The organism is Arthrobacter sp. CAN_A6, from assembly GCF_015751715.1.
In the GTDB taxonomy this organism is placed as follows: Bacteria; Actinomycetota; Actinomycetes; order Actinomycetales; family Micrococcaceae; genus Arthrobacter_D.
In genome coordinates, this window is the sequence record NZ_JADOUV010000007.1 from 115343 (window position 1) to 230685 (window position 115343).

Annotated in this window: 107 protein-coding genes, 1 tRNA gene and 2 pseudogenes (1 of these 110 cut by a window edge); 64 read left to right on the forward strand and 46 right to left on the reverse strand. The window is 65.7% G+C overall.

Annotated features, from left to right (window positions below):
• The 3 genes from cydB to IWX75_RS12585 form a co-directional block, all read left to right on the forward strand.
• Positions 1–30, forward strand: partial view of a cytochrome d ubiquinol oxidase subunit II gene (cydB, locus tag IWX75_RS12575; RefSeq protein ID WP_196822584.1) — the 3' end only. Its footprint begins 993 nt before the window's first position; only the last 30 of its 1023 coding nucleotides appear in the window; its start codon lies off the left edge, out of view; its stop codon occupies positions 28–30.
• On the forward strand, positions 27–3722 hold the full coding sequence (cydD, locus tag IWX75_RS12580; RefSeq protein ID WP_196822585.1) for a thiol reductant ABC exporter subunit CydD: 3696 nt from the start codon (positions 27–29) through the stop codon (positions 3720–3722). Before cydB ends, cydD begins: the two co-directional genes overlap by 4 nt.
• Before the next feature lie 170 nt (positions 3723–3892).
• On the forward strand, positions 3893–4945 hold the full coding sequence (locus tag IWX75_RS12585; RefSeq protein ID WP_196822586.1) for a GNAT family N-acetyltransferase: 1053 nt from the start codon (positions 3893–3895) through the stop codon (positions 4943–4945).
• Between the two features lie 91 nt (positions 4946–5036).
• Here IWX75_RS12585 and IWX75_RS12590 read toward each other — a convergent pair whose 3' ends face one another.
• Positions 5037–7604, reverse strand: coding sequence for a DNA gyrase/topoisomerase IV subunit A (locus IWX75_RS12590; protein WP_196822587.1), 2568 nt, complete (start codon positions 7602–7604; stop codon positions 5037–5039).
• Positions 7605–7698: 94 nt separating this feature from the next.
• On the opposite strand from IWX75_RS12590, the gene IWX75_RS12595 reads away from it, so the two are divergent.
• From IWX75_RS12595 to IWX75_RS12610, 4 genes are read left to right on the forward strand one after another with little or no spacing between them, the layout of a single operon-like run.
• Entirely contained in the window at positions 7699–10359 is a 2661-nt protein-coding gene (locus IWX75_RS12595; RefSeq protein WP_196822588.1) for a bifunctional acetate--CoA ligase family protein/GNAT family N-acetyltransferase, read from the forward strand.
• A 25-nt stretch (positions 10360–10384) separates the two neighbouring features.
• A complete protein-coding gene (locus IWX75_RS12600; protein ID WP_196822589.1) occupies positions 10385–11062 on the forward strand; it encodes a DUF5998 family protein in 678 nt (225 codons plus the stop codon).
• 5 nt (positions 11063–11067) lie between these two features.
• Positions 11068–12282, forward strand: coding sequence for an alkaline phosphatase family protein (locus tag IWX75_RS12605; protein WP_334684318.1), 1215 nt, complete (start codon positions 11068–11070; stop codon positions 12280–12282).
• Positions 12275–12991 carry a thymidine kinase gene (locus tag IWX75_RS12610; RefSeq protein ID WP_196822590.1) on the forward strand — a complete coding sequence of 239 codons (717 nt, stop codon included), beginning with the start codon at positions 12275–12277 and terminating at the stop codon, positions 12989–12991. The genes IWX75_RS12605 and IWX75_RS12610 overlap by 8 nt, the downstream gene beginning before the upstream one ends.
• A 31-nt stretch (positions 12992–13022) precedes the next feature.
• Here the strand turns inward: IWX75_RS12610 and IWX75_RS12615 are convergent, their stop codons facing one another.
• The 3 genes from IWX75_RS12615 to sepH are packed head-to-tail and all read right to left on the reverse strand — an operon-like array spanning position 13023 to position 16725.
• Positions 13023–14645: a 5-oxoprolinase/urea amidolyase family protein gene (locus IWX75_RS12615; protein ID WP_196822591.1), complete on the reverse strand. Its 1623-nt coding sequence runs from the start codon at positions 14643–14645 to the stop codon at positions 13023–13025.
• Complete coding sequence (locus IWX75_RS12620) at positions 14642–15400, reverse strand: LamB/YcsF family protein (RefSeq protein ID WP_196822592.1); 759 nt, start codon at positions 15398–15400, stop codon at positions 14642–14644. Before IWX75_RS12620 ends, IWX75_RS12615 begins: the two co-directional genes overlap by 4 nt.
• Before the next feature lie 59 nt (positions 15401–15459).
• Positions 15460–16725, reverse strand: a complete 1266-nt coding sequence (sepH, locus tag IWX75_RS12625; RefSeq protein WP_196822593.1) for a septation protein SepH — start codon at positions 16723–16725, stop codon at positions 15460–15462.
• 117 nt (positions 16726–16842) lie between these two features.
• On the opposite strand from sepH, the gene IWX75_RS12630 reads away from it, so the two are divergent.
• A complete protein-coding gene (locus IWX75_RS12630; protein ID WP_196822695.1) occupies positions 16843–17121 on the forward strand; it encodes a DUF4193 domain-containing protein in 279 nt (92 codons plus the stop codon).
• A 15-nt stretch (positions 17122–17136) separates the two neighbouring features.
• Here the strand turns inward: IWX75_RS12630 and IWX75_RS12635 are convergent, their stop codons facing one another.
• The gene (locus IWX75_RS12635; protein WP_196822594.1) at positions 17137–17598 is read right to left on the reverse strand and encodes a DUF3093 domain-containing protein; all 462 of its coding nucleotides are present in this window, start codon (positions 17596–17598) and stop codon (positions 17137–17139) included.
• A 203-nt stretch (positions 17599–17801) separates the two neighbouring features.
• On the opposite strand from IWX75_RS12635, the gene dut reads away from it, so the two are divergent.
• The 4 genes from dut (at position 17802) to IWX75_RS12655 (ending at position 20243) form a co-directional block, all read left to right on the forward strand.
• Positions 17802–18320 carry a dUTP diphosphatase gene (dut, locus tag IWX75_RS12640; RefSeq protein ID WP_334684319.1) on the forward strand — a complete coding sequence of 173 codons (519 nt, stop codon included), beginning with the start codon at positions 17802–17804 and terminating at the stop codon, positions 18318–18320.
• Positions 18321–18402: 82 nt separating this feature from the next.
• On the forward strand, positions 18403–19149 hold the full coding sequence (locus IWX75_RS12645) for a DUF3710 domain-containing protein (RefSeq protein WP_196822595.1): 747 nt from the start codon (positions 18403–18405) through the stop codon (positions 19147–19149).
• 6 nt (positions 19150–19155) lie between these two features.
• Positions 19156–19485 carry a hypothetical protein gene (locus IWX75_RS12650; protein ID WP_196822596.1) on the forward strand — a complete coding sequence of 110 codons (330 nt, stop codon included), beginning with the start codon at positions 19156–19158 and terminating at the stop codon, positions 19483–19485.
• Positions 19485–20243, forward strand: a complete 759-nt coding sequence (locus IWX75_RS12655) for a DUF3159 domain-containing protein (RefSeq protein WP_334684320.1) — start codon at positions 19485–19487, stop codon at positions 20241–20243. The genes IWX75_RS12650 and IWX75_RS12655 overlap by 1 nt, the downstream gene beginning before the upstream one ends.
• Here IWX75_RS12655 and IWX75_RS12660 read toward each other — a convergent pair.
• Entirely contained in the window at positions 20229–20957 is a 729-nt protein-coding gene (locus IWX75_RS12660) for a potassium channel family protein (RefSeq protein WP_334684321.1), read from the reverse strand. The two genes, IWX75_RS12655 and IWX75_RS12660, sit on opposite strands and share 15 nt — an antisense overlap.
• Positions 20954–21628 (reverse strand): potassium channel family protein, encoded by a 675-nt coding sequence (locus IWX75_RS12665; protein ID WP_196822597.1) that lies wholly within the window; start codon positions 21626–21628, stop codon positions 20954–20956. Before IWX75_RS12665 ends, IWX75_RS12660 begins: the two co-directional genes overlap by 4 nt.
• 115 nt (positions 21629–21743) lie before the next feature.
• Here IWX75_RS12665 and IWX75_RS12670 point away from each other — a divergent pair, with 115 nt between their 5' ends.
• The 14 genes from IWX75_RS12670 (at position 21744) to IWX75_RS12735 (ending at position 38827) form a co-directional block, all read left to right on the forward strand.
• Entirely contained in the window at positions 21744–23720 is a 1977-nt protein-coding gene (locus IWX75_RS12670; RefSeq protein WP_334684322.1) for an APC family permease, read from the forward strand.
• A gap of 5 nt (positions 23721–23725) precedes the next feature.
• On the forward strand, positions 23726–25090 hold the full coding sequence (locus IWX75_RS12675) for a class I SAM-dependent RNA methyltransferase (RefSeq protein ID WP_196822599.1): 1365 nt from the start codon (positions 23726–23728) through the stop codon (positions 25088–25090).
• A gap of 167 nt (positions 25091–25257) precedes the next feature.
• Positions 25258–27231 (forward strand): 1-deoxy-D-xylulose-5-phosphate synthase, encoded by a 1974-nt coding sequence (dxs, locus tag IWX75_RS12680; protein WP_196822600.1) that lies wholly within the window; start codon positions 25258–25260, stop codon positions 27229–27231.
• Between the two features lie 367 nt (positions 27232–27598).
• Positions 27599–31243 (forward strand): Rne/Rng family ribonuclease, encoded by a 3645-nt coding sequence (locus IWX75_RS12685; protein WP_196822601.1) that lies wholly within the window; start codon positions 27599–27601, stop codon positions 31241–31243.
• A 306-nt stretch (positions 31244–31549) separates the two neighbouring features.
• A complete protein-coding gene (gene rplU, locus IWX75_RS12690; protein WP_026531864.1) occupies positions 31550–31858 on the forward strand; it encodes a 50S ribosomal protein L21 in 309 nt (102 codons plus the stop codon).
• Between the two features lie 53 nt (positions 31859–31911).
• Positions 31912–32172, forward strand: coding sequence for a 50S ribosomal protein L27 (gene rpmA, locus IWX75_RS12695; RefSeq protein ID WP_026531863.1), 261 nt, complete (start codon positions 31912–31914; stop codon positions 32170–32172).
• A gap of 119 nt (positions 32173–32291) precedes the next feature.
• Positions 32292–33875, forward strand: coding sequence for a GTPase ObgE (obgE, locus tag IWX75_RS12700; RefSeq protein ID WP_196822602.1), 1584 nt, complete (start codon positions 32292–32294; stop codon positions 33873–33875).
• 8 nt (positions 33876–33883) lie between these two features.
• Positions 33884–35014 carry a glutamate 5-kinase gene (gene proB / locus IWX75_RS12705; RefSeq protein WP_196822603.1) on the forward strand — a complete coding sequence of 377 codons (1131 nt, stop codon included), beginning with the start codon at positions 33884–33886 and terminating at the stop codon, positions 35012–35014.
• 80 nt (positions 35015–35094) lie between these two features.
• Positions 35095–36408, forward strand: a complete 1314-nt coding sequence (locus tag IWX75_RS12710) for a glutamate-5-semialdehyde dehydrogenase (protein WP_334684338.1) — start codon at positions 35095–35097, stop codon at positions 36406–36408.
• Positions 36409–36510: 102 nt separating this feature from the next.
• Complete coding sequence (locus IWX75_RS12715) at positions 36511–36747, forward strand: hypothetical protein (RefSeq protein ID WP_196822605.1); 237 nt, start codon at positions 36511–36513, stop codon at positions 36745–36747.
• Between the two features lie 98 nt (positions 36748–36845).
• Entirely contained in the window at positions 36846–37490 is a 645-nt protein-coding gene (gene nadD / locus IWX75_RS12720; RefSeq protein ID WP_442858982.1) for a nicotinate-nucleotide adenylyltransferase, read from the forward strand.
• A 72-nt stretch (positions 37491–37562) separates the two neighbouring features.
• Positions 37563–37979 (forward strand): ribosome silencing factor, encoded by a 417-nt coding sequence (rsfS, locus tag IWX75_RS12725; protein WP_196822606.1) that lies wholly within the window; start codon positions 37563–37565, stop codon positions 37977–37979.
• Positions 37979–38659 (forward strand): histidine phosphatase family protein, encoded by a 681-nt coding sequence (locus IWX75_RS12730; RefSeq protein ID WP_196822607.1) that lies wholly within the window; start codon positions 37979–37981, stop codon positions 38657–38659. The genes rsfS and IWX75_RS12730 overlap by 1 nt, the downstream gene beginning before the upstream one ends.
• A 92-nt stretch (positions 38660–38751) precedes the next feature.
• A tRNA-Ala gene (locus IWX75_RS12735) sits at positions 38752–38827 on the forward strand.
• Between the two features lie 210 nt (positions 38828–39037).
• Here IWX75_RS12735 and IWX75_RS12740 read toward each other — a convergent pair.
• The 6 genes from IWX75_RS12740 to IWX75_RS12765 all read right to left on the reverse strand — a co-directional run bounded on the left by IWX75_RS12740 (position 39038) and on the right by IWX75_RS12765 (position 46481).
• A complete protein-coding gene (locus IWX75_RS12740; RefSeq protein WP_196822608.1) occupies positions 39038–40054 on the reverse strand; it encodes a DUF808 domain-containing protein in 1017 nt (338 codons plus the stop codon).
• A 248-nt stretch (positions 40055–40302) separates the two neighbouring features.
• The gene (locus tag IWX75_RS12745; RefSeq protein ID WP_196822609.1) at positions 40303–42816 is read right to left on the reverse strand and encodes a glycoside hydrolase family 65 protein; all 2514 of its coding nucleotides are present in this window, start codon (positions 42814–42816) and stop codon (positions 40303–40305) included.
• A 15-nt stretch (positions 42817–42831) separates the two neighbouring features.
• Positions 42832–43614, reverse strand: coding sequence for an HAD family hydrolase (locus IWX75_RS12750; RefSeq protein ID WP_334684323.1), 783 nt, complete (start codon positions 43612–43614; stop codon positions 42832–42834).
• Positions 43615–44018: 404 nt separating this feature from the next.
• Entirely contained in the window at positions 44019–44477 is a 459-nt protein-coding gene (locus tag IWX75_RS12755; protein WP_334684324.1) for a hypothetical protein, read from the reverse strand.
• Between the two features lie 397 nt (positions 44478–44874).
• Entirely contained in the window at positions 44875–45426 is a 552-nt protein-coding gene (locus IWX75_RS12760; protein ID WP_196822611.1) for a GNAT family N-acetyltransferase, read from the reverse strand.
• Positions 45427–45506: 80 nt separating this feature from the next.
• The gene (locus IWX75_RS12765; protein ID WP_196822612.1) at positions 45507–46481 is read right to left on the reverse strand and encodes a DMT family transporter; all 975 of its coding nucleotides are present in this window, start codon (positions 46479–46481) and stop codon (positions 45507–45509) included.
• On the opposite strand from IWX75_RS12765, the gene IWX75_RS12770 reads away from it, so the two are divergent.
• Positions 46480–47892 carry an aminotransferase-like domain-containing protein gene (locus IWX75_RS12770; RefSeq protein WP_196822613.1) on the forward strand — a complete coding sequence of 471 codons (1413 nt, stop codon included), beginning with the start codon at positions 46480–46482 and terminating at the stop codon, positions 47890–47892. The genes IWX75_RS12765 and IWX75_RS12770 overlap by 2 nt on opposite strands.
• Before the next feature lie 53 nt (positions 47893–47945).
• On the opposite strand, the gene IWX75_RS12775 is transcribed toward IWX75_RS12770, so the two are convergent.
• The gene (locus tag IWX75_RS12775; protein ID WP_196822614.1) at positions 47946–48605 is read right to left on the reverse strand and encodes a dihydrofolate reductase family protein; all 660 of its coding nucleotides are present in this window, start codon (positions 48603–48605) and stop codon (positions 47946–47948) included.
• Positions 48606–48833: 228 nt separating this feature from the next.
• Between IWX75_RS12775 and IWX75_RS12780 the strand changes: the two genes are divergently transcribed.
• Together IWX75_RS12780 and IWX75_RS12785 are read left to right on the forward strand one after the other, a co-directional pair.
• A complete protein-coding gene (locus tag IWX75_RS12780) occupies positions 48834–49241 on the forward strand; it encodes a RidA family protein (RefSeq protein ID WP_196822615.1) in 408 nt (135 codons plus the stop codon).
• Positions 49242–49516: 275 nt separating this feature from the next.
• On the forward strand, positions 49517–50320 hold the full coding sequence (locus tag IWX75_RS12785) for a hypothetical protein (RefSeq protein ID WP_196822616.1): 804 nt from the start codon (positions 49517–49519) through the stop codon (positions 50318–50320).
• Between the two features lie 17 nt (positions 50321–50337).
• On the opposite strand, the gene IWX75_RS12790 is transcribed toward IWX75_RS12785, so the two are convergent.
• The gene (locus tag IWX75_RS12790; protein WP_196822617.1) at positions 50338–50586 is read right to left on the reverse strand and encodes an SCO4226 family nickel-binding protein; all 249 of its coding nucleotides are present in this window, start codon (positions 50584–50586) and stop codon (positions 50338–50340) included.
• 220 nt (positions 50587–50806) lie between these two features.
• Here IWX75_RS12790 and IWX75_RS12795 point away from each other — a divergent pair, with 220 nt between their 5' ends.
• Positions 50807–51370 (forward strand): GrpB family protein, encoded by a 564-nt coding sequence (locus IWX75_RS12795; RefSeq protein WP_196822618.1) that lies wholly within the window; start codon positions 50807–50809, stop codon positions 51368–51370.
• Positions 51371–51385: 15 nt separating this feature from the next.
• Here the strand turns inward: IWX75_RS12795 and IWX75_RS17735 are convergent, their stop codons facing one another.
• The 3 genes and pseudogenes from IWX75_RS17735 to IWX75_RS12805 form a co-directional block, all read right to left on the reverse strand.
• Complete coding sequence (locus IWX75_RS17735) at positions 51386–51787, reverse strand: VOC family protein (RefSeq protein WP_334684340.1); 402 nt, start codon at positions 51785–51787, stop codon at positions 51386–51388.
• 54 nt (positions 51788–51841) lie between these two features.
• Positions 51842–52306 (reverse strand): annotated as a pseudogene (locus tag IWX75_RS17740) (SRPBCC family protein); the annotation flags it as partial.
• Positions 52307–52433: 127 nt separating this feature from the next.
• Entirely contained in the window at positions 52434–52907 is a 474-nt protein-coding gene (locus IWX75_RS12805; protein WP_196822620.1) for a cupin domain-containing protein, read from the reverse strand.
• A gap of 1045 nt (positions 52908–53952) precedes the next feature.
• Here IWX75_RS12805 and IWX75_RS12810 point away from each other — a divergent pair.
• Complete coding sequence (locus IWX75_RS12810) at positions 53953–54348, forward strand: SRPBCC family protein (RefSeq protein ID WP_196822621.1); 396 nt, start codon at positions 53953–53955, stop codon at positions 54346–54348.
• Positions 54349–54689: 341 nt separating this feature from the next.
• Here the strand turns inward: IWX75_RS12810 and IWX75_RS12815 are convergent, their stop codons facing one another.
• Both IWX75_RS12815 and IWX75_RS12820 read right to left on the reverse strand, forming a co-directional pair.
• The gene (locus IWX75_RS12815) at positions 54690–55451 is read right to left on the reverse strand and encodes a hypothetical protein (protein WP_196822622.1); all 762 of its coding nucleotides are present in this window, start codon (positions 55449–55451) and stop codon (positions 54690–54692) included.
• 437 nt (positions 55452–55888) lie between these two features.
• Positions 55889–56251: a hypothetical protein gene (locus IWX75_RS12820; protein ID WP_196822623.1), complete on the reverse strand. Its 363-nt coding sequence runs from the start codon at positions 56249–56251 to the stop codon at positions 55889–55891.
• A gap of 528 nt (positions 56252–56779) precedes the next feature.
• Here IWX75_RS12820 and IWX75_RS12825 point away from each other — a divergent pair.
• Together IWX75_RS12825 and IWX75_RS12830 are read left to right on the forward strand one after the other, a co-directional pair.
• Complete coding sequence (locus IWX75_RS12825) at positions 56780–57040, forward strand: hypothetical protein (RefSeq protein WP_196822624.1); 261 nt, start codon at positions 56780–56782, stop codon at positions 57038–57040.
• Between the two features lie 686 nt (positions 57041–57726).
• On the forward strand, positions 57727–59283 hold the full coding sequence (locus IWX75_RS12830) for an LTA synthase family protein (RefSeq protein WP_196822625.1): 1557 nt from the start codon (positions 57727–57729) through the stop codon (positions 59281–59283).
• Between the two features lie 245 nt (positions 59284–59528).
• On the opposite strand, the gene IWX75_RS12835 is transcribed toward IWX75_RS12830, so the two are convergent.
• Positions 59529–59765 (reverse strand): helix-turn-helix domain-containing protein, encoded by a 237-nt coding sequence (locus tag IWX75_RS12835; protein WP_196822626.1) that lies wholly within the window; start codon positions 59763–59765, stop codon positions 59529–59531.
• A gap of 266 nt (positions 59766–60031) precedes the next feature.
• On the opposite strand from IWX75_RS12835, the gene IWX75_RS17745 reads away from it, so the two are divergent.
• Positions 60032–60154, forward strand: a complete 123-nt coding sequence (locus IWX75_RS17745) for a hypothetical protein (RefSeq protein WP_334684325.1) — start codon at positions 60032–60034, stop codon at positions 60152–60154.
• 101 nt (positions 60155–60255) lie between these two features.
• On the opposite strand, the gene IWX75_RS12840 is transcribed toward IWX75_RS17745, so the two are convergent.
• Complete coding sequence (locus IWX75_RS12840) at positions 60256–60600, reverse strand: hypothetical protein (protein WP_196822627.1); 345 nt, start codon at positions 60598–60600, stop codon at positions 60256–60258.
• A gap of 162 nt (positions 60601–60762) precedes the next feature.
• On the opposite strand from IWX75_RS12840, the pseudogene IWX75_RS12845 reads away from it, so the two are divergent.
• The 3 genes and pseudogenes from IWX75_RS12845 to IWX75_RS12855 all read left to right on the forward strand — a co-directional run bounded on the left by IWX75_RS12845 (position 60763) and on the right by IWX75_RS12855 (position 62989).
• Positions 60763–61460 (forward strand): annotated as a pseudogene (locus IWX75_RS12845) (alpha/beta fold hydrolase).
• A 54-nt stretch (positions 61461–61514) separates the two neighbouring features.
• Positions 61515–62141, forward strand: a complete 627-nt coding sequence (locus IWX75_RS12850) for a hypothetical protein (protein WP_196822628.1) — start codon at positions 61515–61517, stop codon at positions 62139–62141.
• The gene (locus IWX75_RS12855) at positions 62138–62989 is read left to right on the forward strand and encodes an SDR family oxidoreductase (protein WP_196822629.1); all 852 of its coding nucleotides are present in this window, start codon (positions 62138–62140) and stop codon (positions 62987–62989) included. The genes IWX75_RS12850 and IWX75_RS12855 overlap by 4 nt, the downstream gene beginning before the upstream one ends.
• A gap of 42 nt (positions 62990–63031) precedes the next feature.
• Here IWX75_RS12855 and IWX75_RS12860 read toward each other — a convergent pair whose 3' ends face one another.
• The 3 genes from IWX75_RS12860 to IWX75_RS12870 all read right to left on the reverse strand — a co-directional run bounded on the left by IWX75_RS12860 (position 63032) and on the right by IWX75_RS12870 (position 64261).
• Positions 63032–63388 (reverse strand): hypothetical protein, encoded by a 357-nt coding sequence (locus IWX75_RS12860; RefSeq protein WP_196822630.1) that lies wholly within the window; start codon positions 63386–63388, stop codon positions 63032–63034.
• Positions 63389–63528: 140 nt separating this feature from the next.
• Entirely contained in the window at positions 63529–63774 is a 246-nt protein-coding gene (locus IWX75_RS12865; protein ID WP_196822631.1) for a hypothetical protein, read from the reverse strand.
• A gap of 127 nt (positions 63775–63901) precedes the next feature.
• Positions 63902–64261 (reverse strand): hypothetical protein, encoded by a 360-nt coding sequence (locus IWX75_RS12870; protein WP_196822632.1) that lies wholly within the window; start codon positions 64259–64261, stop codon positions 63902–63904.
• Positions 64262–64566: 305 nt separating this feature from the next.
• Here IWX75_RS12870 and IWX75_RS12875 point away from each other — a divergent pair, with 305 nt between their 5' ends.
• A complete protein-coding gene (locus tag IWX75_RS12875; protein ID WP_196822699.1) occupies positions 64567–65604 on the forward strand; it encodes an App1 family protein in 1038 nt (345 codons plus the stop codon).
• A gap of 49 nt (positions 65605–65653) precedes the next feature.
• Here the strand turns inward: IWX75_RS12875 and IWX75_RS12880 are convergent, their stop codons facing one another.
• From IWX75_RS12880 to IWX75_RS12890, 4 genes are all read right to left on the reverse strand, one after another.
• Positions 65654–67996, reverse strand: coding sequence for a glycoside hydrolase family 65 protein (locus tag IWX75_RS12880; protein WP_196822633.1), 2343 nt, complete (start codon positions 67994–67996; stop codon positions 65654–65656).
• A gap of 124 nt (positions 67997–68120) precedes the next feature.
• Positions 68121–68366 carry a hypothetical protein gene (locus IWX75_RS17750; protein WP_334684326.1) on the reverse strand — a complete coding sequence of 82 codons (246 nt, stop codon included), beginning with the start codon at positions 68364–68366 and terminating at the stop codon, positions 68121–68123.
• Between the two features lie 89 nt (positions 68367–68455).
• Positions 68456–69133, reverse strand: coding sequence for an SDR family NAD(P)-dependent oxidoreductase (locus IWX75_RS12885; RefSeq protein ID WP_334684327.1), 678 nt, complete (start codon positions 69131–69133; stop codon positions 68456–68458).
• Positions 69134–69266: 133 nt separating this feature from the next.
• The gene (locus IWX75_RS12890; protein WP_196822634.1) at positions 69267–70193 is read right to left on the reverse strand and encodes a LysR family transcriptional regulator; all 927 of its coding nucleotides are present in this window, start codon (positions 70191–70193) and stop codon (positions 69267–69269) included.
• Between the two features lie 448 nt (positions 70194–70641).
• On the opposite strand from IWX75_RS12890, the gene nrdH reads away from it, so the two are divergent.
• From nrdH to nrdF, 4 genes are all read left to right on the forward strand, one after another.
• Complete coding sequence (gene nrdH / locus IWX75_RS12895; RefSeq protein ID WP_196822635.1) at positions 70642–70887, forward strand: glutaredoxin-like protein NrdH; 246 nt, start codon at positions 70642–70644, stop codon at positions 70885–70887.
• A gap of 33 nt (positions 70888–70920) precedes the next feature.
• On the forward strand, positions 70921–71373 hold the full coding sequence (gene nrdI / locus IWX75_RS12900) for a class Ib ribonucleoside-diphosphate reductase assembly flavoprotein NrdI (protein WP_196822636.1): 453 nt from the start codon (positions 70921–70923) through the stop codon (positions 71371–71373).
• Positions 71370–73532: a class 1b ribonucleoside-diphosphate reductase subunit alpha gene (gene nrdE, locus IWX75_RS12905; protein ID WP_196822637.1), complete on the forward strand. Its 2163-nt coding sequence runs from the start codon at positions 71370–71372 to the stop codon at positions 73530–73532. The genes nrdI and nrdE overlap by 4 nt, the downstream gene beginning before the upstream one ends.
• Before the next feature lie 88 nt (positions 73533–73620).
• On the forward strand, positions 73621–74595 hold the full coding sequence (gene nrdF, locus IWX75_RS12910) for a class 1b ribonucleoside-diphosphate reductase subunit beta (RefSeq protein ID WP_196822638.1): 975 nt from the start codon (positions 73621–73623) through the stop codon (positions 74593–74595).
• A gap of 305 nt (positions 74596–74900) precedes the next feature.
• Here the strand turns inward: nrdF and IWX75_RS12915 are convergent, their stop codons facing one another.
• The 8 genes from IWX75_RS12915 to IWX75_RS12950 form a co-directional block, all read right to left on the reverse strand.
• The gene (locus IWX75_RS12915; protein ID WP_196822639.1) at positions 74901–75743 is read right to left on the reverse strand and encodes a metal-dependent hydrolase; all 843 of its coding nucleotides are present in this window, start codon (positions 75741–75743) and stop codon (positions 74901–74903) included.
• Between the two features lie 132 nt (positions 75744–75875).
• Complete coding sequence (locus IWX75_RS12920; protein WP_196822640.1) at positions 75876–76910, reverse strand: AAA family ATPase; 1035 nt, start codon at positions 76908–76910, stop codon at positions 75876–75878.
• A gap of 176 nt (positions 76911–77086) precedes the next feature.
• Entirely contained in the window at positions 77087–77644 is a 558-nt protein-coding gene (locus IWX75_RS12925; RefSeq protein WP_196822641.1) for a GNAT family N-acetyltransferase, read from the reverse strand.
• Positions 77645–77722: 78 nt separating this feature from the next.
• Entirely contained in the window at positions 77723–78304 is a 582-nt protein-coding gene (locus IWX75_RS12930; RefSeq protein WP_196822642.1) for a GNAT family N-acetyltransferase, read from the reverse strand.
• 34 nt (positions 78305–78338) lie between these two features.
• Positions 78339–78971 (reverse strand): GNAT family N-acetyltransferase, encoded by a 633-nt coding sequence (locus IWX75_RS12935; RefSeq protein WP_196822643.1) that lies wholly within the window; start codon positions 78969–78971, stop codon positions 78339–78341.
• A gap of 191 nt (positions 78972–79162) precedes the next feature.
• On the reverse strand, positions 79163–80050 hold the full coding sequence (locus IWX75_RS12940; protein WP_196822644.1) for a GAF domain-containing protein: 888 nt from the start codon (positions 80048–80050) through the stop codon (positions 79163–79165).
• 183 nt (positions 80051–80233) lie between these two features.
• On the reverse strand, positions 80234–80620 hold the full coding sequence (locus IWX75_RS12945; RefSeq protein WP_196822645.1) for a YunG family protein: 387 nt from the start codon (positions 80618–80620) through the stop codon (positions 80234–80236).
• On the reverse strand, positions 80617–81462 hold the full coding sequence (locus tag IWX75_RS12950) for a class I SAM-dependent methyltransferase (RefSeq protein ID WP_196822646.1): 846 nt from the start codon (positions 81460–81462) through the stop codon (positions 80617–80619). Before IWX75_RS12950 ends, IWX75_RS12945 begins: the two co-directional genes overlap by 4 nt.
• Positions 81463–81544: 82 nt before the next feature.
• Here IWX75_RS12950 and IWX75_RS12955 point away from each other — a divergent pair, with 82 nt between their 5' ends.
• The 6 genes from IWX75_RS12955 to IWX75_RS12980 all read left to right on the forward strand — a co-directional run bounded on the left by IWX75_RS12955 (position 81545) and on the right by IWX75_RS12980 (position 89339).
• Positions 81545–82156, forward strand: a complete 612-nt coding sequence (locus IWX75_RS12955) for an adenylate kinase (protein WP_196822647.1) — start codon at positions 81545–81547, stop codon at positions 82154–82156.
• A 528-nt stretch (positions 82157–82684) separates the two neighbouring features.
• Positions 82685–84154, forward strand: coding sequence for an APC family permease (locus IWX75_RS12960; RefSeq protein ID WP_196822648.1), 1470 nt, complete (start codon positions 82685–82687; stop codon positions 84152–84154).
• Between the two features lie 159 nt (positions 84155–84313).
• The gene (locus IWX75_RS12965) at positions 84314–85741 is read left to right on the forward strand and encodes a flavin monoamine oxidase family protein (RefSeq protein WP_334684328.1); all 1428 of its coding nucleotides are present in this window, start codon (positions 84314–84316) and stop codon (positions 85739–85741) included.
• Positions 85742–85795: 54 nt separating this feature from the next.
• Positions 85796–86782 carry a nitrilase-related carbon-nitrogen hydrolase gene (locus tag IWX75_RS12970; protein WP_196822650.1) on the forward strand — a complete coding sequence of 329 codons (987 nt, stop codon included), beginning with the start codon at positions 85796–85798 and terminating at the stop codon, positions 86780–86782.
• On the forward strand, positions 86779–87795 hold the full coding sequence (locus IWX75_RS12975) for an agmatine deiminase family protein (RefSeq protein WP_334684329.1): 1017 nt from the start codon (positions 86779–86781) through the stop codon (positions 87793–87795). Before IWX75_RS12970 ends, IWX75_RS12975 begins: the two co-directional genes overlap by 4 nt.
• The gene (locus IWX75_RS12980; RefSeq protein WP_196822700.1) at positions 87792–89339 is read left to right on the forward strand and encodes an APC family permease; all 1548 of its coding nucleotides are present in this window, start codon (positions 87792–87794) and stop codon (positions 89337–89339) included. The genes IWX75_RS12975 and IWX75_RS12980 overlap by 4 nt, the downstream gene beginning before the upstream one ends.
• 132 nt (positions 89340–89471) lie before the next feature.
• On the opposite strand, the gene IWX75_RS12985 is transcribed toward IWX75_RS12980, so the two are convergent.
• Positions 89472–90281, reverse strand: a complete 810-nt coding sequence (locus IWX75_RS12985; RefSeq protein ID WP_196822651.1) for a glycosyltransferase — start codon at positions 90279–90281, stop codon at positions 89472–89474.
• A gap of 160 nt (positions 90282–90441) precedes the next feature.
• On the opposite strand from IWX75_RS12985, the gene IWX75_RS12990 reads away from it, so the two are divergent.
• Complete coding sequence (locus tag IWX75_RS12990) at positions 90442–91299, forward strand: Rieske (2Fe-2S) protein (RefSeq protein WP_334684330.1); 858 nt, start codon at positions 90442–90444, stop codon at positions 91297–91299.
• A 70-nt stretch (positions 91300–91369) separates the two neighbouring features.
• Here IWX75_RS12990 and IWX75_RS12995 read toward each other — a convergent pair whose 3' ends face one another.
• Positions 91370–92887 carry a DHA2 family efflux MFS transporter permease subunit gene (locus IWX75_RS12995; protein WP_196822653.1) on the reverse strand — a complete coding sequence of 506 codons (1518 nt, stop codon included), beginning with the start codon at positions 92885–92887 and terminating at the stop codon, positions 91370–91372.
• Between the two features lie 134 nt (positions 92888–93021).
• On the opposite strand from IWX75_RS12995, the gene IWX75_RS13000 reads away from it, so the two are divergent.
• The 4 genes from IWX75_RS13000 (at position 93022) to IWX75_RS13015 (ending at position 98554) form a co-directional block, all read left to right on the forward strand.
• Positions 93022–93798 carry a thioesterase family protein gene (locus tag IWX75_RS13000; protein ID WP_196822654.1) on the forward strand — a complete coding sequence of 259 codons (777 nt, stop codon included), beginning with the start codon at positions 93022–93024 and terminating at the stop codon, positions 93796–93798.
• A gap of 65 nt (positions 93799–93863) precedes the next feature.
• Positions 93864–94895, forward strand: coding sequence for an aldo/keto reductase (locus IWX75_RS13005; protein WP_196822702.1), 1032 nt, complete (start codon positions 93864–93866; stop codon positions 94893–94895).
• A gap of 101 nt (positions 94896–94996) precedes the next feature.
• The gene (locus tag IWX75_RS13010; protein ID WP_196822703.1) at positions 94997–95728 is read left to right on the forward strand and encodes a lipoate--protein ligase family protein; all 732 of its coding nucleotides are present in this window, start codon (positions 94997–94999) and stop codon (positions 95726–95728) included.
• Between the two features lie 93 nt (positions 95729–95821).
• A complete protein-coding gene (locus tag IWX75_RS13015) occupies positions 95822–98554 on the forward strand; it encodes an alpha-amylase family glycosyl hydrolase (RefSeq protein ID WP_334684331.1) in 2733 nt (910 codons plus the stop codon).
• A 92-nt stretch (positions 98555–98646) separates the two neighbouring features.
• Here IWX75_RS13015 and IWX75_RS13020 read toward each other — a convergent pair whose 3' ends face one another.
• The 3 genes from IWX75_RS13020 to IWX75_RS13030 form a co-directional block, all read right to left on the reverse strand.
• Positions 98647–99276, reverse strand: coding sequence for an MBL fold metallo-hydrolase (locus IWX75_RS13020; protein WP_196822655.1), 630 nt, complete (start codon positions 99274–99276; stop codon positions 98647–98649).
• Positions 99276–100361 carry an S-(hydroxymethyl)mycothiol dehydrogenase gene (locus IWX75_RS13025; protein WP_196822656.1) on the reverse strand — a complete coding sequence of 362 codons (1086 nt, stop codon included), beginning with the start codon at positions 100359–100361 and terminating at the stop codon, positions 99276–99278. The genes IWX75_RS13020 and IWX75_RS13025 overlap by 1 nt, the downstream gene beginning before the upstream one ends.
• Positions 100362–100427: 66 nt before the next feature.
• Entirely contained in the window at positions 100428–100685 is a 258-nt protein-coding gene (locus IWX75_RS13030) for a mycoredoxin (protein WP_334684332.1), read from the reverse strand.
• Positions 100686–100853: 168 nt separating this feature from the next.
• On the opposite strand from IWX75_RS13030, the gene IWX75_RS13035 reads away from it, so the two are divergent.
• The 5 genes from IWX75_RS13035 to pdxS all read left to right on the forward strand — a co-directional run bounded on the left by IWX75_RS13035 (position 100854) and on the right by pdxS (position 105705).
• Entirely contained in the window at positions 100854–101153 is a 300-nt protein-coding gene (locus IWX75_RS13035; RefSeq protein WP_196822657.1) for a chorismate mutase, read from the forward strand.
• 303 nt (positions 101154–101456) lie between these two features.
• Positions 101457–103466, forward strand: a complete 2010-nt coding sequence (thrS, locus tag IWX75_RS13040) for a threonine--tRNA ligase (RefSeq protein WP_196822658.1) — start codon at positions 101457–101459, stop codon at positions 103464–103466.
• Positions 103466–104077 carry an HIT family protein gene (locus tag IWX75_RS13045; RefSeq protein WP_196822659.1) on the forward strand — a complete coding sequence of 204 codons (612 nt, stop codon included), beginning with the start codon at positions 103466–103468 and terminating at the stop codon, positions 104075–104077. Before thrS ends, IWX75_RS13045 begins: the two co-directional genes overlap by 1 nt.
• A gap of 3 nt (positions 104078–104080) precedes the next feature.
• Positions 104081–104698 carry a phosphatidylinositol phosphate synthase gene (gene pgsA / locus IWX75_RS13050; protein ID WP_196822660.1) on the forward strand — a complete coding sequence of 206 codons (618 nt, stop codon included), beginning with the start codon at positions 104081–104083 and terminating at the stop codon, positions 104696–104698.
• Between the two features lie 92 nt (positions 104699–104790).
• Positions 104791–105705, forward strand: a complete 915-nt coding sequence (pdxS, locus tag IWX75_RS13055; protein WP_196822661.1) for a pyridoxal 5'-phosphate synthase lyase subunit PdxS — start codon at positions 104791–104793, stop codon at positions 105703–105705.
• Between the two features lie 129 nt (positions 105706–105834).
• Here pdxS and IWX75_RS13060 read toward each other — a convergent pair whose 3' ends face one another.
• Positions 105835–106545 (reverse strand): GNAT family N-acetyltransferase, encoded by a 711-nt coding sequence (locus IWX75_RS13060; protein WP_196822662.1) that lies wholly within the window; start codon positions 106543–106545, stop codon positions 105835–105837.
• 13 nt (positions 106546–106558) lie between these two features.
• Positions 106559–108568 (reverse strand): M3 family metallopeptidase, encoded by a 2010-nt coding sequence (locus IWX75_RS13065; RefSeq protein ID WP_196822663.1) that lies wholly within the window; start codon positions 108566–108568, stop codon positions 106559–106561.
• Positions 108569–108711: 143 nt separating this feature from the next.
• Here IWX75_RS13065 and IWX75_RS13070 point away from each other — a divergent pair, with 143 nt between their 5' ends.
• Positions 108712–109122: a DUF1622 domain-containing protein gene (locus IWX75_RS13070; RefSeq protein ID WP_196822664.1), complete on the forward strand. Its 411-nt coding sequence runs from the start codon at positions 108712–108714 to the stop codon at positions 109120–109122.
• Between the two features lie 76 nt (positions 109123–109198).
• On the opposite strand, the gene IWX75_RS13075 is transcribed toward IWX75_RS13070, so the two are convergent.
• Together IWX75_RS13075 and IWX75_RS13080 are read right to left on the reverse strand one after the other, a co-directional pair.
• Positions 109199–109939 (reverse strand): type 1 glutamine amidotransferase, encoded by a 741-nt coding sequence (locus IWX75_RS13075; protein WP_196822665.1) that lies wholly within the window; start codon positions 109937–109939, stop codon positions 109199–109201.
• Complete coding sequence (locus IWX75_RS13080) at positions 109939–111249, reverse strand: MurT ligase domain-containing protein (RefSeq protein ID WP_196822666.1); 1311 nt, start codon at positions 111247–111249, stop codon at positions 109939–109941. The genes IWX75_RS13075 and IWX75_RS13080 overlap by 1 nt, the downstream gene beginning before the upstream one ends.
• Positions 111250–111357: 108 nt before the next feature.
• On the opposite strand from IWX75_RS13080, the gene pdxT reads away from it, so the two are divergent.
• From pdxT to ruvB, 5 genes are all read left to right on the forward strand, one after another.
• Positions 111358–112116 (forward strand): pyridoxal 5'-phosphate synthase glutaminase subunit PdxT, encoded by a 759-nt coding sequence (pdxT, locus tag IWX75_RS13085; protein WP_442858980.1) that lies wholly within the window; start codon positions 111358–111360, stop codon positions 112114–112116.
• A 2-nt stretch (positions 112117–112118) separates the two neighbouring features.
• Positions 112119–112877, forward strand: a complete 759-nt coding sequence (locus IWX75_RS13090; protein WP_196822668.1) for a YebC/PmpR family DNA-binding transcriptional regulator — start codon at positions 112119–112121, stop codon at positions 112875–112877.
• A 30-nt stretch (positions 112878–112907) separates the two neighbouring features.
• Entirely contained in the window at positions 112908–113486 is a 579-nt protein-coding gene (gene ruvC / locus IWX75_RS13095; protein ID WP_196822669.1) for a crossover junction endodeoxyribonuclease RuvC, read from the forward strand.
• A 130-nt stretch (positions 113487–113616) separates the two neighbouring features.
• The gene (ruvA, locus tag IWX75_RS13100) at positions 113617–114240 is read left to right on the forward strand and encodes a Holliday junction branch migration protein RuvA (RefSeq protein WP_196822670.1); all 624 of its coding nucleotides are present in this window, start codon (positions 113617–113619) and stop codon (positions 114238–114240) included.
• Positions 114240–115340 carry a Holliday junction branch migration DNA helicase RuvB gene (ruvB, locus tag IWX75_RS13105; RefSeq protein WP_196822671.1) on the forward strand — a complete coding sequence of 367 codons (1101 nt, stop codon included), beginning with the start codon at positions 114240–114242 and terminating at the stop codon, positions 115338–115340. Before ruvA ends, ruvB begins: the two co-directional genes overlap by 1 nt.
• The last annotated feature ends 3 nt before the right edge of the window (positions 115341–115343 follow it).

Genomic DNA, 115343 nt, shown 5'->3' on the forward strand with positions numbered 1-115343 from the left:
CCGGCCGCCCACGCCGTGGTACCCCTGTGAGCGGAAGCTTCAACGCGGCGACGGCCGGCCGCCCCGCGACGGCTGCGCCCGGAGCGCAGGAGCAGTCTGCTGCCGCCCGGCGAACGCAGCAGCGCACCGCCGGACCGGGGCCGACGGCGCATACCTCACCCGTCGCCTTGCTGCTCGCGGGAGGACCGGCGGGTGCCGCCGGGTCCAGGATTGCCGTCTATCTGCTCGGGGCGCTCGCTGCCGTCCGGGCTGCCGGCCTCGTCCTGATGGCCCAGGCACTGGCTGTCGGAATCGCATGCCTGGCGGAAGGATCCCTGCGGGCCGGTGACGTCCTCGTTCCGGGCATCGTCGGGATCGTACTCCGGACCGCTGCCGCGTGGGGGCAGGAAGCCACGGCGGCCCGGTTGGCCCTCGGTGTCAAGGAACGCCTGCGGGAGGCTGCCCTCCGACGGTTGCTGGCCGACGGCGGCACCTCGGGCGCCGCGGCAGGCGGGCAGGGTTCGCTCGCAGTGCTGCTGACCCGCGGACTCGACGGGCTGGACAAGTACTACACGCAGTACCTTCCGGCCCTCATCACGTGTGCCGTGGTGCCCCTGCTGGTCGGAGCGCGCATCCTCGCCGCGGACTGGATCAGTGCCCTGGTCATCGTGCTGACCGTTCCGCTGGTTCCGGTGTTCATGGTGCTGATCGGCCTGCACACCCAGGAGCGGACGCAGGAGGCGGCGACCGCGTTGGGTCGGCTGTCCGATCACCTCCTCGAACTCGCACGGGGCCTGCCGGTCCTCGTGGGTCTGGGACGGGCAGCCGAGCAGACCCGCGCCTTGCGGGACATCGCGAACGACTACACCTCCCGCACCCTGATGACCCTCCGCACGGCGTTCCTCTCCTCGCTCGCGCTCGAACTCATCAGCACCATCTCGGTGGCAGTAGTCGCGGTCTTCGCCGGCGTTCGCCTGATCTCCGGCGACCTGGGCCTCGAGACCGCTCTCGTTGCCCTGATCCTCGCGCCCGAGTGCTACGGACCACTGCGCGACGTCGGTGCCGCGCACCATGCGAGCGAGGACGGTGAGGAGGCGGGGGCACGCATCCGGGCCGTGATCGACGCGCCGGTTCCCGTGCCGCTCGCCACTGGACCGGGCTGGACCGCCGGGGTCGACGCACCGCTCGCCGCCGAATCCGGCCGGACCGCGGGCTTCGACGCACCGCTCGCCACCGGCCCCTCCGTCGACGGCGCCATCACTGTCCGCGAACTCAGCGCACACTACGACGGCGCCCTGCGCCCCGTCTTCGAGGATGTCTCCTTCGTGCTTCGCCCGGGCACCGTGACGGCCCTCCGGGGAGCGAGCGGCACTGGCAAGACGACGCTCTTGAAGATCCTGAAGCGCAGGACGGGACTGCCCGGGACCTTGGGCGTCACGGGTTCGGTCAGCGGCACGGGCCCGGACCGGATCGCGTGGGTTCCGCAGCACCCCGAGCTGCTGATGGACACCGTGCGCGCTGAACTCGGGCTGTACGCGGGCCTCCCGGACGACGCACCGGCGATCGACGCACAGCTGGCCGCCGTCGGGGGAGCAGGCCTTGCCGACAGGCAGACGGGAGAGCTGAGTCCCGGAGAGGTCCGGCGTGTGGCAGTCGCCAGGGCGCTGCTTCGAGCCCGGGACCCCCGCATCCGGCTCCTTCTGCTGGACGAGCCGACCGCGCACGTCGATCCCGCAACGTCGGCTGCAATCCGCTCCGCGATTCTCGGGCGTCCATCGCACGTCGCCGTGCTCCTGATCGCGCACGACGACGAGACGGCGGCCATCGCCGACCGACAGCTGTGGATGGATCAGCTGTCAGCACCAGCGGATCCTGCCCTCCCGTGGGCCGCAAGACCTCCTGACGAGGGTTCTGGTGTCGCCGTCCCGCTGCCTCTTGTGCGGTGGACGAACGGGACTGCCCCGGCCCGGCGAGCGCCGTCGGAGTCCGATGCCGGGGCCGGAAGGCAGGTATCTGGGGGAAGTGCCGGAAGGCCCATCCGCGTCCGGTTCGGTTCTGCCCGCGCGGTGCTGGCGCTGGTCCGCCCGTGGGACCGGCGGTTCCTCACAGCAGCAGCCCTCGGCCTCGGCGCCGCCCTCTTCGCCGTCGCGCTGACGGCCCTCAGTGGCTGGCTGATCGTCCGCGCAGCCGAGCAACCCCCGATCCTCTACCTGCTCACGGCAATCGTCGGGGTGCGGTTCTTCGGGATCGGCAGATCGCTCCTGCGGTACTCCGAACGGCTGTGGCTGCACGGGGCTGTCTTCACCCGCGCCGATGCCACGCGCCTCCGGCTGTGGAAGGGACTCCTCGAGGCCAGTACGTCCTGGCGAACGATCGCCCGCGGATCGGGTGATGTCGAGCGCCTGATCGGGGACGTTGACGAGCTGAGGGACCTCTCCTCCCGCGCGGTGCTTCCCTTCGTCACCGCCGTTCTGACCGGTTGCGCTGCGCTTCTCACCACGGCACTGCTGCACCCGGCGGCCCTCGGCTGGCAGCTACTTGCCGTGGTGGCTGCCGTCCTCGTCGCGCCCGTGACCGCCGTGCTGAGGGAACGGTCCGCCGGCGCGGCAGCCGTCCGTGTTCGGGCCGCTGCACTCCAGCGCACCACCGGCCTCCTGCGCGCAGCACCAGACCTCCAGGTCAACGGAGCGAACGAGCGGGCACTGGAGATCCCGCGCGGGCTCGACGCCGAGGTGTCGGCGGCCGCGCGCCGCTCGGCGTCGGCGGCAGGGGCGGCCCTCGGCGTCATCGTGGCAGCCTGCTGCACGGCAGCCGTCGGAATCCTCTTCACGGTGCAGGGACTACCTGCAGAGACGGCGGCAGTCCTCGTCCTCCTGCAGCTGGCGCTCATCGAGCCCTTCGCAGCTGGGGCGTCGGCCGTCCAGCACTGGGGACCCCTCGCCGCAGTGACCCAGCGGATTGCTCCGCGGCTCGCAACCTCGGCGGACGCTGAACCGGGGCCGTCGTCCGCACTCCGCGTGAGCGGGCCGAGCACGTTCTCCTCCCTGGCGCTCCGGAACGCGGCAGTCGGTTATGAGCCCGGGAGGCCGGTCGTGGCGGACGTCGACGTACACCTCGGCAAAGGGCGGTGGACCGGCCTGACCGGACCGTCCGGGAGCGGTAAATCGACGATTCTCGGTGCCCTCCTCGGTTTCCTTCCCCTCGAACACGGGGAGCTGCTCGGAAACGGTTCCGCGGTGATTCCGGGGCGCCGGCCCCGCGTCGCCTGGTGCCCGCAGGAAAGCCACCTTTTCTCCTCGACCGTCCGGGCAAATCTGCAGCTTGCCCGGCCGCTGGACGACGCGGCGTCGGACGCCGAACTGCAGGCGGCGCTGGGCGCGGTCGGGCTCGCCGGCTTCGTCGAAGGGCTCGAGCGCGGAATCGACGCGACGGTGGGTCCTGGTGGTTCCCGGTTGTCGGGAGGGCAGCGGCAGCGGCTTGCCGTGGCACGGGCACTCCTCACCCGTGCCGACGTCGTCCTCCTCGATGAGCCGACCGCGCACCTGGACGCCGACGGCGCCCGCGCGCTGCTCGGTGACCTCCGGGCCGGACTGACCGATCGTGCGGTGCTCCTCGTCACGCACAACGCAGCGGAGGCGCGGGCGTGCGACGACGTCGTCACCCTGGGGACAGCCGCCCTCGGCCGGGCAGGGGACGCCGCTTCCGGGCTCGACGACTCCCTTCCTCTTGGCGCACGAGCCTAGATCCTGGCCACGCGGATCTCCCGAAGGGAACGGTTCTCCCGGCTCTGGATGAACCATGGTCACCGAATACCGGGGGAGCCCCGAACCTTCAGGCGTTGGAGCGCGGGCCACGTGCAGCGGAAGTCGCCGCGACGACCCGCGATCACCGCACCCTGCCATACGCTGGAGGCATGAGCCTGATCGACACCCCGGAACCTGCTGACGGAACCATCAGTGCCGGCAGGGCGGACGGCCCGGCGCTGCCCGTGATCCTGTCATGGCGCCCTCTTGCCTACTCCGATATCGGCGCCTGGCTCTCCCTGACCCAGCGCATTGCCGCGGCGGACGAACCGGACTGGGTCGAGCAGCGTGCAGACCTCGAGCAGGGGCTCCGTGCGTCGAAGAACGACGCACGGAGGGACACCATCGCCGGATTCGGCCCCGACGGCGTCCTGCATGCTTTCGGACGCGTGTCGATGAACAGGGGCTCCTCCCTGGTGCATGGGTCCGGTGGTGTGGATCCCGAGTGGCGGAAGAAGGGCATCGGGCGGGCCATCTTCGACTGGCAGGCGTGGCGCTCCGCCGTCCGGCTGCAGGAGAACGGCCTGACCGACGGTGTCCTTCGCAACTACGTGGAGGAACGCAATTCGTCGCACCTTGCCCTGCTCGAGCGCAGCGGAAGTTCGATCGTGCGGTACTTCACCGAGATGACCCGGCCACTGGACCAGCCCATCCCCGAGTTCCCGTTTCCTCCCGAGCTCGAGTTGGTCAGCTTCGCCGATGCGGCGGACCGGAATATCTCCGAACTGGTACGCCTCGCACACAATGACGCCTTTCAGGATCACTGGGGGAGCGAGCCGCGGGACCAGGAGTCATGGCAGTTCACGGTCAGCCACCCCGAGTTCCGGCCGGACTGGAGCCTGGCCCTCGTGGACCGCGCCAAGGGTGAGGTTGCCGCCTACCAACTCGCGAGCCATGACGCCGATTCGAAGGAGCTGCTCGGCCATACCGAGGGTTACACCGACCTGCTCGGTGTGCGCAGGACGTGGCGCGGGCGAGGACTCGCAGCCGCCCTGCTCGCCGAGGCCATGAAGCGGTACCGGGCCGCCGACATGGACAATGCCGGGCTCGGCGTGGATACGGAGAACCCGTCAGGAGCTCTCGGGCTCTATGAACGGATGGGGTACGAGCCGACACAGCGTTCGATCGTCTTCGACCTCCCGCTCGTGGCGCCCGGCCCCTGAGAGGGCGCCGCCGGAGCGCCCGGCTGCCAGGAGACCCCGGCTGAGAAGAGCCCTCGATGGCGGGACGCCCGACGCCCGGCGGGATACCCGCCTACAGCAGGGCGCCCTGTCCGTCGTCGGGCCCTGCGCCGGCGGAACCGTCCCCGGGCGCTGTGGACAGCTGTGGTGCGACCGCTCGCATCAGTCCCGTCAGGCCGGGTCCGACGACGTCGATCTCCTGGGTGAGGGCGATGCCGGAACCGTCGCGTCGGCCGTGTTCGGTGGGCAGCGCCCTAACAACCCCGTTGGCGGCCGCCGCCTTCGCCGGCCCAGGGCCGGCCCATGCGAGCGAGAGGCGGTCCTCGCCGCGGAGGAACCGGTGGGCACGGACCCCAGCAGTGGCCCGTCCCTTGGCGGGATATTCATCGAACTCCGTGACCTTCACCGATCCGGGTGAGGTGCCGGGCAATGGGTCCCCCTGCACGGCTATCGTCACGACCACCCCGTCCGTCGCTCCGTCCGCCACCGCACCGAAGTGGAGAACGGTATCGTCGCCCGCGAGCTTGATGCCGGCCACTCCACCGGCGGTGCGGCCCTGGGGCCTCACCGCCGACGCGTTGAAGCGCAGCAGCTGCGCCTGGCGCGTGACGAACACGAGCTGGTCGTCATCGAGCGCCGCAGCCATGCCCACCACCTCGTCCTTGGGCTTGAGGGAGATGACCTCCCAGTCGTCGCGGTTGAGTGGGTACTCGGGCACCACGCGCTTGACGATCCCCCGCGCGGTCCCCAGGGCGAGGACGGCATCGAGCGGTGCCAGCCCCACCAGCGTCTCCCCGCGCTGAAGGGTGATGAAATCCTTCGCCGGTACGCCGCCGGCGAGGTTCGGAATGCCTGCAGTGGGCGGCAGGGCGGGCAGGTCCATCACCTGCAGCCGGATCATGCGGCCTGATGACGCCAGTGCCCCGATCTCGGCGCGTGCAGTGGTGGGGAGGATGGAGCGGAACGCGTCATGCCGGATGCGCTGGCCGTCGTTCAACGGCTGCCGGTCGGAGGTCCGGGCGAGCTGGCCCGAGGCGGAGAAGATGACCCAGCACGGGTCGTCGGCGATCTCGAGGGGCAGGACGGCTTTGGCGCCTTTGCCCGAAACGGTCGGCAGCGCCGATCCCCTCACGGGAGCAGAGGCCTCCGATTCGAGCAGCACGGTGCGTCGCGGCGTGGCGAACTGCTCCGAGATCGCGGCGAGCTCGTCCGAGACGAGGGTCCGCAGGCGGTCCTCCGAGCCGAGGATGGCCTCGAGCTCGGCGGTGTCGAGCCGGAGCTGCTCCTGTTCCTTCTCCAGCTCGACCCGTGAGTACCGGGTGAGCTGCCGCAGGCGGAGTTCAAGAATGTAGTTGGCCTGGATCTCGGAGAGGTCGTAGATGGACATGAGCCGCTCGCGTGCGGCTGCGACCTCGTCGGAGGAGCGGATGATCTGGATGACCTCGTCGATGTCGACCAGGGCGATCAGGAGGCCCTCCACCAGGTGCAGCCGGTCCAGCTTGCGCTGCAGCCGGTACGCGGTGCGTCGTCGCACCACCAGCATGCGGTGCGAGATGTAGACCTGGAGGAGTTCGAGGAGGCCGAGTGTGCGCGGTTGTCCGTCCACCAGCGCCACATTGTTGATCCCGAAGGAGTCCTCCATGGGCGTGTAGCGGTACAGCTGGTCCAGGACGGCATGGGGGTTGAAACCGTTCTTGAGCTCGATGACCAGCCGGAGGCCGTGCATGCGGTCCGTCAGGTCCACGATGTCCGAGATGCCCTGGAGCTTCTTCGAGGTGACGGCGTCCTTGATCCGCTCGATCACTTTTTCCGGTCCCACGGTGTAGGGGAGTTCGGTCACCACCAGGCCGGTCCTGCGTGCCGAAAGCTGTTCCACCTTCACCGTGGCGCGGGTCTTGAAGGAACCGCGGCCGGTGGCGTAGGCGTCGCGGATGCCGGTCAGTCCGACGATCTTCCCGCCGCTGGGAAGGTCGGGGCCGGGAATGAAGCGGAGGATGTCGTCGAGCCCGGCATCCGGGTTGGCGATCAGGTGGCGGGCCGCCGCAATGACCTCACCGAGGTTGTGCGGAGCCATGTTCGTCGCCATGCCGACGGCGATGCCGCTGGCGCCGTTGACGAGCAGGTTGGGGAACGCGGCGGGCAGCACCTCGGGCTGCATCAGCTGGTTGTCGTAGTTCGGCACGAAGTCCACGACGTCCTCGTCGAGGTGGTTGGTCATCGTGAGGGCCGGAGCCGCGAGGCGGGCTTCCGTGTACCGGGGGGCCGCAGGGCCGTCGTCGAGCGAGCCGAAGTTGCCATGCCCGTCGATGAGCGGAAGCCGGAGCGAGAAATCCTGGGCCATCCGCACCATGGCGTCGTAGATGGCGGTGTCGCCGTGGGGATGGAGCTTGCCCATCACCTCGCCCACCACGCGGGCCGACTTCACATGCCCGCGGTCGGGGCGCAGCCCCATGTCGGTCATCATGTAGAGGATGCGGCGCTGCACGGGCTTCAGGCCGTCCCGGGCGTCGGGCAGCGCCCGGGAGTAGATCACTGAATACGCGTATTCGAGGAACGAATCCTGCATCTCAGCCTCGACGTCGATATCGATGATCTTCTCGGTGAAATCTGCCGGCGGTGCGGTGGTTTGGCGCCTTGCCATAGGGATGGTGCTTCCTCAACGTGATCGGTGGGTCCGGGGCGGGACATCCAGCCCGGCGCTGACGCGCGCGGGCGATGCCCACTAGGGTGAGTCTATGGCGGCCGACGGACATTACCCCGAATACTGGGAAGCGGATGTCGTCCTGCGGGACGGCGGAACCGGGCACTTGAGGCCCATCTCACCCTCCGACGCCGACGCCGTGCAGTCCTTCCACGTCAGCCAGTCACAGAACTCAATCTACCTCCGCTTCTTCACCTACAAGGCCAAGCTGAGCACCAAGGAGCTCAAGCGGTTCACCGAGGTGGACCACCACGACCGCGTGGCCTTCGTCATCACGCGGGGCTCCGACATCCTCGGGATCGGGCGCTATGACCGGCTCGACGACCCGCAGGAAGCCGAGGTCGCCTTCAACGTCTCGGACTCCCACCAGGGCCGCGGCCTCGGTTCGATCCTCCTTGAACACCTGGCCGCCGCAGCGCGTGAGAACGGCATCCGGCGGTTCTCCGCGGAGGTGCTTCCCGAGAACCGCAAGATGATCACCGTCTTCGCCGAGGCCGGCTACGAGGTGAAGCGGCATTTCGATGACGGCGTGGTGATGCTGAGCTTCGACATCGACGAGACCGCCAGATCGCGCGCGGTCATGGAAGCGCGGGAGCATCGGGCCGAGGCGCGCAGCGTCGCCGAGCTGATGGCGCCGTCGACCGTCGCCGTCATCGGTGCGAGCCGCGAGTGGGGGACCGTAGGGTACGCGCTCCTGGAGAACCTCCTGGAGGGTGGTTTCACCGGAACGGTGTACGCCGTCAACCACGAAGCGTTCGAACTGCACGGCCTGCTCTCACACGCCACCCTCGCCGAGGTACCCGAGCCCGTCGACCTCGCGGTGATCGCCGTGCCGCACGAGCAGGTGGACGCCGTGGTGGACCAGTGTGCCGCAGCCGGCGTGAAGGGACTGCTCGTCGCCACCGCAGGCTACGCCGATGACGGACGAGGGATTGCCGAACAGCGCGCACTCGTGCACCGTGCACGGGCCCATGGCATGCGGGTGGTGGGGCCGGCGTCGTTGGGCCTCGTCAACACGGATCCGGCGGTGCGGCTGAACGCGTCCATGGCCCCGTCCCTCCCGAGCCGGGGGAACCTGGCCCTGTTCAGCCAGTCCGCCGGCCTCGGCGTGATGCTGTTCGCCGCGGCGAGCCGCCGCGGGCTCGGCCTGTCCTCGGTGATCTCGGCAGGCAACCGTGCCGACGTCTCCGGTAACGACGCCATGCAGTACTGGGAGGACGACGCCGCCACCGGCGCCGTGGGGCTGTACCTCGAGTCCATCGGCAACCCGCGCAAATTCTCACGCATCGCGCGCCGGCTGGCGCTGACGAAACCGGTCATCGTGGCGAAATCGGACGTCACCGGGCTGCAACTCCCGCCCGGCCACGCCGTCCGCACCACGCAGGCTCCGGGTGGGGCGCTCGATGCGATGCTCCGGCAGTCCGGGGTGATCCGGGTCGAGACGACCGAGCAACTCATGGATGTGGCCCAGATCGTCTCCTCCCAGCCGCTGCCGGACGGACCGAACATCGCAGTCTTCAGCAATTCCTCCGGCCTGGGGAAAGTGGTGGCCGACGCCGTCGCGGCGCAGTCCCTGACGGTTGCACGGCTTGTCACCGACCTCGACCTGGACACTGGAATGTCGGTTGCCCTGCCGGCGCTCGAGGCCGCCGTCTCCGCCGCGCTCGCTGACAGCGCGGTGAACGGCGCCGTCGTCACCACGCTGCCCGCGCGGGGCCTGAGTGCCGAAGCGATCGCCGAATGTCTGCGAGGCTGCGGGGAGAGGGCGGGCAAGCCCGTCGTCGCTTCCTTCACCGGTGTCCTGGACCAGCGGCTGCAGCCCGACGGGATCGAACACGGCATCCCCTGCTTCCCCAGCCCGGGAGCCGCCCTCGCTGCCCTGGGGGCGGTGGCGAAGTACACGCAGTGGCGGGTGCGGGACCACGGCGAGTTCATCGACCCCGGGGGCACCGATCCCGACGCCGCCTCGGCTCAGCTCGCGGAGATCCTCCGCCGCGTCACCGGCGTCGGGCTGACCCGCCTGACGCCCGACGAGAGCGCCGAACTGATGATGCACTACGGCATCGAGCTGCTACCGGCGATGCGGTTCGAGTCCGTGGAGGAGGCCGTCGCGGCCGCCGACCGACTCGGGTGGCCGGTCGCGCTGAAGACGATGGACGAGCACCTCCGTCACCGGCTGGACCTCGGTGGCGTCCGGCTGAACATCGATACCCCGGCAGCGCTGGAGCACAACATCGGACAGATGGAACAGGTCTTGGCGCCCTTCGGCAGCTTCGGCATGGAGATCCAGACCATGGCCCCGGCGGGGCAGGCCTGTACGCTCCGGGCCATCGAGGATCCGCTCCTGGGCCCCGTGGTGTCCTTCGGGATGGCCGGCGACGCCGTCAACCTGCTCGACGACTGGGGCCACGCCGTTCCTCCGCTGAGCACCGTCGACGTCTCGGATCTCGTCCGGACCCCCCGGGCGTCGCGCAGGCTCTTCGGCTACCAGGGCCTGCCGCCGGCCGACGTCGGTGCCATCGAGGATCTCGTGGCACGGGTTGCGCTGCTGAAGGATCGCCACCCGGAGATCGCGCTCCTGGAATTCAATCCGGTACTCGTGTCGACCGCCGGGCTGTCCATCCTCGGTGCCCGTATCGACGTGGGTAATCCCCGACAGCGCACCGACAGTGCCCGCCGGGCGATGCGGGACTAGGGTGCCTCGCCGGTAGGCTTGAGTCATGACCCCTTCGCTTTCCGCGCAGCGCCGCGACCTCGACTCCTCCCTTGAGCGTGCCGGATTCTATCCGCGCCTGGTCGCCGACGTGGTCCATGACGCCCTTGACGGCCGGGAGCCGCTCTCCCATGTGGCTCACCTCGAGACCCACTTCGAACGCACCGAAGTCCACCGTCACATCACGGTGCTGGTCCTCACCGAGGACATGCTCGTGATCACGCATGTGGACGACCAGCAGCTCGACGAGACAGGCGAGCAGGTCATGGCCCAGATCTCCACCGAATCGGTGCCCGTCAGCCAGATCCGCTCCGTGGTGCTCAGCTACCTCTACGCGCAGCCGCAGGACTACAAGCCGTCCGACCAGGCGCGCGAAATGACCCTGGCCATCGCCTGGTCCGGAGGCCAGCGCCTGGACATGGGACCCGCAAGCTGCGGAGACCCCCAGTGCGACGCCGACCACGGGTACACCGGGACCGTCGCCCAGGAGGACATCGTGCTCCGGGTCAGCGCCGAGGCCGACGGCGTGCAGGCCGTGCAGAACGCCAAGTCCTTCGCCCGGGCCCTGCGCCAGGTGAACACCGCGAGTTCGACCGGCGGCGGGCTGGTCCTCACCTCCGACGCCGGTGGACGCCGCCAGCCAGGGTTCGGCGGCCGCTTCACGCGTGCGCACCACCAGCGGTAGTCCTGGTGCATCCGAACGCCGACGAGCCGCTGCCACCACCCCCTCCCTTCGGCACGGGAACGGTCGCCGAGGTCCTGACCAGCGCCGCTGCCGCGTTGGGAGTCGAGACGTTTTCCAATGCCCTCGGGCTTCCCGCCGCACGCCGGGTCTGTGTGGTGATGGTGGACGGCCTCGGATTGTCGCTGCTCAGGAAGTACGCGGGCCACGCCCCTTTCCTGCGCCAGAAGCTGGACGGCGGGCAACGCCTCAGCGCCGCTTTCCCCTCGACGACGGCGGCCTCGCTGGCGAGCCTCGGCACCGGGTTGCCTCCGGGTCAGCACGGCATGGTGGGGTACGACGTCCTCGACCCGGCACAGGACAAAGTGGTCAACATGCTGGGCCGATGGGATGACCAGGTGGACCCCCTCCGCTGGCAGCCGCATCCCACGGTTTTCGAACGGGTCGCCGCGGAGTTACCGGTCCTCACGGTCAGCCAGCCTCGGTTCGCCGACTCACCGATGACCAGGGCCGCCCTGCGCGGCGGCGGGTTCGCGGGAGGGAATACGGTGCAGGCGCGGATCCGGCTCGCGGCGGAGCAGCTGGCCGGGTCGGAGTCGATGCTGATGTACTTCTACCTCAACGACCTCGACAAGGCCGGCCACCGGTATGGCGCGAACTCGGCCGAATGGCTGAGCCGCCTGGAGGACCTCGATTTCGCCATGCGCACCCTCGTGAAGCAGGTTCCGCCGGACACGCTCGTCCTCCTCACCGCCGACCACGGCATGGTCGACGTCGAGCCTTCGAAGAGATTCGACTTCTCGGCCCAGGAATCCCTGGTGGACGGCGTCGCCCATACGGCCGGCGAGCCGCGGCTGGTGCAGCTGTACTGCGAACCGGGACTCGATGCGGCCGGACGGAACGCGCTTGCCTCCCGGTGGCAGGAAGCGTACGGGAAATCCGCGTGGGTGCTGACCCGGGAGGAGGCGGTGAACGGCGGGTTCTTCGGACCCGTGGCTCCGGCCGTCCTGCCCCGCATCGGGGACCTGCTCATCGCCGCACGGGAGCCGATCGCCCTGTTCGATGCGCGCCGGACCTCGGAGTCCGCCCGTGACGTCGTGGGCCAGCACGGCTCCTGGACCCGGGCCGAGCGCGAGGTGCCGTTGCTGACACTCGCCCGGTCCGGCAAGCCGCTGCAGCCGGCGGTCCGTGCAGGCCGGACGGCAGGCGGCACCAGTGGCTGAGCTGGTCTTCTTCTCGGGAACGATGGACTGCGGAAAATCGACGCTCGCTCTCCAGATGGACCACAACCACCGGGCACGCGGGCGCCGGGGAGTGCTGTTCAGCTCCCATGACCGTGCGGGGGAATCGATGATCTCCAGCCGTCTCGGTCTTCAGGTGAGTGCCGTCGAGGTGCGCCCCGGGTCGAACTTCTGGACCGAGATCGCCGATCGGCTGACCAACGGTGCACGCGTCGACTATCTCATCTGCGACGAAGCGCAGTTCTACACGAGCCGGCAGATCGACCAGCTGGCAAGGATCGTCGATGAGATGACGATCGACGTCTTCGCCTTCGGCATCACGTCCGATTTCCGCACGCACCTTTTCCCCGGCTCGCAGCGCCTCATCGAGCTCGCCGACCGGGTTCAGGTGCTGCAGGTCGAAGCGCTCTGCTGGTGCGGCCGTCGCGCCACGCACAACGCGAGGGTCGTGGACGGTGTGATGGTGGTCGAGGGCGACCAGATGGTGGTGGGCAACGTGGATCAGCAGGAGGACGGCGGCATGCAGGACTACGGACACCCGGGCTCGGGCCCTGGCGGCCGGCCGGACGCTGCCGACGCGTCGGTCGGCTACGAAACCCTGTGCCGCCGGCACCACATGCGCAGGCAGACCGCCCGGACCGTCCCGACACTGCAGGGTAACGAGATGCCCCTGCCGTTCGGGGCAGCCTGAACTGCCTGACTTGCCTGACCTGCCTGTGCTGCTACCCAGCCGTCAGTGCCGAAGGGGCCAGGGTGGCCGGGTCCACGAGCAGAAAGCGGACCAGATGCCCCGGCGGCAGCTGGGCTGCGAGGGAGACGTCCTCAGCCGCCACCACCCCGATCACCGGGTACCCCCCGGTGACCGGCTGGTCCGCCAGGAACAGCACGGGCTGCCCCGAGGGAGGAACCTGGAGCGCCCCGGCCACCGTGCCCTCGCTGGGTAGCTCCCCCGACCGCGCCCTTTCCAGCACTCCTGCCTCCTCCGCCCCGGTGGGGTCGGTGCTCGAAACCGCCAGGCGCACGCCCACGCGGTCCGACTGGTTCGTCACCCTCCACTCCCGGGTGAGGAGAGCCCTGATGGCCCCGGCGGTGAACCAGTCATTCCGCGGGCCGAGGGTGATCCGCAGCTCCGTGGTACCGGCACCCGGACGAAGCATCGACTCCTCGGGGGAACCCACGGGAGGGAGCCCCCGCACGGCTCCGACCGGAAGCACCGCACCCGGCGCCAGGGAAGCGGGCCCGATTCCGGACAGCGTGTCAGTCGATCTGCTGCCGAGGACCGGCTGGACATCGAACCCGCCGCGCACTGCGACATAGCTGCGAAGCCCTGCGGTCGGTGTGCCGAGGGCGAGCAGGTCGCCGTCGAGCAGTGCGAAGGGGTGGCCCATTGCGGGGCTCCGCGGGGTTCCCGAGCCCGAAATGCGGAGCGGAACCGGGGCGCCGGTGACGGCGACCACCTGGTCGCCGTGCGCCCGAAGCGACAGCCCGCCCAGCAGGTTCTCGACGACGGCAGCACCGGCCCGGTTGCCTACGAGCCGGTTGGCCTGGCGTGCCGATGGCTGGTCCGCCGCACCGGACGGGGAGACGCCGAGGTCACCGTTGCCGGGGCGGCCGAGGTCCTGCAGGAGGGACAGCAAGCCGGTGGACGTGATTTCGAGCCCGGCGCCGGGCCCGGCGGGTCCTTGCCGCTTGCCCGATGGCGTAGCGGAGTTCCCGGGGTCGGCCAGCTCGCGGACCGCCCGGTAGCGCACGGTATCACCGGGCCGGACGAGAGCCGGCTGCTCCCGCTCCAGGTCCCACATCCGTGCCGCCGTGGTTCCGATGATCTGCCAGCCGCCGGGGGATCGGCGCGGGTAGATCGCGGAGAACTCGCCACCGAGTGCAACGGATCCCGCCGGAACGGCGGTCCGGGGGGTGGTGCGGCGCGGAACGTGCAGGCGCCGGTCCTCCCCGACCAGATAGGTGAAGCCGGGGGCGAATCCGCCGAACGCACCGCTCCATGGCTGGCCGGTATGGGCGCTGATCACGCCGTCGCGGCCGAGGCCGGTGAGCCGCCCGACCTCGTCGAGGTCGACGCCGTCGTACACCACCTCGATCGTCACGTCTCGCCCTCCGGGCCGGCCGGGAGTCGGAAGATCGAGGTGCGGCAGGGCCGCAGCGGCGGAGACCGCCGCCTCGTGTCCGGAGAAACGGACCAGCACCGTTCGAGCGCCGGCGACGGCGTCGAGCTGTCCCGGCAGCGGCTGCGTGGTGACCCGCCGGTGCAGGGCGAGCACCTCCGCGAGGGTCGGAACCTCCGCGAGGACTGCACGAGGGCCGGCCCAACGCACCGCGATGCTACTCACGCGAAGCTCCGAACGGATACACCGGCTTCCTCGAGCGCGGTGCGCACAGCACCGGCCATCGCCACCGCGCCCGGCGTGTCGCCGTGCACGCAGATGCTGTCGGCGCGGACGTCGAACACCGAACCGTCCCGCGCGGTGATCCGCCCCTCGGTAGCGAGGCGCACCATGTTGTCCGCGATCTGCCGGGAGTCGTGCAGCACGGCGCCGTCCTCCCGCCGAGGGACCAGGGTACCGTCCGGATTGTAGGCGCGGTCGGCGAAGGCCTCGGAAAGCGCCGTCATGCCCCTTGCCTCGGCGCGTGATCGGGCCACTGCCTCGGGGAGGAGCAGCAGCGGCAGGCCTGGGTCGAAGGCGTGGACGGCGTCGACCACCGCCTGCGCGTGGACCTCGTGATGGACGATGGTGTTGTAGAGCGCGCCGTGCGGTTTCACGTACCTGATCCCCGCTCCTGCGGCCTGCGCGAGGGCCTGGAGTGCGCCCAGCTGGTACAGGACGTCGTCGGCGAGTTCCGTGGCCGAGCAGTCCAGGAACCTCCGGCCGAACCCGGCCAGATCCCGGTACCCCACGTGCGCGCCGATGGTCACTCCGGCAGCGACGGCGTCGCGGCAGGTCCGCGCGATGGTGCTCGGATCCCCGGCATGGAAGCCGCAGGCCACGTTGGCGCTGGAGACGTGCCGGAACATGGCGGCATCGTCGCCCAGGATCCAGGTGCCGAAGGATTCGCCGACGTCACTGTTCAGGTCGATGGAGGGCAAGGGAAGCTCCGTTCCGCAGCGCTGGTTCCCGATCCATACCCGGCGACACAGCCCAGGGGCTAGTCGCCCTTCGTCCCGAACACGATCTGGTCCCAGCTCGGGACGCTTGACCGTTTCGGCTTGTTGCGGCGGTCCGCCGGCTCATCGGTCCTGCCGGGTGCCACTCCCTGATTCTTCTGGGTCTGCGGTTCCTCGGAAGGCTTTGCCTCGTCGTGCGGGCCTACCTGTGCCGCCGGTCCCGACCCGGACCTTCCGCCGTCCCGTCCGGACCCTGCCGGCCTGGCGAAAATGCTGATCTCGCGGGTATCCGTGCTGACCCCGTCGTACAGTTTCGGGCTGCCGTCCTCGTGGCGTGTTCCGTTGTCGTCGTCCGCCGGCAGCGCCGGGGCCAGTCCGAGCCCGGCAGGCGTCGACTCGGCGGCGGCGTGGTCCGGGGCATTGTCCCCGGAGTCGCGGTCATCCGCTTCATTCCGCGGGTGGGCGGCGGGGATGCTGCCCCTAGTGAGGAGTTCGGCCAGTGCGTCGTCGCCCTCCTCGTCAGCGCCGAGGCGCTGGCCGCGACGGGACCTCAGGACGTCGAGGAGGCCGTCGGGGTCGGAACCCGCCGAGGGGCCGTCGTCGTCCTTCTCCGCTTCGAAGTCGAAGACGCGGTCCGCGACGGCGCTGAGCCGGCGCGCCGGAAGCGGTCCGTCGAGCGGTTCGAGCTCGCTGAGAACCTGCGCCCAGCGGTTCGCATTGGTGAGGATGCGGCGCGTCGGATTGAAGGTCCACTGTGCGGGAGGGTCCTCACCGATGGACACGGTGCTGCCTTCGGGTAGCGCGAAGCGCGCCACCACGAGCCACACGCCGTCGGCCCGCCTCCACGAGTCCCAGTCGACGCCGGCCGGGTCGATCCCGTAGGCCTGTAGGCGGAACGCGACCATGTCGCCGAGCTGTGCCGGGTTGTTGCCGAACGCAGAGCGGTAGCCGTCGTGGAAGGGCACGGGGGAGGCCACCTCGACGCGCTGGGCGAGGTACGCCATGTAGTCACGCTCCGCGCGGATGGGCCCCTCGTACCGGAGGACGTGATCGAGTTCGAGGCCCGATTCGGCGGCCACTTCCTCGGCGCTTGCACCGCTGCGGATGCGTGCCTGGATGTCCTTGGGGGTGAAATGCACGGTCGCCTGTCCATTGGTCGGAGGGAGCGGGGCAACACGGGTCGACGGCCGTGTGCTCGCGATCCTCAACGCTTCGTTGATCGGCAGGCGGAAAGTGGTGCCCTCGTCGCCGCTGAGCAGCAGGTGTGCACCATTCTCATGGACGCCCACCAGACGTAGCTCCTGCATTCAATCCTCCAGCCGACAGTTTTCTCTAGGTGAAACTGTGCCATTGAATGGCTCCCATTCCTACTACACCCGGTGGCGTGGCGCGGAACTGGCGCCACGGTGTGGATTACGGCGGAAATGCTGAACAATAATGCTGGACTCCAATGGCAGGACAAAAGAGAGGCGGCAGGAAAACTGATGACAGACCAGTCCCCGGTGATCGATGAGGACGAGATTGAAGCAGCCGATTCTTTCGAGTTGCCGGGCGCCGATATGTCGGGCGATGAACCGGTGGTCGAGTTCCTGCCGGCCCAGGCCGACGAATTCACGTGCTCGTCGTGTTTCCTGGTGCGGCACCGCTCCCAGATCGCGGAGCACGAAGGCGGCCTGCTCTACTGCCTGGACTGTCGGGGCTGAGCCGGAGGGGTCCGCTCAGGAGGCCAGCGCCGCCACGAGCTTCTCCGGTTTCCGGGTGGAGGTGAGCCAGTAGGGGGTCCGGTCTTCGGGATCGACCACCTCGATCTTCACGACCGGGGAGATCCAGCCCCGGATGCATAGGTAGGCCAGCCCGTGAAGCGAAGTGCCGCGTTCACGGGTGGCGTCCTCCCCTCGGTACAGCTCCACGGATCCCAGGTAGCGCCGCTCGATGGTGGCCCGTCCGACCGTCAGCGTCGATCGTGTCACCGCGATGCGCGGGGTGGAGAGGATGAGCAGGGTCGTGATGATTCCGGCCAGAACTACGGCGGCGACGTAACCGATGCTGATGTCGATCGGCGCGAACGTCACGATCGCGGCGCTGGAGACTCCCGCCGCTATGAGCCAGATCCACGGGGACGGCCACAGCTTCTCCTCGTAGAGGACGACGTCGGCGGATCCTTCTGCGGCGGTTGGCATGCTCCAACCATTCCACCTTTTCCAGCGGGTTTCATCCCGGCCATCAGGCGACGGTAAGCCAAAGAGGCTAAAGTAATTTCCTGTACCTGCCGCGGGCCCGGCGGACCGGGTGTTCCGGTGGTGAGGAGCGAAAGCTGCGGGTGCGCACAATCCCCACCTGGGATGAGACCCGATTGCCTAGACCCCGATTGTTGGAGACGCTGGTGCCTGACACACAAGAGGACCTGCCGGTCCAAATTCGAATGCTCGACGACGGCCTCGAGGTTCCGGCCTATGCCACGCCCGGAGACGCCGGCGCTGACCTTTGCAGCCGGGTGGATGTCTCCCTCGCGCCGGGGGAGCGGCTCCTCGTCCCCACGGGTGTCGCCATCGCGCTGCCCGAGGGGTATGCAGGCTTCGTCCATCCCCGCTCGGGACTCGCCGCGCGGCACGGGCTCACGATCGTCAACGCACCCGGCACCGTGGACGCCGGCTACCGCGGCGAGATCAAGGTCTGCCTGCTGAACACCGACCGCGGCAACACCGTTCATCTCTCCCGAGGCGACCGCATCGCCCAACTGGTCATCCAGCGGGTGGCCCGCGCCGAATTCCAGCAGGTCGGCGAGTTGCCGCAGTCGGTCAGGGGCGCGGGCGGATTCGGTTCGACGGGCGGTTTCACAGCGGGCACCGGGTCCCCCGCCGAACAGGACCGGTTCCGGAGGGACGAGAGCAGCCGGACATGATTTTCACCCTGTTTCATGGTGCGCACCGGATGGCGTGCACCCAGCATCGAGGACACAATCGTCAAGGGAAAGGAACCCACTCATGGTTTTTGGGCGCCTGAAGAAGAACAAGCAGGACGAGGCGGCTGCGGAACCCGCCGACGGGCAGGCAGCAGACGCAGGAGACGCGGTGAAGGCCGACGCCGGGGCGGAAGTGGTCAGCGCCGCATTCATCCGCGACGGCGGCCCGTTCGATTCCACCGAGAAGGAAGCGCTCGACGGCTATATCGATCTCGGTGCGCTCCGCATCGGTGCGGCAGAAGGCCTTCAGCTCCGGTTGGAGGTCGAGGAGAAAACCAAGCGCGTCATCGCCGTGACGCTGGACCTCAACGGTTCCACTCTCCAGCTGCAGGCGTTCGCCGCTCCGCGTACCGGAGGCATCTGGGACGACATCCGCGAGCAGATCGGACTGTCGGTCGGATCACAGGGCGGAACCGTCGAGGAGAAGAACGGAACGTTCGGCACTGAACTGATGGCGAAGCTGCCGGCGCAACTGCCCGACGGCCAGCCGGGTCACCGTGTGGCGCGATTCGTCGGTGTGGACGGTCCACGATGGTTCCTTCGGGGTGTCTTCGGAGGACGCGCGGCGATCGACGCCGACAATGCGGCTCCCGTCGAAGCGCTCTTCCGCAGCGTCGTGGTGGTGCGCGGCGATCATCCGCTGCCCCCGCGGGAGCTCCTGCCGCTACGGCTGCCCAAGGACGCGCAGACGACGCCGCCTCCACCAGCACCTGCCCGCCCGGACCTCAACCCCCTCGAGCGCGGCCCCGAGATCACCGAGATCAGGTAGCGGTTGGTGCCTGGTTTTCGGGCTGCGTCGCATCGCTCGACTGCTGGTTCGCCGGCTCCCGCGGCCAGGGGGCGCTTCGGCGGCCGCGGCTTCATCGACCGCGTCACCATCCAGCCGACGACGAGCGCACCCCAGTTCGCGGCGATCGTGAAGCTTTCCGGCGTTGCGGGTTCGCCCGCGGTGCGCATCCGGCTCGTCTGGATGGGTCAGCGGCGCGTGCCGGGCATTGTGGCCGGTGTCGAGCTGGCCTTCGAAGGGATGGCGAGCCAGGTGGACGGGGTTCCCACCATCTACAATCCCCGCTACGAGATCATCGGACGGCCGGAGGAACACTAGTGGACAGGCGCGACACGTTGAAGAAGCACGAGAACGACGAGAACCCGGACAATGAGAACCAGCACGACACCACGGAGAGCGTTCCCGGCACCGGTGCACCCGGCGCCGCCGGTTTCGCATCGCAGTACGCCGCCTCCTCGGGCGTCAGGCGCGATGCCGCCGGGCAGATCGACGTGCTGTCCTCGATCGGCGGCAAGCAGGGCCTCGCCGAGAGCGTCATCCCCGGGCTCGTGTTCACCGTGCTCTTCACCATCACACGCGATCTCACCGTGTCGCTCATCGCCGCGCTCGCCTCCGCCGCAGTGTTCTCGGCAATCCGGCTGGTGTCCCGCAAGCCTCTCACCCAGGCACTGTCGGGACTCATCGGCGTGGCGATCTGTGCCTTCGTGGCGCTTCGCACCGGAAACGCCGAGGACTTCTTCCTGCCCGGGTTCTACGTCAACGGTGCCTACATCGTGGCGATGGTCATCTCGATCGCGGTTCGCTGGCCCTTCGCCGGGTTGCTGTTCGGCTTCCTCCGTGGTGAAGGGGTCGAATGGCGGAAGGACTCCCGCCGCGTCCGGGCCTACGCGGCGGCAACCTGGATTCTCGTGGCGGTGCTGGCCCTCCGGCTGGCAGTGCAGCTTCCGCTGTATCTGGCGGAGAACATCGCGGCACTTGGATCGATGCGCGTGGCCATGGGCCTGCCGCTCTACGCCCTCGGTTTGTGGTTCGCGTGGCTGATCTCCAAACCACCCGTTCCGTCAGAGCACCGCTGAGGAACCGCTGGGATCAGGCGGCGCGCTCTCAGGCTCGTCCACTTCCCGCGCTCCCTCCCGTGCCGAGAGCGCGAGGCGCAGCGCGTCCTCCGCCGCTATCGCCGCAAGGAAGAACACTTCGTCGCCCGCTTCCACCACGTCGTCGGGGCTCGGAGTGATGGGGGCGTCGTCGCGCAGGATCGCCACCACCGCGCAGTCCTCGGGGAGCGAGATGGAGCCCACGGTATGGCCTACCAGCGGCGAGTCCTGCGGCACCGTGAACTCGACGATGGACGACACCCCGGCCTGCAGCGTCAGAAGCCTCACGAGGTCGCCGATCTCCACGGCCTCTTCGACGAGCGCTGTCATGAGGCGCGGTGTGTTGACAGCGACGTCCACGCCCCAGGAATCGTCGAACATCCAGTCGTTCTTCGGATTATTGACACGCCCCACGGTGCGGCCTACTCCGAACTCGCTCTTGGCCAGCAGCGACACCACGAGGTTCACCTTGTCATCACCGGTTGCGGAGACCACGACGTCCGCCTCGTCCAACCGTGCGTCCTTGAGCGTCGTGAGCTCGCAGGCGTCGCCGATGAGCCACGTCGCTCCCTTGAGGCCGCTGCGCCCGACCGCCTCGGGCTTCTCGTCGATCATCAGGATTTCGTGCTTGTTGGACAGGAGTTCCCGGGCGATGGACGAGCCGACACTTCCCGCCCCGGCAATTACCACTCTCATTCGTCCTCCTCCTGCGGTCCCTTGGCGAGCACGCGCGCAATCTCGTCGGTCGCCGTCGTCTTCATCATCGCGTGGAGGATGTCACCCTGCTGGTAGCTGGTTTCCTCGGACGGAAGGATGCCCTCGCCGAAGCGCGTCAGGTAGGCGATGCGGACACCGCCGGCCGACTCGATGTCCCGGAGGGAACGGCCCAACCAGGCATCGTCGAGAGCCAGTTCGCCAAGGATCAGCCGGCCCGAGGTCTCGCGGAAATCGCCGTTGATGCTCTGCTCCGGCAGGATCCGCCGCAGCACCTGATCGGCGCTCCAGCGCACCGCGGCGACGGTGGGAATGCCGAGGCGCTGGTAGATCTCCGCGCGCCCCGGGTCGTAGATGCGCGCTACCACGTGGGGCACGTGGAAGGTCTCACGGGCCACCCGCGTGGCCAGGATGTTCGAATTGTCGCCGCTGGAGACGGCGGCGAAGGCATAGGCTTTTTCGATGTCGGCCTGCTTGAGCGTGTCGCGGTCGAAGCCCACCCCGGTGACCCTCCTGCCTCCGAAGGAGCCACGCAACCGGCGGAACGCGCGGTCGTCCTGGTCGATTATGGCGACCGTATGGCCGGACTCGTCGAGCGTATGGGCCAGGCTGACGCCTACCCTGCCGCACCCCATGATCACGAAATGAGCCACCGAGGGCACCCCTGTCTGCTGCGTTGTGCGGCGGCCATCCGGACCGTTCCGGCTGCCGCCACCTGCCTCAAGCCTAATGGGTTGGAGCGGGCCCAAACGCGCTAGTCTGTGGGCTGTGCTGACTTTTTTCGAGGCCGTCAAGCGGGTGCTGGTGGGCAAGCCGTTCGCCAGTGACCGGCTGCGGCAGCGCAGCCTGCCGCGATGGCTGGCCATGCCGGTGTTCTCCGCCAACGCCTTCTCGTCGGTGGCTTACGCACCGGACGAGATCCTCCTCACCCTTGCCCTCGCCGGAGTTGCCGCCGTCGCCGTTTCCCCGTGGGTGGGGCTGGCGGTGATCGTGGTCCTGCTGGTGGTGATCGCGTCCTATCGGCAGGGAGTGCGCGCCTACCCGACGGGCGGCGGCGACTACGAGATCGCCAAACGGAACCTCGGTCCGCGGGCCGGGGCCACTGTGGCCTCTGCCCTCATGGTCGACTACGTCCTGACCGTCACGGTATCCGTCTCCGCAGCGGCACAATACCTCGTGGCGCTGGCGCCGGGCCTCGTGGCATTCCGGGTGCCGCTCGCGGTTGCCGGGGTGGCGGTCCTGGTCCTGCTCAACCTGAGGGGGTCGGTCGGCGGAGCGCGGGCGAGGGCCGTTCCCACCTACATCTTCCTGGCAGCAGTCGCCGGCCTGTGCCTGACAGGTCTTGTCCAGGTGCTCGCCGGAACCCTGCGGGAAGCCCCCAGCGCCAGGTTCGAGATCATTCCGGACCCGGCCTTCGATGCCGGTCTGGTCGGCCTGGCGGGGGCACTGCTGGTACTGCGGGCCTTCTCCGCCGGAGCGGCAGCGCTTACCGGCGTCGAGGGGCCGGGCTCCAACGTGCCGAGTTTCCAGGCACCCAAAGGCCCCAACGCCGCGTCGACGCTCCTCGTGCTCGGAGTCGTGTCAGCGGCAATGCTCGCGGGCGTCATCTACCTCGCCAATGCCGCCAGGGTCCATGTGGTGCAGGACCCGGCCGCGCAGCTCCTGCTGGACGGCCGGCCTGTCGCGGGGGAGTACATCCAGCACCCGGTTCTCAGCCAGCTCGCGTCCACCGTGTTCTCCGCCGACTCCGTGCCCTTCTACCTCGTTGTCGCTGCGACCGCCCTGATCCTCCTGCTCGCGGGTCATGCCGCGTTCACTGCCTTCCCGGTCCTCGCGTCGATCCTCGCGGCCGACGGCTACCTTCCCCGCCAGTTGCGCACGCGCGGTGACCGCCTCACCTTCAGCAACGGCATCCTGGCCCTCGGGCTCGGCGCGGCCGTGCTCATCCTGATCTTCCGGGCCGACGTCACCGCGCTCGTCCAGCTCTATATCGTGGGCGTCTTCGTCTCCTTCACCGTGGGCCAGCTCGGGCTGATCAAACACTGGACCCGGAACCTGCGCAGCACTGTCGACAAGCCCGAGCGGCGGCGGATGCAGAAGTCACGGGCCATCAATACGCTCGGCTTCGTCCTCACCGCGGCGGTCCTCGTGGTGGTCCTCGTGACGAAGTTCGAGTTCGGTGCGTGGATCGCCCTGCTGGCCATGGCTGTGCTGTTCGTGTCGATGCGCGGGATCAAGCGACACTACGACGCCGTCGCCGAGGAGCTCGCCATCGACGACGCCGTGAGGCTCCGTGCGCTTCCTTCGCGCGTCCACGCCGTCCTGCTCGTCTCGCATGTCCGCAAACCCGTGCTGCGGGCGCTCGCCTTCGCGCGTGCCTCCCGCCCGTCCAAGCTCGATGCCGTCATCGTGGACGTCGATCCCGAGCAGACACGGCGTACCCTTGAGGACTGGGAGAGATTCGAGATCCCCGTTCCCATCACGGTTCTCGCCTCGCCCTACCGCGACACCATCACGCCCATCCTCGAATACATCCGCACGATGCGCCGGGACTCCCCGCGGGACCTCATCGTCGTCTACATCCCCGAGTACGTGGTGGGCAGATGGTGGGAGCAGCTCGTCCACAACCAGACGGCACTGCGCATCAAGACTCGCCTCCACTTCGTTCCGGGGGTGATGGTGGCCAGCGTTCCCTGGCAGCTGGCGTCATCCGATGCCAACCAGAACTTCCAGAACCTTAAGTAGAGGCAATGACTTCCGTATCCGACACTCCAGCTCCGCAGCAGTCCACCCCTGACTCCCTGCCCTTCGACGGCTCCCCGGTGCTCGAAACCCGGATCGAACGCCCCGCGCACGGCGGCCATTTCGTGGCACGGATCGACGGGCGGGTGGTTTTCGTCCGGCACGCGCTGCCGGGGGAGACGGTGCGGGTCCGGCTGACCGAGCAGGACGACGACGCCAGCTTCTGGCGTGGTGACGCCGTCGAGGTCCTTGAGCCATCGCGGCACCGGGTGGCCCACCCCTGGCCGCTGGCCGACTCACTCAAGAGCGCAGCGCGGGGCCAGGCGCCGGTGGGCGGGGCCGAGTTCGGGCACATCGCCCTCGCGGAGCAGCGCCGGCTCAAGGGTGAGATCTTCACCGAGCAGCTGTCGCGCCTTGCCGGGGTCGAGCATCCCGTCGAGGTGGAAGCAGCACCCACCGAGTCCCCCGACGGGCTCGGCTGGCGTACCCGCACCGCCTTCGCAATCACCGCCTCCGGCCGGCTCGCCATGCACGTCCACCGGTCCAGCGACCTCGTGGCCGTTGCCTCGATGCCCCTTGCGGTGAACGCCATCAACGCCCTCGGGCTGTGGAAGATCGACTTCTCGGGAATGGACCGCGTCGACGTTGCGGCCGGTTCGGGAGGAGGGGTGCCGTTGGTGCTCCTCGTGCCGGCGGCCGGCACGCCGGCCCGGCGTCCTGCAGCCATCGCTGCGCAACTCAAGGGCGCATCGGTGGCAGTGCTCGACGTCGAATCCGGGCGTGCGCAACGCATCACCGGGCGCACCTGGCTGCAGGAGCGAGTCGGCGATTCCGACTACCGGGTGACGGGTGCCGGGTTCTGGCAGATCCACCGTGGCGCGCCGTCGGTGCTGGTGGATGCGGTGCTGGCCGGCCTTCAGGTCACTCCGGGGGAGAAGGCGGCCGACCTGTATGCAGGGGCAGGGCTTTTCACCGTTCCGCTTGCCGCGGCCGTCGGCAGCGGCGGATCGGTCCTTTCGGTGGAGGGCTCCGTCGGCACGAGCAAGGACGCCCGCCGCAACCTCCACGGACAGGACCACGTGTCGATCGTGGAGGGCAGGGTGGACACCGTGCTGGACTCCTGGGAGGGGCCTCTCGATGTGGTGCTCCTCGACCCCCCACGGGCGGGGGCGGGAAAGCGCGTCGTCGCGCAGCTTGCCCAGGCGAAACCCCGCGCCGTCGGTTACGTCTCATGCGACCCTGCATCGTTCGCCAGGGACCTCGGCCTGTTCCTTGCCCGCGGGTGGTCGCTCGACCAGCTGAGGGTTTTCGACCTGTATCCGCACACGCACCACATGGAGTCCTTCGCAGTGCTGAGCCCGCCTGCAGGATAAGCGCCCGCCTGCGTCGCACACCTGAACCGGCTGCGTCGGAGGACCTCCGACGTCGGGCGCGGATTCAATGGCACCCTGCCGTGGTGCCGAACGTTAGAGTTAACGCGAATCATTAATGCAGATGATCGGCGGAGTCTCCGCCGCGGACACGAACGGAGGAGGCGCCGATGGGACTTCTGGAAACAATCCGCAGCCCTCAGGACCTGAGCAGGCTTTCCGAGCACCAGCTCACCGTCCTCGCCGAGGAGATCCGCACCTTCCTCGTGACGAACGTATCCCGGACCGGCGGGCACCTCGGCCCGAATCTGGGGGTGGTAGAGCTGACGCTCGGCATCCACCGGGTTTTCGACTCGCCGCGCGACAGTGTCATCTTCGACACCGGGCACCAGTCATATGTGCACAAGCTCGTCACCGGTCGCCAGGATTTCAGTACACTCCGTCAGGAGGGCGGCCTTTCCGGCTACCCCTCACGGGCGGAGTCGGTGCATGACGTCGTCGAAAGCTCCCATGCGTCGTCGTCCCTGTCCTGGGCCGACGGCATCTCCCGTGCCCGCGTCCTCAATGGTGAGGGCGACCGCTACACAGTGGTCCTCGTGGGCGACGGCGCCCTGACCGGCGGCATGGCCTGGGAAGCCATCAACAACATCGCCGCGGACAAGCGGCGCCGCGTGGTGATCGTGGTCAACGACAACGGCCGCTCCTACGCTCCGACCATCGGCGGTGTCGCCGACTACCTCGCGTCGCTGCGCCCGGCCCTCGACTCCGTGCGGACGCACCGCGTCTACGAGCGGACCCTCGACTGGTTCAAGGGCCGCCTGCAGAATGGTGGTCCGGTGGGGGAATTCGGCTACAAGAGCCTCCACGCCATGAAGAAGGGCGTCAAGGACTGGTGGGCCCCGCAGGGCCTCTTCGAGGACCTCGGCATGAAGTATGTGGGACCCGTGGACGGGCACGACCTCGGTGCCGTGGAGCAGGCGCTCCACCTCGCGCGGAATTACGAGGGACCGGTCATCGTGCACATGATCACCGAGAAGGGCCACGGGTACGCACCCGCGCGGGCCCATGAGGCCGACCAGTTCCACGCCGTCGGCATCATCGACCCCGAGACCGGTGAGCCCGTCGACGCCGCCGGCAAGCAGTCCTGGACGTCGGTGTTCGCGAACGAGATCGCCGACATCGCGGACGAACGCCCCGACGTCGTCGGCATCACCGGCGCCATGCTGATCCCCGTTGGACTGCACCGGTTCGCTGCGCGTCACCCGGACCGCGTGTTCGACGTCGGCATCGCCGAACAGCACGCCCTGACCAGCGCGGCAGGCATGGCGTTCGGTGGGCTCCATCCCGTGATCGCCCTCTATGCGACGTTCCTGAACCGGGCCTTCGACCAGCTGCTCATGGATGTGGCCCTCCATAAGGCCGGGGTCACGATCGTGCTCGACCGATCCGGGGTCACCGGACCCGACGGTGCAAGCCACCACGGCATGTGGGACATGTCGCTGCTGCAGGCAGTGCCGGGACTCCACCTCGCCGCGCCGCGCGACGCGTCACGGCTGCGCGAGGAACTCCGGGAGGCCGTGCAGATCTCGGACGCACCCAGCGTGGTGCGGTACTCGAAGGGCACGGTGGGCGCCGAGGTCGAGGCGATTGAACGGCTCGACGACGGCGTGGATGTCCTGTTCCGCCGCCCCGCCGGGTCTCGGCTGAACGATGTCCTGATCGTCAGCGTCGGTGCCATGAGCGAGCTCGCCCTCGACGTGTCGAACCGCCTCGGAGCACAGGGCATCAGCTCCACGGTGATCGACCCGCGGTGGGTGCTGCCCGTGCGTCGATCGGTGATCAGCATGGCGGCGGAGCACCGGATCGTGATCGTCATCGAGGACGGTGTCCGTGCGGGCGGCGTCGGATCCCGCATCCGGCAGGAAATGCGGTCGGCGGGCGTGGACACGGCGCTCAACGAGGTGGGCCTCCCGGTCGAATTCCTCGACCACGGCTCACGAAGCCAGGTCCTGAAGCGTGTGGGGCTGACCGCACAGCAGGTGACCCACGACGTCGTCGCGCAGGTGCTGGGCACCAAGGTACCTGTCGCGCGGCCCCTGGCCGGGCAGGAAGCGCCGGCGACCGGCCAGTTCCCGACGCTCTGACGCCACCCTAACCGGAGTTCCCGATGCTGGTGTGAGACAATTGCCGTGGTCGGTGGGGAACCCACATTTCCCCGCTGGTCCAGTGACAGGCTTCCGCTCTGCGGGCGATGCGCCCGGCATCGCCAGTCTCCAATCGGGGCTGGCCGCCGGGAATCCGCCTCGCAGATTCTCCGTCCATTTCGACGGTCAAGTCGGAAAAGCGCCACTGGTCTTCGAGTGATGCCGCACCCCATTGCCGGTGCGACCTCGGATGGCAATGACAACGACTTCCGGACCGCCGCGGGGAAGATGCCCGCGGCAGGCCGACATACTGCCCCCGAGGGTGCTTGGATGTGGCCGGCGCCGCAAGGGCTGGAGCCGTATACCCATGAACCAGACTGACCAGCAGCCAAGCGAACAGATCAACGAACCGACCTTCGAACCTGAAGGAGGATCGGGGCCGGCAACGGCGGACGCGCAGGAGGCCGGCACCGCTGCCCCCGCGAAGAGGGCGCCACGGGTGAGGCGCAAGGCAAGCTCGCCGGCCGGCGCTCCGCCCGCTGTCCTTCAGCCCACACCCCTCGAGCCCACCCCGACCGGGGACTCCGGCCGGACCGGACCGGAATCGACCGGCTCCGCGGCCGACGAAAGCGCCATCGACGGCACGGTTCCAGTGGCGCCGCGCAAGCGGGCCTCCCGTTCACGCAAGCCAGCGGTGGAACCGGCGGAAGAGCCGACTGCCGACGCCGGTGCTGTGCCGTCCGTCGACCTGCCTGCTTCATCGCCATCAGCCGCGACCGATGAGGCGCCGGCGGACGCTCCGGCAAACGCTGAAGCCGACGCCCCGGCCGCCGTTGCAGACGTCGCCCCGAAGGCCAAGGCTCCGAGGACCCGTCGCCGTGCTGCCACGGCCGAAGCCGGCCCCGCTGCACCGGTGAGCGTCGTCGAACCGGAGAATCTGCCCGACGCGTCCGCCGACGCTGCGTCCCCGACGTCGAACGCCGACGAAACGACCGGTGCCGGTCACGACGACAGCACTGGAGACGTGGACCCCGGTGCCGAAAAGTCCACCCGGACGCGGAGGGTGGCCCGCAGCCGCCGTGCTGCCGCCGGTCGGACCGCCGTCGAAGCATCGTCGGAAGACCCCGACGTGACCACCGACGCCGTTCCCGGAGACGCTGCTCCGGATGGTGCCGGCGCTGCGAGTGCCGATGCCGTTCTCGGAGACGCTACTCCGGAGGGTGGCGGCGCTGCCACGCAGGACCCTTCCGCCGATTCGGGTCGGGGCGCAGAGCCGGCGCGGGCCTCCCACGCCAACCCCTTCGCTCTGCCGGAGTCGCCCCTGTCACTGCTCTTCCATGCCCCCGACCTCACTGCCGCTGTGCAGCCTGTCAATGTCGCTGCGTCTCCCACCGGGGATCCTGCCGAGGACGATAATGACGACAACGACGGCGACGACGATTCGGGCCGCAGGCCGCGGCGAAGCCGCCGCAGCAGGGGGCGGGGCCGGGCCGATGGCGCGGACGCTCCTTCCTCCGACAGGAATAGCACAGACAGGAATGGCACAGACAGGAACGCCTCAGCCAGGGGCGACACCGACAGGGATGACACCGACGGGTCGGAGGACCGGGATTCCGATCGCGGATCAGGGGACGAGTCGCCGAACGGCGTGACGTCACGCCGCCGTCGCCGCCGCCGCCGCGGCGAACAGGACCTGGAGCTGACAGGCGGCGAGGACGATGACCCGCCCAACACCGTAACGCGTGTGCGCGCACCGCGGCAGAGCAGCGAACCGGTGTCGGACAGTGTCACCAGTGTCAAGGGCTCGACGCGTCTTGAAGCCAAGAAGCAGCGCCGGCGCGAGTCCCGCGACACGGGGCGCCGCAGGCAGGTCATCACCGAGGCGGAATTCCTCGCCCGGCGCGAGTCGGTCGACCGGCAGATGGTGGTCCGCCAGCGCGACGACAGGATCCAGATCGGAGTGCTCGAGGACGGAATCCTCGCGGAGCACTTCGTATCGAAGACGCAGCAGGACTCCCTGATCGGCAACGTCTACCTGGGCAAGGTCCAGAACGTGCTGCCCAGCATGGAGGCTGCCTTCGTCGACATCGGACGCGGGCGCAATGCGGTGCTCTACGCCGGAGAGGTGAACTGGGACGCCGCGGGCCTCGACGGCCAACCGCGCCGCATCGAACTCGCCCTGAAGTCGGGCGACGCCGTCCTGGTACAGGTGACCAAGGATCCCGTAGGACACAAGGGCGCACGGCTCACCAGCCAGATCTCGCTTCCGGGGCGGTACCTGGTCTACGTTCCGGGCGGTTCCATGACCGGCATCTCTCGCAAGCTGCCCGACGTCGAGCGCAACCGGCTCAAGCGCATCCTCAAGGACCGGCTGCCCGAGAACGCCGGGGTCATCGTCCGCACGGCGGCGGAGGGCGCCAGCGAGGAAGAGCTGACGCACGATATCAACCGGCTGCGATCCCAGTGGGAGCAGATCGAGGGCGCCTCTGCGTCGACGAAGACCCTCGCCCCGGAGCTCCTCTACGGCGAACCGGACCTCACCATCAAGGTGGTGCGGGATGTCTTCAACGAGGACTTCTCGAAACTGGTGGTCTCAGGGGAAGAGGCATGGGACACCATCGAGGCGTATGTCATGTACGTGGCTCCCGACCTGGTGGGCCGGCTCGAGAAGTGGACCGGGGACGAGGACATCTTCGCGGCCAGCCGCATCGACGAACAGATCTCGAAGGCGCTCGACCGGAAGGTGTTCCTTCCGTCCGGAGGGTCCCTGGTGATCGACCGCACCGAGGCGATGACCGTGGTGGACGTCAACACCGGCAAGTTCACCGGCAGCGGCGGAAACCTCGAGGAGACCGTCACCAAGAACAACCTCGAGGCGGCCGAGGAAGTGGTCCGGCAGCTGCGGCTCCGTGACATCGGCGGCATCATCGTGATCGACTTCATCGACATGGTGCTCGAAGCAAACCGTGACCTCGTGCTGCGCCGGCTCGTGGAGTGCCTGGGCCGTGACCGCACAAAGCACCAGGTCGCGGAGGTCACCTCACTCGGCCTGGTCCAGATGACCCGGAAGCGTATGGGCACCGGACTGCTCGAAGTCTTCGGCGAGGACTGCGAGCATTGTGGAGGAAGCGGAGTCGTCACCCACGAGGAGCCGGTGGAGCACCGTCGTCAGGGATTGCCGCAGGAAAACCAGCAACAGCAGCAGTCGCGCCAGGAGAAGCAGTCGCGCAACGAGCGCAAGCGGACGCGTGGCCGTTCGGCGCCGCAGGCGGAGGAATCCGTGCCCGTTCCCGCCCCTCAGCCTGACAACCCGGAGCGCGCAGCGAAGGCCGAGGCGGCCAGGACGGCGTTCGCGAGTATCGCTGCGGCGACGCATGCTTCCCACGCGTCGCACGAGGAGCACGGCGTGGATGCGGCGCCTGAACCGACAGTGCAGGTCAATGAGGCAGTGCTGACCATCAACGGCGAGACAGTCACCCTGCCGAGGGCGGAGGGTAACCGGCCCGCACCAGCAGGGGAGGAGCCGCGGCTGACCCTCGACAGCCTGACGGCTGCTTTCAACCGCGCACCGGTGGCGTCGGATGAGGGCGCCCAGACAGGGACGTCCTCGAACGACGGCGCGTCCCCCGGCAGCGGTGCCTCCTCGGACCGTGCCGGAACAGCTCCGAAGAACGGCGCTCAGAGCGGCACCGAGGCTTCGATCCCCGGCCGGGCTTCGGCGGGTGTCTCCTCCGGCCCCGCCTCGCCGTCGTTCGATGGATCGGAGACCGGCGCGGTCCCACCTGCGCCTCGACGCAAGCGGGCTCGCCGCGCGGCCAGCAGCGCGCAGGGATCGGCAGCGGGTTCCGCCATCGAGACTCTGGTCGCGGGCTCCGGTACGGCACCGGATCCGGACGGGTCGACGGCGGGCGGCCGGCACGTGGCCCGGCCTGCCGAGCCGGCGCCCCGCCCGACAGCGTCAGGCGCCGAACCCGTCATCTTCGGGGTCGGGGTTCCGGCTTCTGAACTGTGACGGGGACCGGTAGCGTCCGATAACAGCAGATCCAGGAACCGGGGCGGCGGTATCGCCCCGGTTCCTGCCTCCAGCTACGTATCGGGTGTCCGGGCGCGCCGGGAGGGCCCGCTAATTTGCGGGAACGCGCCCTTCTGGCGTAATCTTGATCTTCGGTGCACGCGCCCTCCAACCGGTATGTCCGGGGCGTATCAGCACAGCGTCGACATGGCCAGCGAACGCATCCTTGAATGGATGCCAGCGACAGGGCGCAAACCAGTTTTGTACATAAGAAGTCAAGCATTGTCGAGAGAAGTGAGTTCCCAAGTGGTGTACGCGATTGTCCGCGCAGGCGGCCGCCAAGAAAAGGTTTCCGTCGGAGACCTAGTTACCCTTGACCGCGTCACCGGTCAGGCAGGAAGCACCTTTGCGCTGCCTGCCCTCCTTCTGGTAGACGGCGACAAGGTTACTTCAGCAGCAGCAGACCTCGAGAAGGTCACTGTTACTGCCCAGATCGTCGAGAATCTTCGTGGCCCGAAGATTGTCATCCAGAAGTTCAAGAACAAGACCGGCTACAAGAAGCGCCAGGGTCACCGTTCGGAACTGACCCGAGTCAAAATCACAGGCATCGCGTAACCCCTCGCGGTTACCGGTCGGTCAAACATCTCCAGCGAAGGCAGGCATAACTCATGGCACATAAGAAGGGTGCGAGTTCCACTCGCAACGGCCGCGATTCAAACGCGCAGTACCTCGGCGTCAAGCGCTTCGGCGGCCAGGTAGTCAAGGCAGGCGAAATCATCGTCCGCCAGCGCGGAACCCACTTCCACCCGGGCGCCAATGTCGGCCGCGGCGGGGATGACACGCTGTTCGCTCTCGAGGCAGGCGCCGTTGAATTCGGTAGCCGCCGCGGACGCCGCGTCGTCAACATTGTCGGTGCCGCAGCCGAGTAGTTCCTACTCCCAGCGCAGTATGCACCAAGCATTCGGGTGGGGTGAGCCGCTTAGGCTCGCCCCACCTTTTTTTAAGCCGGCCCAGACCGGTAAGTGAAGCATTTTAGAAGGAGATCAACGTGGCCAGCTTCGTTGACCGGGTAGTCCTGCACGTTTCCGGCGGTACGGGCGGTCACGGGTGCGTGTCCGTCAAGCGCGAGAAGTTCAAGCCCCTCGGCGGGCCCGACGGCGGCAACGGCGGCGACGGCGGCAACGTGATCCTGCGCGTCAGCAGTCAGACGACCACGCTGCTCGACTACCACCACGCGCCCCACCGCCATGCCACCAACGGAGGCAACGGCATGGGCGATTGGCGCGGCGGAAAGACCGGCGAAACACTGGTCCTCCCCGTGCCCGACGGCACCGTGGTCAAGACGAAGGACGGCGAGCTGCTCGCCGACCTGGTGGGCGAAGGAACGGAATTCGTCGCCGCAGCCGGCGGTCAGGGTGGTCTCGGCAACTCATCGCTGTCCTCGCAGAAGCGCAAGGCCCCCGGATTCGCCCTGCTCGGTATCCCCGGCGACGAGCGGGACGTCGTCCTCGAACTCAAGTCCATCGCCGACATCGCGTTGGTCGGTTTCCCCTCGGCAGGCAAGTCCAGCCTGATCGCTGCGATGTCCGCCGCCCGGCCCAAGATCGCCGATTACCCCTTCACCACCCTCGTCCCCAACCTCGGTGTCGTGCAGGCCGGCGACACCCGGTTCACGATCGCCGACGTTCCCGGCCTGATCGAAGGTGCAAGCGAAGGCAAGGGACTGGGGCACTATTTCCTCCGCCACGTCGAGCGGTGCGCAGCCCTGGTGCACGTGCTCGACTGCGCCGCGCTCGAAGCCGACCGAAATCCGCTCGCGGACCTCACGGTCATCGAGCAGGAGCTCGAGAAGTACACGGTGGACATGAGCTTCGCCGGGCCCGACGGCGACGTCGTCCCCCTGAACGAACGGCCGCGCCTGATCGCCCTCAACAAGGTCGACGTGCCGGACGGCAAGGACATGGCCGGCTTCGTCCGGCCCGAACTCGAAGCCCGCGGCTACCGCGTGTTCGAGGTCTCCGCCTCGAGCCACGAGGGCCTGCGCCAGCTCGGCTTCGCCATGGCGGAGATCGTGGAGGCAGCCCGCGCCGCCGTCAAGGCGACGCCACCGACCGTTGCGCCGCCGGTTCTTCGCCCGCGCGGCGTCAATGCGGCTGCCTTCCGGATCCGCAACGAGGAGAAGGACGCCCTTCCCCTGTTCCGCATCCTGGGTGAGAAGCCCGAGCGCTGGGTGAAGCAGACCGATTTCACCAACGACGAGGCCGTCGGCTACCTCGCCGACCGGCTCGCGAAGCTCGGCGTCGAGGAGCAACTCTTCAAGGCCGGCGCAAAGCCGGGCGAGACCGTGGTCATCGGCGAGGGCGACGGCGTCGTCTTCGACTGGGAGCCGACCATGATGGGCGGCGCCGAGCTTCTGGCCGGACCGCGCGGCAGCGACCTCCGCCTCGCGGAGTACGACCGCCCCACGCGCGAGCAGAAGCGCGAGGAGTACCAGGAGCGCAAGGACGCCAAGGCGGCGGCGAGGGCCGACCTCGAGGCCGACCGCAAGGCCGGCATCTGGACCGAGTCCGTGAACAACCGGAAGAAGCCAGTACCGGCCGCCGTGCCGGTCGACGCCGAGGACCAAGACTGAAGGGACTAATGAACGCCGTAAAACCCCTGGTGAACCGCGCCGGCCTGACCGAGGCCGGGCGCATCGTCGTGAAAGTCGGATCCTCCTCCCTGACGTCGGTTTCCGGCGGCATCTCCGAGGACGCGCTGACACGGCTCTCCACCGTCCTCGCGCACCGGAGGAACGCCGGAACGGAGGTCATCCTCGTTTCCTCAGGTGCGATCGCGGCGGGTCTCGCCCCATTGGGCCTGCCGCGGCGGCCCACGCAGCTCTCCTCCCAGCAGGCCGCCGCGAGTGTCGGCCAGGGGCTTTTGATGGCGCGCTACACCGAAGCGTTCGGCGCCCACGGGGTAACGGTGAGCCAGGTGCTCCTGACGGTCGAGGACCTCATCCGCCGCACCCACTACGCCAATGCCCACCGGGCTCTGGAGCGGCTCCTGAATTTCGGTGTCGTTCCCATCGTCAATGAGAATGACACAGTAGCGAGCCACGAGATCCGGTTCGGGGACAACGACCGCCTTGCAGCCCTGGTCGCGCACCTCGTGAAGGCCGACGCGCTGATTCTGCTCTCGGACGTCGACGCCCTCTATGACGGACCCCCTAAGGATGGCGCGCTGCGGATCCCCGAGGTGAACTCGCCGGCGGATCTTGAGGACGTCACGATCGGGCGGCCGGGCAAAGCCGGAGTAGGCACCGGCGGCATGGTCACGAAGGTCGAGGCCGCGACGATCGCGGCAAGCTCCGGCATTCCGGCGCTGGTCACGTCGACAGCGAACGCGGCTGCGGCGCTGGCGGGCGACGACGTCGGAACCTGGTTCAGCCCCACCGGGCGGCGGCAGCCCATCCGGCTGCTCTGGCTCGCGCATCTCGCACGGATCCATGGAAGCCTCATCCTCGACGACGGCGCAGCCCGCGCCGTGGGCGACGGCGGACGCTCGCTCCTGCCGGCCGGTATCGATCGGATCTCCGGGACGTTCGAAGCCGGTGATCCGGTGGAGATGGTGGACCGAAGGGGACGTGTGGTGGCCCGCGGGCTCGTGAACTACAGCTCGGTGGAGCTGCCCCGTATGCTCGGTCGTTCGACCGGCGATATCGCCCGGGAGTTCGGCCATGAGTACGAGCGCTCGATCGTCCATGTCAATGACCTGGTGGTTCTCTAGCAGTTCCACTGCGGCTTCTATGCCGGACCGCCGGAAGGCGCGGCACCATTGCTCGCTAGACTTTAGGGATGACTGATCTGATGACAGGAAAAGCGAACGACACCAGTACCGAATCCGTTACAGCTGCCGGCGCCGATGACCTCACTGCCGCGGTGTACGGTATCACCGACCGCTCCCGGGCGGCGTCCCGCGTGATCGGCCGGGCGAATCGTGCCCGGAAGGATCGCGTCCTCCAGGCTGTCGCCGTCGCCCTGGTCCAGAGGCAGGCCGCCGTCCTTGAGGCAAATGCGCTTGATATAGCCGCAGGACGCGCCAACGATACTTCGGCCTACCTCCTGGACCGCCTGACCCTCACCCCCGAGCGCATTCAGGGCTTGGCCACGGCGCTCGAGGAACTGGCGGCACTGCCCGATCCCGTCGGTTCCGCCGTACGAGCCCAGACACTCCCCAACGGAATCCGCATGCGGCAGGTCCGCGTGCCGCTGGGGGTTGTCGCCGCCATCTATGAGGCACGCCCCAACGTGACGGTCGACATTGCGGGCCTGGCGCTCAAGAGCGGCAACGCGGTGATCCTGCGGGGCGGCAGTGCTGCAGCCCATACCAACGCGGCCCTCATCGCGATTCTTCGGGATACCCTCGGAGAGCACGGCCTCCCGGCGGACGTCGTCCAGACCATCGACAAGTTCGGCAGGGATGGCGCCAACGTGCTGATGGGGGCCCGCGGGCGGGTGGACGTGCTGATTCCGCGCGGTGGACGGGACCTCATCCAGACTGTGGTCCGGAACGCCGCCGTGCCGGTCATCGAGACCGGCGAGGGGAACGTCCATATCTTCGTTGACGAATCGGCCGACGAGGACATGGCCGTCGACATCCTGCTCAACGCGAAGACGCAGCGCCCGAGCGTCTGCAACACGGTGGAAACCCTCCTCATCCACTCCGGCGCCCAGGCGGCACCGGAGGTGCTGCGTGCCCTCTCGAAGGCCGGCGTGCGGCTTCACGTCGACGAGCGGACCGCGCAGTTGCTGCCGGTGGACGCCGCAGTACAGGCGGTCACCGATGACGACTGGGGCCGTGAGTACATGGCCCTGGACCTTGCGGTAGCAACAGTGGACTCCGTCGATGAGGCGCTCGCGCACATCCGGCAGTGGAGCACAGGCCACAGCGAAGCCATCATCACCAACGACCTCAAGAACGCAGAGGCCTTCGTTGCCGGTGTGGATTCCGCCGCCGTCCTGGTGAACGCGTCGACCCGCTTCGTCGACGGCGGCGAACTGGGTCTTGGCGCCGAAGTGGGCATTTCCACCCAGAAGATGCACGCCCGCGGCCCCATGGGTCTTTCCGAACTCACCACCACGAAGTGGATCCTGAACGGAGATGGGCAGATCCGGCTGTGAGCCGGGTGACCGGGGACTTCCTGCAGCGCGTAACATGGTAGGGAAACTCCGTGTGGGCCTGCGGGCTTTGGGCGGACCGTTACTTCGTACCTAGGAAAATAGATGATGCTTCAGTATCTGGACGCCGCAATCCTCGCCGGTGAAGTGGTAGAGCACACCGAGCTGCCTATGCCGGCGGTCGCCTACGGGGCGATCGTCATGGGCATTTTGCTGCTCCTCATGCTGATCACCGCGTCCTTCGCGAACCTCGGCAACCGCCACAGCGCCACCGAGGAACACATCGATCCCCACAAGCAGCATGTGAACAACCACGACCACGGCGAAGCGCAGCGGCACTAGAAGCGTTGAAGCAGGCTGCGGAAGCGACGACGGGGCACGTGATTACCGGAGGGTCGGAGCAAAGACACCGCGATGGTACAGCGTGGCGCCTCGGGGTCATGGGCGGCACGTTCGACCCCATCCACCACGGGCACCTGGTTGCTGCGAGTGAAGTTGCAGCAGTGTTCGATCTCGACGAGGTGGTCTTCGTTCCCACGGGACAGCCGTGGCAGAAAGCCGACACGGCTGTCAGCCCGGCCGAGCACCGGTACCTGATGACGGTGGTCGCCACCGCGTCGAATCCCAGTTTCACGGTAAGTCGCGTGGATATCGACCGTCCCGGGCCCACCTTCACCATCGACACCCTTCGGGACCTGAAGATCCAGCGGCCCGATGCAGAGTTGTTCTTCATTACCGGTGCTGACGCCATGGCCCAGATCCTCACCTGGAAGAACGCCGAAGAGCTGTGGTCGCTCGCGCATTTCATCGGAGTGACGCGTCCCGGTCACGAGCTCGACGACGGCGGTCGGGATGTCAGTCTGCTCGAGGTGCCGGCAATGGCCATCTCGTCGACCGATTGCCGGCAGCGTGTCGGATCGGGCAACCCGGTCTGGTACCTGGTGCCTGACGGCGTCGTTCAATATATTGCCAAGCATGGCCTTTACCGGGTGGGCGGTGCGCCCACCATGGGTATCGCCGACCACGACGTCCCGGTCAGGAATTCCAGGAAGGACTCCGGCGCCGTCCAGCAGACCGCCGGATAGACCCACAGTAGTTTTCAGTACATCGAAACAGATGCTCCGTCCCCAGGGGCGACGGCACATACAAGGAGATCAGTGAGCGCTAGCGAATCATCCATCGGGATTGCCCGGACGGCGGCCCGTGCCGCCGTGGACAAGATAGCCCAGGACATTGTTGCCATCGACGTCAGCGAGCGTCTGGCGATCACCGACGTGTTCCTCATCGCGTCCGCGCCGAGTGAGCGCCAGGTCAACGCCATCGTGGACGCCATCGAGGAGGAACTGTCGAAGCAGGACCTCAAGCCCGTGCGGCGCGAAGGCCGGAGCGAGGGCCGCTGGGTGCTGCTCGACTATGCCGAGGTGGTGGTGCACGTCCAGCATGAGGAGGATCGCCTCTTCTACGCGCTGGACCGCCTGTGGAAGGACTGCCCCTCGGTGGACCTACAGCTCGAGGGGCAGCAGGTTTCTCCGCAGCTGGCCGGGGAAGCTGCTTCGGGCGCCTCCGAGTCGTAGTGGACTTTCATGCCCATGCCGATCCCGCCGCCCGCAGGATCATTTTCTGGCGGCATGGCCGCACCGAGTGGAATTCCAACGGCCTCTTCCAGGGCCAGGAGGATATCGGGCTGGACGACGTCGGTCGTGAGCAGGCCGCGCGCGCAGCGGAAATCCTCGCCCTGCACCGGCCCGTGCGGATCGTCTCGTCGGATCTGACCCGGGCCTCGGACACCGCCAAATTCCTCGGGGAACTGACCGGGTTGCCCGTCGACCTCGATGTTCGCTTCCGTGAAACGGCTGCGGGCGCCTGGCAGGGGCTCAGCTTCGCCCAGATCGACGAGAAGTTCCCCGAGGCCAATGCCGCATGGCGTGGCGGTGATCCTCTGGTCCGTGCAGGTGGGGCGGAGAACCGTGAAGAGGTGGGCCAGCGGATGAGGATTGCCACCACCGAGGCCGTGGAACACCTGAACGAGGGTGAGACTCTGGTGATCGTCAGCCATGGTGGTGCGATCCGGTCGGGCCTGGCGTCCCTGATGGGACTGCCGTCGCTCGTGTGGGGCGCGTTGTCCGGTGTGTCGAACTGTCACTGGTCCGCTCTGGACGAGCAGGTCAGGGTGGACGATGCGCTGTACACGTGGCAGCTGCGGGAGCACAACGTGGGCATCGGATCGCTTCCCTCGGAGCCTGTCGAAGGGTAATCGCCGCGACAATCCGCCGATTTTGCGAAGGGCGAGAAGTTTACTAAACTGAACAAGTTGCTTCGGGGGAGACCCCGGTGCGGCGAAGGATTGGGGCTGTGGCGCAGCTGGTAGCGCACCTGCATGGCATGCAGGGGGTCAGGGGTTCGAGTCCCCTCAGCTCCACCAATGAACCGCTGGAAACCAGGAACACATCCTGGTCTCCAGCGGTTTTTTCGTGCCTGCGGCGGCCGATCCACGAGCTTTTCGACGCCAACGGGGTGCCGGACGTTGTAGTCGTGGTCTGCTTCGAGCACACGCACGCCCACGCCCCGATCCTGGGCTGGACCGGGGCGGATTGTGGATTGTCGGGAAGCCGGCTACGCCAGTGGGTGCGGGCTAGGAGGCCGCATCGGCGTCACGTTTCGCCGGCCGATAGCCGGCGATGGCGGCGCGGACATCGCCCTCCTCATGTCCGCCCTTCTTCTTGCTGATCGCATTGAGCAGCGGGTGGATGATAGCCATGACGACGAGGCCCCAGGCGAGCCCCAGGACGGCCGAGCACAGGGTGTTCACCAGCCAGGCCAGGAGGCCGCCCACTACCGCGATTCCGGCGAACGGGGCCTCGAGGACGTGGACCAGGTCGTACGGTGCGTGCCAGCCGAGGTCGTAGGCCCCCTGCAGCATGATGTGACCACCGACCCACAGCATGGCCACCGTCCCGACGAGGGTGATCGCCGTCAGCACGGTCGGCATCCCCTTGACGAGCAGCTCGCCAAAGCGCTGGGAGCCCGCGGAGTCCTTGGTGGTCAGGTGCAGACCGATGTCGTCCATCTTGACGATGAGCGCGACGGCCCCGTACACGATCACCGTGATCGCGAGTGCCACGACGACGAGGATGAGCGCCCGGGCCCAGATGGATTCGTCGGCCACCTCGTTCATCGAGATGACCATGATCTCGCAGGACAGGATGAAGTCGGTGGTAATGGCGCCCTTGGTGACCTTGGCTTCAGCCTCCGGGCCCTGCTCGACCGCCGGTGCCTTCTCCTTCGCGGAATGGCCGCGGAGCTTGTGCCAGACCTTCTCGGCACCCTCGTAGCAGAGGTAGGTGCCGCCCGCCATGAGGATGAAGGGGATGACTCCCGGGATGAAGGCGCTGATCAGCAGCAGCGCCGGCAGGATGATCAAGAGCTTGTTCCGGAGGGAGCCCCAGAAGATCCGCTTGATCATCGGCAGTTCCCGGGACGGGTCCGCCCCGGACACGTACTGGGGAGTGACTGCGGCGTCATCGATCACCACGCCGGCGGCCTTGACCCCCGCTCTGGCGGCCCCGGCGGCGACGTCGTCCACTGAGGCGGCCGCGATGCGGGCCAGGGCTGCGACGTCGTCCAGCAGGGCGACGAGACCGCCGCTCACAGAGCGTCCCCGCACTGCTCGAGGGTGGACTGCTGGGTATGAAAGATACAGTTGGGGCGCGGAATCTGCATGCTCAGAGTATACGGCGGCCGGAGCGTGCAGCGTCGGGATCATCAAGAGCGACGAGGGTCATTGCCTGCACCCTTTATGCCTTGATGGCCTTGCCGGCTTGCGCTAGTTGATACCTGGGACCGAACAGAACGTCTGCACTCCAACCCATCCACGATTCCGCAGCCCGGACCGGAACGTCAAAGAGATGAGGTAGCCGTTGACGCGGTTGGTTGGGCATCCAACGTGACCGTAGGCATGGACGCCGTGACGAGGGAACCATCCGCGCGTCGGGTCCCTTCGATGTCGCTCGTGGTCGGAGTGCCGGTCAGACGCGGGCCATGGTGACCGAGACTGACCGTGACAGGCTTACCGGTCTTCAGGTGCACTGATTCGCCATGCACCGAAACAGTGGCCGATTCACCCGATTCGACCGTCAGGGTGATTACCTCCTGGGTCACGTTGGCACGCACCCGTGTGCCGTGCAGTGTCAGGCGGAAGCTCATGCGGGTCCAGGCTTTGGGGAGACGCGGTTCGAAGGTGATGCGGCCGCCGTGGTCGCGCATCCCGCCGAACCCGTAGACGAGAGCACTCCACACGCCACCCGTCGAAGCGACATGAATGCCGTCCGACGTGTTGTGGTGGAGGTCGGCGAGGTCAACGAACAGTGACGACAGGAAATACTTCAGCGCCAGGTCGTGGTAACCGACCTCAGCGGCGATGATCGACTGAACGACCGCCGACAGGGTGGAGTCGCCCGTGGTCAGGGCTTCGTAGTACTCGAAGTCAGCGCGCTTTTCCTCTGCCGTGAAATCGTTTCCCTGTAGATGGAGGGCGAGGACGACGTCGGCTTGCTTGAGTACCTGGAAGCGGTAGATCACGAGCGGATGATAATGCAGCAGCAGGGGCCGCTTGCTTGCCGGTGTGTTCTCGAGGTCCCATAGCTCTTTCTCCAGGAAAGCGGCGTCCTGGGGGTGGATGCCTGTGCGCTTGTCGAAGGGGATGTGCATCTTGTCGGCGGCGTGCGACCACTCAGCGGCCTCGTCCTCGCCCAGGTTCAGGCGTGACACGAGCCGTTCGTAGGCAACGGGTTCAACTGCGTTGAGCCATTTAACCGCGCGCGCGGCTGATTGGAGGTTGGCGCGCGCCATGACGTTCGTATAGAGGTTGTCGTTGACGACGGTGGTGTACTCGTCAGGGCCGGTGACGCCATGGATGTGGAAATTGTCGTCGCCATTGCTGCGCCAGAAGCCCAGGTCTGCCCACATCCGAGCGGTCTCGACGAGAATGTCGATCGCTCCGCGGATGAGGAAATCGTCATCACCCGTCGCGGCGACGTACTGCATCAGGGCATAGGAGATGTCGGCGTCGATGTGGTACTGCGCCGTGCTGGCGGCGTAGTAGGCGGAGGACTCCTGGCCGTTGATGGTGCGCCACGGGAACAGTGCCCCGCGCTGATTGAGTTCAGCAGCGCGGGTCCGCGCCGGCTCGAGCATCGCCTGGCGGAAGCGGAGGGCGTTCCGTGCGACGAGGGGGGCGGTGTAGCTGAGGAACGGCAGGACGTAGACCTCGGTGTCCCAGAAGTAGTGGCCGCCGTACCCGGAGCCGGAGACGCCCTTCGCAGCGATGCCGCCCCCGTCGGTGCGGGCCGTGGACTGCGCGAGTTGGAAGATGTTCCAGCGCACCGCCTGCTGGATGGCCGGTTGGCCTTCCACCTCGACGTCGGAGCGTGACCAGAAGTCGGCCAGCCACTCGCGCTGTTTCTGGTACTGCTCCTCGGGGGGTGTCTCACGGGCACGGTCGAGGGTGCGGCCGCAGCGGTCGGCGAGTTCACGGACAGGAACACCGCGGGAGGTGTGATAAGTGATGTTCTTGACGAGCCGGATGGGACGCCCCGGCTTCGCCTTCACGCGGTAGACGTGTTTGGCGAGATCGTCGTCGATGTGGGAGGACTCGTCCCAGTCGTTGTGGGTGATCAGCTTGTGCTCCACTCCACAGGCGATGGTCATCGAGGAGTTGGTCGTGCGGTAACCGAGCAGATAGCGGGAACCGTCCGCTAGCTGAAAGCGTGGCTGGAGTACGCGGTCCTGGAACAGTTCCGCCTTGCGCGGGTCGAAGGCACCGTCCTCCGCGGACGGGCCCGGTTGGTACTCGTCGACGGCGTCCTGGCGGTTGAGGATCTGACTGGAAATGAGGATGGACGCTTCGGCGTCGAGCATCTCGACCTCATAGTCGATGACCGCGAGGTGACGATCGGTGAAGGAGACGAGGCGGCGCGACCGGATGAGGACGCGTTTACCGGAGGGGGTCCGCCACTCGAGTTCCCGAATCAGGATGCCGTCAGCGAGATCGAGGCGGCGGGAGTATCTCAGAATGTCGGCTTCCGTCAGGACGAACGGTTCATCGTCGACGTAGAGGCGGATAATTTTCGCGTCGGGGACATTGACGATCGTCTGTCCCACCCGGGCGAACCCGAATGCCTCCTCGGCGTGCTGGATCGGCCACGTCTCGTGGAAGCCGTTGATGAAGGTGCCGTAGGCGTACCCGTCACGCGCCTCCTCCACGTTGCCACGCAGGCCGAGGTAGCCGTTGCCCACGGAGAAAAGCGTTTCGGTACGGCCCTGGAGGGCTACGTCGAATTCTGTTTCGACGAGCGCCCACTCGTCCACCGGGAAGTGGATGCGATCGAGTGGGTCGGAGGAGATGAAATTCATGCGGGATGTCCTGGGCTACGAGGTGGAAGTGGTCGGGCCGACTGCGCCCGCAGAGAGGGGGAGGAAAGGGATGAGTTCGGCCACGTCATCGACAACGACGTCCGCCCCCTGCGCGAGCAGGGTGTCTGCTCCCACTCCCCGGTTCACGCCGACGACGAGGCCGAACGCCCCTGCGCGGCCGGCTGCGACTCCGGAAGGGGCGTCCTCGACGACCGCGCATGCTGAGGCTGGGAGGCCGAGCAGCTCGGCGGCGTAGAGGTAGGTATCGGGCTCGGGTTTGCCCGGAATCCGCCGCTCCGCTGCGAGGAGGCCGTCGACAACGACGTCGAAGCGGTCGCGGAGTCCGGCGGCCACGAGGACGGCGACGCCGTTGCGTGAGCTGGTTACAACCGCAACCTCGACGCCGACGGTGACTGCCGCCTCCAGGAGCGCAAGGGAACCCGGATACGGCGCGACGCCGACCTCTGCAAGGGTTTCGTTGAACGCGCTGTTCTTGCGGTTGCCCAGTCCGCAGACGGTCTCACGTCCTGGGGCGTCCTCCGGGAGGCCCTCGGGAAGCGTGATGCCGCGGGAGGCAAGAAGGGCGCGTACGCCGTCGTAGCGGGGGCGGCCGTCGATGTAGGTGAAGTAATCGTCGTCGCAGTAATCCTGCTCAATACCCCTTTCCCTCAGGTACGGCGTGAACAACCGCGACCACGCCTGCATGTGCACCTCAGCCGTCGGGGTGAGCACACCATCAAGGTCGAAGAGGATCGCGCGCAGGGATGACAGGCGCGTGGCGGCGGGGGAGGAGGTCACAGTACTAACGGCCTTCAATAGGGGGTCGGGAGGATTCGGATGAGCGCCACGTTGCGGATCGAAGCTGGTGGCGTTCAAGCACGGTCATCCTGAACTGGGGTATGGGGTGTCCGAGGAATTGAACTGATCCGGCAGAATCTGCGCCGGTGAAGCGGGAAACTGTGACGAGCAGCTCTGCGACGGACGCCCCATTCTGTGCCGTCAATTTGAGCCGTGTTTCAGTATATCGTCGCGATTTCTCCCTTCACGCCCGCGATCGGTTCAAGCGGTACCAGGCACGGGCAACAATATTGCGCTACCATCGCGCCACAGCTTCGAGGCCTTCTGCAACACTCCGAATCATGGTGTTGCAACGATCGGCTGAACCCAGGATTCCGCCGGCGGACGGGTGATCGTTCGTGGCACTACTTCACTTCGGTGTAGCGGGTACCGAGCGGGTCCGACAGGGCCGAGAGATCCAGGGGTTCAGGGTCTACCGTGCCCACCCCGACGTCGGAGTAATCGACGACGAACCAGTTTCTCCCCTCGGCGAAGTACACGGAGCCGTCAGACCCCGCAGCATCAGCCATCACCGCGTACGCGTCGTCTCGCGCTTCCGGCGACTCGAAGTAGAAGATCTCGACGGACTGCGTGCACTTCACGGACTCGGTGGGGATCTGTCCTTCATCACCCATGACCGCGGTGGGCAGGGGTGGGTCCTCCTCGCAATCGAGGTGTCCGGCGACAGCCTGCCGCGCGTCTTCCAGCGAGCTGTAGGACGGCAATCCATCGATCGATGGTCCCGTCGCGGTGCAGGCAGAGCATACGCCGACCAGCAGCGCGAGAAACAGGGCATTCACAGGAAATCGGCGGTTGAGCAGCATTACGTCCCCCATACGTTGTTCCGGCCATCGTGGCACAGTCGGCACCAGCGGTGGGGCAAGAGATGCTTCCGTCCTTCACCGCGCGTCTGACTATGCGGGTCGCCCTACTGTCACTTCGTTGTCAGGAAGCGCTGTTTGGAGGCACTCTGCGATTCTTTTCGCATCAGTATCAGCATCAGCATCCGTAGCTGTGTGTACGTCACCCTGTCGGATCCGCCCGCTTCCACTCCGTTGCCGCAACCCGCCGTGGATAGAACACACAGAAGCAGGCAACAGGTCAGGGATGGGTTCATCGACCCCAGGGCTCGAGAGGGAACTGCAGGCAACGATCCTGGTGATTTCCCCATGCAGTGATGATACTGCGGCGTTCCATTCAAGGTCCTAGGTTCACCCCCAATTACTGCCCTGACGAGCGCTTCACTACGTCACTTGGAATTGGCGCGGTCTCCCAGACTGTTTCCCCGCCGACCAGTGCAGATGTCCGGGCTAACCCGAGGCGTTCCGCAACTCGTGCGGATGCTGCGTGGTCAGGATGGATAAGGGCTCTGATCCTTCGGGGGTGAAGCGTCCTGAGCCAGTCGAGTACGGCCGAGGACGCTTCGACGGCGGCACCACGCCCCTGTTCGGAGGGAGTGATCAGCCATGCGATGTCCGCGATGAGGGCGCCATCGTTGTAGGAGAGGGACGATTGGACGAATCCGATTGCTCGATCGGAGGTTCGGTCGCGGACGATCCAGTTGAGCCACCCAGTTTTCCCGTCGGGTGATTGCCCCCGGGACTGCCGTTCATATTGCGCCTGTAGGCCCTTCATGGAAGGCGGCTCTCCACCGATGTAGCGGTACAGCTCCTGGGCACCGAGCGCGTTGATCATCTCTATGGCGTGCCGCACTGCCAGCGGTTCCAATAGCAAGCGAGCTGTCTCAAGGGGTTCAGCAGAAGGCCAGGTCACACCTCGATGGTCGCACGCCCTCCTCAGGTTGCCATTTCAATAGCGGGCCGGCCCGATGTGCGCATCCGCCAGAGGATGCTTCACCGGAACGGCTGCTTCTGGATGGTCTCCGTTCTGGGGGTGGCCCGGCTACCGGCAGGGCGGTTCAGTCGCACCCGAACGGCCACGCCGGCGCAGAGGATGACGGCGACTCCTCCGAGGATCGTGGTCCAGGTGAGTTGTTCGTGGAGGAGGAGCGCGGCCCAGAGGATGCTGAGGACGGGTTGGGTGAGTTGTATCTGGCTGACGTTCGACATGGGGCCGATGGCGAGCCCGCGGTACCAGGCGAAGAATCCGAGGAACATGCTCACCACTGCCAGGTAGGTGAAGGCAGCCCACTGGGTCGGAGTGCCGGTCGGTGGTTGTTGCACTGTTGCGGTGACAGCAAGGGCGATCATCAGTGGGGATGCGATGACGAGGGCCCATGAGACGGTCTGCCATGCTCCCAGTTCGCGTGCAAGCAGTCCGCCTTCCGCGTAGCCGATGGCAGCGGCGATCACGGCCGCGAACAGCAGGAGATCCGAGGAGGTCAGGCGCGCGAGTCCTCCGCCCTGTACCGTGGCGAAACCGACAGCGACGACGGCGCCGATGACGGCCATCACCCAGAACGAGGCAGGCGGGCGCTCCTTTCCCCGCAGAACGGCCATCACCGCGGTCGCGGCGGGTAGCAGGGCTATCACGACGGCCCCGTGGCTTGCTGGTGCTGTAGTGAGGGCGAAGGAAGTGAGCAGGGGAAATCCGACGACGATCCCGCCGGCGACCACCCCCAGCCGGACCCACTGCACTCCGTTGGGGAACCGCTGCCGGGTGAGAGCTAGTGCCGCCACCGCGAGCGCTGCGGCGATCACCGCGCGGCCCGACCCAATGAACAGGGGCGAGAGACCACCGACCGCTACGCGAGTGAACGGGACGGTGAAGGAAAAGGCAAGGACCCCGAGGAGGCCCCAGGTGAGCCCTGCCCAAGAGGGTGATAGCACGATCGGTAATCGGGGAGTAGCGCTACTATGAAGGTTCATGAACAACGATAGCAGTTCGAAAATCGTGACAGCCCTGCGAACTTGGGTCGCGGGTGCTCCTGCGGGGGCAAAACTACCTTCGACCCGCAGTCTGGTTTCGCGCTACGAAGCTAGTCCCGTCACGGTGCAGAAGGCCCTGCGCACCCTGAGCGGGCAGGGCCTGATTGAGAGCCGACCCGGGGTCGGTACCTTCGTCTCCGCTGTTCGGATAGCGCGGCCATCGGATTTCGGGTGGCAGACCGCAGCCCTTGGCACACCCCGCAACCGTTTGTCCTCATGGTCGACGACGATGCGACCGGCGCCCGTCGATGCGATCGCGCTGCATGGCGGGTACCCGGACCGTGAGCTCCTGCCCGAACGTCTGGTTCGTGCCGCCCTGGCCCGGGCAGGGCGTCATGACTCGGCACTGACCCGCTCACCGGTGTCTGGCCTTCCGGAGCTGCAGTCCTGGTTCGCCTCCGAATTGGCTGCCGCAACCCCTATCGGGGTGACCCAGGTTTCTGCCAGTGATGTCATCGTGCTTCCCGGCAGTCAGAGCGGATTGAGTTCCATCTTCCGGGCCCTGGTCACGGATGGGCGGCCGCTGTTGATCGAATCACCCTCCTACTGGGGAGCGATCCTCGCCGCTGCACAAGCAGGAGTCCGCCTGATCCCCATTCCTACCGGACCCGCCGGCCCGGACCCTGACGAGGTGGCCCGGGCTTTCGAGGAAACCGGTGCACGGGCCTTCTACGTCCAACCGAACTACGCCAACCCCACCGGTACCCAATGGTCTCCCGGGACCACACAACGAATCCTCGACGTCGTCAGGACCTATGGTGCGTTCCTCATCGAAGATGACTGGGCCCACGACTTCGGCATCACCACCGACCCCACACCGGTCGCAGCCCGGGACGACGACGGGCACGTCGTCTACATCCGTTCCCTTACCAAAAGCGTGTCCCCGGCTCTCCGGGTAGCGGCGATCATCGCCCGCGGGCCGGCACGGGAGAGGATCAGCGCGGACCGCGCCGCTGCCTCCATGTATGTCAGTGGCGTCCTGCAGACAGCAGCACTGGACATCGTCACCCAACCCGGTTGGCAGACACACCTCCGAGGGCTCCGAATCCAACTGAGATCGCGGCGGGACCTACTCGCCGACAGCCTCGAGAAGCACGCACCGCAAGCCCATCTCACAGCCCTCCCGCCCGGCGGGCTGAACCTCTGGGTCAGACTTCCTGATACCACAGACCTGCCCGCCTTCACCCGGGAATGCGAGGCCGACAACGTCCTCATCGCCCCCGGCGACGACTGGTTCCCCGCTGAACCGACCGGACCGTATATCCGCCTGAACTACTCCGGCCCGAACCCCGGCGCCTACCAGAAAGCAGCCCGCGTCATCGGTCGCGCGCTCGAACGATCCGGCGGCTGACAACGACGATCCTTACTACCGCCGGCTCCCCGGGCAATCGTTCCCGGCTCGGACTACCGTGTCCTGCGACGAGTGAAGACCAGATGGAGCACCCCGGACGGAGAAGGGGTTGTTTCGATGTCGAAGCGTTGTTCGAGTCCTTCGAGGCCATCCCAGAGCCGTTCGCCCCGGCCCAGGACGATCGGCACGAGGACGATGTGCATATGGTCGATCAGATCAGCCGCGAGAAACTGTCGGACAGTGCTGGCTCCGCCACCGATCCGGATGTCGAGGTTACCGGCCAGGGCGCGCGCCTGGTTGAGCGCTGCGACGGGATCGGCATCAACGAAGTGGAAGGTCGTTCCACCCTCCATCTCGAGTACCGGCCGAGGGTGGTGAGTCAGAACAACGACGGGGGTGTGGAAGACAGGGTTGTCGCCCCACCACCCCTTCCATTCCTCGTCCTCCCAGGGACCGCGTTGAGGTCCGAACTTGTTGCGCCCCATGATCTCCGCGCCGATCCCGGGACCCGTTCTGCTTGCGAACGCATCGTCGACGCCGAAGGACGCCTCGGTCTCCCCGGGAATGCCCATGTCGCGGAAGGTGCGCGTTCCGACAGCCCAGTCCACTAGCCGTGACCCTGCATGACCGAAGGGAGCGTCGAGTTGCTGGCCCTCCCCGGTGCCGAAGCCGTCGAGGGAGATCGAGAAGTTATGGACGCGGACGAGGGACATGTCATCTCCTGAAGGGCTTGTCGTTCGCATCACTCTATGGTGATCGAACCTGACGACTCAAGACCGACGATGGTGGCGCGGACCTCCACACCGGACGCCAAGCCGTCCCAAGCCGCCCCTACGAATCATCGGCCTGAATCATTCAGGAGGCGGATCCTTTGCCGCTTTGCTTCTCCATCGCAGGTGGGAGACTTGGGTTTCGCCGGCACAAGGGAAAGCAAGGCTCCGATGACTTCGGTTGTGACTTTGATTCGCTCCACCACTCTTCATGGTGCAGCGCAGTATGCGTATGCGGCTACCGCTCCAGCCGACGCGCGAATCATCTTCCTCGCGGGGTCGTGCCCCCTCGACGACGACGGAACCACGGTAGGTGAGGGCGACTACACGGTGCAGGCCGCGAAGTGCATCGAGAACATGGGCACTGCCCTTCGTGAAGCAGGTGCCACCATTCAGGATGTGGTCAGTACCCGTGTGCTTGTGGCATCCACGAATCGGGCCGACCTTGTGGCGGCATGGGAGGTTGTGCGCCGCGCATTCGGTGAGCATGACGCGCCGAGCACCTTGTTGGGAGTGACGGTCCTCGGTTACCAGAAGCAACTCGTGGAAGTCGAGGCCGTAGCTGCCGTGCGCGACTGAACCTTCATCAGCAGCGTCTCGTGGGCCGATGATCATCAAGCCCGACTGCCTTCGCGCCTTCGGAGTCCTTCATGACTTCGGCTTGGAGGGTGATGCACCCGATTGTTGACAACGGCAGCAATTCTCCCTTTTACCTGGCGAAGCGAACCCCTGGAGTCCCGCTTACCTCGGATAGCAAGACGGAGGGAGCGTGTTCGGTGAAGGATCTGTAAGCGGGACGGCGGGCCAAGATAACGAGAGCATTTCGCCCGAGCAGTCGAAGTTAGGCTTTGAATATGCCAGAAGCCTCCGAAGAATCACTTCAAGCTGCGGAACTGGCCGTTTATCAACGTAGATCTCTATCGCTCGATGCGGCAGCGGCCGCAGGTCTGCCTGGCCGGTTCGAGTCGTTCTGCATAGGTGGACTGCGGGCGAGCATGGCAACCGCGGACCAATATGGTTTCCTCAACACCGTCGAAGGCTTCGACGATCAGTCGGTTGAGGTACTGCCTGACGCTCTCAAGAGATTCGCGGGCTCCCACCAGCCAACCATCGTTGTAACGTGGCCATCGCAAAGCCTCACCGCACGATTGCTGAGCGATGGATACGCGCCGGCACCCATACGACCGATCGCCTACCTGCGACGGGGCATTGACATCTGGGTGGATGGCATCGTCACTGACAGGTGGCGAATCAAAGAAGCTTCCACCAGGAAGGAAATGCAACTCTTTCTGGAACTTCTCGGCGCCGGGTACGCCGCTTCGAGCGAAGTCGAAGCTTTGATCCGGGCCGAGCATGTCCTCCCGGCGGTTCGTGGTTTCATCGCTTCCCACAACGATCGGCCTCTCGCCGCTGCGGCCATGTCATTGCACCCCACCGGGGCGGTACTTGGTGGTGCGTCCACCCTTTCGTCCGCGAGAGGCACGGGAGCCCACGCCGCCCTCCTGATACACAGGCTGCGGCTGGCGAGAAGTCTCGGCATCCCTTTGGCGACGGCTACCGCAGCTCCCGGAGCGTCAAGTATCCGAAATCTCGCCGAGCTGGGATTCACCATTGTTGAACGACCGGCCTGGCGCCTCGACTCTGCAAGCCGCTTGTAATTCCGGGCCCTTGCTCCTCAGACCTTGAGGGGGATCGGGTGTACCTCGTCTGCAGGATGACCCGCGCGCTCGTGGATACGCCTCACGGCGTCCGCCGAAGGCGCCTCGGACAGGCAGTAGACGACCCCGGCCTCGGGATCCGCCCAAGCAGACTTGAATACCACGTCCTCCTCACTCTGAATCGCGACGTCGGCATCGTGGGCAGCTTGAAGATCCTCCTTGGTCAGTCCAGTCATGTTGCGATGCACATCCATGAATTCCGGCATGATGCACTCCTTGGTGTGGCTCGATGCTTGTGGTCAGGATGCCGCTGACGATAGACCTGCGGCTACGCATCGTCAATACACGTGCGGCACTCCTCGAATGAACGGAGGAGGCTACCGCGACCGTCGAAGCTCCCCTCGCCTGTCCGTGGGTCGCTCCTCGACAGGGATATTCGGACGGTTCCATGCGATTGGGAAGTTGCAAACTAGCTAGTCTGGCTATATGGGTGATCGATACAGCGAGGGCATTACCGTCGTCGCTCATTCTTCTGATTGGGCGCGTCAGTTTCTCCTCGTCGCTGAGGAACTGGCGTCGATCTTGGCCGAATTGCCGGTCGACGCCATCGAGCATGTCGGTTCGACCTCGGTCCCGGGCCTGTCCGCCAAGCCCATCCTGGACATCGACGTCATCGTGCAGCGCGAGGTGAGAATCACTGCCACCCGGACGCTCGAGAATGCCGGCTATGTGCATCGCGGAGACCTGGGAGCGATCGATCGTGAAGTCTTCACGGCACCGGATGAGACGCCGCCCCGCAACGTGTATCTTTGCGTTGCCGGCACGCTGCATGTTCGAAACCACCTTGCCGTTCGAGGTGCACTACGAGCACATCCTGACCTTCGCAATCGCTACGGCGCTGTGAAGCTTCAACTGGCAAGCGAACCCGACATGGACATCCGCCGATACCTTGCTGGCAAGTCCTCGGTACTGCAGGACGTTTTGGCTCTGTCGAACCTAACGGCAGAGGAAAAGCAGGCGATCCTCGAGCTGAACACACGAGGACCGTGATCGCTCGTGCGTCACTTAGGTCTCAGGCTCGTATCCGATGAGCCAGTGGAGGCCGTGACGATCTATCACCTGGCCATCCGAGGCGCCCCAGGGCTTCGGTGCGAGGGGATCGACCACCGACCCGCCCGCAGAGAGCTTGTCGAACCACTGGTGAAGCACGGTAGATCCGGCGGCTCCCAGCAACGAGAGCATGACTCCTTCGAACTGGACCGTCTTCTCTCCTGCTGCTGCATCCGATCCCGCCAGGGAAACCACCCCGCTGAGCACTCCGTGGGCTATTGCGCCTGCCGGACCGTCCTTCCTGCCGAACTCCTCATAGGTATGCAGGGATAGTTCACCACCGAAGATGCTCGCGTAGAAACCCAGTGCTTCCCGGGCCGTTCCTGGGAAACTGACATAGATCTGAGGCACTGCAATGGAGTTGGCGACATTGGCGACAGGGGTGAGTGCGGTGCTGTTGTTGAGTCGGTCGATGGTGGCACCCCATCCGTCGCGGGTGCCCCCCAGGATGAGCCTTTGCACCTCGGTGAGGTCGAGACGCTCGGAGAACTGGACTGTGAGGACGAGCTCCGTTCCGGAGCCAAGGTCGCTGAGCTGCACTGTGACAACAGGGGCAAGTAGTTCATTGTCGCCGTCGAGGTCGGGCCAGCCGCCGACGGCTCCCCAGCGGAAGCTGAGGCGTTCGTCAGGAACGATCTCGAGGTAGATCCCGCCGGTGGGATAGCTGAGATCGTCATTGACGTTCATTTGCTGTTTCCATGTTCCCCCGACTCGGAGTTCGACCTCGATGGGTCTGCTCGGTATGGGCATGTCGGGGTTGTAGAACCAAGCGAGGTGCTCGGGATCGGTCCATGCCGTGAACACCGCCTGGCGTGATGCGGCGAAGGTTCGGGTAAGGGCGAAGCTCCGATCCTGCGTTGTGTGGTCGGTCATCATCTACTCCTTCGGCTCGGTGGCGTTGGCGCTTGGACCGGGGCTTCTGGTGAGCTGAGCGTGGAGACGTTCAGGCGTGTGCCAGTTGGAGCCCGCCGAAAGTTCGGCGGGCTCCTTGCGATGAAGAGACTCAGGCAGTTTCTTCGCCCTTGTCGTCGACTTCCTCGACCCACGACGGCGGCTCGTCGCGGCCCTGCTCCTCGTCCTTCTCGGCGTCCTCCGGCGTCGCCTGCACAATGCCCTGCGCGTGGTGCGTGGGCGCGTAGATGGTGTAGAGGCGGAGCGGTTCGTCCCCGGTGTTCTCGACGTCGTGCCACGTCCCGGCGGGTACCTGGATGCTCCAGCCGTCCTCGACGTCCTGCTGGAACGAGAGGTCGTCCTTCGAGGACCCCATCTTCACGCGGCCCTTCCCGGCATCGATGCGAAGGAACTGGTCAGTGCCGTGATGCACCTCCAGGCCAATCGCACCGCCCGGCCCGATCGACATGAGTGTCACTTGCAGGTGCTTGCCCGTCCAGGCAACGCGGCGATAATCGGTGTTTCCCGTCGTAGCGCTCTCGATGTCGAATGCGTTCGGCTTTGGTCCGTTGTCGGTGATGTCCATGACCGCATTCTGTACCATTCCCGCGAGGATCGCCAAGGCCGGAGATGGACCATCGTCGGCCCACAACGGCCCATCGAACTTCTACTGGGCCGTCAGCCGAGCCCAGTAGAACGGATTGCGCGGCCGGCTCAACCGCTGGGCATTCCGCGGACGAGAACGGCTTGGAATCACAGCGACCCGATCGACGCCGTCCAAATTGGCGCTGGCTCAGCGCAACGGCGAACTCTTCGACCCGGACTGGGAACACGGAACGGACAACGCCTCACCTCCTGGAAAACCTCGCGGTCCCCAATCCCGCTGCACGACCGCCGACACACGCGTCAGCTGGACCACGACAATCCTCCGCTGAGCAGTGCAGCGCATGCGCCTGGGAAGTTCCGTTGCCACTAACCTCCCGAGGAGTCGTCGCGTCCACGAATTCACCAGTAACACAGGGCTGGGCCCTGAGTTCGCCACAGGCTACGTCCGACGGTGGCACGGTTTGTATCAGACTATGCATGAGGAACTCCTTTCCAGAGAACTGGCATCGGACGCTGTTTTCGTCGAATCTTCAGGAACACGAAGAGTCCGAACAGAACCACGGTCCCTGCGTACGAAATGAACCCCAAGAGTAGGAGAACGGACACGATCAGCGGAGGAGCAGCGAACATGCTCGCAGTGACCGCTGCCGCAAGGAGACCTGCTGAGAGGCCAGCCAGCCTCCACGCACGAGAAAAGCCGGCATGCGTGGTTCTCAGTCTCACCACTAGAACCCAGGAGCCCGCCACTACCGCAGGTATGACCAGGAAAGGGACCGCTGCGACCGCGAGTAGTTCCAATCCGATGAACACAACGGCCATCACGCGATTTCCGGTACCGGTCATTCCATCCCTCGACTTCAAAGCTGCACCGACTGTACCTGCGGCATGTTCACCCAGGAAGGATGGTGCGATGGGCCGCGCGAATGGTCCCCATGCGGATCATTCCGCAGCTCGGTGTCGGTTGAAGGAACACGAGGACTTTGGAAACCTGGAGGATTCCGTGTGGTGGTGCCAAGCTGGGTGCTATGAGGAGTCATCACGTCAGCCGCGTCATAAGGGCCCCCAGCAATGCTGTCTACGATTTCGCGTCGAACGTCGCAAACTTGCCTGAGTGGGCCGTTGGACTCGCACAATCAAGGGTTGTTCAAAAGGGCGCTGTGTTACTCGTTCAGTCGCCGATGGGACGGGTGAAGGTTCAATTCGTCGAACGGAACACTTTTGGAGTAATCGATCACGACGTGACTCTCCCGTCTGGAACTGTCGTCACCAACCCGGTCCGAGTGCTCCCACATCCGCACGGCGCGGAGGTGGTTTTCACCGTCCGTCAGATAGAGCGGGATGACGCGGAGTTCGCCCGTGACATCGGTATCGTCCAGGAGGATCTCGACCGCTTGGCGCACGTACTGGGTGACCCCACCTGACTTCCCGTCCACTCTTCGCCGCGCGACCTCCCGACGCTGTTGCCCACCGTTCCACACGACCGGTCGATGTCCGGAGAGTCGGATCGATTGCTGATAATTACGTCCTGTTGCGTTTAGGAAGTAGGTTTTCAGCTGAGCCTTCCACTCGAAGAATGCGAAGCCGGTCACGGTGGAAAACGCTGCCGCACCACCGATCTGGAGTACAAACAATTCTGACGAAGGACCACTGGCGAACGCTATGGCCAGCCGAAGTGCTGTCAGGCTAGCGGTGTAAATGAGGTAATTGGGACGCCTTCGGAATGCCACACTTATATGTATTGTCCAAGCGAAGGGCCGTTCTTCTATCCTTTTGCCAGAGCGTCGTTGATCAGTTGCTCAAGTTCTGCCTGCGCTTCGGGTGCGATTTCCGCGCCGATCTTGACGGCGGTGACCCCGAGGGTTCCCTTCGTTCCGGAGATCGACATGATCATCTGCTTCTCTCCGGTGGCAAGGCTTTGGGTGGTGAGGGCACCAAAGGACATCTCGCCGTCGGTTGTTGCCTCGATCGGGGTGACCTGGCTGCTGATTTTTTCACCGTCCTTTTCGATCTCGTAGGTGGCACACTGGTCGACAGCGTCCTGAGAGGCAGTTACTTCGTCGGCGAGAACAGCCAGGTCCTGGACCGCGATGACGGTAATGGTCGTCTGGGTCTTCTCCGCAGCTGCGAGGCTGGCACCGGCAGCGTAGGTGCTTCCATCGGGAACAGGAGTGCTTTCCGCGGCGAAGACGTTGCAGGCCTCAGGTGTAATGGTGGCGGTGGCCACCAGTGCTTTTGCTGCGGCAACGGCTTGGTCCAGTTGTTCGGCGGGAACCACGGTGAGGGGGTTGCCGTTGATGTCCGTCAGTGATGCCACGAGGGCGGTGAGTTCCTCGTTGGTGTAGGTCTTGGCAGCCGCGATGGTCGGTGTCGGTTCGGTCGAAGTTGATGGAGTTGCCGCCGGTGCCGCTGGTGTCGACTCCGGCGGTGCTGTGTCGGTAGTGGGGCCTGCCGGTGTTTCGCCGCAGCTGGTCAGGAAAAGGCTCGCGGCGAGCAGTACGCCGCATGTTCGAGTGGTCTTTCGCATGGACTTCCCCAGTCTTGTTGATGCCCGCTGCCCCGGATGGAGGGGTACAGGTGCCACCAGGGCACGGAGTGCGCGTCCTGTCCTGCGATCGTATTCATGCGAATAAGGCGTAGGCAGGGAGGGCACTACCAGTTTCTTGACGTTCAGCAGACTTCGTTACTCGGATAATTGCGGGCCAACTCTTGTAGTTACCCGAATCAACAACTCGCACGGAGTGAATCCGGCATACGCCGACGAAGCTTTCATCGTGGAAGCAGGAATTGTGGAGATGTATTTGCCTGACGATCCACGCGCCGGATAATCAATCGACCGACCGACCGAATAGCAGCACGTACTCCTGCAGTACCTGACTGCTCTCTCGGCAGAAGAACTCTCGTACGAGAACTACTGGCACCTCCGCCGGTCACCAGAGCAACGGTGTTCCCCGATCTTGGAGGCTAGAACCGGCAGACCTCTTCCACGGTGACGACCGCTTCGTCCAGTTCGGCCAGACGCTCGGAGTCTTGCTCAAGCGCCTCGGCGTCTTCGACCCGCTCTTCGAGGATCTCCGACAACAGCTCGAGCTCATCCTCCAGCGGGTCCGATGCCCTTTCCGAGAGTTCGCCAAGTTGGTCGGACGCAGTCCGGAACCGCTCTTCGCGCCCGGACTCTCCGCCGACAGCAGAGAGAATGGTGTCGATCTCCGAGCAGGTGTCCTCTGACGACAGTTGCTCGGTCAGTAGGTTCTCCGTCGTGAGCGGCTGTGCGCCGCAACCAGTGAGGGCGAGAAGCAGGACAACGGCGAGCAGTGATTTCTTCAAAAGGCCCCCTTGATCAGGCAGATAGGACACCTCATCCTAACGGGGTACGAACACGGCGAGGCTCCATGCCGAACAGATGAAGGGGAACGTTGATACTGATCGACAGCGGAAATCGATGACCGCCGACCTTGTGTAGCCGATGCACCGCCGCGGGTGCTGATCACCGGCGGCGCGCTTCATTATCACGGGGAATCACACGCGCACGTGTCCTGGAGCTGGCGGCTCTTGAATTGATGAGGAGGCGCTGAAGCAGCTTCTCGCCGGCGGTCCGAGGATCCGGTTCGAAAGCCCGGGGAGGGGTGGGACGGCTCACTCAAGTGCCGGACAAATTGTCATCCAATGTTCATACGAAGTGCAGGTCGATACCCGATCAGCCGCCCATAGGATCGTGCGATCAACTATGAAAGGGGTTGGGGCCATGGGCGCCTGACTTTGAAGACGGCTGGTTTCGGGCGATGCTCAAGACCGGCCTGGGACACCTCGGGTCCATCGTGTTCACCGGATCGGGTCCGGACACGCGCGTCACCTTTGATTGAGCTGTCCGGCCGGAAGTGCGAGTTCGAGCAGACCGAGGCAGAGATCCACGGCGGAATCGTGATCGACGAGGAGACCCGCGCAGCCATGTGGCCCAGCTGGTCCGTTGCAGCTGCCTCCGTGGCGGTCCTTTCCATCCACGTCGAAGAAGCCCTGCGGTCCGCCGAAAGTGATGCGGACACCATTCGCCTCACCAGCGCCGGCATCGAAGCGGTGTCGACACGTCCGGCTGGTGCTGAACTGCACCTGATCTAGGAACCGGGTTTCCTCCTCGCACTCAGCGGAGTATCGATCGCCGATCATCCGCGAGCGAGGCCGTCACCTTCGAAGTAGCAGTAGCAGTAGCAGTCGCCGGTCCGATGCGTCGAGGTCTGTCATGCCGAACGGATCCCGCCTCGGCGCATTGCGGACGCATCTCCGTACCGAGCCGGCGCAATATGGTCCCCCTATGGCGACACTAGGGGTAGTCCAGTTCTGGTCTGGCGAGGAAGGATGGGGAGTCATGTCCTCGCCGGAGACCTCCGGGGGCTGCTGGGTGCACTTCAGCACAGGTTCCGACGTAGGTTTTCATGATCTGGTGACGGATCAGTTCCTCGAAATGGAGTATGAGAGAGTCCAGCAGGATGGCAACCACAACCGCGCCAGGCTCGGCGATCCGGGCGTCATCGCGGCCCATCAGGAGACACTCTTCACCGGTCACGGAGTACTCACGTCCAGTCAGGGGTGGCTGTGGTACTCCCATCCCGGGACGTCCAAACCGGGCCGCGGCTCGCCTGCGCGGAGGCGCCGCGGTTCGCGTTGCGGTGAACAGCTAGTTACCAACCGGTAAACCAAGGTTGAACGGGTAGCGTAACGGTACTAGGCTTCGATAGGCCCGAGAACGGGTTGAATGTCAAGGGTGTTCGGCGAACACGCGGGCATTCGGAACGCGAGGTGTTGTCATGTCTGGCCAGATTCTTCCCGTGACCCGACGGGTCGGCGCCGTCGTGGGACGCGGCCTGGTCTACGTCCTGATCTGGGCGGGACTCGCGCTGCTCATCGCCGCCGTCGGCATCCGTTTCTACTGGGGCAAGATTTCAGTGGGTCAGATGCTTCTGAACCTCGTCTCCGTGGAGACCGACGGCGGGGGCGGACCCATCGTTTGGATCGGCATCCTGGGTGTCGGCGTCGTTCCCCTGCTCATTACCGTTGGGATCGCGCTGTGGCAGCGTTCCCGGCGCCGCACGCGCCGTCGCGATCGCCACGCCGTGCGTCCTCGTCGTTCGCCATGGATCATGCGCACCGTGTCCACCGCCCTGGTGGCCGCGGTGGTCGTCGGCGGCACCACGGCCTTCGCCACCACGGTGGGCATGAAGGATTACATCGATGCGGCGAATTCCCCGTACGACATCGGCGACTACTACGTGGAGCCGACCGTGACCAGCGACAAGCACAAGCGCAATCTCGTGTTGATCTACCTCGAGTCCGGCGAGGCCACCCTCGCCGACGATCAGCTCTTCGAGAAGGACGCGTTCGCACCTCTCAAGGAGGCCACCAAGGTCTCAGACGGCTGGCAGAGCGTGGCCGATTTTCAGCAGTACAACGGTGGGGGCTGGACCATGGCCGGTCTCACTTCGACGCAGTGCGGCGTCCCGCTGAAGGGTATCGGCTCCGCCTCGGGCAGCGGCACCCTCGATGAGCCCGACGGCGGCGTCGACACCTATCTGGGAGGGTTGACCTGCCTGGGCGATGTCCTGACCGAGCACGGCTACAACAACGTCTTCCTGGGCGGTGCCAACGCCTCCTTCGCCGCGAAGGACACCTTCCTGAGCAGCCACGGCTACTCCGAGGAAAAGGACCTTTCCGACTGGCGCGCCGCCGGCGAACCGGAGAAGAGCTTCCGCAGCGACTGGGGCTTGAGCGACGAACGCCTCATGGCCTACGCGAAGGAAGAGATCGACGCATTGCATGCCGAGGCGGAGAAGACCGGTCGGCCGTTCAACCTCTCCATGCTGACGTTGGACACACATGAGCCGGTGCACGTCTTCGACTACTGCAACGTGGATACGCAGAACGAGGTCACCTCGGTGTTCTCCTGCTCGATGACCCAGGTGGCCGGGTTCGTGGACTACATGAAGGAGAAGGGTTACCTCGACGACACCGCCGTGGTGATCATGGGCGACCACCTCAAGCACATGAGCGCCGGCGATGCCTTCCACGAGCAGTTGGATTACCACCCCAACCGCACCATCTTCAATCGGATCTGGATTCCGGGCCAGGACACGACCAGCACGCTGCGACCCGGAGCGGACCAGCTGAACATGTACCCCACGATCCTGGAGGCCGCCGGGTTGACGCTTGAGGATCATGAGGCCGGGTTGGGCGTGTCCGCCTTCGTCTCGAAAATCCCTGACAGTTCAGCGCAGGCCATGGAGCCGGGAATCTACACCGAACTACTGGAATCGCTTTCCCCCCGGTTCTACGCGGAGGCTTGGACGCACGAAAACGCCACCCAATAGGACTGTCCGCCACCGGCCGGCGATGACCAGGCGCCAATGCTTGAGACCATCTTTCCGGCAGGGATCGAGAAATATTTCGAGGAGATCGAACGCTTCGATCTCACGCCCCCGTTGGAAATGGGCGCACCCCCACCTGCGCAGGGTGCGTGATGAATCGCCCCGCCTCGCAACCACCCTGGTGTCCGGAGCGGGATGCTGCTAGCAACCCCACTCGATGACCTCCGACGCGCATTGCAGCAAGGGCTTCAGCTCGGGCCGGTCGCCGTATCCTTGTCGACAGGTGCCGCTGACAGCACTTGAGGGTTGGTCGAGGAAATGTAATGCTCGAGCGCGGACTCGGGGATTCGGTAGGAGCGCCCGATACGGACCGAGCCCATCTCACCAGCATGGACCAGCCGGTACACCGTCATCTTCGATACGCGCATCGCCTCTGCGACTTCCGCGACCGTCATCAACGGATCGCTGCCCAGTACCTCAGCCATTCCCCACCTGTTTTCCCGACATGTCTGCCGCTCGCGTATGCCCATGCTCGATCAGCGGGCCGAGCGAAAACAGCGTACCGATTACCTGTGACCTTCCTCCCGATGCAGGTAGCTGGGAGCTGGTACCACCTGCCACTCGTCCAGATACCTGAGTGCCCCAGAGCGAGTGAGGACGCCATGGCTCTTTCGCTGCGTCTCCGGCATAGTGGCAGGGACGAACGACGGGGTGTCTCCGCTCGTGCCGCAGGAAGGCAATACATTGAGCAATGATGACTGAGGTGTTGTCCGGGTTGGGCCGGCTGATCGCGTGGATCGTCTTCGAATTCTTCGTGGACAAGGTCCTCCGCTCGCGTCCGAAAACCACCGACGATGAGCAATCAGCGGATTGATGCACCACGTTGCGGAGGATTCCTCCTCGACAGGAGAGGGTGCGCCGCTGCCTGGGGAACTGGCAGCGACGCACCCTCTGCAGGAATTGCCGGTTCCTGAATCAGCTGTTACGCCGGCGATCCATAAAGGCGCCGCCTGCGGCAGCAGCAAGGACGACGCCTCCACCGAGGGCAATCATGCCCAGGTTGATCTCACCTGCATCAGTGACGCCGGTGTCAGCACCGCCTCTGGGCACGGCTCCCATCTGCTGGGCGACCAGGGATCCGCACAGCGCCGGTGCGGTCGCCCCCACGGTGAGGTCAACGGTGATCGTTCCGGTGCCGGTGGTGCCGTTCAGCTGCCCCAGCGTTGATGAGTAGGTGCCGTCGGCGCCGACGGCAGTGGCGGGTGCGCCGGACATCGCCAGAGCGGCGATCGAAAGAGCGGGTACTGCAAGGAGACGCATTTTCCTGTTCGTGAGTTTTCCCTTCAGAGTGCGGTGATGAACCGGGGGGGATTCCCTGCGAACTGCCTCGTGGCACATCATCGCTGGCCTCAAAGTGGTCCTTCTGCATCTTCATCCTGCCGGCGGAGGAAAGCAGGAGCGTCCAGGGCGTAATCTACCGGGATGGACATCATCCTGGTTCCGGCTTCTGGTTGGACGCATCGTCATGGGAGAAGGTCACGCCTCCTCTCGTTGCCGCCGGACACCGGGTCCTGCCACTCACGCTGCCGGGGCTTGAGGCGATCAACGCGCCGCGTGCCGGCATCGGGCTGAATGACCACATCGACGCAGTGGTGGCCGTGATCGACAGCATCGACACCCCGGTGGTTCTCGTGGGTCATTCCGGGGGAGGTGCGATCATCCACGGCGCCGTGGACGCCCGCCCGAGCCGCGTGGCCCGAGCCGTATACGTCGACAGTGGGCCGCTGGGGGAGGACGGCGTCATCAACGACGAACTGGCGGCCGACGGCGACGACGTGCCTCTGCCGCCATGGGACAGTTTTGAGCAGGCGGACCTCGTGGACCTGGACGACGAGCTGCGAGCCGCGTTCCGCAAACGCGCCATTCCTCAGCCGCGAGGCGTCGCGTCCGACAGACAGCACCTTTCCGATGAGCGCCGCTACGACGTCCCGGCCACCATCATCGCGTGCCAGTTTCCCTCTGCCATGCTCACCGAGTGGATCGAGGTAGGCCATCCGTTCGTGGCTGAGCTCGCCCGGATCAACGACGTCGAGTACGTGGACCTGCCGACGGGGCACTGGCCGCAGTTCACCAGGCCGGCCGAGCTCGGCGCTGCCATTCTTGACGCCGTCGACCATTGAGTCGGGGTGAACCGGGTGCTTCCAACGAGCGGCTATCTCCGCCACACTAAGTCCATGAACATGCGCATCTGTGCGGTCGTAGGGATGAGTGCGATGGGAATGATCGTCCTTGCGGGCTGTGCCGATGTCGCGCCTCCGCAGAGTGGCTCCGTCGACACGCCTGCAGCATCTGAGACACCGGCAAGTGGTGAACTTGTGGGACAGGGAACGGTGCTGCAGCAGGGCGATGAGCCGCCTCAGTTCTGCCTGGGAAGTGTTGCAGAGTCATATCCGCCGCAGTGCGCGGGGCCGGTTCTTCGGAACTGGGACTGGTCGACGGTGGATCAGTTCGAAAGCGCATCGGGCGTCACCTGGGGCGCCTACGCCGTGCAGGGGACCTGGGACGGTTCGGTATTCACGCGGACGAAGGAGCCCATTCCACTCTCGCTGTACGACACCATGCCGTACGTCGACCCGCGACTGGCCGAAGGAAAGACTGGTGACGGCGATGAACACCAGCTCAGCACAATTCAGGCAGAGCTTTCCGCCTCGGGTGAGCTGGACCTCCTCGAGTCCTGGATAGCCGATGGCTTCCTCGTCATCACCGTGCCTTTCGATGACGGAGCAATGCAGCAATCCCTCGACGAGCAGTACGGGCAGAACGTTGTTGTTGTTCAGTCAGCCCTCCGGCCGCCCCCATGAATGTCCTGCCCCCTCTCGCAGTCACCGGAGGCACGGGCGCCGTCGGCGGGGGAGTGGCACGCCTCCTCGCCGGTGCCGGTGTAGCTCTGCGGCTCCTGGTCCGCACTCCGGCAAGAGCACCGCAGCTTGCCGAGGCGATGGTCTTTCGGTCCTCCTACTCCGACCGTGCTGCCTCGCGGGCAGCCCTGGCAGGGGTTGAGACGTTATTGATGGTCTCGGCCTCGGAGGACGTCGACCGCCTCGGCCAGCACCGCGCCTTCATCGACGCCGCGGAAGAGGCAGGAGTGCGGCACCTCGTCTACACGTCCTTTCTCGGCGCAGCCCCGGATGCCACCTTCACGCTGGCGCGAGACCACTCTGCCACCGAGGAATACATCAGGGCCACCGGAATGGGCTACACGTTCCTGCGCGACAGCCTCTACAGCGACCTGATAGGTGCGCTCGCCGGCAAGGACGGAATCATTCGGGGTCCGGCAGGAGACGGCAGAGTCGCCGTCGTCAGCCGCGCCGACATCATCCGCACTGCCGCAACCGTGCTCAGGGATCCGGCTGCCCATCGGAACAGGACCTATGACCTGACCGGACCGGAAGCGCTCACCCTGACCGAGCTCGCCCGAACGCTTACCGCGGCGCGCGGAACCCGGATCACCTTCATCGATGAGACCCTTGCCGAAGCATACGAGTCCCGCAGAGGCTTCGGTGCGGCGGATTGGCAGGTGGAGGCGTGGATCTCCACCTACACCGCAATCGCCGCCGACGAACTGGCGGTGGTCAGTAGTGACATTGAAACCATCACGGGAAGGCGCGCAGTGTCCTTCGCCGAATTCCTCGCCGGGGATCAAAGCTGACGTCGCTCACTGGCCGCGAGCGGTCGCCAATCAAGCAGCAGGTCAGGCAGCCGTTCCAGGTATACGCTCCGCACTCATGCGTAGCGCGATCTCTAACGGATAGGTCAGCAGCTCTATCTGCCGCTTCGTGAAACGATCGGGAAAGCTGATGGCCAGGTGGGCGGACTGCAGGGACGAGCAGATGTAGTACGTGCCCTCGATCCCGCCCATGACCTCGGTCACCAGTGCGCGGATGCGGACCGTGTCGATCTGCCGGCCCGAACCGGCCATCGCCCGGGCCGCGCCACGGTAGGCAGTATGCGCTTGCGATTCCCGGTTGGCTTCCGCGACGGCGATCAGCTGCTCGCGCGTCCACGCCACGTCGAAGATGCGAGGCGATGGAAGAACTGCGGTCTTCATGATGCTCCTCGGAAACCAGGAAACGGTCCGGCAACTGCGGCTTCCACCAGCGTGCGTGGATATGGGTCATTCGTTGCGGAGCCACCCGCAGGATTGCTGCCTTCCAGGTCTGTCCCGGAGCTTGGGGGACCGCTACCCTTCTATTGCATCATCCGGCGCCGACGTTTTGAGTCGGATGCCCTGCGGGTCAGATCGGTGAGGGCCAGAACCGTGATGATGATCGAAACAGCCACGAGGGCAAGCATCAGATACAGTCCGGTGAGCATGGCCATCGGGGAGCTTGCGTTCCCCAGGACGTCCAGGGCACCGACTCCTCCAGCAACCCAGAAGCTCGCGACCGCCAGCAGGGCCACATATGCCGGAATCGACTTTTTTTTCTTCCTCAACCACTGCATACTTCTACCCCCACCAAAGATTGTTCATACCCCAGAGACCATTCTCCAGCCGACCCAGACGGATCCGTGGGACTTCCGGATCTCGAGTCGGACTCGATTGAACGAAGGTTTGGTTACCTTAGAGAACCCATTGCGGACGGTCTTCCCAGAAGCCGTCCCGTTCCATGGCCAATATCGCCGCCCGAACACTTTCCGGGAGGATTGGTCCGTGGTCATCGAGGGTCACTAACCCCTCGTACATCCGGAGGTCGCACATCTCGTTGGCGTAGTGCAGGGCCTTGACGTCGTCGTCGCTCAGGGAAGCTGCCCCATCGGCGAGTGCTTCGAGCGCTCCCTGGGCATTTCCGAAGGAGATAGCGGCGGCCAGGTCCGTTCCGGCCTGCGGCGCGATGGCTCCGTTCGCCAGAACGTCAGCCCAGCGCTGCAGTGCACCGTCGGAGTGTGGATTATGGACGTAGCTGCCGTGCTGTGTCGTCATGTTTCCCCCTGTAGATAATCAAGGGTTGCAGGGCGCCAGTTGATAGGGCAACCCTCTTTTGCGGCTTGATTCCGAGTTGTTGCAACCCTGTTACCTCTGGCAGCCCACCGTTCCTCCTGAAACGAATGAAACCAGTAGGACTCCCATGGCAAACTGAGGGCATGTCTTCGACCCCTGATCAGCAGCCCTTGGACGATTCCTCATCAAACACTTCTGACACATCGGGCCCAGCCCAGGGAATCCCGGGTAACGCGGAGGGCCTCGATATTGCTCCCGTTGAGGTGAAGGAGCGCACCCACCTTGCCATGAGGATCGACGAGGCGTGGTTGTCCCTGCAGACGCGCCTGGCACTGAAGCGCGGACATGTCGAGACGGTCATTCCGTATACGGGCTATGGCACGACGAGCTGGCTTCGGGTCCTTGCCCGGGTGGTCCTTGCGGATCCCCGGGACAGCGAACCGGTACCCGCGGCCGGTCCGCTGAAGCCGCTCAAGGAGGGCATGCGCGGCTGGCGCAACTTCACCAGCGCTGCGGTGGGCGGCGCGGTGGTGCAGGTGGAGGTCAATGGCTCGACCCACGAGGTGAAGGCAGATCGGGGAGGGGTCATCGATGCACGGATCGAGGTGGACCTCGAAGCAGGCTGGCACACGGTGCGCCTGCACTCGGGCGATTCGCGGGTGGCCGACGCCCCAATGCGTGTCGTTGACGAGAATGCACCCTTCGGCGTCGTCTCCGACATCGACGATACCGTCATGGTCACGGCGCTGCCGCGCCCTTTCCTTGCAGCATGGAACACGTTCGTGCTTGATGAGCACGCCCGCACCCCTACGCCGGGCATGGCAGTCCTCTACGAGCGCATCACCCGCACCGTTCCCTCAGCACCCGTGCTCTATCTCTCGACCGGCGCCTGGAATGTGGCTCCTACCCTGACGCGATTCCTCTCGAGGAACCTGTACCCGGCCGGCCCGAAGCTGCTCACGGATTGGGGTCCCACGCGGGATCGGTGGTTCCGCAGCGGGCAGGACCACAAGCGCACATCGCTGGAGCGGCTTGCGGGTGAGTTCCCGGACACGAAGTGGCTCCTGGTGGGCGACGACGGCCAGCATGACGAAGTGATCTACGCCGAGTTCGCCCAGCGCCACCCCGAGAACGTTCGAGCGATCGCCATCCGCCAGTTGTCCGCAGGTGAAGCGGTCCTGGCCGGTGGCCGGTCCAAGAAAGCGCCGAAGGACACCACTCCCGGCATCCCCTGGGTGTACGCGCCCGACGGCGCAGGGATGTCCGAACAGCTGGAGGAAATGGGCATCATCGACCGCGATCCCCAGCCGCGGGGTCAGCTCTAGCCCGCTGACGGCGGTGGGGCCGGACAACCCGGCCACACGGGAGTAGGTTTCAGTGGCGCGGTTCCCGCCCGGGCGGCTGCCGCGGCGGTGACGTTGCCGGGTTCGGGGCGGTCAGTGGCGACGTAACCGGGTGCGTCGCGGTCAGCTCCAGCAGTGCTCCGTCGATCCGGATGGGAACGTTCTGGCTGCCCTCATCAAGCAGCCGTACGGTGGTTCCCGAACGGGTCGTTTCGACGGCGATGCGCTGGCCACGCCACCGAAGACGGAACGCGATCCGGTGCAGCTTGTCGGGCAGGCGCGGGGCAAGCTGCAGTTGCTCATCGTCCGCCCGCAGCCCGCCGAGTCCGCTGACGAGCGCCAGCCATGCCCCAGCGCAGGCGGCGAGATGCACTCCCTGGTGGCTGTTGCGCTGCACATCGCGGAGGTCGGTGAGCGCGGTTTCGCGCAGATAGGCCAGGGCGAGGTCCAGATGACCTACCCGCGCGCACACCACGGATTGCGCAGCAGCCGACAGGGACGAATCACGGACGGTGCGCGCCTCGTAATAATCGAGATTACGAGCAGTCTGTTCTGCCGTGAATGCGTCGGAGCACCACCAAAGCGCCAGGACAAGGTCGGCCTGTTTGACGACCTGGCGACGGTAGATCTTTGCATAGTGTGAGTGCTCCTGCACCGGGTAGGAGTCAGGGTCGGTGTCGAACTTCCATTCCCGGTAGGTCGTGAACCGTTCGTTGGCGGGATGGACTCCCAGCTCGGCATCGTAGGGAACGTACAGGGCATCGGCTACCCGACGCCATTCACGGATTTCCGAAGGTACAACACCGAGTCGCTCGGCATGCTCTGCGAACACTTCGCACGCCGTGGCCGCTGCCTTCAAGTTGAGCTGGGCCATGAGGTTCGTGAACACATTGTCGTCCACGACGCCGGTGTATTCGTCCGGCCCGGTCACGCCGAAGAGGTGGAACAGGCCGTCGTCGTCCCGGTGCACCGTGCTCGCCCACATGCGCGCTGTTTCGACCAGGACGTCGACTCCGTCAACGGTCGGAAGTGCTGATCCCGTCGCGTGGGCGTGGAAATTGAACGCCAGCGAAATGACCGCGTTCAGGTGCATGGCTGCGGTACTCGCCGGCCAATAGGCGGAGACCTCATGCCCGTCGATGGTGCGCCAGGCGAAGGATGCGCCCTTGACTCCGAGGACTTCGGCGCGCTCCCGGGCCGGACCAAGGGTTGAGGCCCTCCATAGCAGCAGGCGCGCCGCCCCCTCCGGGTATAGCAGCGTAAGGGTCGGCGCGACGAATCCCTCGATATCCCAGAAGGTGTGCCCGCTGTAGCCCGAGCCGGTGAGGGCCTTTGCCCCGATCGGTGCCAGGTGCAGGCAGGCTGACGCCTGAAGGACGTGGAACAGGTCGAAGCGAATCGCCAACTGAAGCTCGGCATCCCCTCCTACTTCCACGTCCGCGCCGTCCCAGAACTGGTCGAGGAATGAACGCTGGTCGGCGTTGAGTCCTTCCCAGCCGCGCTCCCTTGCCCCATCCATCGCGGCAAGCACCTGCGCTTCCAGGTCCGCAGGGACGTCGTCCATCGACCGCACGTGGCACAGGTATTTGGTGAAGCCGACCTTTTCGCCGGGCCTCAGATCGGCCACCACAGTGGTAACCACCTGCTCATCATTCCCCTGGGTGGTGACCTGGCCACCGGCGGGCATCTGCACGGCGTGGTCGACCGCGGCGGCCACCCCGATCCCGCTGCCGTGCGTCGAGTGGACCAGAAGCCCACCGGTTCCATCGCTTTGGCTGGCGCAGGACCGGAATGGCCGTTCCAGAGCCTGGCCGGTTCGCGGATCGGCGTTGTCCACCTGCACAGGCGTGCCGTTGACGACCAGTTCGGAACGGATCACCACCTGAACCGCGTGGTCAAGCGCTTCTATCTCGTAGTGGATCGCCATGACCGAACGCTGGGTCAGCGACACCAGACGGGTGGACACCACTCGCATCCGTTGCCCTGCAGGGGTGACCCACTGTGTCTCACGGCGTAGCGTACCGGCACGCAGATCCAGGACGCGCTCGTGATGTTCCGGCGGCGTCTCGCGAATATCGAGAGGTACGCCGTCGACCTGCACGCGAATCGGAGTGCCGTCGGCGACACCGATGATCGCTTGACCGTGCTCGGGATTCCCGTAGCTCTCCTCGGGGTATGACAGCGGGTGATACTCGTATACCCCTGCCATGAAGGTGCCGGGGGACAGGCTCGGCTGCGCTTCGTCGAGGGTGCCCCTGACCCCGACATATCCGTTGGCCAGTGCGAAAACCGACTCCGCTACCCCTGGACCATCCCAGTTGCAACCTGATTCATGGATCGACCATGGCTGAGCATCACTCGAGAAGTTGGGCACGGGACAATATTAACCGACCGGAGCAGCGCCGCCTTCGCCAGCAGTCCAGGCCGCTGGTCTCCGATGCGCGCCGAGCGAGCGGCACGTCGTCGCTTGATTCGCGCCCTTGTTCAGCCGCAGCTGCCTAGGACCGGGCGCTGCACCACAGGTCGCTGATGGCTTTCCGCCCGCCTGGGAGCAGCGCCACGCCGCCTGCGCCGAGGAGGGCGGCCCCGGCGAAGGCGCGCTGTGCGGTGCGCCGCTTGCCGCTCCAGCCTCCGGTGACGGCGGCGTTGTCCGGATCGGGGGAGGGCGCGTACAGGTTTCCGGACGAATCAACGGCTGCTTCCTTCCTGGAGAGGTGCGTATTCTCCACCTGGACTGCCATCATGGTTTCGATCCGCCCGGGCATGAACCGGTGCTGGCGCACCATCGAACGCCCGATCCGCCCCACCACCACTTCGCCGCGTGGCTCCCCGATCAGGGCACAGATGGTCTTGGCAACGCGATCCGGGCTGTAGACCGGGGCATGGCAAGAACACGCCGCCCGGTGTAGTTGGCTGCGTGGTCGAAGAAGGGGGTGTCAATCGTGGCGGGAAGGACGGTGCAGGCGTGTATCTTCTTCTTCCGCTTGTCGAGGCGCAGTTCGGAGCGCAGGCTGACGCCCAGGGCACGGACCGCTGCCTTCGACATGGAATAGGCAGTGGTGTAGGGCTGCGGAACCTCGCCGACGATCGAGGCGACATTGATGAGCATGCCGGAACCCTGCTGCTCCATCCGTTCGAGCGCCGCACGGGCGCCATGGACGTAGCCCATTACGTTGACGTCCAGAACTCGGCGGAAGTCGTCGAGGGGAACCTTCAGGAAGGGTGAAAAGTAGGACACCGCCGCGTTGTTGACCCAGACGTCGAGCCGGCCGAAATGCTCGACGGCGCGGCAGGCAAGTGCCTGGACGGCGTCGGCGTCGGTCACGTCCGTTGGTACCGCGATCGCTCGGGCACCGAGCGCCATGCAGTCGGCTACCAGGGACTCGAGCGCGTCCCCTCGCCGCGATGCGAGGACAAGGCAGGCTTTCCTGCGGGCGAAGTGCAGGGCGGTCGCCCGCCCGATTCCGCTTGCTGAACCGGTGATGACGACGACGGAATTCTTGACGCGCATGGCTTGCTCCTCTGCAGTAGAGCCTCGGCGGTGCCTTGGAGTGCCTGCAGCGACCGGCATGCCTGCTTCGAGGGTAGCGAGGCGGAAAAGCAGGCTCAACGGATATCTGCTGTCTACTGCGGGGAGAAAAAAGCTACGCCGTGTGCTTGGGTGCGATCCTTTGCGCTTTGAGGATCTCCGCGAGCTGGTCCATGAAGAGCCGCACCCGGATGTTGTGCCTGTCCCCGGTCTGCAGGGCGAAGATGCTTCGCGCGAGACGGATCTCCGGAACGTCGAGGGCCACGACGCCGTCGGGCCGGTTCAGCATCGCGAGTTCGGGGACGAGCGCTGCTCCGAGGCCGGCTGCCGTCATTTCGAGGCTGGCGTTGAAGTCGTCGCAGTAGGCGATGACGCGGGGGTGCAGGTTACAGCTGGCAAAAAGCCGTTCGATCACGGTGGCGTCGGCGGTTCCGGGGTGGTGGAGGATCCACGGCATGTCGGCGAGCTGGTCGGCGCTGACCGTCGAGCCGGGCCGGATGCCCCACGAGGCCGGAAGGATCACGCGGAAATTGTCGTCCCCGATCCACTGGCGGCTGACGGAGGACGGCCAGGCGAGGCCGGCCTGGCCCACCTGGTAGACGAGCGCCAGATCGAGTTCACCGCCTGTCCGCAGTCCCTGGATCGTCTGGGCCGGTTCCGCGACGTAGACCTTCAGGCGAATGCCGAGCTTCTGCCATTGCTGGGTGCCCAGCAGGCGGGGCAGCGCAAAGGTCGCGAGGCTCGGGAAGATGCCCAGCCGGAGCTCCTCGGCGGTCCCACCGTCGGCCCGTGCCGAGGACGCCAGGAGCGCGTCGATGTCGGTGAGCACCTTCGCAGCGTGCCGTGACATGACGACGGCGGCTTCGGTCGGGGCGGCGCTCCGGGCACTCCGGGCGAAAAGCGTTGTTCCGGTGTCCTTCTCCAGTGCCGACATCTGCTGGGAGACAGCGGAGGCCGTGTAGCCGAGGCTGGTGGCTGCTCCAGCGAAGGAACCGTGCCGGATGACCTCCAGAAGGGTTCGCAGATGGACCGGGTTGACCACGGATGCTCCCTTCCTGCTTCGTTGGACCGGCAGAGGGCCGGGCATGGTTTTTCGAGCATACCTTCGGCGACGCCGGGGGGTGTCCGCCGCGTTTTTGCGGCGCTGCGACACGCCGAAAAATGTCAATCCCCAAATTTTTTTATCTTGTGCGCAACTCCTGCACAGGGTGTGGACACCTCGTGGAAAAGGCCCGTTATCCGGGCTTTCCGGGCCCTCTGCCTGTGGATTTCGTGTGGACTACTCAGCCCCGGAATGACATACTTGTAATACATCATCTAGGGGTCTGTAGCCGCACGGCGTACTAGATGTAGTATCTAGATATCGAATAACTCGCTGGCAGGGCAGGGCCGAAAGACCGGAAATTCCTCGGAATTCCTCCTTTCCTGGAAAGCCTCACATACACCCGCAAGACACAGCATTTCAGCAGGATGAGAAGGGGAAGAGGGACATGACCGTCACGGTTTACACCAAGCCAGCATGCGTACAGTGCAACGCGACCTACCGGGCTCTGGATCGGAAGGGAATCACGTACCAGAGCGTCGATATCTCACAGGATCCCGCCGCGCTGGAGCGTGTTCGCGCGATGGGTTACCTGCAGGCGCCCGTCGTGGTGACGGACAAGGATCACTGGTCCGGTTTCCGGCCCGACAAAATCAATGAGCTGGCTCATTCAGCCGTCAGCTCGGTCGCCTGATTCGGTTCAGGTATCGGGCATTTCGCCCCTCGAATGACCATCACCAGTAAGTCAGCAACCCGCGAGCCGGCCGCTCAGGGGGGCGTCACTGACGCTCCGCTGATCTACTTCTCCTCGGTTTCGGACAATACCCACCGGTTCGTGCGGAAGCTGGCAACGACGGCGGCCCGGCTGCCGCTCCGAACCAGCGACCCGACCCTGACGGCTCTTCAGCCCTATGTGCTGGTGCTTCCGACCTACGGCGGGATCACCGGCAAGGGAGCAGTGCCGCGGCAGGTGGTGAAGTTTTTGAACGATGCAGGAAACCGATCGCTCCTTCGGGGGGTGATCGGTGCAGGCAACACGAATTTTGGTGAAACCTACTGCCTGGCGGCGGACGTCGTCGCCGCGAAGTGCAACGTTCCTGTTCTCTACAGGTTCGAAGTCATGGGGACGTCCGAGGACGTCGACCGTGTAAATCAAGGATTGGAAGAGTTTTGGACATGAGTGTTGCAGAGACGGAAACGGCGGGAGCCTCCGCGGCGTCGGCCGAGCGCTACCGGGACATGGGATACCACGAGCTCAACGCGATGCTCAACCTCTACGGTCCCAATGGAGAGATCCAGTTCGGCGCCGACAAGGAAGCTGCCCACCAGTATTTCCTGCAGCACGTCAACAACAACACGGTGTTCTTCCACGACCTCGAGGAGAAGCTCGACTACCTCGTGAAGAACGAGTACTACGAGCGGGAAACCCTCCACCAGTACACGATGAACTTCATCCGCGACCTCTACAAGCGTGCCTACTCGAAGAAGTTCCGCTTCGAGACCTTCCTCGGCGCCTTCAAGTTCTACACCTCGTACACCCTGAAGACGTTCGACGGGAAGCGCTACCTCGAGCGCTACGAGGATCGCGTGTGCATGGTGGCCATGCACCTGGCGCGCGGTGACGAGAAGCTCGCCACCCAGATCGTCGACGAGATCATCGAGGGCCGGTTCCAGCCCGCCACCCCCACCTTCCTCAACGCCGGCAAGCGCCAGCGCGGGGAACTGGTCTCCTGCTTCCTGCTGCGCATCGAAGACAACATGGAATCCATCGGGCGCTCCATCAACTCGGCACTCCAGCTGTCCAAGCGCGGCGGCGGCGTGGCCTTCGCGCTGACGAACATCCGCGAGGTCGGTGCGCCGATCAAGCAGATCGAGAACCAGTCCTCGGGTGTCATCCCCGTGATGAAGCTCCTCGAGGACAGCTTCTCCTATGCCAACCAGCTCGGTGCGCGCCAGGGCGCCGGCGCGGTGTACCTGCACGCGCACCACCCGGACATCAACCGGTTCCTCGACACCAAGCGCGAGAACGCCGATGAGAAGGTCCGCATCAAGACCCTGTCCCTCGGCGTCGTCGTTCCCGACATCACCTTCGAACTCGCCAAGCGCGACGAGGACATGTACCTGTTCTCCCCGTTCGACGTCGAGAAGGTGTACGGCATGCCGTTCTCCGACATCTCGGTCACCGAGAAGTACTACGAGATGGTCGACGATTCGCGGATCAAGAAGACGAAGATCAAGGCGCGCGAGTTCTTCCAGACCCTCGCGGAGATCCAGTTCGAGTCCGGCTACCCGTACATCATGTTCGAGGACACCGTGAACCGGGCCAACCCGATCGACGGCAAGATCATCATGTCCAACCTGTGCTCGGAGATCCTTCAGGTCTCGCAGCCCACCACGTACAACGATGACCTGTCCTACGCCGAGACCGGAAAGGACATCTCCTGCAACCTTGGGTCGCTGAATATCGCGAAGACCATGGATTCGCCCGACTTCGGCCGAACCATCGAGACCTCGATCCGCACCCTGTCGGCGGTGTCCGACATGAGCAACATCACCTCGGTACCCTCGATCGCCAAGGGCAACGACCAGTCGCACGCCATCGGCCTGGGCCAGATGAACCTGCACGGCTACCTGGCCCGCGAGCGGGTCCACTACGGCTCCGAAGAGGGCCTGGACTTCACCAACATCTACTTCTACTCCGTGCTTTACCACTGCCTCCGGGCGTCCAACCTGATGGCCATCGAGACCGGCAGCACGTTCGCCGGGTTCGAGAAGTCGAAGTACGCCAGCGGTGAGTTCTTCGCCAAGTACACCGACCAGGTGTGGGAGCCGGCCACCGAGCGCGTCCGCGAACTCTTCGAGCACGTGGCCATCCCCACGCAGGCGGACTGGCTCGCGCTGAAGGCCTCCGTCATGGAGCACGGTATCTACAACCAGAACCTGCAGGCCGTGCCGCCGACCGGTTCCATCAGCTACATCAACAACTCCACCTCCTCGATCCACCCGGTGGCCTCGAAAATCGAGATCCGCAAGGAAGGCAAGCTGGGCCGCGTGTACTACCCGGCTCCGTACTTGACGAACGACAACCTGGAGTACTACCAGGACGCGTACGAAATCGGCTACGAGAAGGTCATCGACACGTATGCCGCCGCCACGCAGCACGTGGACCAGGGCCTGTCCCTGACGCTGTTCTTCAAAGACACCGCCACCACGCGTGACATCAACAAGGCCCAGATCTACGCCTGGCGCAAGGGCATCAAGACCATCTACTACATCCGTCTTCGCCAGCTCGCGCTGGAAGGGACCGAGGTGGAGGGCTGCGTCAGTTGCATGCTTTAGGCAACTAATTTAGGAAGAGAACGACGGCGGGCCACCGCCCGCCGTCGTACGTTTTAGCTTAGATAGAACCCAACTTTTAGGGGAAGAAATGACCGAGAAGGTCAAGCTTCTGACACATGTCGAAGCAATCAATTGGAACCGCATCCAGGATGACAAGGACGTGGACGTCTGGAACCGCCTGGTCAACAACTTCTGGCTGCCCGAGAAGGTGCCGCTGTCCAACGACGTCCAGTCATGGGCAACGCTCACCCCGGACGAGCAGCAGCTCACCATGCGCGTCTTCACCGGACTCACCCTCCTCGACACAGTGCAGGCAACCGTCGGCGCCGTCAGCCTGATTCCGGATGCGCTCACCCCGCACGAGGAAGCTGTCTACACGAACATCGCCTTCATGGAGTCGGTGCATGCCAAGAGCTACTCCTCCATCTTCTCCACGTTGGCCTCCACCAAGGAGATCGACGAGGCGTTCCGCTGGTCTACCGAGAACGCGAATCTTCAGAAGAAGGCGCAGATCGTCATGGACTACTACCAGGGCGACGATCCCCTGAAGCGCAAGGTCGCCTCGACCCTGCTCGAGAGCTTCCTTTTCTACTCCGGCTTCTACCTGCCGATGTACTGGTCCTCACGGGCGAAGCTGACGAACACCGCCGACCTGGTCCGCCTGATCATCCGCGACGAGGCCGTGCACGGGTACTACATCGGGTACAAGTTCCAGAAGGGCCTGGAGCGCGTTTCACCTGAAAAGCGCCAGGAAATCAAGGACTACACGTTCGAGTTGCTCTTCGAGCTGTACGAGAACGAGGTCCAGTACACGCACGACCTCTACGACTCCGTCGGCCTGGCCGAGGATGTCAAGAAGTTCCTGCACTACAACGCCAACAAGGCGCTGATGAACTTGGGTTATGAGGCGATGTTCCCGGCTTCCGTCACCGATGTGAACCCGGCGATCCTGTCGGCGCTCTCACCGAATGCTGACGAGAACCACGACTTCTTCTCAGGGTCTGGTTCGTCGTATGTCATCGGTAAGGCCGTCAACACCGAGGATGACGACTGGGACTTCTAGCCGACTGTATGACGTGAACGTCCAGTTGCGACGTTTGAAGACTTTGTCTGATTTTTGGGCATGTACTTGCGACTGAGTCGTGACCAAGCCTCGGCCATCGTCGCCTCACGGCGCCATAGTGCCGCCGGGAGGCAATTCGCGAGTCAGCGAGGCTAAGGCCAGCAAAAAGAGGAATCGCGGCGGGGAACGGCGGGCAGGGTGCATTTTTGTTCAGCTACATTTGAAGCGACGTGAGGACACATGCGATTCTGGCCGAGTTTCTCGTCGAATCGCACGGATTTCGACCGGCGTCTTTCCTGGTGCCGTCAGCCGAGTCCGAAGAGATCGGCCGCTGCCTGGCCGTCGCCGATCCTCGTAATGGCCCACCCCACCCCACCCAGGGCGTAGAGGGAGACGGGTACCAGCATGCACCATTCCCGCAGAGACCCGGCGTTCCCCAGGAGCGGCACCGCAATGTTGCCGTTAGGGCGCCACACCTGCGCAACCACGGGAAACTTCCCCAGACCCCGCGGACGGCGAAGCCTCACGGGGTAGATGGGATTACAGCCGCCTGTGGTGAGCATGTCGCCGAGAATGTGAACGATCACGCCGATAGCCATGGCCATCGGGAACCAGTACTGCTCCTCGGGCGCGAAAGCCGTAACGAAGGCCCCGGCGGTCAGCCCTACCACCCACGGCGCTCGTCGCATGCTGTCCGGGATGATCTTCAGGGCCTTGGCCGCGAAGGAGACGAGGAGCACCGTGAGTAGGCCTGCGCCTGGATACACGGTACCGAATTCGGCGGTCTCGATCGTCCAGAGCCCAGCCATGAAGGCGACGGCGACGAATGCAACGACGCCGAGCAGCGAATGGGTGCCACGGCGGTGCCCGCCGGAGACGGCGCCGACACCGGCACACAGCAGGTTGGAGAGCGGTGGCAGGGAGTGGGCGATCGTGGCATTGTGGTGATCGGCGTCCGGCAGGAGTGCTGCCCCCGCCGTCACGAGCGCACCGGTGACGACTCCGACCGGGCTGACGTCCAGTAGCCCCACACCGAGGTGAACGGTGTCCGGCAGCATGGGGAGGAACCGACCGATGTGCACCTCGATCTGGGTCGTGGCGGCAACCCAGGCGGCGGCGCCGCAGGCAGCATGGTGGGCGCCCATCATGGAGGTCCCTCTCGATAGAAATCGGCTCGACTGCAGGATTCTCGCCGGTGGGAACCATCCTTGCGCGTGCCACCCCCATTCTCCGCACCGGCCTGCACGCCTAGCACTGAATGACCGACGCGGTGGGCACACTTACATCAGCCAGCGCCACCATCGCGACGGTTCTGGTTCCGGTTCTGGTTCCGCGGCCGGTTCCTCTCCCAGGGCAAGGGCAGCCTCGACGATGTCGTCCGTCGTGAGCGTCATCACCGCGTTCCGATCGAGCGTGTCGAGGTTTCGGTCCTCGTCGAGCGACAGCCTCAGCGCCTGCCGGTTGAGCGCCTGCTCGAACAGCGTGCGGGCGAAGCGCGCATTGCCGGAGTCCTCACCGGCGTGAAGGCCTGAGAAGATGCGGCGCAGCATCTGGTCCGCGCCCGGCTCCAGTACGTACTCGTGCTGGGCCAGCATGCGGTTGAAGATTGTCTGAAGCGCGTCGACCGAGTAGTCGGGGAAAGTGATCTCGCGCGCGAACCGGGAGCGTAGGCCGGGGTTCGAGAGAAGGAATGACTCCATCAGCTGAGGGTATCCGGCAACGATTACCACCAGGCGGTGGCGGTAGTCCTCCATCCGCTTGAGCAGGACCTCGATCGCCTCAGGTCCGAAGTCGGTCCGGCCGTCCTCCGGGGTCAGAGAATAGGCCTCGTCGATGAACAGGACGCCGTCTAACGCCCGCCGAATTACCCGGTCCGTCTTGATGGCGGTCGCGCCGACGTACTGCCCGACCAGTCCCGACCGGTCTACCTCGACCAGATGACCTTTCTGCAGCAAACCGACCGCGCGGTACATCTCGGCCAGGAGCCGCGCCACGGTGGTCTTGCCCGTGCCCGGGTTTCCAAGGAACACCAGATGCTGCGATGTAGCTACCTCCGGCAGGCCGTGCGTCTTGCGGCGGGCCTGGACCTGAAGCAACGCGACGAGGGCCCTCACCTGTTCCTTCACGGTCTCCAGCCCTACCAGGGCGTCGAGCTCGGCCTGCACCTCGGAGAGAGGGCGGGCGGGCCCCGGCCGCCCACCGAAGAGATCACCGACCAGGTCATCGACCCGTTCCGACCCCGGCAGCTTGAGCTGTTCGGTGAGATGACTGAGGGTTTCGCGTAGGTCATCAAGTGGATTGCGGCTTGCAGCCATGCGTTTCTCCTGTGGCGACTAGTAGGCCGCGAGTGGATGGTTCGCGGTCGTCGGATCGGGTGCTGGTCGGCATGGCTTTCTGGCGGACGCGTCGCAACTGTAATACTCCAGCAAACTCGCTGCCAGGGCTTTGGACAAGCTACCGCAAGTAAAAGGGGAGCAGGAGTCCGTTCTCCCTATCCGCCTCGGACAGCAGCATAGAGGAACATGTCCACCCGTTCCCCGGAAATTTCCTGATGACTGCGCAGGCGGCCTTCACGTTCATATCCGGCGCGTTCGGCAACGCGAACCGACGCTGTGTTCCATGGCTCGATGTATAACTCGATCCTATGGAGACTCGGAATCGTCCATGCGAATGCGGTGAGTGCTGTCACTGCAGCTGCGGCAACGTGCCGTCCCCGTTCCTGTGGTGCAACACCATAGCCGGCCGTGGCCCGACCTTCGCTCAGATTCCGGACCCATAGCCCCACTTGGCCAAGGGCCCGGTCCGTCATGGCGTCTGCGATGGCGAAGGAGAACCCGGTTCCATCGAGGTGGCGTTGCCGTTGCCGCCGAAGCCAGAACAATGCTTCGCCGTAGGTTGCCTGAGCCGGCAGAGTCCCGATAGTCGGCACGTAGGAATCCTGGGACAAATCGAGCGCCATCGGGACGTCTCGGTCCTCGAACATCCGTAGGCGGATCGGCCCGTGGGTAGGAGGGTCGACGGGCCAGGCGGGAATCTCGCGATTATCCATCGTGCTCCTCCGGACAGGTTTCTTTGACGCCAGCTGGAGCGGATCCGCTCCCGGGCACATTCTGAAGAGGAATGACCGTCAGCCGGGAGTTCCGTTGGCCGTCCTGGGCGATTCCGCCGCCTTCGATCGCTCTGCCCCGATGAAGGACCGGCTGTGGCGGCTTCCGGACACCGGAGGTTCGAATTTGGTATCTTCCAGCGTTGCGCCATCATTGAGCCATCCCCGGTTGCTGTAGAAGGTGATTGCTCGATCATTGTTCTTTTCCACCCACAGAAAGGCCCGTTCATAGCCCAGGTCGATCAGCTCGTGTTCGGCAGCAGCAAAGAGAACGGACCCGATGCCTTTCGCCCACCAGGCCGGGTGCAGATTGATCGCGTAGAGCTGCCCGGTGCCTGGCTCCGAGTCCCCGGTGCCTGGGCCGAGAATGGCGAATCCGACAACCTCATCGTCGTCTTCGGCTACCAGGTGCACTGTCCCCTCTGGGGGAGTGAGTATGCTCCGACGCCAGGCGGTTGCTGCACGTTCGGCATCCATACCATCGAGATAGTCGTCCGTCATCACTGACCGGTAGGTAGCTCGCCATGCCGCAAGATGAATCTCAGCCAACCGCGGGGCATCCTGTTCGGTTGGCTGCCTGACAGTGACTTTCGAGGTGGTCATCTGTCGAACCTATCAACCGGCACCGTTGGGGGTGTCAGTGCTGGGTGGCTGTCAGATGAGGTGCGAGGGTGAGGTACTGGGGGTTGTCGGCGAGGAAAGCGAAGGCGCTGGGGCATTGAGGCACAACACGCAGGCGTCGCTTATGGGTGTTGAGCATGACGTGGCGCATCAGTACCATGTCGGCGCCCCTGTCGCGGAAGCCGGGCTGTTCGACGCCGTCGGTGAGGTTCATCTGCCCGCCGCGCATCGTGTACTTCATGTACGCGGCGAGGGTACCGTCAACGTACAGTTCGAACCGGCAGTACAACGGGTTGTCCCGGAAGACATCGTGCGCATGTTCGTCGGATGCGGGGTCCTTGTCCCGGCCGGAGCGCAGGTCGAGTTCCTCGGCGATGGCCGCATAGCATTCCATCGCCCCGGCGGGTGGAAAGTTTGCATCGATGAGCCGGTACAGCTGGTTCGCCAGCACCCGCAATTCCCTCAACGAGGCCTGGGAGAAGTCCTCGATCGCCAGTGCTCGTTCCAGCCAGACGGACTCACGCCCCCCTGGGGAGCGGGCTTGAAGCGCGTTACGGGAGATTTCTTCGGAGAACCCTTCGGCCGGCGGCGTTGCCGGCTCCATGGTCTCGGGGGAGCGGGTGGTTTCGGTGTGCAATTGCTGGGTCATGGTCATTCCTCTGCTGGGCAGCAACCACGGCCTTTTTCTGGACCTGGTACTCTCCTGACACTAACCAGAAATGCGCCAGAAGGAAACTCAGCCGACTGATTTTTCTTGTTGCACGACCGCTGCCGCGTCATTCATGTGCTCACCATCGAAAACTCACACCCTTCTGAACGCTTGCAGGCTTCCGCACCGGATCAGTGAAGGGGAGAAACCCACATTTCAGCCTGCACGCGGGCAGCGAAGGTCCTCAGATCCTGCTCGTCGTCCTCGGTGAATGCTCGTGGCCGGTCATCAATGAGGCACAGTGTGCCGATCCGCCACCCGCTGGCAGTGGACACGGGGTGGCCCGCGTAGAACCGGACTTCCGGCCCGCCGGCGACAAGGGGATGATCGCGGTAAGTAGGATCGGTGCTGGCATCAGTGATCACCAGGGTCCGGTCCTTCTCAATGGTCCGCGAGCACAGGGAGAGATCGCGCGGTAGATTCTGGCCGATCGGCCCGATGACGGACTTGATGATCTGGGAGTCCTCGGTGATCAGGGCAATCGAGGCGGAGCTGACGCCGAAGTGGTCCCGGACTTGTGCGGTGATCCTGTCGAATCTCGCCTCCGATCCCGCCTCGATGAGCCCCGACTCGTACAGTGCGTGGCAGCGCCGGAACTCGATGTCGTCAGCCGCAGCGGTATCCACCCCGGCATCATGGGCCCCCTGGAGGGCGTGGGGTGTGCTGCTACTGGTGCTGGCATCGCCGATGGGTGGCACATTGAAGGCATACCCGTCCGGGGTGAGGACCAGTGTCCGGAGGTACTCGCCGTACCCCGAGCCGGCGGTGATGTCATCCGTGCTGTAGTGGGCGCCGTCGACGAGCGATCCGGTGACGTCCAGCAGTTCGTTGATCGCTTGCGCTACTTGGTCCCGCTCCAGGGCCGGGATCATGACCAGGCCTGTCAGATATCCGGTGACGTCGACCTCATCGCTGGCACCACCGATACTCAGGTACGCCAGAAACACCTCATCGAGACGCAGGTTCGACGCGCGAACGGTCTGAAGAGCGGTCCACTGCTGCAGATAGTCATCCAACATGTCCAGTCCTTCCTTCGTCCCTTGTCCAGCGTCCGGAGTCTGGCGACCCAAGTTCAAGGGTAGAGGATCCGCGGGCCGGCCTCATATCAGCTTCGTCACACCGTTGTGGGTCGACAGCGGGGGCGGAGGATGCATTCCGCCGGGCGTCGTGGGGATATTCGGAGTAGCGCGGGTTCGGGCGGATCAGAGGTGGAGTGCGGACAGCACTCTTACGCGAAGCAGTTTGTACTCCTGGACGTAGGCGCGGGGGCCTCCTGGTGGTCGAACGACGACGCGGGGTACTCCAAGCACCCGGTGGGGTGTGAACTGCTCACGGGTCAGGTCGATCTCGAGTCCGCTGGTGAACCGGTTCCAATAATGAACCTCGTCCTCTTCATTCTCTACCGTAACGTCAGCGATGAGGAGGTCACCGCAGAGAAGGTCCTGAACGATGAGGGCCGTAGGCCCGCACTGTCCGTAGGCAGGGTTGTTCGGCCGCCATTCCTGAAGGCAACCGGCACTGAGGCAGGTGGTGTCCGCACCCCAGGACCGGCGGAAGGCACGCTCGAGCTCGAGCAACGTGAAAGTCACGGTTTCCGGGCGATGATCGTGTAGGTGCAAGGCAGGAGATCACGCTCGGCCTCCGGCCAGGCGAATCCTCCGGACACCTCGACCATGCGGGGCGAGAACTTCCACGGGAGGGTTGAGTTCTCGTCCATGCGGAGGATCTGCAACCCGGCCGTGATGAGGGAATTGATGATGTCGGACAAGGGATGCGCCCATTGATATGTCCGCGGATGAGTCACCGTGCCGTCTCCCGCGTAGGTGGATCCCTCGTCCCACACCTGTGCCTCACCGTTGCTGAAGTACGGGTATCGAAGGCGCAGCACGTCGGCATGCTCGTCGATCGCGTAGAGAGCCGGGTGCCCGTCCCGAATATAGAACGTCCCGCCGACTCGGAGGAGCCCTGCTACCTGGCCGGCCCAGCGATTCAGGTCGGGGAGCCAGTTGATGGTGCCGATGCTGGTGTACACGAGATCGAAGTCACCCTCCACGGCGGCACGGGCATCGAGGACATCGGTTTCTACCCACGTCGCATCGAGACCGAGGTGCTCCGCGAGGCGGGCTGCAGAGCTGAGGGCGGCCGGGGAAAAATCGACGCCGGTCACTCGTGCTCCTGCCCTTGCCAGCGATAGCGTGTCGGTGCCGATGTGGCACTGAAGGTGGCACACGTCCAAATCCGCAACCGTCCCGTTCGGGAGGAAGGGCGCCAGCGCGGTCAGGTCGGTCCGGATGACCGAACTCAGATGGCCAGGATCCTCCAGGTCACTGATCCCATACGCCTTTTCGTGCAGGGGTACCCGATCTTCCCAGTTCTCCCGGTTGCTCGCGCGTGCAACGTGCCAGTCGATCGCCATCCGGTCATCACTCATAGGGCGAGCTTATGAGGAAAAGGAAAAAGGTGGGCGAGGCCCGTCCTCCCTCGTGGCCTCACCGGGCGATACGGTGGAAACCATGACGGGTATACCGGCTCAGCGTGTTGTCTTCCATGGCGTGACCGGCAGCGGGAAAACCTCAGCCGCCCATGCCTATGCCAGGGTGACCGGCGTTCCCGAATTCTCCGCCGACGATGACCTGGGGTGGCTCCCGCAGTGGCTGGGCCGCCCGCTCCAGGACCAATACCGGATCGCCGCCGGCATCGCCGCACAGGACAGGTGGGTGCTCGATAGTGCGTACTCGACGTGGCGGAACATCATCCTGGCACGGGCGGAGCTCATCGTGTTCCTCGACTACCCGAGGGGGCTCTCCCTCGGGCGGCTCCTCCGGAGAACCACCCGCCGAATCATCGGCAAGCAATCGGTGTGCAGCGGCAACACCGAAACCCTGCGCCGGGTGCTCGCGAAGGACTCGATCATCCTGTGGCACTTCCGGACCTCCGCCCGGAAACGGGACGCGATCAGCCAGATCATCGCCGACCCCTCGATGCCTCCCGTCCTGTCATTCCAGCGCCCCTGCGACCTCCTCGCATGGATCGCAGCAGGCGCCTCGGCCCACCTCCCGCCAGGACAGATGGGTCCCGCTGAAGGACCTGCTGCTCCTAATCCTGCCGGACGCCCACCAGCTTGAGCGTGCGGGCGTACCGGCTCACCAGGGATGCGGTCCGCGGCGTGGAGGAAAAGGAATCCGATCCAAGTCAGCAGCATCGATGATCGTTACGGAGCCAGCCGTGGCACGAGCCTGCTCCGCCAGCCCCCGACGTCGTCGTATCCATCACGAAGGCGAAGCGTTGGCCGAGCCTCGGCACGCTGACATCCTTCATACGAACCCCACCGATGCTTCCCTCGCGTTGCAGGGTCCGACGTCGGGTCCCGAGATGCCACCAGCCCGGCGCTGCCATGGGGATGGAGTTGGAGGTCGAGTCCCGGAGTGGCGAGCGACACGAGCGACCGGGAGACGCCAGGCGCAACCGGGTCGTGACGGTCTGAGCGGAGTTTGGAGAAGAGTACGCGGCTCCCGCGGGCAGGGTGCCCGGCAGATCTGCATCCTGGCCATTGCCAAGGCAACCGGACAGGGCCAAAGTGAGGTACGTAATGTCCAGGCCGGGAGCCCGGCCGCAGTTCCCGACGGAGCCGGTACCCGGCGTGGAGGCCACCCATGAGCACACCTTCTGATCAAGTGTTCGACGCGACTCCCGAAGGGAATGAACCCGGACTCAAACGGGTCCTCGGACCCAAGTTGCTCCTCCTGTTCATCGTCGGCGACATCCTGGGCGCCGGTGTCTATGCCGTTACCGGAACCATGGCCGGCACGGTCGGCGGCATCGTCTGGCTGCCGTTCCTGCTCGCCTTCGTCGTCGCAACCATGACCGCGTTCTCCTATCTGGAGTTGGTGACGCAGTATCCCCAGGCGGCCGGTGCAGCCCTCTACACGCACAAGGCGTTCGGGATTCACTTCGTCACGTTCCTGGTCGCGTTCGCCGTCGTCTGCTCCGGCATCACCAGCGCCTCGACATCAGCGAACGTCCTTGCCCAGAACCTTTTCGGAGGACTTGAGATCAACGGTTGGATGGCCATGCCCGGACAGGGCGCGATCACCGCGGTTGCGCTGGGATTCATGTTGCTGCTGGCGGTGATCAACCTCCGCGGCGTCGGGGAGAGCGTGAAGTTCAACGTGGTGCTCACCCTCGTGGAGGTGGCTGCACTCTGCATCGTGATCGGGGTCGGCTTCTACGTGATGGTGCAGGGCAACGGAAACTTCTCCGAGATCACCGTCTTCAACGACTACCAGGACAAGGGCCTTTTCCTGGCAGTCACTGCTGCAACGTCCATCGCGTTCTTCGCGATGGTCGGTTTCGAGGACTCGGTGAACATGGTCGAGGAAACCCAGAACCCGGAGCGAATCTTCCCGCGGACGATGCTCACCGGTCTGGGCATCGCCGTCATCTTCTACATGCTGGTGGCCGTCTCCGTGGTCACCGTCCTCTCGCCCACCGAGCTCGAGGGAATTCGGGAGGCCGAAGGCGCCGCGCTCCTCGAGGTCGTATCCAAGGGCTCGCCGGACTTCCCCATCGAGAACATCTTCCCGTTCCTTGCGGTCTTCGCTGTGGCGAACACGGCGCTGATCAACATGCTGATGGCCAGCCGCCTGATCTATGGAATGGCCCGCCAGGATGTCCTGCCGCGGCCACTGGGCAAGGTGCTCCCGGGACGCCGCACGCCCTGGGCAGGTATCGCGTTCTCGACGATCCTCGCGCTGGGGCTGATCTGGTACGTCACCAGCGATCCGGACAGCAATATCGTCGCGAACCTCTCCGGCACGACGGCGTTCCTGCTGCTGTGTGTGTTCACCGTGGTGAACGTGGCCTGCGTCGTCCTGCGCGGCAAGAGGGACCCCCACCGCAAGGTGTTCTTCACCTCGCCGGGGCCGCTGCCAATCATTGCGGCCCTCCTGTGCGCCTTCCTCGCCGGACCGTGGGTCGGCCGGGATGTCATCCAGTACCAGCTCGCCGGAGGGCTGATGGCAATCGGCGTCGTGCTGTGGGTCATCACCTGGTTCATCAACCGGAGGACCAACACCGGGCCGGGTGAGCCGGTCGGCATGCAGAACGTCGGCAAGGACACCTGACTCCCGCTGCCGTTCCGCCCCGGTCGCATCACCGGCCGGATCCGGAACGGTTCCGGTCAGCGGCGCTCGATCTCGACTGTTCGCGTTGCCGCGCTTCCCAAAACCCAGTGCAGTGATCTACAGTGAACCGAAATAAATGAACGTCGTTCATTTTGTGGCGTGGGTCATTCTGCAAAGGACAAGGAAGCTATGAGAACCGTCGAAAGTGACGTCGTCGTGATTGGGGCCGGGCCGTCAGGGCTGACTGCAGCGAGAGAGCTGAGGAAGGCGGGCCATTCGGCGACCGTGCTGGAAGCGCGGGACCGGGTCGGAGGGCGGACCCATACGGACATCATCGAAGGCGCGACGCTGGAGATCGGTGGCCAGTGGGTGTCGCCGGATCAGCTGGCTCTCATCGCACTGCTCAAGGATCTGGGGTTGGAGACCTATTCCCGCTACCGCGAGGGTGAATCGGTCTATATCGGTGCTGACGGAAAGGCCATCCGCTACACCGGTGAGATGTTCCCGGTCTCCCGTCGCACGGGTGGGGAGATGTCCCGGCTGATCGACCTCCTGGACCTCCTCGTCTGGCAGACGGATCCCAAGGCGCCCTGGGAGCATCCCCAGGCTCGCGAGCTGGACACCATCTCGTTCCATCACTGGTTACGCCAACAGTCCGACGACGAGGAAGCCTGCAACAACATCGGCCTGTTCATTGCCGGCGGGATGCTCACCAAACCCGCTCATTCCTTCTCCACGCTGCAGGCCGTCCTGATGGCGGCATCTGCCGGTTCGTTCTCACATCTCGTGGATGAGGACTTCATCCTCGACAAGCGTGTGGTGGGAGGAATGCAGTCCGTTTCGGAACGAATGGCCGCCGATCTGGGGGAGGAGCACGTCCTCCTCGGCAATCCGGTCCGGACCCTTCGGTGGTCCGTTCAGGCGGGCGGGACCACGCGGGTGACGGCTCTCTCGGACAACGTGACGGTCAACGCCCGGTTCGCCGTCATGGCCGTGCCGCCGAATCTCTATTCGCGGGTTTCCTATGAACCCGCCCTGCCCCGGCGGCAGCACCAGATGCATCAGCACCAATCGCTGGGTCTCGTCATCAAGGTCCACGCCGTCTACAAATCGCCGTTCTGGCGGCGAAACGGGCTCTCCGGCACGGGTTTCGGCCCCGGCTCCATCGTGCAGGAGGTCTATGACAACACCAGTCACGGGGATCACCGCGGAACGATCGTCGGGTTCATCTCGGACGAGAAAGCCGATGCGATGTTCGCCCTCGAGCCCGCCGAGCGTCGTCAACGGATCCTCGAATCGATCGCAGGGTTCCTGGGGCCCCAGGCGCTCGAGCCCGAGGTGTACTACGAGTCGGACTGGGCATCCGAGGAATGGACCAGGGGAGCCTACGCCTCCAGCTACGACCTCGGCGGCCTTTCCCGGTACGGACCGGACCAACGCACCCCGGTGGGGCCGATCCACTGGTCCTGTTCCGATATCGCGGCAGAGGGATACCAGCACGTCGATGGTGCCGTCCGCATGGGCCAGGCCACCGCGCAGGCCATCACGACGGCGCTGGCGGCACAATCTGCGGCCCTCGCCAGCTAGAACTACACGTCCCTACTCATCTTCCAGAACCAGCACCCATGTTTGGAGCACCCGTTGAAAGAAGTTTTCGCGCTTGACCCCTTGCCCTCCTTGAGCCGCACCGAGGGCAGCAGCAGGCCCCCGTTGAGGGTGGGCCTGATCCAGCACCGCTGGCACGCCGATGCAGCAGTACTGCGGGAGGAACTGCTCACCGGCATCGGACGCGCTGCGCAGGTCGGGGCGAAGGTGGTGTTCCTTCCTGAACTGACGCTGTCCCGATACCCGGCTGACACGTTGCCCGATTCGACTCCCGGGAGCGCAGCGGAGGACCTCCTGACAGGACCCACCTATCGATTGGCATCGGAGGCCGCCGCCAGGTACGGGGTCCTCGTTCACGCGTCGCTGTATGAGAAGGCCGAAGCGCAGGACGGGCTCGGCCTGAACACCGCAATCCTCGTCTCCCCGTCGGGGGAGCTCCTGGGCAGGACGCGAAAGCTCCACATCCCCGTCACCGCGGGATATCACGAGGACAAGTACTTCCGGGCGGGCCCTGCCGGCGCCGATGCCTACCCCGTCTACGAGAACGCGCAGCTGGGAGGGGCGAAGCTGGGGCTGCCGACCTGCTGGGATCAATGGTTCCCCGAGCTGGCACGCCTGTACTCCCTGGGCGGGGCCGAACTACTCGTCTACCCGACGGCCATCGGCTCGGAACCGGACTTCCCCGATTTCGACACCCAGCCCCTGTGGCAGCAGGTCATCGTCGGGAACGGGATTGCCAACGGGCTGTTCATGATCGCCCCGAACCGCTGGGGCGATGAAGGAAACATCACCTTCTACGGTTCATCCTTCATCTCCGACCCGTACGGCCGCATCCTCGTCCAGGCTCCTCGGAACGAATCCGCTGTCCTCGTCGCGGACCTCGACCTGGACCAGCGCCGGGACTGGCTCGGACTCTTCCCCTTCCTGGCCACGCGCCGTCCTGACACCTACGGCGCCCTGACCGCATCCGTGCAGGAACCCGCGAAGTACGCGGGAGCGCACCACGAGAACACACCAGTATGAGCTGGAGCATGCCCGCGGAGACGGCACCACAGGACCGGACCTGGATGGCCTTCCCTCCCGGTGGGTACACCCTCGGGGAGACCCCGGAGGAGGCGCACGAAGCCCGGGCCACCTGGTCGGCCGTGGCCCGAGCGGTTCTTGAGTTCCAACCCGTCACCATGGTTGTGGATCCGAAGGATGCCGGTACCGCGGCCCGCTACCTCCCCGCGGAAACCGACGTCGTCTACGCGCCACTCAACGATGCCTGGATGCGCGACATCGGTCCCACCTTCGTGAAGGATCGGGCCGGTGCGCTCGCCGGAGTGGACTGGACCTTCAACGGTTGGGGACAGCAGGAGTGGGCCCGCTGGGACAAGGATTCGGCCATCGGCGAACGCGTCACCCGGTGGGCCGACGGAAAACTCGTCGACTCGTCCCTCGTGAATGAAGGCGGCGCCATCCACGTGGACGGCCGCGGCACAGTCCTGGTCACAGAAACAGTGCAGCTGGACCCTGACAGGAACCCGGGAGCCTCGAAAGCAAGCGTGGAAGCCGAGCTGGCCCGCACCCTCGGAACGACCAACGTCATCTGGCTGCCGTGCGGGCTCACCCGCGACTCGGAACAGTACGGAACGCGGGGCCATGTGGACATGACCGTGACGATCCCCGCCCCCGGCACCCTGCTCGTGCACTCGCAGGAGAACCCGGCACATCCCGATTTCCTCGTCACACAGCGGATCCTCGAAACCCTGAGGCGGTCCACCGACTCCGACGGAAACCCCTGGACCATCATCGAGGTGCCCGCTCCCACCGTCCTACAGGACGCCGAGGGCTGGGTCGACTACAGCTACATCAACCACGTGGTCGTGAACGACGGCGTCATCGCCTGCAGTTTCGATGACCCGGCAGACGAGGCGGCTCGGGACATCCTCGCCGCCGCATACCCCGGACGGCGGGTTGTCAGTGTCGACGCCCGACCGCTCTTTCACAGAGGAGGCGGAATCCATTGCATAACCCAACAACAACCAAGCTGAACCGACAAGCCGGCAGGCATCCCCGGGAAAACCACGGCCGGGAATACCTTGAAACGTCAGCCAAAGGACTGGCCACAGGCCAGCTCGGGCTGCTGGCGATCGTTGTCATCGGTATCTCGACCATCGCCCCCGCCTACGTCCTGACCAGCACGCTCGGCCTGACCGTCGCCGAAATCGGGGTTCACCTCCCCGCTATCTTCATCGTCGGCTTCATCCCCATGTTCCTGGTCGCGCTCGCCTACAAGGAACTGAATGCGGACTCACCCGATAGCGGCACCACCTTCACCTGGGTGACCAAGGCCTTCGGCCCCTTCGTCGGATGGATGGGCGGATGGGGGCTCCTCGCGGCCAACATCATCGTGCTCTCGAACCTGGCCGGCGTCGCCGTCGACTTCTTCTACCTGTTCCTGGCCCAACTCACCGGCAATCCCGATCTTGCGGACCTGACCGCGAACAAACTGCTGAACATCCTCACCTGCCTGGCCTTCATGGGTCTGGCCGTCTGGGTGTCCTGCCGGGGGATCCGTACCACCCGGTCAGTGCAATACGTCCTCGTCGGTTTCCAGCTGCTCGTGCTCACCTGGTACACCGTGCAGGCCTTCGCCAGGATTGCTGCCGGCAACGCCTCGGGTCTCGCTTTCAGCTGGGAGTGGTTCAACCCGCTGGGCATCGAGAGCTTCTCGGCCTTCGCCGCAGGGCTGTCCCTGTCGATCTTCGCGTTCTGGGGGTGGGACGTCTGCCTCACCGTCAGTGAGGAGGCCACCAACGGACGGCGGACGTCGGGGCTCGCCGCTACCATCGCCGCGGTAGCCATCCTGGTCATCTACCTGCTGGGATCCATAGCCACCGTCATGTTCGCCGGGGTAGGGGACACCGGACTCGGGCTCAACAACCCCGACAACTCCGAGAATGTCTTCACCTCGCTCGCGACGCCGGTGATGGGGCCCTTCGCGATCCTGCTCTCCCTGGCGGTCCTGTCCAGCTGCGGAGCGTCACTGCAGTCCACGTTCGTCTCACCGGCCCGGACCCTCCTCGCCATGGGCTACTACCGAGCCCTTCCGCAGAGCTTCGCGAAGGTGAATCCCCGCTTCAGTTCCCCGATCTACGCCACGATCTTTGCCGGCGTCGTCTCCGCCGCGTTCTACGTGCTCATGCGCATCATCAGTGAGAACGTCCTCAACGACACCATCCAGGCACTCGGGCTGATGATCTGCTTCTACTACGGCCTCACCGCCCTCGCCTGCGTCTGGTATTTCCGGGCATCGCTCTTCAGCAGCGTCAGGAACTTCATCTATCGGCTGTGCGCGCCGCTCCTTGGCGGAATCGGGCTGACCGTCGTGTTCCTCCAGACCGCCATCGACAGCTGGGATCCCAGCTTCGGCAGCGGCTCGGAACTCTTCGGTGTGGGACTTGTCTTCGTCATCGGCATCGGCATCCTGCTGGCCGGAGCGCTCGTGATGATGGTGTTCTACCGGCGCAACCCGGACTTCTTCACCGGCCGGACACTGACCAAGGACACCGCATCACTCGTCATCCCCGAGTAAGTACGGAGAGTCCGAGGGTCTCGACCCAGGGAACCCCGGCGGATCGTTCCGCCGGGGTTCCCTGCGCAGTGCTCTCGGTTCGATCGCTGACCCCAGCGGCTCGGCAAAGGTGGGCTACAGGTAGGGGCGGTATCAGCGCACGTCGATGGTCTTGACGATCCTTCCGCGCAGCCGCGGCACCATATGGTGCAGGCCCATCAGGCCGAGGCCGTACTTCCGCACCCGCCTCATCGAGGTGGCCACCCTCAGCTGGGAATCGATGTAGATGGAGGAACGCCCGAACATCCTGGATATCTTGACCGAGTAATCGATATCCTCGTCGCGCTGCGCTATCGAGGTGCGTCCGAAACCCCCTACCGCTTCGTACGCCGTCGCACGCGTAGCCATGTTGTGCCCGGCGACGAACCGCAGGTAGTGCGGGTTGAGGTAACCGATCGCCATCATCATGCGCAGGGCCTTCAGGGCCGAGGGCATCACGACGTCGTCGCTTCGCCGGTAGTACTGGTCGTCCAGCGGCACGCTGCTGCCACCCACCAAGCAGAGGGCGGGCCGGTTCCTGAAATGGTGCTGGATGCGCGTCGTCCAGTCCGCTGACGGAACGCTGTCGCCGTCGGTGCGGGCGATCACGGTATGGCCGTCCGCGATCGCCCGGCGGAATCCGGTGTCCGAGGCTGCTCCCGTGCCCTTTTCCTCCTCGTCAAGGATGGTCAGGGGAAAACCCTCCCTGGAGCGTAGCCAGGACTCAACCAGCGCGCGGGTACCGTCAGTGGAGGCGTTGTCCACGACATAGTGCTGGACGACGCCTTGCAGGTCCTGGGCATACAGGGCGTCCAGGGTCCGCTGGATGAGTGGTTCGTTGTAGACGGGGACAACGACTGCCAGCCGCTCACCGCGACCTTCAGTGGAAGGTGCATCGAGCTCTGCCCTGGCATCAAATCCCATAAATCAATACTAAGCGTGCTGATTGATGCGCATTGCACTGCGCCTGTTCCCATCCTGTAAACCAAGTGGAACAGTAGAAGGGTCCACGCTCTCCGACATTTCCCCTGGTGCTTGCGCCGAGAGGAACAGGGGTTGCGCCGCTGCGTTCCAAGGAGGTTCCGTGAATCTACTGCACGTCATCATCGACTCCATCGAAGGGCTCAAGCCGCTCGACAAGGTCGCGGACCCGGTTGCCGCAGCGGTGAGCAAGGTCGTTCAGCCGCGACACATCCGGAACACCCTGAGCGGTGCTGCGATCGGGCACTCCGTCCACCCCGTGCTCATCGTCGTGCCCGCCGGAGCCTGGCTCATGGCTTCGTTCCTCGATTTCGCGGGGGGAAAGGGCTCGAGCCACGCAGCGGCCCTTCTGGTGAACGTCGGCATCGCCTCCGCGGTGCCCGCCGCCGTCACCGGCCTGCACGACTGGTCGGACACCCAGGGGAAGGAGCGCCGGGTCGGCCTCGTGCACGCGGCAGGCAACAGCGTCGCGTTGGTGCTCTACGGGGCGTCCTCGATCGCGCGCGTCAAGAACCACCACGGGCTGGGAAAGCTTCTCGGTCTCGCCGGCCTCGGATCCATGGGCTTCAGCGCCTACCTCGGGGGCCACCTGGCCTATGGCAGTGGCGTGAATGTCAACCGCACCGCCTGGCACGAGGCACCCACGGAATGGACACGGGTCGCAAGTGACGCCGACGTCGTCGAAGGCGGACGCCATACGACCGAGGTCAACGGTGTGCCGATCCTGCTCCTGCGCCACGACGGGAAGCTCACGGCCATGGACAGTGTCTGCAACCACCTGGGTGGTCCCCTCGAGGACGGGACGGTGAAGGACGGCTGCATCGTGTGCCCGTGGCACCAGAGCATGTTCCGGCTCGACGACGGCAAGAACTACCGCGGGCCGGCGAGTGTGCCGCAGCCCGTCTTCGAGACCCGTGTGACGAGCGACGGTTTCATCGAGCTGCGGCAGCCCGTGTCCTGACCGGCCCAGCAAAAAGCCCCGCCCGGACGTGAACTGCTTCCAGTTCGGGCGGGGCTTTCCGTGGAGATCGTCAGTGCACGGGCGACGGGGCGTCGTTGGATGCGGGTTTCCGCACGAAGAACGAGGCTACGACGGCCACCAGGAAGATCACCGCTCCGTACAGGAAGGCGGCACGGATGCCGCCTGCCATCGCGGGGAGTTGCGCGACGCCGTCGGACGCGAGCGCTGTGGACTGGAGGGTCATGACCGAGATGAACAGCGCCGTTCCCGCGGCGCCCGCAAGCTGCTGGGTGGTACCGAAGATGGCGCTTCCGTGCGAGTACAGGGCGGGCTTCACGGACCCGAGCGCGGAAGTCAGCAGGGGAGTGAACATCAGGGCCAGGCCGATGCTGAGCATCACGTGGGCAATCAGCACGAGGTGAACCGGCGTCGACTCGGTCACCTGCGTCAGGGCCCAGAACACTGCGCTCACCAGCAAGGCGCCCGGAACGAGCAGGACGCGTGGCCCGTGACGGTCGAAGACACGCCCGACGACGGGCCCGAGCAGTCCCATGGCCAGACCGCCCGGCAGCAGGAGCAGGCCGGAGGCCAGCGGGTCCATCCCGAGAACGTTCTGCACGTAGATGGGCAGAAGGATGATGGTGCCGAAGAGCGCCATCATGCTCACCGCGATGGCGATGATCGACACCGTGAAATTCATCGAGGTGAAGACGCGGAGGTCGAGCAGGGCGCTGTCCCTGCGTTGGAGCACGATCTGCCGGATCACGAACAGCGCCAGGGCAACAAGCCCGACGGCGAGCGGCGCCCAGGGCGGCAGAGCGCTGCCCTCCGACGCCTCACCGAGCTGGCTGAAGCCGAAGATGATGCCGCCGAAGGCGAGCGCCGACAGGACTACCGAGAGAATATCGATGGACGAGCGTTTCGGAGTGGTGACGTTCTGCATCTTCACCGCGCCGATGGCGAGGGCTCCCAGGGAGATCGGCAGGACGAGCCAGAAGATCCAGCGCCAGTCGAGCACGCTCAGGATGGCGCCCGAGATGGTCGGGCCGAGGGCGGGCGCCACCGAGATGACGATCGAGATGTTGCCCATGGTCCTGCCGCGCGACGCCGGCGGTACGAGGGTCATGACGGTGGTCATGAGGAGGGGCATCATGATGGCGGTCCCGCTGGCCTGGATGACGCGGCCGACGATGAGGATCCCGAAGCCCGGCGCGAGGGCTGCCACGAGGGTACCCAGGCTGAAGAGGGCCATTGCAGCCAGGAAGACCGGTCGGGTATGGAAGCGCTGCAGGAGGAATCCGGTCACCGGGATGACCACGGCCATGGTGAGCATGAAGGCGGTGCTGAGCCACTGGCCAGCGCCCACGGTGATTCCGAGGTCCGATACGAGGCGGGGAATTGCAACGCCCATGATGGTTTCATTGAGGATCACCACGAAGGCGGAGATCAGCAGCAGGGTGATCACGAGCTTGTTGCGTGCCTCGGTGTCGGCATCGCCGGTCGGGCGGCTGAGCGGGGCCGAAAGGGCGGGTGCCGGGATGTCGGCTGATGTGGCGCCCGCGAGCTGGGAAGGTGGACTTTGCGGCATGGAATGTCTTTCGGAGCATGGGAGGATCAGGAAATGCGTACGCCACACCTACTCGTTCCGAGCACAGGGCTATCAGTGGCGACAACGACCCCGGCCTTCGCTTCTATTCCTGCTTTACACCAAGGACTGCTCCTATGACCGATTCCTATTACCGCACCCTGGCGCCCGGGCACTTCGAATCAACGATCCACGCACAGGGCGCCTGGAATCCCGAGGAGCAGCACATGGCTCCGATTTCCGGCCTGCTGACCCAGTGCCTCCTCGACCACGAACCGCGCCCGGGGATGCAGCTGGCACGCATCAGCTTCGAGATCCTCGGCATGATTCCCGCCGGCAAGTTCGCCGTCGAAACCCGGACCGTCCGCCCCGGGCGCACCATCGAGCTGCTCGAGGCAGAGATGACGGTGGACGGCAGATCCATTCTCCAGGCACGGGCCTGGCGCCTCGCAGCAGGGGACACCGCCGCAGTTGCCGCCGTCGAGGATTCCCCCATGCCCGGCCCGGAAGAGGCGGGGCCATTCGACGGAATGACCCAGTGGCCCGGCGGGTACATCGAATCGCTGGATTTCCGGGTGGTCGAAGGCCACCGGCCCGGCCGTGGCCAGGTATGGCTCCGGACGCCGTACCCGATGCTCGAGGACACGTCCTCGCCGGACCTGGTGCGGCTCGTCGGAATGGCCGACGCCGCCAACGGGATCGCCACCAGGGTGCCTCCAGGACCGGGCAGCTGGATGTTCCCCAACGTGGACCTGCAGCTGCATTTCCACCGCATGCCGGCGGGCGAGTGGCTGGGCCTCGACACGCGCGTCACCTTCGGCACCCATGGGGTGGGGCTGACGTCGTCCGTGCTGCACGATGCGGCCGGCCCCTTCGGCCGCTCGGAACAGATCCTCACCCTGCGCAAGCTCTGACGTCGCCCGGACCCGACTACGCTTTCCAGAGGCATCACCACCTCGAACACCAAGGGAGATCAATGATGGAGTACCGGAAACTGGGCAACAGCGGAACCGCCGTGTCCGCCTACGCGCTCGGCACCATGACGTTCGGTGCTGAATCGGATGAAGCGCAGTCCCACGCCGTCCTCAACGATTACGCTGCCGCCGGCGGGAACCTGATCGACACCGCCGACGTCTACACGGCCGGTGCCTCGGAAACGATCATCGGGTCCTGGTTGGCGAAGAACCCGACCGAGCGCGACGCCATGGTTCTTGCCTCGAAGGGGCGCTTTCCGATGGGCGAGGGCGTCAACGACCTCGGTCTCTCCCGGCGCCACCTGCGACGCGCCCTCGAGGCGTCCCTGACCCGCTTGGGCGTCGACCACATCGACCTCTACCAGGTGCACTCCTGGGACCCGCTGACACCCCTCGAAGAGACACTAGGTTTCCTCGACGAGGCGGTGCGGAGCGGAAAGATCAGCTACTACGGCTTCTCCAACTACACCGGCTGGCAGTTGACCAAGGCGGTCCTCACGGCCCGGGCGCGCGGCTTCAGCCTGCCCGTCACGCTGCAGCCCCAGTACAACCTGCTGGTGCGCGAGATCGAGGCGGAGATCGTCCCGGCAGCGCTCGACGCCGGCATGGGCCTGCTGCCGTGGTCGCCGCTGGGCGGGGGCTGGCTCACCGGAAAGTACAAGCGGGACACCTCGCCTACCGGCAAGACCCGCCTGGGGGAGGACCCGGCGCGGGGCATGGAGGCGTGGGACAAGCGCAACTCCGAAGAACGCACCTGGCGCATCGTGGACGCGGTGGTGGACATCGCCGCTCAACGGAAGGTGACGCCGTCCCGCGTCGCGCTCGCCTGGGTCGCTGCACAGCCGGCAGTCACGTCGGTGATTCTGGGAGCGCGCACGCAGGAACAGCTCGCCGACAACCTGGGAGCAGCCGCGCTTCGACTGTCCTCCGAGGAGATGGAACTGCTCGACACCGTCAGTGCACCCACCTTCGGCGACTACCCCTACGGCACGCCGGGGATCGAACAGCGGAGCAGGAAGATCGACGCCGGCCGCTAGCCCGAGCTCCCGACCAGCCCGCGTTGCCCGAGAAGCTGCGCTATAAATGAGGGACTGAATCCCAGCTGTTGCAGGTGACGTACGAAATGGAGCCCGGCCACATGACGAACGCGTGGTCGGGCTCCGGCACTCTCACCGTCCAGCGACTGGGGGAATCAGCCGGCGCAGCCGAGGACCTCGACGCGGGCATCGAGTTGCTCCGCAAGGTTGGGGCGGGTACCACGGGTGCCACCCTGCGGTTGTACCGTCCAGCGCCTACGATGGCCTTCGGGCAGCGGGACTCGCGCCTGCCGGGATTCCCTGCGGCTGCGGCTGCCTGCCTGGACCAGGGCTTCGAGCCGCTGGTCCGCCGGGCAGGCGGGCGGGCGGCCGCCTATCACCAGGGCTGCCTCGTCGTCGACCACGTGGAGCCGCACGCCGACGCAGTCGCCCGGACGAAGGCACGCTTCGTGGCCTTCGGAAATCTTTTCGCCGAGTCCCTGCAGGACCTCGGGATCGACGCCGCCGTCGGCGAGATTCCGGGGGAGTACTGTCCGGGTGAGTTCAGCGTGCACGGGACCGGCGAGCACCGGCCCCCGGCGGAACCGCTCAGCGTGAAATTGGTCGGCACGGCGCAGCGGGTCATCTCCGGTGCCTGGTTGTTCTCTTCGGTGATCGTGGTCGAGGACTCGGCGCCGATCCGGCGGGCCCTGACCTCCGCGTACTCGGCACTGGGGCTGGACTGGGATCCCCGGACCGCAGGCGCCGCCGAGGACCTCGTGCCGGGCATCACAGTGGACGACGTCGAAGCGGCAGTGCTGAGGGCCTACGCCCGGACGGTGGACCTGGCATAGCTGGAGCGACGCGCTGCAGGCAGCGACATCCGCCCGATCGGTTCGGAATGTGATGGGATACACATCGTGCAGTGACCTCTCAAAGGAGATAGTTTGATACCCCGCCATGCCACCGTCGTCGTGCTCACCGCCCTTGTTGCAGGCTCCATCGCTGCGTCGCCGGCCCTCGCTGCCCCCAAGGAACCATCGCTTCACGCATCCACCCCGCCGGCCTCCGCCGCCCAGCACTCGCTGCGCGCCGCCGTGACGGACGAGAACTTCTACTTCGTCATGGCCGACCGGTTCCAGAACGGTACGTCGGCCAACGACGACGGCGGGCTCGGTGCCGACCCGCTGGTTTCCGGTTTCGACCCGACCCACAAGGGCTTCTACAACGGAGGCGACCTCCTGGGCCTGAAGGACCAGCTCGATTACATCGAGGGCCTGGGCACCACCTCGATCTGGCTCACCCCGAGCTTCAAGAACCGCGCAGTGCAGCCCGAGGACGGGTCTGCCGGCTACCACGGCTACTGGATCACGGACTTCACCCAGATCGACCCGCACCTCGGCAGCAATGAGGACCTCAAGGCCCTGATCGATGCCGCTCACGCGCGGGGCATGAAGGTCTACTTCGACATCATCACGAACCACACCGCAGACGTCATCGGGTACGACGCCGGCGAACGGGCGCCCTACATCTCCAAGGACGAGGAGCCCTACCGCGACGCGGACGGCAACGAGTTCGACGACCGCGACTTCGCAGGTACGGGCACGTTCCCCGAGCTGGATGCGGCAACATCGTTTCCCTACGTGCCGGTGGTGCCCGAGGTCGACAAGCACCTGAAGGTGCCCGAGTGGCTGAACGATCCGACGCTCTACCACAACCGTGGAGATACCACCTTCGCGGGCGAGGATGCCTACTACGGTGATTTCTTCGGCCTTGACGACCTGTCCACCGAGAATCCGCGGGTGGTGAGCGGGATGGCCGATATCTACAAGACCTGGATTGCCGATTTCGGGGTGGACGGCTTCCGGATCGACACGATGAAGCATGTCGACGACGAGTTCTGGAAGACCTTCGGACCCGAGGTGCTGACCTTTGCCCAGGAGCAGGGCAAGGACGAATTCTTCATGTTCGGCGAGGTCTTCGACACCTCGAAGGCCTTCACCTCGCAGTTCACCACCCGCAACCGGATGCAGTCGGTCCTGGATTTCCCGTTCCAGGCAGCCGCACGCGGCTATGCGTCCCAGGGTGCGCCCGCCAGCAGCCTCGAGTCCTTCTTCGCAGGAGACGACTGGTACACCGATGCCGACTCGAACGCCTACAGCCTCCCGACGTTCCTCGGCAACCACGACATGGGACGCATCGGCAGCTTCATCGCCGCCGACAACCCCGCAGCGGCCGAGGACGAACTCCTTGCACGGGACACCCTCGCTCATGAACTCATGTATTTCTCCCGCGGCAACCCCGTGATCTACTACGGCGACGAGCAGGGATTCACCGGCCCGGGAGGTGACCAGAACGCGCGGCAGACCATGTTCGCGAGCCTGGTCGACGAGTATCTCGACGACGACCTGCTCGGTACCGAGTCGACCCACGCGGCCGACAACTTCGACACCAGCCACCCGCTCTACACCGGCATCAGGACCCTCGCGGAGGTGACGGCGGAGCACCCTGCGCTGCGCAACGGCGCTCACCAGCACCGGTACGCCTCGGAGGGACCCGGCGTCTACGCCTTCTCCCGCATCGATGCCCGGGATCAGCGCGAGTACGTCGTCGCCCTGAACAACAGCACTGAACCCCAGAGCGCGTCCATCCCGACATACACGGACAAGCGCAATTTCGACCTGGTGTACGGCGACGCCGCAGGACGCGTCAAGTCCGCAGCGGATGGGACTCTCGCGCTGACCGTTCCCGCGTTGTCCACCGTGGTCTACCAGGTGTCCGGCCGGATCCCCCGTTCCGAAGCGGCACCCGGCGTCACCCTCCGGGAACCCGCACCGGCAGCCGAGGACAACGCCCGCATGAGGGTTGCCGCCGACGTCGGAGGCTCCTCCTTCTACGAAGTCACCTTCGAGGCCCGGACAGCGGGAGGGGACTGGGAGAGCATCGGCACCGACGACAACGCCCCATACAGCGTCTACCACGACGTCAGCGGCCACGCGACCGGTGCGGTCCTCGAGTACCGGGCGGTGGTGCTCGACAACGGCAAGCACACGACGATGTCCGCCGTGCGCCCGGCAACCGTACCTGCGCCGAAGCTCACCATGGGCCTGCCCGTCGAGGGCTCACGGTTCCAGGGCGACGTCGAGGTCACCGCGACCGCGAGCCCGGAGAAGGCCGACCACGCAGTGACCCTTCAGCGCAGTGTGGCCGGCGGGGAGTGGACAGCAATCGGGGTGGACGACTCGTCCCCCACATACACCGCCGTCGATGATCTCGCTGTCCTGGACCTGAGCGAGGGCACGGAAATCCGTTACCGTGCGCTGCTCGATGGGTCCGCAAGCGACATCCGGACGGTGACCGTCGGTTCGGCGGCGATCGAACAGCCGGCTAGCGTCGGCGTCGCCGGAAGCCTCGACTCGGAACTCGGTTGCGGGTCGGACTGGGACCCTGCGTGCGACAAGGCCCAGATGCGCTTCGACGAGGCAACCCGGCTATGGATCCTCGAGGTCGTGGACCTGCCTGCCGGACAGTACGAGTACAAGGCCGCCCTGAACCGTTCCTGGGACGAGAACTACGGCGCCGGCGGCGGCAGGGACGGGAGCAACATCGCCTACGACCACCCCGGCGGACCGGTGACTTTCGTGTATGACCACGACACCCACATCATCGCCACCAGGTAGGAGTCGGACGACAACGGCCGGGCCCACAGGGGCCCGGCCGTTGCTCATCCAGCAGGGCCGCAGATCAGCGACCCCTGCTGCCGGACCGCACGCTAGTGTCCGCGGGCAATCCACTCCTCGAGCTGCGGAGCCTCGGCACCGATCGTCGTGCTGTCGCCGTGACCCGTCCGGGCGATGGTGTCCGCCGGAAGCGTCAACAGTTTCGACCGGATCGACTCGATGATGGTGGGGAAGTCGCTGTAGGAACGCCCGGTGGCGCCAGGTCCGCCCTGGAACAGCGTGTCCCCGGTGAAGACCGTGCCGGCTTCCTCGAGGAAGTAGCACACCGACCCGGGGGAGTGCCCTGGAGTGTGCAGCGCACGCAACGTGACACCGGCCACCTCGACGGTATCGCCGTCGAGGATCTCCTGGTCGGGACTCAGCTCGGGAAACACCTGGTTCCACAGCACGCGGTCCTCCGGGTGGAGGTAGATGGGTGCGTGGACGGCGTCGCACAGTTCGCCGACCGCGCGGATGTGGTCATCGTGGGCATGCGTCAGCAGGATGGCCTTCACGGCACGCCCGTTGATCTGGTCGACAATGGCGGCGGCGTCGTGGGGGGCGTCGATCACCACGCATTCGACGTCGTCCCCCACGATCCAGACGTTGTTGTCGACGTCCCACGTGCCGCCGTCGAGCGAAAATGTTCCCGATGTCACGAGGTGCTCGATCCGCGCCGCCATCAGAGCTCCACCACCGAGCGCAGCACGGTGCCGTCATGCATCTTGGTGAAGGCTTCCTTCACCTGGTCGAGTCGGATCCGCTCGGTGACGAAGGCATCCAGATCCAGGTTGCCCTGCAGGTAGTGGCTGACCAGCATCGGGAAATCCCGGCTCGGCAGGCAGTCGCCGTACCAGGACGACTTCAGTGACCCGCCGCGGCCGAACACGTCAAGGAGCGGCAGTTCGATCGTCATGTCGGGGGTGGGCACGCCCACCAGCACCACGGTGCCCGCAAGGTCGCGGGCGTAGAACGCCTGCCGGTAGGTTTCGGGGCGGCCGACGGCGTCGATGACGACGTCGGCTCCGTTGCCCCCGGTCAGCGCCCGGATCGCCTCGACGGGGTCCTCCTCCTTGGAGTTGATGGCGTGCGTGGCACCGAGGCCCATCGCGAGTCCGGTCTTCCGCGAGTCGATGTCGACGGCGATGATCGTCGTCGCTCCCGCGAGTTTCGCTCCGGCGACCGCTGCGATGCCCACCCCGCCGCATCCGATGACGGCCACCGAGTCACCACGCTGCACATTGCCGGTGTTGATCGAGGCGCCGATGCCCGCCATGACGCCGCAACCCAGCAGGCCCACGGCGGCGGCGTCGGCGTCGGGGTCGACCTTGGTGCACTGCCCCGCAGCGACAAGTGTCTTCTCCGCGAAGGCACCGATGCCGAGGGCGGGCGACAGCTCAGTGCCGTCCTCGAGCGTCATCTTCTGGGTAGCATTGTGCGTGTTGAAGCAGTACTGAGGCTCTCCACGGCGACAGGCGCGGCATTCACCGCACACAGCACGCCAGTTGAGGATGACGCGGTCTCCGGGCTCGATCGAGGTGACGTCGTCGCCGACCGCGCTGACCACGCCGGTGGCCTCATGCCCCAGGAGGAAGGGGAAGTCGTCGCTGATGCCGCCCTGCTGATAGTGGAGATCGGTATGGCAGACACCGCACGTCAGAATGTCCACGAGCGCCTCGCCGGAGCCTGGGTCGGGGACAAGGATCGTTTCGACGGTTGCCGGGGCGTTCTTCTCTCGAACTACAACAGCCTGGACTCTATGGGCCATAACGGGACGTCCTCTCGGTGGGAGCTGGCCGATGATCGGCCTGCTCCAGCATATTCGCGCGGAGCCCTATGCGCTCAGGCGGCTCTTGACCTCGCTGAGGGAAGGATTCGTTGCCGCTGAACCATCAGGGAAGAGGACCGTCGGAACCGTCTGGTTCCCACCGTTCAGCGATTCGACGAGCTCCGCGGTCCCCTCGACGTCCTCGATGTTGATCTCGCGGTAGCCGATGCCCTGCGCGTCGAGCTGCGACTTGAGTCGCCGGCAATAGCCGCACCAGGTGGTCGAGAACATGGTGATGGTTCCTGCGTCGGGCGTGAAGTCCACGGTGCTCCTCGGGTTGGATTCGGGTGCACGTCTTGAATCGTGCACAGGCGTCAACCACGGCGACGGGCAATCAATTCCTGGACGACATCCCGGACACCCCGACTATCTGCCTCGGCTCCTGGAGTTCCTTCGGCCTACCGCGCTTTCAATTGTCGATAGTCTCACTACATGGCCGATGACACGACAGACACCGCAGGAAAGCTCAACGCCGTGCGCGAGGCGATCAACGAGGTCGACGAGCAGATGGTCGCCCTGATCTCCCGCCGTGAGCGCCTGGTGCGACGCGCAGGAGCGCTCAAGCACGACGACGCCTCCGTGCGTGCACCTGCCCGCGTGGAACAGGTCATCAGCAACGTGCGCGGCTATGCCGAGAAACAGGGGGTCGACCCGACCGTCGTCGAGGAAACCTACCGGGCCATGATCTCGGCGTTCATCGAACTGGAGCTCAAGGTGCGCCGCGAGCTCTGACAGCCCCGGGCCCGGACTGCGCGGCGGAAGGCGTGGTATCGAGTGTCACGCCCGCATACTTCCACACCCGGCGTCGGCCCTGCCAGAAATGCCCGCCCTGTCGCTCAACGCGTGGCACCGGACATCGCCGGGCGTTTCCGGGATGGATCGGAACCGTTTCCGTGCCGTGGCTGGTTGGTGGGCCTACTGGCCAACCGATACGATCGACAGGAGCCGCCCGCCGGAAGATCTGGAGGGCATGCCCCGGCCGTAACCTGCGGATCCGGTATGTTCCTGCAGTTCCAGCATCCCAAGGAGACCATCGTGTCAGCGCCCCCTATTACCCTCGTCGTCGATGGCGAAGAGCTTGAGGCGACTCCGGGCATCACGGGAGCGGAACTGTTCCGGGAACGTCGCGACGTCGTCGTCGCCCGCGTCGACGGGGACCTGTGGGACCTCGCCCGCGAGCTGACCGACGGCGCGAGGGTCGAAGCCGTCTCCATCGATTCGCCGGCCGGCCTCGAGGTGCTGCGTCACTCCGCGGCGCATGTCATGGCCCAGGCGGTGCAGCAGTTGCGGCCCGGTGCCCAATTGGGAATCGGTCCCTATATCACCGACGGTTTCTACTTCGATTTCGACGTCGAGGAACCCTTCACTCCCGACGAGCTGAAGCAGCTCGAGAAGATGATGCTGAAGATCGTGAACGCCAATCAGCTGTTCGTCCGGCGCGCGGTCTCGGAAGACGAGGCCCGTGAGGCCATGGCGAACGAGCCGTACAAGCTCGAGCTGATCGGACTGAAGGGCGCGGCAGGCGACGACGACGGCGCATCGGTCGAGGTGGGGGCGGGAGAACTGACGATCTACGACAACGTCGACCGCAAGACCGGCGACGTCATCTGGCAGGACCTGTGCCGCGGGCCGCACCTGCCCAACACGAAGCTGATCTCGAACGCCTATGCACTGACCCGCTCGGCCGCCGCCTACTGGCGGGGGAGCGAGAAGAACAAGCAGCTGCAGCGGATCTACGGAACGGCGTGGCCCACGAAGGACGCCCTGAAGGCCTACCAGGAGCGCATCGCCGAGGCCGAGCGCCGCGACCACCGTCGGCTCGGCTCCGAACTGGACCTGTTCTCGTTTCCCGACGAACTCGGGTCGGGCCTGCCCGTCTTCCACCCGAAGGGCGGGGTGATCCGGAAGGCCATGGAGGATTACTCCCGCCAGCGCCATACCGACGCCGGGTACGAGTTCGTCTACACCCCGCACATCACCAAGGGGCATCTGTACGAGGTGTCGGGCCACCTCGACTGGTACCGCGACGGCATGTTCCCGGCCATGCACGTGGACGAGGAACTCAACGAGGACGGTTCGGTGCGCAAGCCGGGCCAGGACTACTACCTGAAACCCATGAACTGCCCCATGCACAACCTCATCTTCCGGTCCCGCGGGCGGTCCTACCGGGAGCTTCCACTGCGCCTGTTCGAATTCGGCTCGGTCTACCGGTATGAGAAGTCCGGCGTGGTGCACGGCCTGACGCGCGTGCGCGGCATGACGCAGGACGACGCCCACATCTACTGCACCCGCGAGCAGATGAAGGACGAACTCACCGCAACGCTGAATTTCGTGCTGGGGCTGCTCAAGGACTACGGCCTCAACGACTTCTACCTCGAACTGTCCACCAAGAACGAGGAGAAGTCCGTCGGGTCGGACGAGATCTGGGATGAGGCCACCCGTACCCTCGCCGAAGTGGCGGAGGCCTCCGGGCTCGACCTCATGCCGGATCCGGGCGGCGCTGCCTTCTACGGCCCGAAGATCTCGGTGCAGGCGCGCGACGCGATCGGGCGCACCTGGCAGATGTCCACCATCCAGCTGGACTTCAACCTGCCGGAGCGCTTCGAGCTCGAGTACCAGGCGGCCGACGGAACCCGCCAGCGCCCCGTGATGATCCACCGGGCACTCTTCGGTTCGATCGAGCGGTTCATGGGCGTGCTGACCGAACACTACGCAGGCGCATTCCCGGCCTGGTTGGCGCCGGTCCAGGTGCTGGCCATTCCCGTGGCCGAGGCGTTCAACGACTACCTGTTCGACGTCGTCGACCAGCTGAAGGCCGAGGGCGTCCGCGCCCAGGTGGACGCGGGTTCGGACCGTTTCCCGAAGAAGATCCGGACGGCGAGCAAGGAGAAAGTGCCCTTCGTCCTGATCGCCGGAGGCGAGGACCAGGACGCCGGTGCCGTCTCCTTCCGCTTCCGCGACGGCAGCCAGGACAACCAGGTGCCTGTTGCCGAGGCGGTCCGGCGCATCGTCGAGGCTGTGCGCACGAGGGACGCGTCGATCTGATGGTCGGGCATGGGGGTCCGCAGGACGGGAGCATCACCGATGACTTCGAGATCCCGGGCGTGCCGGATGCGTTCCAGCGGCTGTGGACGCCCCACCGCATGGCCTATATCAAGCGCGGGCAGGACCAGGTCACGTCGGAGGCCACCTGTCCGTTCTGCCTCGCGCCCGGCAGGAGCGACGAGGACTCCCTCATCGTGCACCGCGGTGTCCACGCCTATGTGGTGCTCAACCTGTACCCCTACAACCCGGGCCACCTCCTGATCTGCCCCTACCGCCATGTGCCTGATTACACCGACGTCGACATCGCCGAGACAGCCGAGATCGCCGCCCTGAGCCAGACCGCGATGCGGGTGCTGCGGCAGGTTTCGAGCGCCACGGGGTTCAATCTCGGCATGAACCAGGGTGTCACGGGAGGAGCCGGGATTGCGGCGCACCTGCACCAGCATGTGGTCCCGCGGTGGGGAGGCGACGGGAACTTCCTTCCCATCATCGCCCAGACCAAAGCCGTCACCCAGACGCTGGGCGAGGTACGAAGCCAGCTCGCGGCGGCCTGGCCGAACCTCCCGACCCCGAACGGCGCCGTGCCGGGTCCCGCCGAAGGAATGGGCTGAGCGTTGCTGAACAAATACGCCAGGACGTTCTTCACGACGCTACTCACCCCGCCGGCCAAGCTGCTGCTGAAATGGGGCGTCACTCCGGACGCCGTCACGATCACCGGGACGCTCGGTGTCACGTTCGGTGCACTGGTCTTCTATCCCCTCGGTGAGCTGTTCTGGGGGACCCTCTTCATCACGCTCTTCGTCTTCTCCGACCTGCTGGACGGCATAATGGCCCGTATCCGGGGCAAGAGCGGTCGATGGGGGAGCTTCCTCGATTCGACGCTGGACCGGGTAGCCGACGGCGCCGTATTTGCCGGCGTCGCCCTCTGGTTCTTCACCGGCGGAAATTCCACGGCGGTGGCCGTCGCGGCCCTGCTGTGCCTGGTTCTCGGCATGCTCGTCTCGTATGCGCGCGCCAAGGCCGAATCATTGGGTTTCACGGCCGACATCGGCATTGCCGAGCGCGCGGAGCGGCTTGTCGCCGTCCTCGTGGCCACCGGCCTCACCGGTCTCGGCCTGCCGGTCGGGTTCCTGCTGACCGTGCTCGTCCTCCTGGCGTTGGCGAGCCTCGTGACTGTTTTCCAGCGGGTGGCAACCGTACGGCGGCAGGCGCTGGCGCCGAACAGCGCCTGAGCGTTCCGCCCGGCGCGTAGGCGGGGTTCAGCGCAGCGTGCCCCGGGCGTATCATGGATTGTTATCCTTTATCTACTTTTTAGGGGCAAGTTGTGTCCAGCGTTGAAGAGAACTCGACAGCCACGGCCCAGACCGGCGGTAACCGGGTCAAGCGCGGAATGGCAGAGATGCTGAAGGGCGGCGTCATCATGGACGTCGTCACCGCGGAGCAGGCCCGTATCGCCGAAGATGCCGGCGCAGTGGCGGTCATGGCCCTCGAGCGGGTTCCCGCCGACATCCGTGCGCAGGGCGGCGTCTCGCGGATGAGCGATCCCGACATGATCGACAGCATCATCGCGTCGGTCTCCATTCCCGTGATGGCCAAGGCCCGTATCGGGCATTTCGTCGAGGCGCAGGTTCTGCAGTCGCTCGGGGTGGACTACATCGACGAATCCGAGGTCCTTACCCCCGCCGACTTCTCCAACCACATCGACAAGTGGAAATTCACCGTTCCCTTCGTCTGTGGCGCAACCAACCTCGGGGAGGCCCTCCGACGCCTCAACGAGGGTGCCGCGATGATCCGCTCGAAGGGCGAGGCCGGCACGGGAGACGTCTCCAATGCCACCATGCACATGCGGAAGATCCGCTCGGAGATCAACCGGTTGTCCTCCATGGCCGACGACGAGCTCTACGTTGCGGCGAAAGAGCTCCAGGCACCATACGAACTGGTCAAGGAAGTGGCGAAGGCCGGCAAGCTGCCTGTCGTGCTCTTCACCGCCGGTGGTATCGCCACACCTGCCGATGCGGCCATGATGATGCAGCTCGGCGCCGACGGCGTGTTCGTGGGCTCCGGTATCTTCAAGTCCGGCAACCCTGCCGAGCGGGCCAACGCGATCGTCCAGGCGACCACGTTCCACGATGACCCCGACATGATCGCCAAGGTCTCGCGGGGCCTCGGCGAGGCGATGGTGGGCATCAACGTCGATGAACTGCCGCAGCCCCACCGCCTGGCGGAGCGCGGCTGGTAATAGCTGGTTCGCGGGCGACACAACGCCCTTGCAGACGACGGAAGTGCCGGTTCCAACCGGCGCTTCCGTCGTCTTCGCCGTTCACCGACGAACCGTTCATCAACGAGCCGATGTGCCGACGAGGCACAGCTAGAGCGTCAGCCAGTGCGTCCTTCCGCGCCCCACCAGGGTGAATCCGCGCTGCGAATACAACGCGAAGCCTTCCGGCGTCGCGTTGAGCGCAAGGTAGCGGGCGCCTGCCTCTTCGGCAGCCTGCGCTGAACGGCTGAGCAGTGCGGTGCCGAATCCCTGGCGCTGGTGCTCGGGAAGCACTTCCATGTTGAAAATGCCGCCCAGGCCTTCCAGGCCGTGCATGCCGGGCGGGTAGAAGGAGTAGGCGGCGCCGGAAATTCCCTCGCTGGTGCGGATCTCCGCATGCCAGGCCTGCCTCGGCTGCCCGTTCACCACGCGCAGCTCCCGCGCGAGCGGTCCCCGGTACTCCGCCACGGCGGTGGTCAGGCGCGCCGCTCCGGCGTCGTACGACGCCGGTGCGGCGACCGGTGCCGCCATCCACCACGGCTGCCACCCCGGTTCGAACCCCAGCCCCGCGAGGCCGGCGCTGTCGACGGATCCGTTGAGCCAGACGCCGACCGTGGCGGCACCCAGACGCGTGCCCTCGGCAAGTGCGGGACGCACACCGGCCGCCGAGATCCGCTCGGGAAACATCAGCATCAACTCGCGGCGCGCTGGAAGCCAGGCCCAGGTACTACCGTGCGTGGAGAAGGTCTTTCCCCCGGTGGCGTTCGCCAGTGCCGCGAACCAGGCGGTCTGCAGGCGCTGGCACTGGGCGATGGTCACCATGGGAGGCTCCGGTTCAGGCTAGGCCGCGCCGTTTCAGCAACGGCGCGATTTCGGCGTCGCGCCCGCGGAAGTTCCGGAACGCCTGGAGTGGATCGATGCTGTTTCCCCGTGACAGGAGCTCGCGGCGGAAATGCTCGCCGTTCGCCCTGCTCAGGCCCCCTGAGGACTTGAACCATTCCACGGTGTCGGCGTCCAGTACTTCGCTCCAGATGTAGGCGTAGTACGACGCCGCATAGCCGCCGGCGAAGATGTGTTTGAAGTATCCGGTGCGGTAGCGCGGGGGAATGGGTGCATAGTCGAGTCCGGCATTCTTGAGGGCCTGCTCTTCGAAGGCCAGCGGATCCTCAATGATCGTACCCGGCGGGATCGAATGCCACGCAAGATCAAGGAGGGTCGCACCCAGGTACGCGGTGGTCTCGAAACCTTCGCCCCAGGTTCCGGCAGCTACGATCCGGTCGATCGTTTCCCTCGGAAGCGGTTCGCCGGTCTGGTGGTGGCGGGCGTAATTCCCGACGATCTCCGGCCAGAGGATCCACATCTCGTTGACCTGCGATGGGTACTCGACGAAGTCCCGGGGAACGCTCGTGCCGGAGAACGTCGGGTACGTGACGTCGGAAAACAGGCCGTGGAGGGCATGTCCGAATTCGTGGAAGGCCGTGGTGACCTGGTCGAAGGTCAGCAGGGTCGGCTCGCCCGGAGCAGGCTTCGAGATGTTCAGGTTGTTGACCACGACGGCGCGGGTGCCGTTCAGCGCTGACTGCTCCACGAAGGAGTTCATCCAGGCGCCGCCGTTCTTGGTATCCCTCGTGTAGTAGTCGCCGAGGAAGAGTCCGAGGCCGCGGCCGTCCTCCTCGAACACTTCCCAGATGCGCACTTCCGGGTGGTAACCGATGAGATCGGTGCGTTCGGTGAAGGTCAGCCCGAACAGCTTGTTCGCTGCGTAGAAGATGCCGTCCTGCAGCACGCGCTCGAGTTCGAAGTAGGGACGCAGCCCCCCGAGGTCCACGTCGTACTTACGGGAACGGACCTTGGCCGAGTAGAAGTCCCAGTCCCATGCCTCGATCGGATGACCTGCCTCGGCCTCCAGTTCGGTTGCCTCGGCACGCGCATTGCGCAGCGCCGGAACGGCCAGCTCGCGCATCCGGTCCAGAATCGCGTCGAGGGAAGGCGCCGTCTGATTGTCGGTTGCGGAAGCCGCATGGTTCTCGAAACCGAGCAGAGCCGCCCGTTCCGCGCGCAGGGTCGCCATGCGTGCAGCAAGCTCCAGCGTGTTCAGGTTTCCGGGTTTGAAGCCGCGCTGAACGGATGCTTCGTGCAGCCGGCGCCGGACCTCCCTGTTCGTCAGGTTCTCGAGGGCAGGCTGCGCTGTCGGGAGGATCAGCGTCAACAGGAACTCACCCGGGTGTCCCGCTGCTTCGGCGGCACCCGCGGCGGACGAGATGTCATCCGCCGAGAGCCCGTCGAGATCCTCGGCCGAGTCGAGCAGGAGCGCTGACGCGTTGGTGTCCTTCAGCAGGCGCTGCTGATAGTCGGTGCTCAGCCCGGACAGTTCGGTATTCAGTTCGCGCAGCCGCGTCTGGGCGGCGTCGTCGAGCATGGCGCCCGCGCGGACGAAGCTTCGGCGGTATTCCTCGACGAGGCGCTCGGACTCGGCGTCGAGCCCGTCCACGGAGACCGCGCTGAGGCGCTGGAAGAGCTCCCGGTTCAGGAAGATGTTGTCCTGGTGGGCGGCGTAGCGTGGGGCGATCCCGGTCTCGAGTTCCTGGATCGTGGCCGTCGAGTGTGCCGAGGACCGATTGTAGAAGGCGCCGGCAGCACGGTCGAGTACCTGTCCGGCCCGTTCGAATGCCAGCACCGTGTTGTCGAAGGTTGCCGCGTCCGGGTTGGCTGTGATCGCCCGGATTTCTTCGAGGTGCTCCGCGAATCCTGCCTCGAATGCGGGAAGGTAGTGCTCATCGAGGATGTCCTCGAAGGGGGGCAGCTGGTAGGGGAGGGTGCTCGGGGAGAAGAAAGGGTTGCTCATAGTAACCAACTTTTGCACGTTCCCGCGCTTCCGTGGCGAAGGCGTGCGGTGCCTGGTATTTCGGTTGGGGTAGCGGGATGCCCGGCATAGGGTCGGGTGCAGGTCCTATGACGGAATCGGTTCGGAACGAAGGAGAGTCGGAAATGGAATTCCAGGAGGTCATGGAGGGGTTCGGCAAGGCCGTCGACGCGGCGGGGGTGGTGGCCATCGTGATCGGCGCGGCGGTGGCGACGCTGCTCGCGGCGATGGCGTTGCTCCGGAGGGGCATGGGAAACGACGTCTATGAGCAGTACCGTCGCCGGCTGGGGCGCTCGATCCTCCTCGGCCTCGAGTTGCTCGTGGCTGCCGACATCATCCGGACGGTCGCTGTGACACCGACGTTCGAGTCGGTGGGCGTGCTCGCGCTGATCGTACTGATCCGGACGTTCCTCAGCTTCTCCCTGGAACTCGAGATCACCGGGCGGTGGCCCTGGGAGAAAGCACCGGTCCCTGCTGTCGCAGGAGACGCCGCCGGAACCGTCACGTCCCGCGGAGAACCGAGTGCACAGCAATAACGGGTTATCGAGCTCTTCGCCGTTGCTGCGCACTCGATCACGAGGCGCCGCTGCTGCGCGCTCGATCCGGGACGGGTCAGCGCGGGCGGGTGGCGGCGTGCCGGCGTGCCGCTTCGGCGAGAGAATCATCGATGACGCCGGGATCGAAGGAGCCGTACTTCCGCTCGACGGCCTTGCGGATGAGGAAGTCCGCGATCGCAGGATTCTTGGGCAGCAGGGAACCATGAAGGTAACTCGCCACGATGTTCCGGTAGCGGGCACCCTCATGCTCGTCGGTGGCATTGTTGCCCTCACCCTTCGTCACCGTGGCGAGCGGGGCGAGCTCAGGGCCCAGGAAGGTCTGCCCGCTGTGGTTCTCGTAGCCGTGGATGTCGCCGAACTCCGGGCTGGTGGCAACGACGTTGCCGATCAGCCGCTTGTCGCCGCCGTGGGTTTCAAGGTCGAGGACCCCGATACCGGGAATCACGCTGCCGTTCTGGGTCCGGAAGAAGTTCCCGAACAGCTGGTACAGCCCGCAGATGAGCAGCATGGGCGAGTCATCCTCGGCAAGCCCCCTCAAGGTCGGCGCAAAGGCCTGCAGGTCCTCCTGGATGACCAGTTGCCCGCTGTCCTGCCCGCCGCCGCCGATGATGAGGTCGACGTCGGCGGGGAAGGGATCCCCTGCATTGTGCTCGAGGATCTCGGGCGTGTAGCCGTGCCAGCTGAGGCGCTGCTTGAGCACCAGCACGTTGCCCCAGTCGCCGTAGATGTTCATCTCCCGTGGGTACAGCTGGAGGACCCGGATGGTGCCCTTGGAGTTCGCGGTGCCGTTCGGCATCAGGAGACCACCTCGACCTTCGTGATTTTGGACAGCTCGCGCCGGACGGCGAGCATGGCGGTGTAGGTGCAGAAGATTCTCTTCGGCGACGCCTTGCTGCCCGAGATGAACTCCCGCAGCGCGGCTGGAAGGTCGGGTTCGACGGCGCGGACCGGAACGTCGTCGTACTTGAGCCGGAGTGCCATGTCATACGCACGCACCCCGCTGACGACCTCCACGCCGTCGAGGCCCAGCGAGTCGAAGTCCACGTCCCACAGCCAGGACATGTCCCGTCCGTCGGCATAGTTGTCATTGATGGCGATCATCGTGGCGCACCCCGCCGGGTCGAACGATTTCAGCCCGAGCCGGAATCCGCTGGGGTTCTTCACGAGAACCAGCTCGAGGGCCTGACCGTCCACGACCAGGCTCTCGCCCCGGCCGAACGCGGGCTCCACGGCAGACAGGGACGCGATGAGCGCGTCCTGCTTCACGGCTGCTCCGAGGACGGCGCGGGCCGTGGCGAGTGCCGCGGCGGCGTTGAAGATGTTGTAGACCCCCCGCAACCGCAGGTCGGCGTGCACCGTCCCGCCGGCTACGGAGCCAGCAGCCGAAATTCCAGGAGCGGCGTCGTTCAGGAGGAAAACCGCGGAATTGCCGTCCACTTTTTCCAGCACGACGTCGGCGGGCAGCGCTGAAGCCGGCGCGATCCCCGCGGCTCCCCGCAGTTCGTCGTCGTTCGGGAAGGTGCTGCGGAGCGAGGCATCGAGACCGAAATACACGACGTCCGCTCCGGTGACCGAGGCGGCGATACTGGCAACGCGCGGATCCTCCCGGTTGAGGACGACCGTCCCGGTGGTCGCCAGTGCGATGGTTTCGAGGAGGCGGGTGGTGGCGTCGATCTCGCCGAAACGGTCCAGCTGGTCGCGCAGCACGTTGAGCAGCAGGGAATAGCGGGGTGGAACGAGCCGGACGAAGTGCACGGCGTGCGCCTCGTCGAGTTCGAGGACGGCGATGTCCGCGTCGAGGCGGCCACGCCAGTCCACCTCCCCGAGCAGGGCGGCGGCCACCCCCCGTGTGAAGTTGCTGCCCGTCCGGTTGGTGAAGACCTTCAGTCCCTGTCCCTGGAGAAGCTCGACCACCATTTTCGTCGTCGTCGTCTTGCCGTTGGTTCCGCTGACCACCACCACGCCGTGCTTCAAGCCGGTCAGGGCCCGGCCCATGAAGCCGGGGTCGAGTCGCTCGACGACCAGGCCGGGTAGTGCCGAGCCGCCGCCCCGTAGCTTCGAGGCGCGGCGCACCGCTTTTCCGACCAGCACGCTCAAGGGATTCATGCCATTAACGCTAGCGCAGACACTGCCGGCTCAGGTGCAGGAACGGCCGGTGCTGCACCTGGTGCCGGCCCGGAATCGTCCGGGATTCGGTCCGGCACCTAGAATTGCATGATGACTTCCACAGCATCCGGACGGCCGCGCGTGCGGATCGGGGTTCTCGCACTGCAGGGCGATGTGCGGGAGCACATCCGCACCGTCGAGGCGTTGGGCGGCGAAGCGGGTCCCGTGCGCCGGGCAGGCGAACTCGACGGCATCGACGGTCTGATCATTCCCGGCGGCGAATCGACCACCATCGACAAGCTCACACGCACCTTCCACCTGGCGTCGCCGCTTCGCGACCTGATCGGCAACGGCTTTCCTGTCTACGGTTCCTGTGCCGGCATGATCCTGCTGTCCGGCAGCATCGCCGATCCGTCCCTGGACCGGAACGGCAATCCCCAGCAGACGCTGGGAGGACTCGACATGGTGGTGCGTCGCAACGCCTTCGGGCGGCAGCGGGAATCGTTCGAGACGGAGCTGCGGTTCGAGGGGCTCGCCGCTGTGGGAGGCGCAGCCCAGGACGACCCGGTGCATGCCGCCTTCATCCGTGCGCCGTGGGTGGAAAGCGTGGGGGAGTCGGTCCGGGTCCTGGCCGAGGTGCCGGCGGCACGTACGCCGCAGCCCGGGTCGGGGAGCCGCCGTGCGCCCGGGCCACGGCGCGACGACGGATCCGGGGGCGGCCAGGCTGAGGAGCCGGAGGCACCGCCGGTCGCTAGGATTGTCGCAGTGCGGTCGGGAAACCTGCTCGCCACCAGTTTCCATCCCGAAGTCACGGGAGAGCAGCGGGTCCACGAACTGTTTATTCGGATGATCAGAGGAGAAGCGTAAGCATGTCGGGCCACTCTAAATGGGCAACAACCAAGCACAAGAAGGCTGCAATCGACGCCAAGCGCGCCAAATCCTTCGCGAAGCTGATCAAGAACATCGAGGTGGCGGCCAAGGCTGGCGGAGCCGATCTGGCCGGCAACCCCGGGCTCGAGCTCGCGGTGTCGAAGGCCAAGAAGACCTCGGTGCCCATCGACAACATCAACCGGGCCGTCAAACGCGGTGCCGGCCTCCTCGGCGAGACCGTCGACTACCAGACCATCATGTACGAGGCGCGCGGCCCCCAGGGATCGGCCCTGCTCATCGAGTGCCTGACGGACAACAAGAACCGGGCAGCATCCGAAGTGCGCCTCGGCATCACCCGCAACGGGGGCAGCGTCGCCGACCCCGGTTCAGTGGCCTACCTCTTCACACGCAAGGGCGTCGTGACCCTCCCCAAGAACGGGCTGAGCGAGGACGAGGTGCTGATGGCGGTCCTCGATGCCGGGGCCGATGAGGTCAAGGAGTCCAGCGAGAGCTTCGAGATCGTCTCCGAGCCGCAGGACCTCCGCGCCGTGGTGGCCGCCCTCGAGGAGAACGGCATCGAGTACGAAACCGACGAAGCCGAGTTCGTCCCGTCGATGCAGGTCGAGCTCGACGCCGACGGCGCACGGAAATTCCTCAAGCTCGTCGATGCCCTCGAAGAGCTCGACGACGTCCAGAACGTGTACTCGAACGCGCATCTGCCCGAGCAGGTCCTGGCCGAGCTGGAGAACGACGATTAGCGAACCCTCCAGCTGCCCGGTGGCACGCCGGTGACCCTCCGGGTCATGGGCGTCGATCCGGGCCTGACCCGCTGCGGCCTGGCCGTGGTCGACGTCGAACCCAACCGGCACTCGACGCTCGTCGCGGTCGGAGTGGTGGGAACCGAGGCCGGCCGCAGCCTCGACCAGCGGCTTCTCGTGATCTCGGAGGCCGTGGAGGCCTGGCTCGACCTTCACCAGCCGCAGGTACTCGCCGTCGAGCGCGTGTTCAGCCAGCTCAACGTGAGCACGGTGATGGGCACGGCGCAGGCTTCCGGCGTCGTCATAGTCGCTGCGGCACGGCGCGGGATTCCCGTCGCCCTGCACACCCCTACCGAGGTGAAGGCCGCGGTGACCGGAAACGGGCAGTCGGACAAGGTGGCGGTGACCAAGATGGTCACCAAGATCCTCCGCCTCGACACGCCGCCCCGGCCGGCGGACGCAGCCGACGCCCTCGCCCTCGCCATCACCCATGCGTGGCGCAGGGGAGTAGGCCTGGCTGCAGCGGGCGCGGCGGTGGGCGCGGGAAGCGCGACGCCGGCGCAGCGGCTGTGGGCCGAGGCCGAAGCGAAGGCACGGCGCGGCAGGTGAAACGGCCGCGGTTGCCGGAACCGGTGTCGGTGCCCTGCAGGTCTCGGCCGCCGATACCGTAGCATAATAGAAACTATGTTCGGACTCTGCTTCGAACAGGCCCACCCACCATTGTCTTGGAGCTTCTCGAATGATCAGTTTCCTCCGCGGAACCGTAGCCTCCGTGGGCCTGCACTCGGCAGTTCTCGACGTGAACGGGTTCGGCATGCAGGTCCAGGCCACCCCGCAGACACTCGCCTCGCTCCGGACGGGTGAACAGGCCAACGTCTTCACCGCCATGATCGTGCGCGAGGACTCCATGACGCTGTTCGGATTCGAGAGCGCCGAGCAGCGGGAGGTCTTCGAGACGCTGCTGGCCATCAGTGGCGTGGGCCCACGGCTTGCCCTCGCCGTCCTTGCCGTCCATACCCCTGAAGCAGTGCGGATCGCCGCAACGGCCGGTGATGACAAGGCTTTCAGCAAGGTGCCCGGCATCGGGCCCAAGGGAGCTCGGCGTATCGTGCTGGAGCTCGCCGGCAAGCTCGTGCCGCTGGACGGCCCGGGAGCTCCGAAGCAGACCTGGCAGGGCCAGGTCCTCACCGCGATGATGGGCCTCGGCTGGTCGGAGAAGGACGCCGGCGCGGCCATCGACGCCGCCACCAAGGAATCGCCGGAGATTGCCGCAACGGGCGACGTCGGGCAGATCCTCAAGCTGACGCTCCGCCGCCTGGGCCAGGACGGCGGACGCAGTTCGACCCGTGCGAGGGTGGGCTGATGACCTCCCAGCAGCCGGAGGAGGCACCACTGGTCTCGCCGGGCTCGGATCCGGAGGACCGGGCTGTCGAGGCCGCCCTCCGCCCGAAGAACCTCGATGACTTCGTGGGACAGCAGCGCGTGCGCAAGCAGCTGTCCCTGGTCCTCGAGGCCTCGCGAATGAGAGGGCGCAGCGCGGACCACGTCCTGCTCTCGGGTCCGCCGGGACTCGGCAAGACCACTCTGGCTCTGATCATCGCTGCTGAAATGAACGCACCGCTGCGCATCAGCTCGGGCCCCGCCATCCAGCATGCGGGCGACCTCGCTGCGATTCTCTCGTCGCTCACGGAGGGCGAGGTGCTGTTCCTCGACGAGATCCACCGCATGTCCCGGCCCGCCGAGGAAATGCTGTACATGGCCATGGAGGACTTCCGCGTGGACATCGTGGTGGGCAAGGGACCTGGAGCCACCGCGATACCCCTGGACCTGCCGCCGTTCACGCTCGTGGGAGCCACTACCCGTGCAGGGCTTTTGCCCGGACCGCTACGAGACCGCTTCGGCTTCACCGGGCACCTGGAGTTCTACTCGACCGAGGAACTCGAACTTGTTCTCAGGCGCTCGGCCATGCTCATGGACATGAGGGTCAATTCCGCCGCCTTCGCCGAAATCGCGAGCCGGTCACGCGGCACCCCCCGAATCGCGAACCGGCTGCTGCGCCGCGTCCGCGACTGGGCGCTGGTGCACGGTGTGGACCTGGTCGACGCGCGGTGCGCCGGGTCGGCGCTCGACATGTACGAGGTGGACGCGAAGGGTCTCGACCGGCTCGACCGGGCCGTGCTGACGGCGCTCATCACAAAATTCGGGGGCGGTCCGGTGGGCCTTTCGACCCTCGCCATCGCGGTGGGTGAGGAGCCGGAAACCGTGGAAACCGTCGCGGAGCCCTACCTGGTCCGTGAGGGCATGCTCGGGCGAACTCCTCGCGGGAGGATTGCGACGGCGGCCGCGTGGAAGCACCTGGGCTGGGTGATGCCGCCGACCGTCGCAGCCGCCATGCCGGAGGACCTGTTCTCGGTCGAGCAGGAGGATTTGCCGCTGGATGATTGGTCCCTGCCCGAGTCCTGACAG

Bases quoted from the DNA above. Each gene is read 5' to 3' on its own strand.
- IWX75_RS12585 (WP_196822586.1), top strand. From the start codon at position 3,893: ATGAGCCTGATCGACACCCCGGAACCTGCTGACGGAACCATCAGTGCC.
- IWX75_RS12590 (WP_196822587.1), bottom strand. From the start codon at position 7,604: ATGGCAAGGCGCCAAACCACCGCACCGCCGGCAGATTTCACCGAGAAG.
- IWX75_RS12595 (WP_196822588.1), top strand. From the start codon at position 7,699: ATGGCGGCCGACGGACATTACCCCGAATACTGGGAAGCGGATGTCGTC.
- IWX75_RS12600 (WP_196822589.1), top strand. From the start codon at position 10,385: ATGACCCCTTCGCTTTCCGCGCAGCGCCGCGACCTCGACTCCTCCCTT.
- sepH (WP_196822593.1), bottom strand. From the start codon at position 16,725: ATGCAGGAGCTACGTCTGGTGGGCGTCCATGAGAATGGTGCACACCTG.
- IWX75_RS12630 (WP_196822695.1), top strand. From the start codon at position 16,843: ATGCTGAACAATAATGCTGGACTCCAATGGCAGGACAAAAGAGAGGCG.
- IWX75_RS12635 (WP_196822594.1), bottom strand. From the start codon at position 17,598: ATGCCAACCGCCGCAGAAGGATCCGCCGACGTCGTCCTCTACGAGGAG.
- IWX75_RS12645 (WP_196822595.1), top strand. From the start codon at position 18,403: ATGGTTTTTGGGCGCCTGAAGAAGAACAAGCAGGACGAGGCGGCTGCG.
- IWX75_RS12660 (WP_334684321.1), bottom strand. From the start codon at position 20,957: ATGAGAGTGGTAATTGCCGGGGCGGGAAGTGTCGGCTCGTCCATCGCC.
- IWX75_RS12675 (WP_196822599.1), top strand. From the start codon at position 23,726: ATGACTTCCGTATCCGACACTCCAGCTCCGCAGCAGTCCACCCCTGAC.
- dxs (WP_196822600.1), top strand. From the start codon at position 25,258: ATGGGACTTCTGGAAACAATCCGCAGCCCTCAGGACCTGAGCAGGCTT.
- IWX75_RS12685 (WP_196822601.1), top strand. From the start codon at position 27,599: ATGAACCAGACTGACCAGCAGCCAAGCGAACAGATCAACGAACCGACC.
- rpmA (WP_026531863.1), top strand. From the start codon at position 31,912: ATGGCACATAAGAAGGGTGCGAGTTCCACTCGCAACGGCCGCGATTCA.
- proB (WP_196822603.1), top strand. From the start codon at position 33,884: ATGAACGCCGTAAAACCCCTGGTGAACCGCGCCGGCCTGACCGAGGCC.
- IWX75_RS12710 (WP_334684338.1), top strand. From the start codon at position 35,095: ATGACAGGAAAAGCGAACGACACCAGTACCGAATCCGTTACAGCTGCC.
- IWX75_RS12715 (WP_196822605.1), top strand. From the start codon at position 36,511: ATGATGCTTCAGTATCTGGACGCCGCAATCCTCGCCGGTGAAGTGGTA.
- nadD (WP_442858982.1), top strand. From the start codon at position 36,846: ATGGGCGGCACGTTCGACCCCATCCACCACGGGCACCTGGTTGCTGCG.
- IWX75_RS12745 (WP_196822609.1), bottom strand. From the start codon at position 42,816: ATGAATTTCATCTCCTCCGACCCACTCGATCGCATCCACTTCCCGGTG.
- IWX75_RS12755 (WP_334684324.1), bottom strand. From the start codon at position 44,477: ATGCTGCTCAACCGCCGATTTCCTGTGAATGCCCTGTTTCTCGCGCTG.
- IWX75_RS12770 (WP_196822613.1), top strand. From the start codon at position 46,480: ATGAACAACGATAGCAGTTCGAAAATCGTGACAGCCCTGCGAACTTGG.
- IWX75_RS12765 (WP_196822612.1), bottom strand. From the start codon at position 46,481: ATGAACCTTCATAGTAGCGCTACTCCCCGATTACCGATCGTGCTATCA.
- IWX75_RS12775 (WP_196822614.1), bottom strand. From the start codon at position 48,605: ATGTCCCTCGTCCGCGTCCATAACTTCTCGATCTCCCTCGACGGCTTC.
- IWX75_RS12780 (WP_196822615.1), top strand. From the start codon at position 48,834: ATGACTTCGGTTGTGACTTTGATTCGCTCCACCACTCTTCATGGTGCA.
- IWX75_RS12785 (WP_196822616.1), top strand. From the start codon at position 49,517: ATGCCAGAAGCCTCCGAAGAATCACTTCAAGCTGCGGAACTGGCCGTT.
- IWX75_RS12790 (WP_196822617.1), bottom strand. From the start codon at position 50,586: ATGCCGGAATTCATGGATGTGCATCGCAACATGACTGGACTGACCAAG.
- IWX75_RS12795 (WP_196822618.1), top strand. From the start codon at position 50,807: ATGGGTGATCGATACAGCGAGGGCATTACCGTCGTCGCTCATTCTTCT.
- IWX75_RS12805 (WP_196822620.1), bottom strand. From the start codon at position 52,907: ATGGACATCACCGACAACGGACCAAAGCCGAACGCATTCGACATCGAG.
- IWX75_RS12810 (WP_196822621.1), top strand. From the start codon at position 53,953: ATGAGGAGTCATCACGTCAGCCGCGTCATAAGGGCCCCCAGCAATGCT.
- IWX75_RS12815 (WP_196822622.1), bottom strand. From the start codon at position 55,451: ATGCGAAAGACCACTCGAACATGCGGCGTACTGCTCGCCGCGAGCCTT.
- IWX75_RS12830 (WP_196822625.1), top strand. From the start codon at position 57,727: ATGTCTGGCCAGATTCTTCCCGTGACCCGACGGGTCGGCGCCGTCGTG.
- IWX75_RS12835 (WP_196822626.1), bottom strand. From the start codon at position 59,765: ATGGCTGAGGTACTGGGCAGCGATCCGTTGATGACGGTCGCGGAAGTC.
- IWX75_RS17745 (WP_334684325.1), top strand. From the start codon at position 60,032: ATGATGACTGAGGTGTTGTCCGGGTTGGGCCGGCTGATCGCGTGGATC.
- IWX75_RS12840 (WP_196822627.1), bottom strand. From the start codon at position 60,600: ATGCGTCTCCTTGCAGTACCCGCTCTTTCGATCGCCGCTCTGGCGATG.
- IWX75_RS12850 (WP_196822628.1), top strand. From the start codon at position 61,515: ATGAACATGCGCATCTGTGCGGTCGTAGGGATGAGTGCGATGGGAATG.
- IWX75_RS12855 (WP_196822629.1), top strand. From the start codon at position 62,138: ATGAATGTCCTGCCCCCTCTCGCAGTCACCGGAGGCACGGGCGCCGTC.
- IWX75_RS12860 (WP_196822630.1), bottom strand. From the start codon at position 63,388: ATGAAGACCGCAGTTCTTCCATCGCCTCGCATCTTCGACGTGGCGTGG.
- IWX75_RS12870 (WP_196822632.1), bottom strand. From the start codon at position 64,261: ATGACGACACAGCACGGCAGCTACGTCCATAATCCACACTCCGACGGT.
- IWX75_RS12875 (WP_196822699.1), top strand. From the start codon at position 64,567: ATGAGGATCGACGAGGCGTGGTTGTCCCTGCAGACGCGCCTGGCACTG.
- IWX75_RS17750 (WP_334684326.1), bottom strand. From the start codon at position 68,366: ATGATGGCAGTCCAGGTGGAGAATACGCACCTCTCCAGGAAGGAAGCA.
- IWX75_RS12885 (WP_334684327.1), bottom strand. From the start codon at position 69,133: ATGCGCGTCAAGAATTCCGTCGTCGTCATCACCGGTTCAGCAAGCGGA.
- nrdH (WP_196822635.1), top strand. From the start codon at position 70,642: ATGACCGTCACGGTTTACACCAAGCCAGCATGCGTACAGTGCAACGCG.
- nrdI (WP_196822636.1), top strand. From the start codon at position 70,921: ATGACCATCACCAGTAAGTCAGCAACCCGCGAGCCGGCCGCTCAGGGG.
- nrdE (WP_196822637.1), top strand. From the start codon at position 71,370: ATGAGTGTTGCAGAGACGGAAACGGCGGGAGCCTCCGCGGCGTCGGCC.
- nrdF (WP_196822638.1), top strand. From the start codon at position 73,621: ATGACCGAGAAGGTCAAGCTTCTGACACATGTCGAAGCAATCAATTGG.
- IWX75_RS12915 (WP_196822639.1), bottom strand. From the start codon at position 75,743: ATGATGGGCGCCCACCATGCTGCCTGCGGCGCCGCCGCCTGGGTTGCC.
- IWX75_RS12920 (WP_196822640.1), bottom strand. From the start codon at position 76,910: ATGGCTGCAAGCCGCAATCCACTTGATGACCTACGCGAAACCCTCAGT.
- IWX75_RS12925 (WP_196822641.1), bottom strand. From the start codon at position 77,644: ATGGATAATCGCGAGATTCCCGCCTGGCCCGTCGACCCTCCTACCCAC.
- IWX75_RS12930 (WP_196822642.1), bottom strand. From the start codon at position 78,304: ATGACCACCTCGAAAGTCACTGTCAGGCAGCCAACCGAACAGGATGCC.
- IWX75_RS12935 (WP_196822643.1), bottom strand. From the start codon at position 78,971: ATGACCCAGCAATTGCACACCGAAACCACCCGCTCCCCCGAGACCATG.
- IWX75_RS12940 (WP_196822644.1), bottom strand. From the start codon at position 80,050: ATGTTGGATGACTATCTGCAGCAGTGGACCGCTCTTCAGACCGTTCGC.
- IWX75_RS12950 (WP_196822646.1), bottom strand. From the start codon at position 81,462: ATGAGTGATGACCGGATGGCGATCGACTGGCACGTTGCACGCGCGAGC.
- IWX75_RS12955 (WP_196822647.1), top strand. From the start codon at position 81,545: ATGACGGGTATACCGGCTCAGCGTGTTGTCTTCCATGGCGTGACCGGC.
- IWX75_RS12960 (WP_196822648.1), top strand. From the start codon at position 82,685: ATGAGCACACCTTCTGATCAAGTGTTCGACGCGACTCCCGAAGGGAAT.
- IWX75_RS12975 (WP_334684329.1), top strand. From the start codon at position 86,779: ATGAGCTGGAGCATGCCCGCGGAGACGGCACCACAGGACCGGACCTGG.
- IWX75_RS12985 (WP_196822651.1), bottom strand. From the start codon at position 90,281: ATGGGATTTGATGCCAGGGCAGAGCTCGATGCACCTTCCACTGAAGGT.
- IWX75_RS12995 (WP_196822653.1), bottom strand. From the start codon at position 92,887: ATGCCGCAAAGTCCACCTTCCCAGCTCGCGGGCGCCACATCAGCCGAC.
- IWX75_RS13000 (WP_196822654.1), top strand. From the start codon at position 93,022: ATGACCGATTCCTATTACCGCACCCTGGCGCCCGGGCACTTCGAATCA.
- IWX75_RS13005 (WP_196822702.1), top strand. From the start codon at position 93,864: ATGGAGTACCGGAAACTGGGCAACAGCGGAACCGCCGTGTCCGCCTAC.
- IWX75_RS13010 (WP_196822703.1), top strand. From the start codon at position 94,997: ATGACGAACGCGTGGTCGGGCTCCGGCACTCTCACCGTCCAGCGACTG.
- IWX75_RS13020 (WP_196822655.1), bottom strand. From the start codon at position 99,276: ATGGCGGCGCGGATCGAGCACCTCGTGACATCGGGAACATTTTCGCTC.
- IWX75_RS13025 (WP_196822656.1), bottom strand. From the start codon at position 100,361: ATGGCCCATAGAGTCCAGGCTGTTGTAGTTCGAGAGAAGAACGCCCCG.
- IWX75_RS13035 (WP_196822657.1), top strand. From the start codon at position 100,854: ATGGCCGATGACACGACAGACACCGCAGGAAAGCTCAACGCCGTGCGC.
- IWX75_RS13045 (WP_196822659.1), top strand. From the start codon at position 103,466: ATGGTCGGGCATGGGGGTCCGCAGGACGGGAGCATCACCGATGACTTC.
- IWX75_RS13060 (WP_196822662.1), bottom strand. From the start codon at position 106,545: ATGGTGACCATCGCCCAGTGCCAGCGCCTGCAGACCGCCTGGTTCGCG.
- IWX75_RS13065 (WP_196822663.1), bottom strand. From the start codon at position 108,568: ATGAGCAACCCTTTCTTCTCCCCGAGCACCCTCCCCTACCAGCTGCCC.
- IWX75_RS13070 (WP_196822664.1), top strand. From the start codon at position 108,712: ATGGAATTCCAGGAGGTCATGGAGGGGTTCGGCAAGGCCGTCGACGCG.
- IWX75_RS13075 (WP_196822665.1), bottom strand. From the start codon at position 109,939: ATGCCGAACGGCACCGCGAACTCCAAGGGCACCATCCGGGTCCTCCAG.
- IWX75_RS13080 (WP_196822666.1), bottom strand. From the start codon at position 111,249: ATGAATCCCTTGAGCGTGCTGGTCGGAAAAGCGGTGCGCCGCGCCTCG.
- pdxT (WP_442858980.1), top strand. From the start codon at position 111,358: ATGATGACTTCCACAGCATCCGGACGGCCGCGCGTGCGGATCGGGGTT.
- IWX75_RS13090 (WP_196822668.1), top strand. From the start codon at position 112,119: ATGTCGGGCCACTCTAAATGGGCAACAACCAAGCACAAGAAGGCTGCA.
- ruvA (WP_196822670.1), top strand. From the start codon at position 113,617: ATGATCAGTTTCCTCCGCGGAACCGTAGCCTCCGTGGGCCTGCACTCG.
- ruvB (WP_196822671.1), top strand. From the start codon at position 114,240: ATGACCTCCCAGCAGCCGGAGGAGGCACCACTGGTCTCGCCGGGCTCG.